120 protein-coding genes, 1 pseudogene and 1 other annotated feature (2 of these 122 cut by a window edge) are annotated in these 115,343 nt (G+C 36.3%); of the genes and pseudogenes, 17 read left to right on the forward strand and 104 right to left on the reverse strand.

What is annotated here, in order from left to right; genetic code table 11:
- The 4 genes from MKX39_RS10770 to MKX39_RS10785 all read right to left on the reverse strand — a co-directional run.
- A protein-coding gene (locus MKX39_RS10770) for a peptidoglycan D,D-transpeptidase FtsI family protein (RefSeq protein WP_340769569.1) crosses the window boundary here: on the reverse strand, window positions 1-1,514 show its 5' portion. It extends 688 nt beyond the left edge of the window; only the first 1,514 of its 2,202 coding nucleotides appear in the window; it begins with the start codon at window positions 1,512-1,514; its stop codon lies beyond the left edge, outside the window.
- A gap of 126 nt (window positions 1,515-1,640) precedes the next feature.
- On the reverse strand, window positions 1,641-2,249 hold the full coding sequence (locus tag MKX39_RS10775) for a superoxide dismutase (protein WP_093538385.1): 609 nt from the start codon (window positions 2,247-2,249) through the stop codon (window positions 1,641-1,643).
- 119 nt (window positions 2,250-2,368) lie between these two features.
- Window positions 2,369-2,848 (reverse strand): DUF456 domain-containing protein, encoded by a 480-nt coding sequence (locus MKX39_RS10780; RefSeq protein ID WP_340771419.1) that lies wholly within the window; start codon window positions 2,846-2,848, stop codon window positions 2,369-2,371.
- Window positions 2,848-4,479 (reverse strand): Na/Pi cotransporter family protein, encoded by a 1,632-nt coding sequence (locus MKX39_RS10785; protein WP_340769570.1) that lies wholly within the window; start codon window positions 4,477-4,479, stop codon window positions 2,848-2,850. Before MKX39_RS10785 ends, MKX39_RS10780 begins: the two co-directional genes overlap by 1 nt.
- Before the next feature lie 171 nt (window positions 4,480-4,650).
- Here MKX39_RS10785 and MKX39_RS10790 point away from each other — a divergent pair, with 171 nt between their 5' ends.
- The 5 genes from MKX39_RS10790 to MKX39_RS10810 all read left to right on the forward strand — a co-directional run bounded on the left by MKX39_RS10790 (window position 4,651) and on the right by MKX39_RS10810 (window position 8,107).
- Window positions 4,651-5,151: a DUF1189 family protein gene (locus MKX39_RS10790; RefSeq protein WP_093538384.1), complete on the forward strand. Its 501-nt coding sequence runs from the start codon at window positions 4,651-4,653 to the stop codon at window positions 5,149-5,151.
- 49 nt (window positions 5,152-5,200) lie between these two features.
- Entirely contained in the window at window positions 5,201-5,521 is a 321-nt protein-coding gene (locus MKX39_RS10795) for a hypothetical protein (protein ID WP_340769571.1), read from the forward strand.
- 93 nt (window positions 5,522-5,614) lie between these two features.
- Entirely contained in the window at window positions 5,615-6,739 is a 1,125-nt protein-coding gene (ispG, locus tag MKX39_RS10800; RefSeq protein WP_093538382.1) for a flavodoxin-dependent (E)-4-hydroxy-3-methylbut-2-enyl-diphosphate synthase, read from the forward strand.
- A 12-nt stretch (window positions 6,740-6,751) separates the two neighbouring features.
- Window positions 6,752-7,330 (forward strand): hypothetical protein, encoded by a 579-nt coding sequence (locus MKX39_RS10805; RefSeq protein WP_093538381.1) that lies wholly within the window; start codon window positions 6,752-6,754, stop codon window positions 7,328-7,330.
- Window positions 7,331-7,489: 159 nt separating this feature from the next.
- Entirely contained in the window at window positions 7,490-8,107 is a 618-nt protein-coding gene (locus MKX39_RS10810; RefSeq protein WP_340769572.1) for an NAD(P)-dependent oxidoreductase, read from the forward strand.
- A 53-nt stretch (window positions 8,108-8,160) separates the two neighbouring features.
- Here MKX39_RS10810 and MKX39_RS10815 read toward each other — a convergent pair whose 3' ends face one another.
- From MKX39_RS10815 to MKX39_RS10835, 5 genes are all read right to left on the reverse strand, one after another.
- Entirely contained in the window at window positions 8,161-8,571 is a 411-nt protein-coding gene (locus MKX39_RS10815; RefSeq protein WP_340762687.1) for a Fur family transcriptional regulator, read from the reverse strand.
- The gene (locus tag MKX39_RS10820) at window positions 8,568-9,416 is read right to left on the reverse strand and encodes a metal ABC transporter permease (protein ID WP_340769573.1); all 849 of its coding nucleotides are present in this window, start codon (window positions 9,414-9,416) and stop codon (window positions 8,568-8,570) included. The genes MKX39_RS10815 and MKX39_RS10820 overlap by 4 nt, the downstream gene beginning before the upstream one ends.
- Window positions 9,413-10,180, reverse strand: a complete 768-nt coding sequence (locus MKX39_RS10825) for a metal ABC transporter ATP-binding protein (protein ID WP_093538377.1) — start codon at window positions 10,178-10,180, stop codon at window positions 9,413-9,415. The genes MKX39_RS10820 and MKX39_RS10825 overlap by 4 nt, the downstream gene beginning before the upstream one ends.
- A gap of 639 nt (window positions 10,181-10,819) precedes the next feature.
- Entirely contained in the window at window positions 10,820-11,704 is an 885-nt protein-coding gene (locus MKX39_RS10830; RefSeq protein ID WP_340762690.1) for a deoxyribonuclease IV, read from the reverse strand.
- Window positions 11,705-11,716: 12 nt separating this feature from the next.
- Complete coding sequence (locus MKX39_RS10835; RefSeq protein WP_093538375.1) at window positions 11,717-13,015, reverse strand: DEAD/DEAH box helicase; 1,299 nt, start codon at window positions 13,013-13,015, stop codon at window positions 11,717-11,719.
- A 104-nt stretch (window positions 13,016-13,119) separates the two neighbouring features.
- Here MKX39_RS10835 and vrrA point away from each other — a divergent pair, with 104 nt between their 5' ends.
- Window positions 13,120-13,626 (forward strand): VrrA/YqfQ family protein, encoded by a 507-nt coding sequence (vrrA, locus tag MKX39_RS10840; protein WP_340762691.1) that lies wholly within the window; start codon window positions 13,120-13,122, stop codon window positions 13,624-13,626.
- 66 nt (window positions 13,627-13,692) lie between these two features.
- Window positions 13,693-14,670 carry a 4-hydroxy-3-methylbut-2-enyl diphosphate reductase gene (locus tag MKX39_RS10845; protein ID WP_093538373.1) on the forward strand — a complete coding sequence of 326 codons (978 nt, stop codon included), beginning with the start codon at window positions 13,693-13,695 and terminating at the stop codon, window positions 14,668-14,670.
- 43 nt (window positions 14,671-14,713) lie between these two features.
- Here the strand turns inward: MKX39_RS10845 and MKX39_RS10850 are convergent, their stop codons facing one another.
- The 24 genes from MKX39_RS10850 to MKX39_RS10965 form a co-directional block, all read right to left on the reverse strand.
- Entirely contained in the window at window positions 14,714-15,832 is a 1,119-nt protein-coding gene (locus tag MKX39_RS10850; RefSeq protein WP_340769574.1) for a Nif3-like dinuclear metal center hexameric protein, read from the reverse strand.
- 3 nt (window positions 15,833-15,835) lie between these two features.
- Window positions 15,836-16,525: a tRNA (adenine(22)-N(1))-methyltransferase gene (locus MKX39_RS10855; RefSeq protein WP_340769575.1), complete on the reverse strand. Its 690-nt coding sequence runs from the start codon at window positions 16,523-16,525 to the stop codon at window positions 15,836-15,838.
- Between the two features lie 88 nt (window positions 16,526-16,613).
- Entirely contained in the window at window positions 16,614-16,982 is a 369-nt protein-coding gene (gene cccA, locus MKX39_RS10860; RefSeq protein ID WP_093538370.1) for a cytochrome c550, read from the reverse strand.
- 150 nt (window positions 16,983-17,132) lie between these two features.
- The gene (locus MKX39_RS10865; protein ID WP_340762696.1) at window positions 17,133-18,272 is read right to left on the reverse strand and encodes an acyl-CoA dehydrogenase; all 1,140 of its coding nucleotides are present in this window, start codon (window positions 18,270-18,272) and stop codon (window positions 17,133-17,135) included.
- Window positions 18,273-18,646: 374 nt separating this feature from the next.
- Window positions 18,647-19,495 (reverse strand): aspartate/glutamate racemase family protein, encoded by an 849-nt coding sequence (locus MKX39_RS10870; protein ID WP_340769576.1) that lies wholly within the window; start codon window positions 19,493-19,495, stop codon window positions 18,647-18,649.
- A complete protein-coding gene (locus MKX39_RS10875; RefSeq protein ID WP_340769577.1) occupies window positions 19,492-20,874 on the reverse strand; it encodes an FAD-dependent oxidoreductase in 1,383 nt (460 codons plus the stop codon). The genes MKX39_RS10870 and MKX39_RS10875 overlap by 4 nt, the downstream gene beginning before the upstream one ends.
- 4 nt (window positions 20,875-20,878) lie before the next feature.
- Window positions 20,879-21,322 (reverse strand): GlcG/HbpS family heme-binding protein, encoded by a 444-nt coding sequence (locus MKX39_RS10880; RefSeq protein WP_175496326.1) that lies wholly within the window; start codon window positions 21,320-21,322, stop codon window positions 20,879-20,881.
- A gap of 23 nt (window positions 21,323-21,345) precedes the next feature.
- A complete protein-coding gene (locus MKX39_RS10885) occupies window positions 21,346-22,080 on the reverse strand; it encodes an SDR family NAD(P)-dependent oxidoreductase (RefSeq protein WP_340762701.1) in 735 nt (244 codons plus the stop codon).
- A 13-nt stretch (window positions 22,081-22,093) separates the two neighbouring features.
- A complete protein-coding gene (locus MKX39_RS10890) occupies window positions 22,094-23,512 on the reverse strand; it encodes an FAD-dependent oxidoreductase (protein WP_340769578.1) in 1,419 nt (472 codons plus the stop codon).
- Window positions 23,513-23,527: 15 nt separating this feature from the next.
- Window positions 23,528-24,397: an isocitrate lyase/PEP mutase family protein gene (locus MKX39_RS10895; protein WP_340762704.1), complete on the reverse strand. Its 870-nt coding sequence runs from the start codon at window positions 24,395-24,397 to the stop codon at window positions 23,528-23,530.
- A gap of 14 nt (window positions 24,398-24,411) precedes the next feature.
- Window positions 24,412-25,200 carry an FAD synthetase family protein gene (locus tag MKX39_RS10900; RefSeq protein WP_340769579.1) on the reverse strand — a complete coding sequence of 263 codons (789 nt, stop codon included), beginning with the start codon at window positions 25,198-25,200 and terminating at the stop codon, window positions 24,412-24,414.
- Between the two features lie 489 nt (window positions 25,201-25,689).
- Window positions 25,690-26,691 carry a 4-hydroxy-2-oxovalerate aldolase gene (dmpG, locus tag MKX39_RS10905; RefSeq protein ID WP_340762706.1) on the reverse strand — a complete coding sequence of 334 codons (1,002 nt, stop codon included), beginning with the start codon at window positions 26,689-26,691 and terminating at the stop codon, window positions 25,690-25,692.
- Window positions 26,688-27,572, reverse strand: a complete 885-nt coding sequence (locus MKX39_RS10910) for an acetaldehyde dehydrogenase (acetylating) (RefSeq protein ID WP_340769580.1) — start codon at window positions 27,570-27,572, stop codon at window positions 26,688-26,690. The genes dmpG and MKX39_RS10910 overlap by 4 nt, the downstream gene beginning before the upstream one ends.
- A 13-nt stretch (window positions 27,573-27,585) precedes the next feature.
- Complete coding sequence (locus MKX39_RS10915; RefSeq protein ID WP_093538540.1) at window positions 27,586-28,356, reverse strand: 2-keto-4-pentenoate hydratase; 771 nt, start codon at window positions 28,354-28,356, stop codon at window positions 27,586-27,588.
- 15 nt (window positions 28,357-28,371) lie between these two features.
- Complete coding sequence (locus MKX39_RS10920; protein WP_340769581.1) at window positions 28,372-28,842, reverse strand: flavin reductase family protein; 471 nt, start codon at window positions 28,840-28,842, stop codon at window positions 28,372-28,374.
- 12 nt (window positions 28,843-28,854) lie between these two features.
- Window positions 28,855-29,805 carry a VOC family protein gene (locus tag MKX39_RS10925; RefSeq protein WP_093538538.1) on the reverse strand — a complete coding sequence of 317 codons (951 nt, stop codon included), beginning with the start codon at window positions 29,803-29,805 and terminating at the stop codon, window positions 28,855-28,857.
- Between the two features lie 27 nt (window positions 29,806-29,832).
- On the reverse strand, window positions 29,833-30,789 hold the full coding sequence (locus MKX39_RS10930; RefSeq protein WP_340769582.1) for a VOC family protein: 957 nt from the start codon (window positions 30,787-30,789) through the stop codon (window positions 29,833-29,835).
- Between the two features lie 109 nt (window positions 30,790-30,898).
- Complete coding sequence (locus MKX39_RS10935; RefSeq protein ID WP_340769583.1) at window positions 30,899-31,858, reverse strand: SMP-30/gluconolactonase/LRE family protein; 960 nt, start codon at window positions 31,856-31,858, stop codon at window positions 30,899-30,901.
- A 292-nt stretch (window positions 31,859-32,150) separates the two neighbouring features.
- A complete protein-coding gene (locus tag MKX39_RS10940) occupies window positions 32,151-33,359 on the reverse strand; it encodes an acyl-CoA dehydrogenase family protein (protein ID WP_340769584.1) in 1,209 nt (402 codons plus the stop codon).
- Window positions 33,360-33,437: 78 nt separating this feature from the next.
- Window positions 33,438-34,307 (reverse strand): alpha/beta fold hydrolase, encoded by an 870-nt coding sequence (locus tag MKX39_RS10945; RefSeq protein ID WP_340762714.1) that lies wholly within the window; start codon window positions 34,305-34,307, stop codon window positions 33,438-33,440.
- Window positions 34,308-34,319: 12 nt separating this feature from the next.
- On the reverse strand, window positions 34,320-35,807 hold the full coding sequence (tcuA, locus tag MKX39_RS10950) for an FAD-dependent tricarballylate dehydrogenase TcuA (protein WP_340769585.1): 1,488 nt from the start codon (window positions 35,805-35,807) through the stop codon (window positions 34,320-34,322).
- Window positions 35,808-35,849: 42 nt separating this feature from the next.
- Window positions 35,850-36,704 carry an alpha/beta fold hydrolase gene (locus MKX39_RS10955; protein ID WP_340769586.1) on the reverse strand — a complete coding sequence of 285 codons (855 nt, stop codon included), beginning with the start codon at window positions 36,702-36,704 and terminating at the stop codon, window positions 35,850-35,852.
- 15 nt (window positions 36,705-36,719) lie between these two features.
- Window positions 36,720-37,670, reverse strand: coding sequence for a VOC family protein (locus tag MKX39_RS10960; protein WP_093538531.1), 951 nt, complete (start codon window positions 37,668-37,670; stop codon window positions 36,720-36,722).
- 107 nt (window positions 37,671-37,777) lie between these two features.
- Window positions 37,778-38,977 (reverse strand): acyl-CoA dehydrogenase family protein, encoded by a 1,200-nt coding sequence (locus tag MKX39_RS10965; protein WP_340769587.1) that lies wholly within the window; start codon window positions 38,975-38,977, stop codon window positions 37,778-37,780.
- A 226-nt stretch (window positions 38,978-39,203) separates the two neighbouring features.
- Between MKX39_RS10965 and MKX39_RS10970 the strand changes: the two genes are divergently transcribed.
- The 3 genes from MKX39_RS10970 to MKX39_RS10980 all read left to right on the forward strand — a co-directional run bounded on the left by MKX39_RS10970 (window position 39,204) and on the right by MKX39_RS10980 (window position 43,735).
- Window positions 39,204-41,027, forward strand: a complete 1,824-nt coding sequence (locus MKX39_RS10970; protein ID WP_340769588.1) for a V4R domain-containing protein — start codon at window positions 39,204-39,206, stop codon at window positions 41,025-41,027.
- Window positions 41,028-41,393: 366 nt separating this feature from the next.
- Window positions 41,394-42,551 carry an MFS transporter gene (locus MKX39_RS10975; protein ID WP_340771421.1) on the forward strand — a complete coding sequence of 386 codons (1,158 nt, stop codon included), beginning with the start codon at window positions 41,394-41,396 and terminating at the stop codon, window positions 42,549-42,551.
- Window positions 42,552-42,769: 218 nt separating this feature from the next.
- Window positions 42,770-43,735 (forward strand): fumarylacetoacetate hydrolase family protein, encoded by a 966-nt coding sequence (locus tag MKX39_RS10980; protein WP_340769589.1) that lies wholly within the window; start codon window positions 42,770-42,772, stop codon window positions 43,733-43,735.
- 109 nt (window positions 43,736-43,844) lie between these two features.
- On the opposite strand, the gene MKX39_RS10985 is transcribed toward MKX39_RS10980, so the two are convergent.
- From MKX39_RS10985 to MKX39_RS11040, 12 genes are all read right to left on the reverse strand, one after another.
- The gene (locus MKX39_RS10985) at window positions 43,845-45,182 is read right to left on the reverse strand and encodes a gluconate:H+ symporter (RefSeq protein WP_093538526.1); all 1,338 of its coding nucleotides are present in this window, start codon (window positions 45,180-45,182) and stop codon (window positions 43,845-43,847) included.
- 85 nt (window positions 45,183-45,267) lie between these two features.
- On the reverse strand, window positions 45,268-46,272 hold the full coding sequence (locus tag MKX39_RS10990) for a LacI family DNA-binding transcriptional regulator (RefSeq protein ID WP_340769590.1): 1,005 nt from the start codon (window positions 46,270-46,272) through the stop codon (window positions 45,268-45,270).
- Window positions 46,273-46,275: 3 nt separating this feature from the next.
- Window positions 46,276-47,112, reverse strand: a complete 837-nt coding sequence (locus MKX39_RS10995) for an SDR family oxidoreductase (RefSeq protein WP_340769591.1) — start codon at window positions 47,110-47,112, stop codon at window positions 46,276-46,278.
- Complete coding sequence (gene uxuA, locus MKX39_RS11000) at window positions 47,109-48,182, reverse strand: mannonate dehydratase (RefSeq protein WP_340769592.1); 1,074 nt, start codon at window positions 48,180-48,182, stop codon at window positions 47,109-47,111. The genes MKX39_RS10995 and uxuA overlap by 4 nt, the downstream gene beginning before the upstream one ends.
- A 16-nt stretch (window positions 48,183-48,198) precedes the next feature.
- Window positions 48,199-48,819: a bifunctional 2-keto-4-hydroxyglutarate aldolase/2-keto-3-deoxy-6-phosphogluconate aldolase gene (locus tag MKX39_RS11005; RefSeq protein WP_093538522.1), complete on the reverse strand. Its 621-nt coding sequence runs from the start codon at window positions 48,817-48,819 to the stop codon at window positions 48,199-48,201.
- A gap of 14 nt (window positions 48,820-48,833) precedes the next feature.
- Window positions 48,834-49,790 carry a sugar kinase gene (locus MKX39_RS11010; RefSeq protein WP_340769593.1) on the reverse strand — a complete coding sequence of 319 codons (957 nt, stop codon included), beginning with the start codon at window positions 49,788-49,790 and terminating at the stop codon, window positions 48,834-48,836.
- A 296-nt stretch (window positions 49,791-50,086) separates the two neighbouring features.
- Complete coding sequence (locus MKX39_RS11015) at window positions 50,087-50,644, reverse strand: hypothetical protein (protein ID WP_340769594.1); 558 nt, start codon at window positions 50,642-50,644, stop codon at window positions 50,087-50,089.
- 83 nt (window positions 50,645-50,727) lie between these two features.
- Complete coding sequence (gene rpoD / locus MKX39_RS11020) at window positions 50,728-51,852, reverse strand: RNA polymerase sigma factor RpoD (protein WP_093538519.1); 1,125 nt, start codon at window positions 51,850-51,852, stop codon at window positions 50,728-50,730.
- 29 nt (window positions 51,853-51,881) lie between these two features.
- Entirely contained in the window at window positions 51,882-53,711 is a 1,830-nt protein-coding gene (gene dnaG, locus MKX39_RS11025) for a DNA primase (RefSeq protein WP_340769595.1), read from the reverse strand.
- Window positions 53,712-53,928: 217 nt separating this feature from the next.
- The gene (locus tag MKX39_RS11030; protein WP_093538518.1) at window positions 53,929-54,738 is read right to left on the reverse strand and encodes a pyruvate, water dikinase regulatory protein; all 810 of its coding nucleotides are present in this window, start codon (window positions 54,736-54,738) and stop codon (window positions 53,929-53,931) included.
- Between the two features lie 11 nt (window positions 54,739-54,749).
- On the reverse strand, window positions 54,750-55,388 hold the full coding sequence (locus MKX39_RS11035; protein WP_175496337.1) for a helix-turn-helix transcriptional regulator: 639 nt from the start codon (window positions 55,386-55,388) through the stop codon (window positions 54,750-54,752).
- A gap of 432 nt (window positions 55,389-55,820) precedes the next feature.
- Window positions 55,821-56,024: a YqaE/Pmp3 family membrane protein gene (locus tag MKX39_RS11040; protein WP_340769596.1), complete on the reverse strand. Its 204-nt coding sequence runs from the start codon at window positions 56,022-56,024 to the stop codon at window positions 55,821-55,823.
- Between the two features lie 215 nt (window positions 56,025-56,239).
- On the opposite strand from MKX39_RS11040, the pseudogene MKX39_RS22345 reads away from it, so the two are divergent.
- Both MKX39_RS22345 and MKX39_RS11045 read left to right on the forward strand, forming a co-directional pair.
- Window positions 56,240-56,395, forward strand: a pseudogene (locus MKX39_RS22345) (hypothetical protein); the annotation flags it as partial.
- 390 nt (window positions 56,396-56,785) lie between these two features.
- Complete coding sequence (locus tag MKX39_RS11045; RefSeq protein WP_093538517.1) at window positions 56,786-58,168, forward strand: glycine--tRNA ligase; 1,383 nt, start codon at window positions 56,786-56,788, stop codon at window positions 58,166-58,168.
- A 173-nt stretch (window positions 58,169-58,341) separates the two neighbouring features.
- Here the strand turns inward: MKX39_RS11045 and MKX39_RS11050 are convergent, their stop codons facing one another.
- Together MKX39_RS11050 and MKX39_RS11055 are read right to left on the reverse strand one after the other, a co-directional pair.
- Entirely contained in the window at window positions 58,342-59,295 is a 954-nt protein-coding gene (locus MKX39_RS11050) for a GNAT family N-acetyltransferase (protein WP_340769597.1), read from the reverse strand.
- Window positions 59,296-59,851: 556 nt separating this feature from the next.
- A complete protein-coding gene (locus tag MKX39_RS11055; RefSeq protein ID WP_340769598.1) occupies window positions 59,852-60,649 on the reverse strand; it encodes an alpha/beta hydrolase family protein in 798 nt (265 codons plus the stop codon).
- Window positions 60,650-61,237: 588 nt separating this feature from the next.
- On the opposite strand from MKX39_RS11055, the gene MKX39_RS11060 reads away from it, so the two are divergent.
- Window positions 61,238-61,477, forward strand: coding sequence for a hypothetical protein (locus MKX39_RS11060; protein ID WP_093538513.1), 240 nt, complete (start codon window positions 61,238-61,240; stop codon window positions 61,475-61,477).
- Window positions 61,478-61,633: 156 nt separating this feature from the next.
- Here MKX39_RS11060 and MKX39_RS11065 read toward each other — a convergent pair whose 3' ends face one another.
- From MKX39_RS11065 to gpr, 27 genes are all read right to left on the reverse strand, one after another.
- On the reverse strand, window positions 61,634-62,566 hold the full coding sequence (locus MKX39_RS11065; protein WP_340769599.1) for an aminoglycoside phosphotransferase family protein: 933 nt from the start codon (window positions 62,564-62,566) through the stop codon (window positions 61,634-61,636).
- A 147-nt stretch (window positions 62,567-62,713) separates the two neighbouring features.
- Complete coding sequence (gene recO / locus MKX39_RS11070) at window positions 62,714-63,502, reverse strand: DNA repair protein RecO (protein ID WP_093538511.1); 789 nt, start codon at window positions 63,500-63,502, stop codon at window positions 62,714-62,716.
- A gap of 17 nt (window positions 63,503-63,519) precedes the next feature.
- On the reverse strand, window positions 63,520-64,440 hold the full coding sequence (gene era / locus MKX39_RS11075) for a GTPase Era (protein WP_093538510.1): 921 nt from the start codon (window positions 64,438-64,440) through the stop codon (window positions 63,520-63,522).
- Complete coding sequence (locus MKX39_RS11080) at window positions 64,427-64,834, reverse strand: cytidine deaminase (RefSeq protein ID WP_093538509.1); 408 nt, start codon at window positions 64,832-64,834, stop codon at window positions 64,427-64,429. Before MKX39_RS11080 ends, era begins: the two co-directional genes overlap by 14 nt.
- A gap of 12 nt (window positions 64,835-64,846) precedes the next feature.
- Entirely contained in the window at window positions 64,847-65,212 is a 366-nt protein-coding gene (locus tag MKX39_RS11085; RefSeq protein ID WP_093538508.1) for a diacylglycerol kinase family protein, read from the reverse strand.
- On the reverse strand, window positions 65,199-65,684 hold the full coding sequence (gene ybeY / locus MKX39_RS11090) for an rRNA maturation RNase YbeY (protein ID WP_340762738.1): 486 nt from the start codon (window positions 65,682-65,684) through the stop codon (window positions 65,199-65,201). Before ybeY ends, MKX39_RS11085 begins: the two co-directional genes overlap by 14 nt.
- 19 nt (window positions 65,685-65,703) lie before the next feature.
- On the reverse strand, window positions 65,704-67,809 hold the full coding sequence (locus MKX39_RS11095) for an HD family phosphohydrolase (protein WP_340769600.1): 2,106 nt from the start codon (window positions 67,807-67,809) through the stop codon (window positions 65,704-65,706).
- A gap of 129 nt (window positions 67,810-67,938) precedes the next feature.
- Entirely contained in the window at window positions 67,939-68,892 is a 954-nt protein-coding gene (locus MKX39_RS11100) for a PhoH family protein (RefSeq protein ID WP_093538505.1), read from the reverse strand.
- Window positions 68,889-69,995: a sporulation protein YqfD gene (locus MKX39_RS11105; RefSeq protein WP_340769601.1), complete on the reverse strand. Its 1,107-nt coding sequence runs from the start codon at window positions 69,993-69,995 to the stop codon at window positions 68,889-68,891. The genes MKX39_RS11100 and MKX39_RS11105 overlap by 4 nt, the downstream gene beginning before the upstream one ends.
- Window positions 69,992-70,234, reverse strand: coding sequence for a hypothetical protein (locus tag MKX39_RS11110; protein WP_093538503.1), 243 nt, complete (start codon window positions 70,232-70,234; stop codon window positions 69,992-69,994). The genes MKX39_RS11105 and MKX39_RS11110 overlap by 4 nt, the downstream gene beginning before the upstream one ends.
- A gap of 50 nt (window positions 70,235-70,284) precedes the next feature.
- Complete coding sequence (locus MKX39_RS11115; protein ID WP_340769602.1) at window positions 70,285-70,710, reverse strand: hypothetical protein; 426 nt, start codon at window positions 70,708-70,710, stop codon at window positions 70,285-70,287.
- A 24-nt stretch (window positions 70,711-70,734) separates the two neighbouring features.
- Window positions 70,735-71,733 carry a flotillin-like protein FloA gene (floA, locus tag MKX39_RS11120; RefSeq protein ID WP_340769603.1) on the reverse strand — a complete coding sequence of 333 codons (999 nt, stop codon included), beginning with the start codon at window positions 71,731-71,733 and terminating at the stop codon, window positions 70,735-70,737.
- Window positions 71,730-73,058: an NfeD family protein gene (locus MKX39_RS11125; protein WP_445678023.1), complete on the reverse strand. Its 1,329-nt coding sequence runs from the start codon at window positions 73,056-73,058 to the stop codon at window positions 71,730-71,732. The genes floA and MKX39_RS11125 overlap by 4 nt, the downstream gene beginning before the upstream one ends.
- A 259-nt stretch (window positions 73,059-73,317) precedes the next feature.
- Window positions 73,318-73,491: a 30S ribosomal protein S21 gene (gene rpsU / locus MKX39_RS11130; protein ID WP_016426884.1), complete on the reverse strand. Its 174-nt coding sequence runs from the start codon at window positions 73,489-73,491 to the stop codon at window positions 73,318-73,320.
- Between the two features lie 170 nt (window positions 73,492-73,661).
- Window positions 73,662-74,333 (reverse strand): deoxyribose-phosphate aldolase, encoded by a 672-nt coding sequence (gene deoC, locus MKX39_RS11135; RefSeq protein WP_093538500.1) that lies wholly within the window; start codon window positions 74,331-74,333, stop codon window positions 73,662-73,664.
- 116 nt (window positions 74,334-74,449) lie between these two features.
- Complete coding sequence (locus MKX39_RS11140; protein ID WP_340764614.1) at window positions 74,450-74,605, reverse strand: hypothetical protein; 156 nt, start codon at window positions 74,603-74,605, stop codon at window positions 74,450-74,452.
- A gap of 60 nt (window positions 74,606-74,665) precedes the next feature.
- Window positions 74,666-76,006, reverse strand: a complete 1,341-nt coding sequence (mtaB, locus tag MKX39_RS11145) for a tRNA (N(6)-L-threonylcarbamoyladenosine(37)-C(2))-methylthiotransferase MtaB (protein ID WP_340769604.1) — start codon at window positions 76,004-76,006, stop codon at window positions 74,666-74,668.
- A gap of 15 nt (window positions 76,007-76,021) precedes the next feature.
- Window positions 76,022-76,762 (reverse strand): 16S rRNA (uracil(1498)-N(3))-methyltransferase, encoded by a 741-nt coding sequence (locus MKX39_RS11150; protein WP_340769605.1) that lies wholly within the window; start codon window positions 76,760-76,762, stop codon window positions 76,022-76,024.
- A gap of 11 nt (window positions 76,763-76,773) precedes the next feature.
- Entirely contained in the window at window positions 76,774-77,718 is a 945-nt protein-coding gene (gene prmA / locus MKX39_RS11155; RefSeq protein ID WP_340762746.1) for a 50S ribosomal protein L11 methyltransferase, read from the reverse strand.
- Window positions 77,719-77,732: 14 nt separating this feature from the next.
- Entirely contained in the window at window positions 77,733-78,860 is a 1,128-nt protein-coding gene (gene dnaJ / locus MKX39_RS11160; RefSeq protein WP_093538496.1) for a molecular chaperone DnaJ, read from the reverse strand.
- Window positions 78,861-79,110: 250 nt separating this feature from the next.
- Window positions 79,111-80,937 carry a molecular chaperone DnaK gene (dnaK, locus tag MKX39_RS11165; protein ID WP_340769606.1) on the reverse strand — a complete coding sequence of 609 codons (1,827 nt, stop codon included), beginning with the start codon at window positions 80,935-80,937 and terminating at the stop codon, window positions 79,111-79,113.
- An 85-nt stretch (window positions 80,938-81,022) separates the two neighbouring features.
- On the reverse strand, window positions 81,023-81,565 hold the full coding sequence (grpE, locus tag MKX39_RS11170) for a nucleotide exchange factor GrpE (RefSeq protein WP_093538494.1): 543 nt from the start codon (window positions 81,563-81,565) through the stop codon (window positions 81,023-81,025).
- Between the two features lie 15 nt (window positions 81,566-81,580).
- On the reverse strand, window positions 81,581-82,618 hold the full coding sequence (gene hrcA / locus MKX39_RS11175; RefSeq protein ID WP_340762748.1) for a heat-inducible transcriptional repressor HrcA: 1,038 nt from the start codon (window positions 82,616-82,618) through the stop codon (window positions 81,581-81,583).
- Between the two features lie 95 nt (window positions 82,619-82,713).
- The gene (gene hemW, locus MKX39_RS11180) at window positions 82,714-83,847 is read right to left on the reverse strand and encodes a radical SAM family heme chaperone HemW (protein WP_340769607.1); all 1,134 of its coding nucleotides are present in this window, start codon (window positions 83,845-83,847) and stop codon (window positions 82,714-82,716) included.
- Window positions 83,848-83,913: 66 nt separating this feature from the next.
- A complete protein-coding gene (gene lepA / locus MKX39_RS11185; protein ID WP_340769608.1) occupies window positions 83,914-85,743 on the reverse strand; it encodes a translation elongation factor 4 in 1,830 nt (609 codons plus the stop codon).
- A 61-nt stretch (window positions 85,744-85,804) separates the two neighbouring features.
- A complete protein-coding gene (gene spoIIP / locus MKX39_RS11190; protein ID WP_340769609.1) occupies window positions 85,805-86,629 on the reverse strand; it encodes a stage II sporulation protein P in 825 nt (274 codons plus the stop codon).
- 54 nt (window positions 86,630-86,683) lie between these two features.
- Window positions 86,684-87,700: a GPR endopeptidase gene (gene gpr / locus MKX39_RS11195; RefSeq protein ID WP_340769610.1), complete on the reverse strand. Its 1,017-nt coding sequence runs from the start codon at window positions 87,698-87,700 to the stop codon at window positions 86,684-86,686.
- A 148-nt stretch (window positions 87,701-87,848) separates the two neighbouring features.
- On the opposite strand from gpr, the gene rpsT reads away from it, so the two are divergent.
- Window positions 87,849-88,097: a 30S ribosomal protein S20 gene (gene rpsT / locus MKX39_RS11200; RefSeq protein WP_093538488.1), complete on the forward strand. Its 249-nt coding sequence runs from the start codon at window positions 87,849-87,851 to the stop codon at window positions 88,095-88,097.
- Window positions 88,098-88,191: 94 nt separating this feature from the next.
- On the opposite strand, the gene MKX39_RS11205 is transcribed toward rpsT, so the two are convergent.
- The 6 genes from MKX39_RS11205 to holA form a co-directional block, all read right to left on the reverse strand.
- Window positions 88,192-88,626 carry a hypothetical protein gene (locus MKX39_RS11205; protein ID WP_340769611.1) on the reverse strand — a complete coding sequence of 145 codons (435 nt, stop codon included), beginning with the start codon at window positions 88,624-88,626 and terminating at the stop codon, window positions 88,192-88,194.
- 260 nt (window positions 88,627-88,886) lie between these two features.
- A complete protein-coding gene (locus tag MKX39_RS11210) occupies window positions 88,887-89,081 on the reverse strand; it encodes a hypothetical protein (RefSeq protein ID WP_093538486.1) in 195 nt (64 codons plus the stop codon).
- Entirely contained in the window at window positions 89,071-89,268 is a 198-nt protein-coding gene (locus tag MKX39_RS11215) for a hypothetical protein (protein WP_093538485.1), read from the reverse strand. The genes MKX39_RS11210 and MKX39_RS11215 overlap by 11 nt, the downstream gene beginning before the upstream one ends.
- Before the next feature lie 72 nt (window positions 89,269-89,340).
- Window positions 89,341-89,871, reverse strand: a complete 531-nt coding sequence (locus tag MKX39_RS11220; protein ID WP_340769612.1) for a DUF4269 domain-containing protein — start codon at window positions 89,869-89,871, stop codon at window positions 89,341-89,343.
- 40 nt (window positions 89,872-89,911) lie between these two features.
- Window positions 89,912-90,145, reverse strand: a complete 234-nt coding sequence (locus MKX39_RS11225; RefSeq protein ID WP_093538483.1) for a DUF3953 domain-containing protein — start codon at window positions 90,143-90,145, stop codon at window positions 89,912-89,914.
- Between the two features lie 52 nt (window positions 90,146-90,197).
- Window positions 90,198-91,202: a DNA polymerase III subunit delta gene (holA, locus tag MKX39_RS11230; RefSeq protein ID WP_340769613.1), complete on the reverse strand. Its 1,005-nt coding sequence runs from the start codon at window positions 91,200-91,202 to the stop codon at window positions 90,198-90,200.
- A gap of 155 nt (window positions 91,203-91,357) precedes the next feature.
- Between holA and MKX39_RS11235 the strand changes: the two genes are divergently transcribed.
- Window positions 91,358-91,492, forward strand: a complete 135-nt coding sequence (locus tag MKX39_RS11235) for a YqzM family protein (RefSeq protein ID WP_090563866.1) — start codon at window positions 91,358-91,360, stop codon at window positions 91,490-91,492.
- 94 nt (window positions 91,493-91,586) lie between these two features.
- Here the strand turns inward: MKX39_RS11235 and MKX39_RS11240 are convergent, their stop codons facing one another.
- The 12 genes from MKX39_RS11240 to MKX39_RS11295 form a co-directional block, all read right to left on the reverse strand.
- A complete protein-coding gene (locus MKX39_RS11240) occupies window positions 91,587-93,677 on the reverse strand; it encodes a DNA internalization-related competence protein ComEC/Rec2 (protein ID WP_340769614.1) in 2,091 nt (696 codons plus the stop codon).
- A gap of 173 nt (window positions 93,678-93,850) precedes the next feature.
- Window positions 93,851-94,432 (reverse strand): ComE operon protein 2, encoded by a 582-nt coding sequence (locus tag MKX39_RS11245; RefSeq protein ID WP_093538481.1) that lies wholly within the window; start codon window positions 94,430-94,432, stop codon window positions 93,851-93,853.
- Between the two features lie 69 nt (window positions 94,433-94,501).
- Entirely contained in the window at window positions 94,502-95,125 is a 624-nt protein-coding gene (locus MKX39_RS11250) for a helix-hairpin-helix domain-containing protein (protein ID WP_340771423.1), read from the reverse strand.
- A 587-nt stretch (window positions 95,126-95,712) separates the two neighbouring features.
- On the reverse strand, window positions 95,713-96,447 hold the full coding sequence (locus tag MKX39_RS11255) for a class I SAM-dependent DNA methyltransferase (RefSeq protein ID WP_340769615.1): 735 nt from the start codon (window positions 96,445-96,447) through the stop codon (window positions 95,713-95,715).
- Entirely contained in the window at window positions 96,447-96,800 is a 354-nt protein-coding gene (gene rsfS, locus MKX39_RS11260; RefSeq protein ID WP_093537072.1) for a ribosome silencing factor, read from the reverse strand. Before rsfS ends, MKX39_RS11255 begins: the two co-directional genes overlap by 1 nt.
- The gene (yqeK, locus tag MKX39_RS11265) at window positions 96,797-97,372 is read right to left on the reverse strand and encodes a bis(5'-nucleosyl)-tetraphosphatase (symmetrical) YqeK (RefSeq protein ID WP_093537071.1); all 576 of its coding nucleotides are present in this window, start codon (window positions 97,370-97,372) and stop codon (window positions 96,797-96,799) included. The genes rsfS and yqeK overlap by 4 nt, the downstream gene beginning before the upstream one ends.
- Window positions 97,362-97,934: a nicotinate-nucleotide adenylyltransferase gene (locus MKX39_RS11270; protein WP_340769616.1), complete on the reverse strand. Its 573-nt coding sequence runs from the start codon at window positions 97,932-97,934 to the stop codon at window positions 97,362-97,364. The genes yqeK and MKX39_RS11270 overlap by 11 nt, the downstream gene beginning before the upstream one ends.
- Window positions 97,931-98,236 carry a ribosome assembly RNA-binding protein YhbY gene (yhbY, locus tag MKX39_RS11275; RefSeq protein ID WP_093537069.1) on the reverse strand — a complete coding sequence of 102 codons (306 nt, stop codon included), beginning with the start codon at window positions 98,234-98,236 and terminating at the stop codon, window positions 97,931-97,933. Before yhbY ends, MKX39_RS11270 begins: the two co-directional genes overlap by 4 nt.
- Window positions 98,223-99,053 (reverse strand): shikimate dehydrogenase, encoded by an 831-nt coding sequence (gene aroE, locus MKX39_RS11280; protein WP_340769617.1) that lies wholly within the window; start codon window positions 99,051-99,053, stop codon window positions 98,223-98,225. Before aroE ends, yhbY begins: the two co-directional genes overlap by 14 nt.
- Window positions 99,054-99,064: 11 nt before the next feature.
- Window positions 99,065-100,168 carry a ribosome biogenesis GTPase YqeH gene (yqeH, locus tag MKX39_RS11285; protein WP_093537067.1) on the reverse strand — a complete coding sequence of 368 codons (1,104 nt, stop codon included), beginning with the start codon at window positions 100,166-100,168 and terminating at the stop codon, window positions 99,065-99,067.
- Window positions 100,165-100,686 (reverse strand): YqeG family HAD IIIA-type phosphatase, encoded by a 522-nt coding sequence (locus MKX39_RS11290; RefSeq protein ID WP_093537066.1) that lies wholly within the window; start codon window positions 100,684-100,686, stop codon window positions 100,165-100,167. Before MKX39_RS11290 ends, yqeH begins: the two co-directional genes overlap by 4 nt.
- A 38-nt stretch (window positions 100,687-100,724) precedes the next feature.
- Window positions 100,725-101,507, reverse strand: a complete 783-nt coding sequence (locus MKX39_RS11295) for a phosphatidylserine decarboxylase (RefSeq protein WP_340769618.1) — start codon at window positions 101,505-101,507, stop codon at window positions 100,725-100,727.
- 91 nt (window positions 101,508-101,598) lie between these two features.
- On the opposite strand from MKX39_RS11295, the gene pssA reads away from it, so the two are divergent.
- Both pssA and sigK read left to right on the forward strand, forming a co-directional pair.
- Window positions 101,599-102,138 carry a CDP-diacylglycerol--serine O-phosphatidyltransferase gene (gene pssA / locus MKX39_RS11300; protein WP_093537064.1) on the forward strand — a complete coding sequence of 180 codons (540 nt, stop codon included), beginning with the start codon at window positions 101,599-101,601 and terminating at the stop codon, window positions 102,136-102,138.
- 382 nt (window positions 102,139-102,520) lie between these two features.
- Window positions 102,521-103,249: an RNA polymerase sporulation sigma factor SigK gene (sigK, locus tag MKX39_RS11305; RefSeq protein ID WP_093537086.1), complete on the forward strand. Its 729-nt coding sequence runs from the start codon at window positions 102,521-102,523 to the stop codon at window positions 103,247-103,249.
- A gap of 196 nt (window positions 103,250-103,445) precedes the next feature.
- Here sigK and mtnN read toward each other — a convergent pair whose 3' ends face one another.
- The 12 genes from mtnN to alaS all read right to left on the reverse strand — a co-directional run bounded on the left by mtnN (window position 103,446) and on the right by alaS (window position 115,094).
- A complete protein-coding gene (gene mtnN, locus MKX39_RS11310) occupies window positions 103,446-104,138 on the reverse strand; it encodes a 5'-methylthioadenosine/S-adenosylhomocysteine nucleosidase (protein ID WP_093537063.1) in 693 nt (230 codons plus the stop codon).
- A gap of 91 nt (window positions 104,139-104,229) precedes the next feature.
- On the reverse strand, window positions 104,230-104,925 hold the full coding sequence (locus MKX39_RS11315; RefSeq protein ID WP_340762768.1) for a YrrS family protein: 696 nt from the start codon (window positions 104,923-104,925) through the stop codon (window positions 104,230-104,232).
- A gap of 861 nt (window positions 104,926-105,786) precedes the next feature.
- Window positions 105,787-106,260 carry a transcription elongation factor GreA gene (gene greA / locus MKX39_RS11320; RefSeq protein WP_340762769.1) on the reverse strand — a complete coding sequence of 158 codons (474 nt, stop codon included), beginning with the start codon at window positions 106,258-106,260 and terminating at the stop codon, window positions 105,787-105,789.
- Between the two features lie 111 nt (window positions 106,261-106,371).
- Window positions 106,372-107,010 (reverse strand): uridine kinase, encoded by a 639-nt coding sequence (gene udk, locus MKX39_RS11325; RefSeq protein ID WP_093537060.1) that lies wholly within the window; start codon window positions 107,008-107,010, stop codon window positions 106,372-106,374.
- On the reverse strand, window positions 107,010-108,284 hold the full coding sequence (locus MKX39_RS11330; RefSeq protein WP_340769619.1) for a peptidase U32 family protein: 1,275 nt from the start codon (window positions 108,282-108,284) through the stop codon (window positions 107,010-107,012). The genes udk and MKX39_RS11330 overlap by 1 nt, the downstream gene beginning before the upstream one ends.
- A 26-nt stretch (window positions 108,285-108,310) precedes the next feature.
- Window positions 108,311-109,240, reverse strand: coding sequence for a peptidase U32 family protein (locus MKX39_RS11335; protein WP_340769620.1), 930 nt, complete (start codon window positions 109,238-109,240; stop codon window positions 108,311-108,313).
- 5 nt (window positions 109,241-109,245) lie between these two features.
- Complete coding sequence (locus tag MKX39_RS11340; protein WP_340762772.1) at window positions 109,246-109,881, reverse strand: O-methyltransferase; 636 nt, start codon at window positions 109,879-109,881, stop codon at window positions 109,246-109,248.
- 114 nt (window positions 109,882-109,995) lie between these two features.
- Entirely contained in the window at window positions 109,996-111,114 is a 1,119-nt protein-coding gene (gene mltG / locus MKX39_RS11345; protein ID WP_340769621.1) for an endolytic transglycosylase MltG, read from the reverse strand.
- Window positions 111,115-111,379: 265 nt separating this feature from the next.
- Window positions 111,380-111,682, reverse strand: coding sequence for a DUF1292 domain-containing protein (locus MKX39_RS11350; protein WP_093537055.1), 303 nt, complete (start codon window positions 111,680-111,682; stop codon window positions 111,380-111,382).
- Window positions 111,683-111,693: 11 nt separating this feature from the next.
- Window positions 111,694-112,113 carry a Holliday junction resolvase RuvX gene (gene ruvX, locus MKX39_RS11355; protein ID WP_093537054.1) on the reverse strand — a complete coding sequence of 140 codons (420 nt, stop codon included), beginning with the start codon at window positions 112,111-112,113 and terminating at the stop codon, window positions 111,694-111,696.
- A 2-nt stretch (window positions 112,114-112,115) separates the two neighbouring features.
- A complete protein-coding gene (locus MKX39_RS11360) occupies window positions 112,116-112,382 on the reverse strand; it encodes an IreB family regulatory phosphoprotein (protein ID WP_093537053.1) in 267 nt (88 codons plus the stop codon).
- Between the two features lie 78 nt (window positions 112,383-112,460).
- Window positions 112,461-115,094 carry an alanine--tRNA ligase gene (gene alaS, locus MKX39_RS11365; RefSeq protein WP_340769622.1) on the reverse strand — a complete coding sequence of 878 codons (2,634 nt, stop codon included), beginning with the start codon at window positions 115,092-115,094 and terminating at the stop codon, window positions 112,461-112,463.
- Window positions 115,095-115,199: 105 nt separating this feature from the next.
- Window positions 115,200-115,343, reverse strand: a binding site (T-box leader) (it continues 70 nt past the right edge of the window).

Genomic DNA, 115,343 nt, shown 5'->3' on the forward strand with positions numbered 1-115,343 from the left:
AGTCCGAGCTGAGCATAGCCACTTCTCATTTTAAGAAAGGCTTCCGTTCCAAAATTGATAGACTGATTAGGCACATAGTTTTTACCAGCTACTCCAAATGCAGTTTTAAACATAAACACATTGGAAGAACGTTCCAACGCTTGTAAATCACTTACACGTATACTGCCAGACCTATTAAATACGGAGCTCTTAGGTGCTGAGCCTTTTATACGGATAGGTTCATCAACTAACGTACCATTAATGGAATATATACCTTCGCGATAACCTGTAAGTACAGTAGCGGGCTTTACAGTGGATCCCATTTCATATGCATTAGTAAACGCACCAAATGCATAGTCTTGAATTTCCTTTGCGCCCGTTTTTTCGTTACGCCCGACTTGTTTTCCTACAAGCGAAAGCACCTCACCTGTGTAAGGATCCATCATTATAAAATAAGCATGCTCTAAGTACTTACCACCATAGCTATTGCTATATTTAAGTAGTTCTTTTGCAATAATTTCTTCATGTGCTAATTGAACTTCACTATCCATTGTTAACACTAAATCTTTTCCTGGCTCTCCTTCAAAAACGGTTTGAATATCAATTACTCTTCCTTTTCCATCCGTAATATTTTTTACAACACTTTTTTGACCTTGAAGAACTTCTTCATACTGTTGTTCAATATAACTTGTACCAACCCGATCATTTCGAGAATAATCACGAGCTAAGAAATAATCTAAACGTTCTTTTGGAATACCTATTTTCGGTAGTGTTGTGGTGCCTAGGATAGCCAGTGATGAATTTTTCACTCGGCGCCAATCTGTCGTAGTGTTTACTCCTTCTAGGTCTCCAAGTCTTTCAGAAACCCGCGCAAATTCCTCCACTGTAACTTCTTCCTTTACGTCATCTCCTTTAATAATTTGAGGAGATAATGCATAACCAGAAGCCATCACTCGATATATAGCAATGATTTCTAATTGTTCCGGCGTAAATGAATTCAGTTGTTCTTCCGTAATTCTGCTTCTAGTTAAACGATTGATTTCTTTACTTTTCTCTTTTTTGTCTAAGTCTTCATTTGCTTCTATTTTTTTTCTCTCTTTATCACTCACTAACTCGAGAGCTTCCTCTGGATTTTCTTTTAACCAGAAGTCCTGCAAATCACTCTTTGTAATTCCTGCTGGTATTTTTTCTATTAATAGACTTAGTTCTTCTGCAATTTCATACATATCTTCGGATTTTGTTGTTTGCATTTTGGTATATGTAATAGCTCGCTGTGGAAGATTATCAACCATTATACGTCCTTCACTATCGAAAATACGACCACGGGGAACACTAGTGTTTACTGGTACTTCCTCGGTACGGGCTAATTCTCGGGTGTAATCTTCACCTTTAACAATTTGGAGATAGCCTAATCGGAGTATTAGCATAGTAAAGAGGATAAATATCGAGAAAAATAGTATGTTCATACGAAATGTAATATTTGCTCGTTGTTTAGCCTTCATATTTTGTGCACGTTTATTTGGAATTTTTCGCATGAGTTCACCTTCTTTATTAAATAATTTACATATGAACAGTGTAACATAAAAAGCACACACTTTTAGACGAAAAAGTGTGTGCAAAGTTTCAATTATTATAGATGTTACGTTACTTTAGCAAAATTCTTATTTTGCAGCAGTGAAACGTTTAGATACTTCATCCCAGTTTACTACATTCCAGAAAGAACCGATGTAGTCTGGACGACGGTTTTGATAGTTTAAGTAGTAAGCATGTTCCCAAACATCTAAACCTAATAATGGAGTTTTACCTTCCATAATCGGTGAATCTTGGTTTGCTGTAGAAGAAACTTCTAATTCTCCGTTAGCTACTGATAACCAAGCCCAACCTGAACCAAAACGTGTTGTAGCAGCTTTAGCGAATTCTTCTTTGAATGCGTCGAAGCTACCGAATTTAGCGTCGATTGCTGAAGCTAATTCTCCTGTTGGATTACCGCCACCGTTTGGTGATAAGATTTGCCAGAATAATGAGTGGTTAGCATGTCCGCCACCATTATTGCGAACTGCAGTACGGATTGCTTCTGGAACAGCGTCTAAATTAGCGATTAACTCTTCCACTGATTTGCCTTGTAGATCCGAATGATCTGCAAGTGCGTTATTTACGTTAGTCACGTAAGTATTGTGGTGTTTAGTGTGATGAATATTCATCGTTTCTTTGTCGATATGTGGTTCTAGTGCATCATATGCGTAAGGTAATTCTGGTAATTCATATGCCATTATTGTTTCCTCCTAAAGAATATTTTAGAAAATTCTTTCCATGTATTAGCGTATCAAACTATGAACAATCGTTCAATTAAAATCGACTAAAATAATTATAATCATACTTTTGACTGAAATTACACAAAGAATATAAACACAATAAGCATTATCACTAAAACAATAATCTTTACTAATGAAGAAGTTAAAAATCCTATTAAAGAACCTACTCCTGATTTAATCGCTTGTTTTAAACCGAGCCGTGTCACAATCAGTTCTGCCAAGACAGCACCAATAAAGGGTCCTATTAAAATACCCGCTACAGGGATAAGAAATGGACCAAAAAGGAGCCCAATAGTACTTCCCCACACTCCAGCTTTGGTCCCTCCGAACTTTTTCACTCCAAAAGCATTTGCCGCCATATCCGCTCCGAATAGTAATACAACAAAAAGAATTTGAATTACCCAAAACAACCAGGTCAGCTCTGTAAAGGAGAAAAATAATCCATATACAACATATCCCAGTAGCATAAACACAACCGATGGGATTATAGGATAAAACGTGCCGATAAAAGCAACTATAAAACATAAAATGATTAATATCCAACCAATTATATCTATCATATTCTTTTACCTAATACAGTTTCCGCAATATTGGAAGCGTGATCGCCTATACGTTCTAAATTACTTAAAATATCAACAAAAACAATTCCTGCTTGTCCAGAGCAAGTTCCTTGGTTCACACGTAGAATATGATTTTTTCTAAACTGACGTTCCATTTTGTCAATTACATTTTCTTGTTCTGACACTTTTTTCGCCAATTCGACATTGCTCGTATCTAATGCTTCCAATGATATAGAAACAGTTTCTATTGTAAGCTCGAACATTTCCGAAACATCTTTTATAGCATCTTCCGTAAGGAATAAACGATTCACTTCTTTATAATCGACTAATTCTATGATATTTTCAAAATGATCTCCAATTCTTTCTACATCCCGAACTGTGTCCATTAATATATTATGTCTATTAGAATCTTGTACTGATAAAGGTTGTGATGAGATTTTCACTAAATAATCTGTAATTTTTTGATCTAAGTTATTTAATGCATCTTCTATTTGATAACCTAAATCTGCATCTTTTTTAAGGTTTGTTTTTAAATAAGCGTATGTCGTTTCTAGTCCTTGCACACTTAATGCACCCATTCGCAATATTTCTTCTTTTGCTTGACCAATAGCGATAGATGGTGATTGTTCAATAAAGTGAACATCTAAGTGTTTTGGTTTATATTCGATTGAAACATCCTCACCAGGGATAAGTTTAGTAACGAGATAAGCCCATGCTCCAATAAGCGGGAATTGAATAATTGTATTGGCTACATTAAATGATCCATGTGCGAATGCTATTTGCATCTTATTTTCCAGATCAAGTACACCGGAAATCCACTCAATGTACATTGTAAAAGGTGTCAACAATATTAAAAATATAATACTACCTACTACATTAAATAATACATGTGTAGCCGCCGCACGCTTAGCTGCAACTGATGCACCTAAAGAAGCAAGTATCGCTGTAATAGTTGTACCAATATTATCTCCAAATAAAACTGGAAGTGATCCTTGTAAAGAAAGAAGGTTTTCCGCATAAAGTCCTTGAAGAATCGCCACCGTTGCACTTGAGCTCTGTACGACCAACGTGAAAATAGTCCCACTTAATACTCCGAGAATAGGGCTATCACTCATGCTAAGTGTAAAATCAGTAAAAGTGCTCAGTTCTCTTAGTGGTTTCATCCCATCGCTCATTAGTTCAAGACCAAGGAACAACCCACCAAATCCAAAAATAACTTCGCCTAGATTCTGCACTTTGTTTTTCTTAAAGAAAAACAATAGAAATGCTCCTACAGCCATTATAGGTAAAGCATAGCCGCCTACATCGAAACCTATGATGAAGGCAGTAATAGTTGTTCCGATATTTGCACCCATGATTACACCGATTGCTTGTCGGAGCTTCATGAATCCAGCACTAACTAAACCAACAGTAATAACTGTTGTACCAGAACTAGATTGAATAAGCACAGTAACAATTATACCTACTAATACACCCATAAACGGGTTAGTCGTATACTTATCTAAAATATCACGAAGTTTATCGCCTGCAGCTTTTTGAAGACCATCACCCATAAATTTAATTGCGAACAAGAAAATACCCAGCCCACCAAAAAATTGAAAGAGTATTTCCTGCCAATTTAATTCCACTCTATACTCAACTCCCGTTTTCGACAATTTTCACATACTTCTCTATTATTCAGTAGTCAGTAAGGTATTGTAAATAGATTAAAACATTCTTTACAATTTCTTAACAATGCAAATGCTACTTTATGTTTTTATTTGCTTAATGTTAGAATGAGATTGAAAGGGTGACAACATTTGAGTTTATTTCAATTATTTCAATCTAGCTTACATAGTCCTAAAAAAATGGCCGCTTTTCGACTTATACCGATTGGCAAAGTAATGCAATATATATTTAGTTATATATTTATCATGTCCATTATCTCTTTTATTTATTTCATCAACGGAATTTCTGACCAACAACAATCGATGGAAGGTTTACTAGAATATTTTTCCCAGATTCAATGGCTTTTATATCCATTCTCCTTTATATTTTTATTTGTATTAAACACTTTGTTAATTTTTGTTCGCATAAGTATATTTGCATATATAGGTAGTATTATTCTTCTGCTTAGAAAGAGAAAAGGTGAATTTCGTCATATTTGGAGAACTACTCTCTTTGCAAGTACAATTCCAATGATAATCTCTATTATTTTGGCTATTTTACAAGTTTCAAACAACTATCTTCAATTAGTAATCTATACACTAACTTTGATAATTATCTTTTTAACGACTAAATACTATCCAGTGAAAAGATAATACATAGTACCCCCTTACCTCGCATAGATTAGAGTAAGGGGGTTTTCTTATGAAAATATTTGTAGCAACTATTCTATTACTAGTTTCTTTCTATATTATTAAAGTAGATTTGATCGAAGGAACTATCCCACTAGCCTACTCCTCTCAACCAGTAACATGTGAGAAAGAGTTAGATTATATAACTGTGGAAGTTATGGCTGGAGATACACTACATTCATTATTTGCCCTATATCCTTCTAGTGAAACAATCACCTATACGGAAAGATTTACCGACTTCTACACGCTTAATCCACATTTTATAAATCAGTCGTTTAAAGCAGGCGAAAATGTTCTTTTACCTACCTATACTTCGTCAACTGTATGTAAATAATGTAAAATAGAGCGTTCTTTCTTGTCATTTCATTGGAAAGACTGATAAAATGGTGAATAGTGATGGCATATGCCTCAAGAAGGAGAGAATTTCATGAGCGGATTAATACATCGTTCCAAAACTCGTCCAGTACGAGTTGGAAACTTAACAATAGGTGGAAGCAACGAGCTATTTATACAAAGTATGACAACAACAAAAACACATGATGTAGAAGCAACAGTTGCTGAAATCTTACGTTTAGAAGAAGCAGGCTGTCAAATCGTACGTGTCGCATGTCCAGATGAACGTGCAGCTTACTCGATTGGCGAGATAAAAAAACGCATTAATATTCCTTTAGTAGTAGATATTCACTTTGACTATAAGTTAGCACTTATCGCAATAGAGCAGGGTGCTGATAAAATACGTATAAACCCAGGTAATATTGGCCGTAAAGAAAAAGTGGAAGCAGTTGTAAATGCAGCTAAAGCAAAAGGTATTCCAATTCGTATAGGAGTAAATGCTGGTTCCCTTGAAAGAAAAATTTTAGAAAAGTATGGTTATCCAACTGCAGATGGAATGGTAGAAAGTGCGTTACATCATATTAAAATACTAGAAGATTTAGACTTTCATGATATCATCGTCTCCATGAAAGCATCCGATGTTACATTGGCTGTAGAGGCTTATCGTAAAGCATCCGAAGCATTTGACTACCCTCTTCACTTAGGAATTACAGAATCTGGTACTCTTTTCTCAGGATCAATCAAAAGTGCCGCTGGATTGGGTACACTTTTAAGCATGGGAATCGGTAACACAATGCGTGTTTCCTTAAGTGCAGACCCAGTAGAAGAAATAAAAGTAGCACGCGAATTACTAAAAGTTTTCGGACTATCTTCTAATTCAGCTACGCTAATTTCTTGTCCTACTTGTGGACGTATTGAAATCGACTTAATAAAAATTGCAAATGAAGTAGAAGAATATATCTCGCACATTAAAGCCCCTCTTAAAGTTGCAGTACTTGGCTGTGCAGTTAATGGCCCAGGAGAAGCTCGTGAGGCAGATATAGGGATCGCAGGCGCACGTGGTGAAGGTCTGTTATTCATGAAAGGCAAAACAGTGCGTAAAGTACCTGAAGAAACAATGGTCGAAGAACTTAAAGTAGAAATAGACAAACTTGCTGCAGAATATTTTGCAAACAAAGAGCTAGAAGAGCAGCAAAAGCAAGAAAAAACACAAGTGTAAGGAATGGTGTAATTGACGAATATACGATTTGGTATCGATATAGACGGGACAGTAACATCCCCTACTTCTTTGCTTCCTCATATTAACGAAGCATTTAAATGTAATTTACAGTTAGAAGATATTAAAGAATATGATTTAACGAAGGCATTTCCAGTAAGTCAAAAAGAATTTTACGAATGGTTTAAAAAAGCTGAAGCTACTATTTATGCCACATCCCCTATTCAACCAGATGCACACGCTGTATTATCTGCTTGGAAAGAAAAATACGAGTTATATTTTATCTCTGCTCGTGGTGACAATGTCATGGACATTACACTAGATTGGTTTAAACAACAAGAGTTGTTATACGATCATATTGAACTGATTGGCACACATAACAAAATAGAGACGGCTCGAAGACATGGTGTTCATGCATTTTTTGAAGACAAACACGATAATGCCGTTGAAATTAGTGAAGAACTTGATATTCCCGTAATATTATTTAATACACCATATAATCAGTTGCCAGTTCCATCTCGTGTTATCCGAGTGAATAATTGGATTGAAGCGAATAACTGGATTGAAAAAGAATTTTCAATGGCTATAAAGTAAAACTTCAGAGTTTCATGTGAATAGTTAGGCTAGCTGAAATAGTAATAGAGTATAAAATCGCTGAGGTTTTATACTCTATTTTTATTAGCTAGAACTTGTTTACTTTTAACATTAAAATAACTAGAGCAATGCTATCTTAAATATGAAGGAGAATAGAGTATGAATATTATTGTATTTGGGGCAAATGGTGGTGTAGGAAAGCATTTTACTAAACTAGCTTTAGATAAAGGACATGAAGTAACCGCTTTTGTGAGGTCCCCTTCGAAATTAGAATTAGTGCATGAACGTTTAACTATTATCCAAGGTGATGCTTTTGATAAAGCGGCCGTTAAAGAAGCTATTGCAGGTAAGGAAGCTGTTATTTCTTGTCTAGGCTCTACAACTGGTATGAAAAAATCTACGCAGTTAGAAGAGATGACAAAGAATGTTGTTGACGGAATGGTCGCTAATAATATCCAACGCATTGTCTATGTTGCCTCGGCAGGAATAGAAAATGAGATACCGGGTTTAATGGGCAAATTAATGATAAAAATGCTTAAAAATGTGCTAACTGATCACTCGAATGCAGTTAGTTATATAAGAAATAATCATTTAACCTTTACAATTGTACGCCCTATGGGTTTGAACGATAAAGAATTTACAGGTGTTTATAAAGAGGCTTTAACGGGTGTGCCTAGCACAGGTAGAACTATTACTAGAGCAAATGTAGCAGATTTTATATATAAGGCTCTTATGAACAAGGAATATGAAAATACATCCGTTGGATTGAGTGATTAAGCAATATACAAAAAAAGTAGCGTAGACCTTATACTGGTCTACGCTACTTTTTATTAATGACAGGATGGGCAATTGCCATAGATTTCGAATTTGTGGTTTTCTATTTCGTAGCCTGGTATAGCATTTTGCAATACTTCCATTGGACAAAATGGAATTTCTTTAATATTGCCACAGGACATACAGATGAAATGATGGTGATGATGATCAGCCTCACATTGCATTCTAAAATGTTTCTCTCCTGTTAACTCGGTTTCTTCTAATATTCCCAGATTTACAAAGGTACTTAAATTTCTATAAATTGTATCATAGCTCATCCCGGGATGTTCTTTTTTCATCACATTCAGAATATCTTTAGCAGTTATATACTTTTCCGTTTCGGTAAAAATGCTTAGTATTTGCTCGCGTTTATCTGTTTTTTTAAATCCTTCATTTTTTAAAATATCCCATGCTTTTTCTATATTCACCCTGAAACAGCTCCCTTGCTCCCTATCTTTTTAGAAAAAATAGTTAGAAGTAAAATGATAATTGAAGTAACAACAATTGTTCCACCTGGCGCTAAATCCAAATAAAATGCACTAACCAATCCAACAATAACAGATAACTCACCGAATATAACGGATAGCAAGATTGCTTGTTTAAAGCTTTTAGATATACGCATAGCAGCAGCAACCGGCAGTGTCATAAGTGAGGAAACGAGTAAGATACCTACAATTCGCATCGACCCTGCAATAACTAATGCCGTCACAATCATAAATAATACATGAATCCATTTAGCAGGAAGTCCTGATGCTTTCGCATATTCCTCATCGAAAGAAAGTACAAATAATTCTTTAAAAAATAAAATTAAAAATACTATTACAATTAACGCAATGCCTATAATAATCCATAAGTCCTGACGACTTACTGCAGATACGGAACCAAATAAATAGCTAAATAGGTCCGAACTAAATCCTTCTGCTAATGAGATGAAAATTGCTCCAAAACCGAGCCCAGCAGACATGATAATAGGTATAGCAAGCTCTTCATAGTGTTTATATAATCTTCTTAATCTCTCGATAAACAACGACCCAGTCACAGATGCGACTATTCCTAAATATAATGGGTTTAATAGGGCCAATGCCCCGACAGACTGACTCAAATATAAGCTACCAGCAATACCAGCCAATGTTACATGACTCAAAGCATCAGCTATTAACGAAAGTCTACGAACAACTATAAAAACCCCTAATAGTGGAGCGATAAAACCGATGATTAGACCTGAGGCAAAAGCATTTTGTAAAAATTCATAGTGAAAAATAGAGTCAATCATGATTTTACCTCACTTTGATGATCGACTTTACGAACTGCGTGTCCATACCAAGCCTCTAATTGTTCATCACTCATCTGGTCCATCTCATTTTTAAAACCATGAAAATGAATTCGCTGGTTCAAACAAGCAACGTGACTTATACTTTTGGATACTGCATCGACATCATGGGTAACTAACACAATGGTAATATTATGTTCCCGATTTAAATGACTTAACATATTATAAAAAGATTTTACATTTTTGCTATCTACTCCAACGGTTGGCTCGTCAAGTATCAATACATTTGGATTACTGATTAATGCTCTAGCGATAAAAACACGCTGTTGCTGTCCTCCAGAAAGATCGCCAATATTTTTCATAGAATATTCATCCATACCGACTGATTTTAACGCTTGTCTTACCTGTTTGTTAACATTTGCAGGATATCGATGAAATAACCCTGTCTTCTTTACTAAACCACTTCTAACAACCTCAGTCACCGTTGCCGGGAATCCGGTATTAAACGAATTGGACTTTTGTGAAACATACCCAATGCGTTCTTTCTCTTTAAACTGATTAACTGGCTTCCCAAAAAGAAGTACTTCACCGCTCGTTGGTTTTAATAATCCTAGTATTATTTTCAATAATGTAGACTTACCAGAACCATTAGGTCCAATAATCGCAAGAAAGTCACCTTCTGCAATAGTAAGATTAATATCGATTAATGCCTTAGTTTGTTCGTATTGGTACGAAATGTTATGTAAGTTGATCAATGGGCTTCCCATTATTTTTCCTCGATTCTAATTAAGAATGATTACGATTTACAAAGTATTAGTATAGTCCATATTGCACCATGTGTAAATAAATATTACTTGGAAGGATGTTATTCTGGATATCCATAAATTTGTTCAACAGTTACAAACATGCTCTATTAAGGAGTTTAAGACAATCGTAAAGGGCTTTGATATAGAAATTTCCGACAAAGAATTAAAAAGTGTCTACCCATTACTAAAAGAAATTTCCCTTTCCTGGCTTTTATTTGGCGTTCCGCTTGCTATCCAACAAAAACTAATTCAAATACTTGGGGAACAACGTGCTATGGAACTTTATAAAGAAATTAAAGAAAAAGCACCAACTTCTTTTGGATGAACGAAGTTAATACCTGAAAATTTCTATCTAAAATAGGTAATTGCAATACAATAATACTTACTGATTTCCGATACAAACGAACGCTGCACCGTCCTCGCCTCTTGTGGACCGAAGTTAGTGGGCGACGTATATAAAAAAAACCATACACAGATTATAGAAAAAAGAGATGTTGGTTGGTTGTAACATCTCGTTACAACCAACCAACACCCCTATAAATAAGCTCGGTAATCATCTAGAAAACAGCGTTTAATTTGAAAAGAACGTGCTCTTGCATGTTAGCGCAACGCATCTATTGCTTCTGCATTAAATTGTTTTGAGCGAAGCATTTCAATCTCATGCTTGTATGGAGCTTCCTTCGATTTAGCGTCTACACCAACAAAAGGCGTTTCTAAAATTTTAGGGATTTCCATCAATTGAGGATGGTGCACAATGTACTGCAAAGCATCAAATCCAATTTCACCAAAACCGATGTTCTCATGTCGATCCTTTGCTGCTCCACATACATTTTTACTATCATTGATATGAAGTACTTTTAAACGATCAATACCGATTATTTTATCGAATTCATTTAAGACTCCATCAAAATCTTCCACGATATTATAACCAGCATCATGAATATGACAAGTATCCATGCAAATGGACAATCGATGATTATTTACAACACCGTCGATAATTTGTGCAAGTTCATCAAAAGTGCGACCACATTCTGAGCCTTTTCCAGCCATTGTCTCTAAAGCTATTTGAACTGGCCAATCGGTTGTCAGCACTTCATTTAAACCTTCAACAATTCTAGCAATACCTGCTTCTACTCCTGCTCCTACGTGAGCTCCTGGATGCAATACAATTTGAGTAGCACCTATATGAGCAGTTCTTTCAATTTCCTTTTGTAAAAACTCTACACCAAGAGCAAAAGTCTCAGGTTTTGTTGTATTACCTAAATTGATGATATAAGGTGCATGCACGACGATATTGGACATCCCATTTTCTTTCATATGAGCGATACCAGCGTCAATATTCAATTCTTCAATTGGTTTTCTTCTAGTATTTTGTGGTGCTCCTGTATAAATCATAAAAGTATTTGCACCATATGATGCAGCCTCTTTACTTGAACCCAGTAGCATCTCTTTTCCACTCATCGAAACATGTGAACCTAATAACATGATGACAACTCCTTATTTCTTACGGTTTTTAATACGTCTTTCTCTTTTCTTCACAATATCCATTTCCCATTTCATATTACGTTTGTAGCCTGGTTTAACCTTTTTAGGCTTACGGACTTGGGCTTTAGCGATTGCATCTATTTCATTTTCATTTTTTGTACGATTTTTACGTGCATGGCGTTCTTTAAGTTCAGACCATTCACCATTAACGACATCCTTATGCTCTAGTGGAATCCCCATTTTTTCAAGGCGCACTAAAGCATCTTCGTCTGATGGTTCATATAATGAAATTGCGATCCCAGTCATGCCAGCACGAGCTGTTCTGCCTACGCGGTGAACGAAGAACTCTAAATCATCTGGAAGTTCATAGTTAATCACATGGCTTACTCCAGGAATATCAATACCACGAGCAGCTAAATCGGTTGCCACGATATATTGGAATTCTAGTTCATGTATTTGTTTCATCACACGTTTACGATCACGAGGTGAAATATCGCCATGAACAACACCAACTTTGACACCATTTCCTTCTAAATAATGCGCTACTTCGTCTGCATGTTGTTTCGTATTTGTAAATATAATGGCTAAGTACGGATTAATACCTTCCATTACATCCAACAAGCGTTTCTTTCTAGATTTGCTTCGAACCGGAGTTACAATAAATTCAATACCCTCTGCTACTCGACGTTTCTCGCCTATTTTTATATGGACTGGTGAATCCATATATTTTTTTAAGAAAGGTTGTAATTTTTCTGGAATTGTAGCAGAAAATACATACATTTCTAATTTATCAGGCATACGAGATGCAAATTGATCAATTTCATTGATAAAGCCAAGATCGAAAGCTAAGTCAGCTTCATCTACAACTAAAACTTTTGCTGTATGAACAAGTAGTGCTTGCTCTACAGTAAGATCACGAAGTCTACCTGGCGTTCCAACTACGATTTGTGGTTGAGTTTTTAATTTTTCGATTGAACGAGCTTTATCCGTTCCACCAATGAATAATTTTGTTTGAATATCTGTGCCTTCTACTAGCTTGTTCAACTCTTTATAAATTTGCGTTGCAAGCTCTCTTGTTGGTGATGTAATAACTGCTTGTACTTCTCTTTTACTCGCATCTATTTTTTCAACAATTGGGATTAAAAAACTATGTGTTTTTCCTGTTCCAGTATGTGCTTGACCAATCGCACTTTTCCCCTTTAATACAAGTGGAATCATTTCTTTTTGAATTGGCGTTGGTTCTTGGAAGCCTAATTTTTCTATTGCATCTAATAAAAAAGGCTGAAAACTATAATCTGTATATTTTGACATTGTACGTCACTCCCTCACATTTCTTTATTGTACCACGATTGTACATAAAACGTACAATTTGCATAGAATATAATAGTCTTTGCTGTTCGAAAGGAGATGAAAAAATGCGTTACCAATCTTTTTATCCGTTTGCCCAAAATCAGGGAAATGACTTTTTTGGCATGTCTAATTCAAGTCCTCAGAATGTTCCAAATAATTCTTTTGATTTTTGGGGAGGGAATCAGGCTGCTCCCCCTCCACCACCACCAACTGCACCTGCAGGTCCGGCTACTAACTTTTTTAGTCAATTTCAGTCTGCTGCTCCAACAGGAGGCTTTCAACAAGGTCAACCAGTATCGAAAACTATGGGTTACCTACAAACAGCCGACAAATTCTTAAATACTGCCCAGCAGCTTACACCAATGGTTAGACAATTTGCTCCTATGATACAAAATGTACCGGCACTGTTAAAATTATACCGTGGTTTTCAATCTGTACCAGCTGCTACTACTGCCGTTACTGGTAATTTAGGTGCTGCTGCAGCTGCTTCAACAGCTGCGAGAGCAACTAGTACTGCTGCTTCTCTAACAAACGGAGCATCAATACCTAGAATTTTCCAGCCTCCAATTTAAAGTTTTGTAATCGTCTAGCCGCTCCGTTATAATATGAGTATGCTCGTATTGAAGGGAGTTACGTAAATGTTAGTTCAAAAAATTTCGCCTAGAGGATACTGCTATGGTGTAGTGGATGCAATGGTAATTGCTCGAAATGCTGCATTAGATACTTCTCTGCCAAGGCCAATATATATTTTGGGAATGATCGTCCACAACAAACATGTAACAGATGCATTTGAGATGGATGGCATAATTACGTTAGACGGAGAAAATCGCTTAGATATATTATCAAAAGTCGATACAGGTACGGTTATTTTTACCGCACATGGTGTTTCACCAGAAGTGAAAGAGTTAGCTCGTAAAAAGGGCCTTGTTTCAATAGATGCTACATGTCCAGATGTTACAGTTACGCATGACCTCATAAGAGAAAAAACAGCTGAAGGCTATGACATTATTTATATTGGTAAAAAAGGTCATCCAGAGCCAGAAGGTGCAATAGGTGTAGCTCCAGACAAGGTACATCTAGTTCAATCGTTAGAGGACATTGAGAATTTAACTATTAAGACCGATAAATTACTCGTTACCAATCAAACTACAATGTCTCAATGGGATGTTGTGGATTTAATGAAGAAATTAGAAGAGAAGTTCTCTCATATTGAAGTCCATAAAGAAATTTGTTTGGCTACTCAGGTTCGTCAAGAAGCGGTTGCTGAACAAGCTGGAGATGCGGAACTTTTAATAGTAGTTGGAGATCCTATGAGTAACAATTCTAATAGATTGACACAAGTTTCAGAGGAAATCGCTGGAACACCTTCTTACCGAATTGGCGACATTTCCGAACTACAATTGGAATGGTTGGATAATATTTCTCATGTTGCAGTGACAGCAGGTGCTTCCACACCTACTCCAATAGTAAAAGAAGTTATTCAATTCTTAGAAAAGTATGATCCAAACGACCCGGAAACTCACGATACAACAAAAAAAACAATACCATCCAAAATTCTACCTAAAATTAAAGTACCAAAACCAGTAGATCGAATTGAACCTTATCCAGTTAAATAAAATAAGCTGCTCACTAGAGAGCAGCTTTTTTGTTTATATTCTATTAAATCAATTGAAAGGGTTCCGTTGAAATGTTGGATGGGATGAATTCAACAGCAAGTTTGTGTTGCATACAAACCTTAGTCATATACTCCGCAACACCAATTTTCATAATTTGTTCCACATGATGACCCGGATCTATAACTGCTAAACCTATAGCTTCTGCATCTTGTGCCACATGGAAATATAAATCACCTGTTACAAACACATCCGCTCCAGCTCTTTTAGCAGTCTGTATATATTTATTGCCATCTCCACCAAGGACAGCAACTTTCTTAACTTCCTTCGTCAAATTTCCTACCACTCGAACAAAAGGTACATTCAGTTGTTTTTTAACTATTTCTGCGTAGTCAGCTAATGTTTGGCTTTGCGGCAATGTTCCAATTCTCCCAAGTCCTTTTTCATTGACTTCTAAATCTAGCAATATTAAGTCATAAGCAGGTTCTTCATATGGATGACTTGTCAGTAATGCTTTTAACACCTTACTTTTCATAGAAATAGGAAAAACAACCTCTATTTTATCTTCTTCTACTACTGCTAATTCATTCGCTTGTCCAATAAAAGGAGTAGCTAAGCTAGACGGTTTGAACCTTCCTTCTCCTTCTGAAGTAAAGCTACAATCCGTGTAATCTCCAATTTGACCAGCACCAGCAATTGCTAATGCTGTTCTAACTAGCTCTGTTGATTCCTTAGGAGTAAAGACCGCCAGCTTCATTAATTGTTCAGAGCTAGTCTGCTCTAGAATATTAATGTTTTCTAGTTGCAAAGCAGTAGCAAGTAAATCATTTACCCCACCTGAAGCAATATCTAAATTGGTATGCGCAGCATATACAGCAATATCATGCTTTATCAATTTCTCTATTAACATGCCCTGAGGTAAATCTGTTCGCATATTTTTCAATCCGCGAAAAATAGGAGGATGATGAGCAATAATTAGCTCACAACCATTTACAATAGCTTCTTCTACTGTCTTTAAATTTACATCTAAAGTAACCAACACTTTAGTTATAGTTTTGTTAAGAGTCCCAATTTGAAGACCTACTGGATCTCCTTCAACTGCCAAAGACTTTGGTGCCCATTGTTCGAAAAGGGAAATAATATGTTGCCCATTTGTTTCCTTCATCGCTTATAAAGTCTCCTTTACTAAGGCAATTTTGTTTTCGAGTAATTGTTTCTTTTGCTGTACTTCAGTTCCTTGTAATTTGTTAAGTTCATCTACAATCCGTTGCCATTCATTTACTTCATTGGTCCATTTCTTTAGATATACAGGCGATTTGTCTTTACTCAAAATTGGTCCAACTAATAATTCCTTTTCCGAAAGTTTCATTTGCCCTTTTACTAATACAAGAATTTCATAAATTTTATCGTGTTCTTCTAAAATTACTTCCTGGTCTATCTTCCATTGTTCTTGAATAGCCCACTCTCGTATAGCTTTCGCATGAACATTTGGTTGTAAGATTAATGTATCCACAGTGGTAAGTTTTTCTTTTCCGGTTTCTAAGATAGAAGCTATAAGCGGACCACCCATTCCAGCTATAGTAACCGTTTGGACATTGTCGTTAGCCGTGATGACCTCTAAACCATTCCCGAAACGAACATCAATATTATTTTGAAGTCCTTCACTTATTACTTGTTTTTGAGCAGATTCAAATGGACCTTTGACTACTTCACCGGCAATAGCTTTAGAAATGACACCTTCATGTACCAAAAAACATGGTAAATAAGCATGATCACTACCGATATCCGCCAAAGTAGTATTTTCTTTTACAAAGGTAGCGACTGTTCTCAGTCTAGTCGACAAATTTTTTGCATTCATTGTTTCAACACCTCTTCATTAACTATTATAGCAAAAAAGAAAAAAGACCTCGATTCTTTTACAGAATCAAAGGTCTTTTAGTTACATACTATTCTAAAGATTTAACCCATGCCGCCATAGCGTCAATGTTTTCTTCAGGTACTAATCCAGCTGGCATTGCACCTTTACCATTTGCTAAAACGTCTTTTACTTCGTCTTCAGACAATGCAGTTCCAACTAAAGCTGGACCCATGCCGCCTTCATAACTATTACCATGACAACCGATACATTTCCCTTGAGCTAAAGCTTCTGGATCAAATTCTCCAGCTGAAGCTTCTCCGCCTTCAGTTCCTTCTGCATGCTCTTCAGTTGCAGCAATTTCTTCTTTGTTTCCTACACCATCCATAGACAAGAAGAAAATTAAACCAATACCAAAAGCCATAATTAAGATAAATGGAATTATTGGATTTTTTTGCATAATTAACCCTCCCTTTTAATACAATCTTTTCTAATATAGAATTAGTCAACATTAATATTGTACTGCATTCTTAAGAAAACTAAAAGTCTTAGGAGAGAAGTTTTCTTAGATTGTGACATTTTAGACATAATCTTAGCTCATTTTCTACTATCAACACCCAATATGTCGAGCAATTACCATTCTTTGTACTTCAGAAGTTCCTTCACCAATTTCTAGTAATTTTGCATCTCGCATATAGCGCTCTACTTCATACTCTTTCATATAGCCATATCCACCATGTATTTGAATAGCTTGATCCGCTACTTCCATTGCTATTTCGGATGCATATAGTTTACACATAGAAGCTTCTTTCCCAAAAGCACGTCCTTGATCTTTCAACCATGCCGCTTTATGGACCATTGTACGTGCTAGCTCAATTTTCATCGCCATATCTGCCAATTTAAATTGCGTTACCTGAAACTCGGAAAGTGTTTTTCCAAATTGCTTACGCTCTTTAGAATAACGTAGCGCTCTGTCGAAAGCTGCTTGTGCAATTCCAACTGCCATTGCTCCAATACCAATTCGGCCACCATCAAGAGTTACAAGAAATTGCTTGAATCCTTGCCCTTTCTCCCCTAGTAGGTTTTCCTTTGGTACTCTTACATTTTCCAATACTAGCTCAGTTGTATTAGATGCATTTAGACCCATCTTCTCGTAATTATCAATAACAGAGAAGCCTTCTGCATCCGTAGGCACAATTATTGCAGAAATTTCTTTTTTACCATCTTTGATATCCGTAATTGCTGTTAATGCTAGGTGTTTTGCATAGCTAGCATTCGTTATAAAAGCTTTGTTTCCATTAATAACATAATCATCGCCATCTTCTTTAGCCGTTGTCTGTGTACCGCCTGCATCTGATCCTGCATTAGGTTCCGTTAAACCAAAAGCCCCGAAGGATTCGCCTGTACATACTGGAACCAAATATTTTTGTTTTTGCTCTTCTGTACCAAATAGATTAAGTGGAGCTCCCCCAAGCGATATATGTGCAGAATAAGTGATTCCTGTAGAAGCACATGCTCTACTCAACTCTTCTGTCACGATTGCAAAACTAACTGTATCTGCACCTGCTCCGCCATACTCTTCTGAAAACGGTAAGCCCATCATCCCCATGTCGGCTAACTGTTTAAAGATTTCTTTTGGAAAAGCTTTCGTCTTATCGCGCTCAATCGCTCCTGGCGCTACAACCTCATCCGAAAACTCACGAATAGTTTTGCGGATCATTTTATGCTCCTGTGTTAAATCAAAATTCATTTCATTCATCCCCTTTGTAAATAAAAACGCTTACATTTCTATTATACTAAAAATATAAGAAATTCAAAGATATATTATAATAAGGGGACGACAGCTATTTTTGATCAACACTTTTTTCTTAATAATTCCATGGTGTTTGCAGACCAACCCATATGGCATACAGGTTAGGATTATTTTATAAAAAAAGCGAGAGTCTATTTATTAGCAGGAACACTTACTAGAAATTATAATTTCTTTACACTCTATTTTCACTTTTGAGTAAATCTATTAGTTAAACTCTCAGAAAAATTATATAAGTTCTACGTTAGTTCATCAATGTAGAAAACAAAAGCATCTTTCTACACATTTGGATGTGTAGAAAGATGCTCTCTTATTTATACTGAACTGGTTACTGAACGAATTGATAAACCAAAGTCCATATCAGCTGACACATCTGGTAGGTTATAATAACTGCGTAACTTTTCTAAAACTTCAGCAGGTGGTTTTTCATTGAAAAATCCAGTACGGGCCATGGACATTCCACTGATTTTATATAAATCTACCATCGTTTCACACATTTTAATACCTGCCCCAAAGGAATCTATTATCGGCACATTGTCCACATGATGAATACCAAAGTTTGCCAAGAAAATATTCATCGGCCCCTCACCAGGAATAATTACATCCGCACCTTGCGCTATAGCTTGTTGAGCAGCTATTGTAAACTTTTCGATAATCGGTTGTGGATTGTCAAAGCCCTCTAAAATATCATAGAAGCCAATATCCGCCTGGATGATCGGACCTACCTTTTCCCCCAAGCCGTATTGTTGAGCATTGAAACGTAACTGGTCAACAAGTGGAGCTAGAAAATTCACAATACCAATCTTTGTTCCAAGCATCGACGCAATATGCATCGATGCTTGCCCGTAACCTATCACAGGAATATCAACAATTGATCGTGCTTCGATTAACCCTACGTCAGGAATCGTACCAATAAAAACGGCATCATAGCCAGCTTTTTCAGCTATCATTGCATTTCTAATGAATTGTTCCTTATGCAAACTTTGTAAATAATTGTACGTTATAAAATGTCCCGGATATTGCTGTGGATAAGTCTCTTTCGACATACCATGTAACACAACATCTACATCTGGACGTGCGATTTTAGAGAAATGATTTACAACGGCATCTCGATAAACTGGAATGTCTTCAATGGATGTTAAACTTTGGTGCCAAATTTTCACACCAACGCCTCCTCTACATTCGATTGTTGGATTGCTTGTTTAGCAGCTATGCGACCAAATATTGCTGCCTTTCCGAGTGAACTACCCGTCATATATCCTGCACCATGGAAGCCCCCTACAACTTCACCTGCCGCCAAAAGACCTGGAATACTTTCATTAAAGGGATTTAACACTTCTGCCTTTTCATTCACTGTTACACCCGCATATGTAGCTAGCATGGCCGTTGAGGTATTCATCGCATAAAAAGGAGCTGTTATAATTTTTGTTGGTTTTCCAAATGTATGCGTAAGTGTTGTTCTACCCAATACGTCATTTCCTGTATCGACCGCTTCGTTATAACTGCTGATCGTTTGTTGTAACGATGAGGGTGGAACTCCAATTATTGTTGCTAATGCTTCGATAGATTCAGAACGTTCCATTAAACCTAGTTCTTCAAGTGATGCAAAATCATACAATGCATCTCCTTTTACACCTTTATCCATTACTGTTTGATCCCAAATTTGAAAAGTACTTTGATCCGACTGTTGTAATGCTGCATCTCCTAGTAATTTATAGGATATAGATTCATTTACAAAACGGTCGCCCTGCTCATTCACAATAATGCCTCCTTTATAAAAAGTATGAGCTTGGCGTTTATTGTCATTCGTAGAGCTAGGATGGAATCCGTATGTGCCTTTTAAATATGGTGTATCTCGTAACCATGCACCTTGTTCACATGCAAGCCTGATGCCGTCCCCTGTGTTTCCTACTCCACCCAAACGTATTGTATTAGTTAGCCCGGGAGCAAAGTGTTCAAGTAAGTCTTCACTACGGGAAAAACCACCTGAGGCGATAATAATACCTTTACGTGCTTCCACAACATATGAATGACCTCTATATGTTACATGGACTTGCTCAACTCGCTCATTTCTTTTTTCTAGACGAGTAACTACAGCATCCGTATATATTTTTGCGCCATGTTCGATTGCTCTACTTTTTAACATATCAATTGCCTGATTGGGGACAATCGTATGCCCACGTGGGTTTGTATGGCCACTCACTGCTTGACAATCTATAAATTGTACACCTTGATTAACAAGCCAATTGTATGTTTCTAACTGGTGCTGTCCATATGTTTCAACGAGAGTACGATCATTTTTATACTGCCCAACTTGCAACATATCTTCTATTAAACTGTCTGCTGAATCAGTAATTCCATGTTGTTTTTGAAATTCTGTTCCTGCAAATGCCATAAAACAACCACTTAATAATGAACTACCACCAATTTGAGGTTGTTTTTCTAAAACTATCACACTCGCTCCCGCAGCAGCGGCTTCCACTGATGCGCAAAGACCGGCCATACCAGCGCCGATAATTACAATATCTACAACTGCTTTCATAGGCTTAAGCTTCCTTTGTTAATACCGCTAGAATCTCTAAGCCTGCTTCGCATACTTGCATGTCATGTGAATAGTGTCCACCACTTACTCCAATTCCACCGACACATTCACCGTTAATTAGAATTGGATAACCTCCACCAAATATAACTAGTCGATTTGTATGCACGAGACCTGTTAATAAAGGTGGATCATCTTTTAAGCGGTCATACCATTCATGTGTTGCACGATTGTATGCTGCGGCTGAGAATGCTTTATTTTGAGCAATTTCTAGCGCTAAGACAGGTGCTCCATCCATTGCGTAAAATGCTTTTAAATTCCCTGCTTTATCTACAATTGAAATGGCAAATTTCATACCAAGTTCAATTCCTTTTTTCTCTGCAGCTTCTAGCATTTGTTTTGCCAAATTTAAAGTAATTGTTTGTTGTGTGAAAGTATATGTTTGTTCCATAATTCTCTATCCCCTTTAATTTATTATTTTGTAAGACCTACTGGCATTCCAGTTCCGAACGCTTCAATTGAAGCAGCTGTTATAGCTTTACTATGTGGTAATGCGATATTGACAATAACATTTGCCATATCAATTGGCTGTAACCATCCTGTTTTATCTAAATCCGGTCCTAAATCATCGGTCATTTTCGTATCTACTGGGCCCGGACATACTGCATTAACGCGGATCCCATATGGTTTTAATTCTTCTCCTATTGCCTTTGAAAAACCAATAACTGCATGTTTTGATGAAATATAAGCACTACGATTTGGTCCACCTTTTGTTCCCCAAATAGATGAAATATTAATAATGGTTCCTTCTTGTTTAGCAATCATATCTGGCACAATTTGAGAACAGAAGTAATAAGGACCATTCACGTTAATATCATGGACACGCAACCATTCCTCTGTCGTTGTATCTACAAAAGGTAACATGCTCATTGTGCCAGCATTATTTATTAATATATCTACTGGGCCAAGTTCTTCTTTTACGAAGGCGCATGCTTTTTTTACTTGGGCTTCGTTCGTTACATCGCAGGGTACTGCAATTGCTCGGACTTTGTATTGCTTATTAATGACATCGACAACCTCTTGACACTCTTCTTCAAAAAGAGAACAGACCGCAATATGTGCTCCATGAGAAGCAAGTAACAAACATGTTTCTCGTCCAATACCTCGACCACCACCTGTAACAAGGGCCACTCTTCCATTCAATAGCATATTAATTCCCCCATTATAAATACGCTTTTTGTTGTGAAGTGATCAGGTTGACGGCATGTTCTCCTGCACGTTTTCCAAATACTAAACAACGTAATACTGATGTGCCTCCTGGATATTTCCCGTAATAAAGACCGGATGTTTCTCCTGCTGCATATAACCCCGGAATTGGATGATTGTCTCCTGATAAGACGCGACCATTTGTATCCGTTGCTAGCCCTCCATTTGTAAATACATTGCAACAAATAATCGGATATGCAATAAATGGACCTTTATTTATAGGAATGGACCAGTTCGATTTTGGCGGTGAGATCTCTGTCGCTGCTAATCCATCTTTTTGGTTAAATAAAAATTCCCCTGTTGGGCAAGCTTCATTAAATCCCTCTACCGTTTTAGATAATTTTTCTATTGGAATGTCTAACGCTTTTGCTAGTTCCTCAATTGTGTCTGCCACAATTGGAGGGACTTCTGTTTGCAATGCTTCTTCATGGCCAGGTATATCGTACATTTTTTGATCCGAAATCATATAAGCAATGTGACCCTCACATTCGTAGAAAATCTTACGAGCAACGGCTTCATATTGTTCATCAATCGTCGTTTCTCCTTCATCGACAAAACGCTCGCCTTGTTGGTTTACTAAAATACCATATGGGTACATCATGACCCCTGCTTCTTCCCTTTTACTACGAGGATCAACAGTTTCCGCATGGAAAGCATCAAATTGTCCTTGCCCTTTTGCACCAATTCGTAATGCCATACGAATGGCCTCACCTTTATTAAATAATCCACCTTCAGCAACGGTAGGAATTTTATGTGCATGACGGCCAATATATTGTGCCATCATCTCATGACTTCCTTGAAAGCCTCCTGCTGCTAATATCACTGCATTAGTCGATAAGGTGAGTGTTTCTCCTTCTGCAATACGTACTTTAAGACCTTTTACATTGCCTGAATCGTCGAGTACTAAATCCCATGCAGTCGTTTCATAGATAATTTCTACACCGAGGGCACGAGCACGTAGGCTAAGTGTATCAACAATCGCACGACCACCACCAACAGGTAACAAACGTGGTTTAGAAGCCGTTAAAAACATTGTAGGTAAGAAATCGAACTCTACACCTTTCGACTCTACCCAGCGCAATGTCGAACCTGCATTTTCATGTAATATTCGTATGTACTGCTCATCTGCGTAATAATCCGAAAACTTCAACATATCTTCTATGAAGTTTGGTGCAGGATTATCGATATTTTCCATTCGCATATAAGCAGCAGTCCAACGTGTATTCCCTCCACGTTCCTCAAAAGATGCTCGTTCTAAAATTGCAATTTTAATATCTAGATTTTGTGCTTTTGCTTCTTCTGCGGCTGCTAATGCAGCGGATGTCCCTGCAGCACCGCAACCTACAACAATAATATCGTAATCTACTTTTGTCATACGCTTCCTCACTTTCTACTTACCAGAATATTGAACCTCTAATTGTTGAATTTCCTTTAACTTAAATAGTTGTTGACGTTGTTCCCATGAGCAGATTAAATCATTCATATTTTTTTGGGACTCTTCTTGGTGTAATAATTTCATAGCTTCCACCGCTCCTTTTATTGCCCCACGTAAAGCTGTATTAGCACATAACATAATTTGGAAGCCCATTTCTTGTGCCTCTAGACGAGAAACAAGTGGCGTTTTACCACCCTCAACCAAATTAATAATATGTGGAATACCAGGGACTTCTTTTGGAATCCGTAAAAGTTGTTCCATGTCTGTCGGCGCTTCTACAAAAATGGCATGAGCACCAGCTTCTTTGTAGGCATTCGCTCGCTCTAATGCTTCTTCAATTCCATATACTCCTACCGCATCGGTTCTGGCGATAATCGCTAATTTATCATCTATTCGTGCATCTAAAGCTGCTTTAATCTTGCCAACCATTTCTTCTTTAGAAATAACCGATTTCCCATTAAAGTGTCCGCATTTTTTGGGCATCACTTGATCCTCAATTTGAATAGCTGCCGCTCCGGCCCGTTCCAACATTTTTACTGTGCGTTGCATATTAATCGCATTACCAAAACCTGTATCTGCATCTACAACAATTGGAATATTCGTCACATCTGCCATCCATGAAACTACTTGGGCGATTTCCGTTGCAGTAGTCAAACCAACATCCGCCCAACCAAGTTGCGCATTAGAAATGCCTGCACCTGTTGCATAGATTGCTGGAAATCCCGTTTCTTCGATAATACGTGCCGTCATGCCGTCAAAAGCTCCTGGTAATATAAACGTACTTGGATTTTTCAATAATTGTTGAAATTGCTCTGTCTTTTTCAATTGCTTCCCACCCTTTAATTTACTAATTCCTTCATGTAATAAGGATCAGCTTCATAAAATACTATTTTGACTTTGTCACTACTTTGAATATTGACCCCTCTAATGAAATGCTCATCCATCACTTCAATAACGTTTGAATATATATGTTGTGTAGTATGAATCTCTACATTGTAATGTCCTCGTTTTGGTAGTGTAAAATAGGGCTCAATGCCCTCTTGTAAGTCGTATTGAATTGAATATGGTCGGCCACATAGTGCATAAATTTTTTCAACATGACCAGCTTTTAATAAGTTACGACAAAGAGTCGAACTAATTTTTTCACCAGCCATTTCGACTTTTGGAGCAATCACTACTTGGATTTGTTGCTGACTTTGTTCAGCAATCATATGCACTTGTCCTTCACCTTTAAAACCGTATTTATAATCAAAACCAGCGACAGCAACTTTAACACCAAGCTTCATAAGATATTGTTCAACAAATGTCTGAGGGGCTAAAGAGGCAAATTCTTTTGTAAAATGAACGATATAAAGTAAGTCGACGCCCAACTTCTTTAATTGATGGGTTTTTTCTTCTATGGGCATTAAATAATCCACATTGCTATTCGTTATAACCGTTTTTGGGTGAGGAAAAAAACTCATCACAGCCAGTGGCAACTGTTTTTTACATGCGTGTTGTTTGGCAATTTGAATAACGGTTTGATGGCCTTTATGGAGTCCATCAAAAAAACCGAGTGCCATCACGCTCTGTTCACTTTTCCGTTGTACAGCCTCTAAATTTTCTGCATCAATTAAAATGACTTTCATGATGAATCCCCTCCTATTTTCATGTGGTACACACAAAATTGATAGCGTTTACATTTTATGTTACTAATGGATCTTTTCAGGCTTCTTAATGCAATTCGTAAATGATGGTTTAAGCATATAAAATAAAATAATGTTCAACTAGAATAGTTTTTTACGATAATCAATTTATTTTCCGTTATATTTTAACGGATTTTAGGTTTAGTGGGTTAGAGGTAGGGGGTTTTAGGTATGTATTTATAACTAATTGTGCCACCTTTTAACTTCATAAGAAAAACCGAGCAAAAAAACGCCCAGTCCTTTAAAAACAAACACGTTGGTATGCCGTTGATTTCCGCTCCGAGCGGAAAGCGTCCGACTGAAACCAAAATCAGTAGTATTATTCATTCTTTAAAGTTTTGTAAAACCAATGTTCATGGCACATTTTTATATACTTCTTATCTATTAAAAAGCTGTACAGATGAGTGTTGCTCTGCACAGCTTCTTGGTTTGTTATTTTGTAGCTCTTATGGATTGTGCAACTTCATAAATCATATCCTCTTGCCCGCCTACCGTTTTTCGGCGGCCAAGCTCTACTAAAATGTCTCGCTCATCTACTCCAAACTGCTTTGCGGCTTTTTCAGTATGAAGTAAGAAACTTGAATACACACCAGCATATCCCATCATTAAACTAGACCCACTAATTTCTTGAGGACGTAGCATCATAGGTGCCATGACATCATTAGCAACATCTATAATGTCATATAAATGAACGCCGGTGGCAATATTTAAACGATCTAATACAGCAATGATAGCTTCCGTTTGCGTGTTTCCACTCCCTGCTCCTAGTGCACGTAAAGAACCGTCAATATATGTAGCACCAGCTTCTATGGCCGCTAATGTATTAGCCATCGCTAGCGACAGATTATTATGGGCATGAAAACCAATCTCGCAACTAACATGCTCTTTTAAAGCCCGAATCCGCTCTGTTACTTCATGAGGCAATAAATAGCCTGCTGAATCAGTTACATATACGATTTCAGCGCCGTAACTTTCAAATAATTTCGCTTGTTCTACAATCACTTTAGTATCTGCCATATGTGCCATCATTAAAAAGCCTGCTGTTTTCAGACCTAGCTCTCGACTTAGATTAATATGTTGAGCAGCTACATCTGCTTCTGTTACATGTGTCGCCACACGTGCCATTTTAGCACCTACACTTACAGCATTTTGCAAATCACCTTTAACACCAATACCTGGGATTAATAAAACAGCAACTTTTGAAACACTACATTCATCCACTGCTGCCTCAATTAGTTTTAATTCATCCACTGCTGATAGACCGTATTGTAAGCTGGAACCCCCTAAACCATCTCCATGAGAAACTTCAAAGTATTCTATACCCGCCTTATTCAAACCACGAGCAACTGATCGAACTTGCGCTTCTGTATACGAATGTTGCATCGAATGACTACCATCACGTAAAGTAACGTCTAATACATGCACATCTCTCATACACGAATCCCTCCATTTACATGGTTTTTAGCTATCTCATTTGCAACCCGCGCAGCCGCTGCAGTCATAATATCTAAGTTACCAGAGTACTTTGGAAAGAAGTCACCCGCTCCTTCAACTTCTACAAAAATGGATACTTTTTTTCCATCAAAAATGGGTTCGCCTCTTAAACGATAACCCGGAACATATGATTGGACCTCTTTAACCATTTCTTTAACGGACTCAATAATTTCTTGTTCCTTACCTTCTTCGGCTAATAACGCATGCACCGTATCACGCATAATAATAGGTGGTTCCGCTGGATTTAAAATAATGATGGCTTTCCCTTTTTTAGCTCCACCGACTACCTCGATTGCCCGTGCAGTTGTATGGGTAAACTCATCAATATTTGCACGTGTTCCAGGACCTGCACTTTTACTCGCTACAGTTGCTATAATTTCTGCATAGTCAACTTGGGTAATACGATTAATGGCATAAACCATCGGTATTGTAGCTTGTCCACCACATGTCACCATGTTGACATTATCTGCTTCAATATGTTGCGTTAAATTTACTGATGGCACAGTAAATGGACCAATCGCAGCAGGGGTTAAATCAATCATCCTTTTTCCAGCTGCTTTGACTACTGCATAGTTTGCCTCATGTGCATATGCACTTGTCGCGTCAAATACAATATCAACTAATTCCATTTGATCACGCAAGCCTTCAATACCATTTTCAATTGTTGTATATCCGCGCTCTTTTGCTCTGCGCAACCCTTCAGAAGCTGACTCGATACCAATCATCACTGACATTTGTAAATAATCACAGCGCTCAACCTTATACATTAAATCCGTCCCAATATTACCTGAACCGATAATTCCTACTTTTAATTTTGACATATTGTCACCTCTTTTATGAAAATGCGACACGGACAGTGCCGTACGTTCCGAAATCTGCTTCAAAAGTATCACCTGCTTCAAACGTTACCGCTGCCGTAATGGCTCCCGCTAAAATGAATTGTCCTGCTTTTAATGTAATATCATAATCGCTTAACATATTCGCAAGCCACGCAACAGCTTTTGCTGGATTCCCCATTACTGCACTACTTATACCTTTGTCAAATACTTCACCGTTACGCTTTGCAACCAATTCAATTGTCTCCAACCCTTGTAAATCCACTGCTGTACGCATTTTACCAATAACTGCTCCTGCAGAAGATCCATTATCAGCGACAGTATCTTGAAATTGAAATTGCCAATTTTCTATTCGACTATCAATAATCTCAATTGCGGGTGCAATAGCCTCTGTCGCAGCTATAACATCTTGTTCTGACACATTTGGTCCTTTTAAATCTGCTTTTAAGAAAAAGGCTAGTTCGAATTCAACTTTAGGTTGCAAAAATTGTTGAATATTAATCGGTTCTTCTTCGGTGTACACCATCGTATTTAAAATATGCCCAAAATCAGGCGTCGTCACCTTAAACATATCTTGCATTACTTTACTTGTTAACCCAATCTTCATGCCCACAACTTCGGCTCCTGCTTCTGTTTTATCTTGAATTTGAAGAAGCTGAATACGATAAGCATCGTCAACTGAAATATCAGTTGACGATGTAAATGGGGCAATCGGTTGCTTATTCATTTCAGCTAATCTTAATAATTGTGCTCCTTGCTGAATATCCACCGATGTTTCCCCTCCTTATACTGGCACTGTCTCTAGTGAGCGATATTTCCCTGCATAGAACAATAATGGCTCTCCATCTTGTACACGAATATCGCGAACTTTACCAATAAATAAGGTATGGTCCCCTTCGATATATTCAGTAACTACATCACAACTTACTTGCGCTAGAGCATTTGGTATTACTGGAATATCTGCTAATGTTTCAAAAATTACTTCACGTTCTTCTTTTATTTGTCCTGCAAAAATCATCGACTGTTCCTGCTGATTTGCAGCTAAAATATTGACGGCGAAAATGCCACTTTCTTTGATCCTCGACAGACAACGTGCGTTTCCTCCGATTGAAATTACCACTAATTTCGGATCAAGCGATACGGACATAAATGCATTCGCTGTCATTCCATGTGGCTGTCCTTCATGTAGCGTTGTAATAACTGTCACACCTGTTGCAAATTTCCCCATCGCATCACGGAATAAACGATCTTCCATTTTCCATTCCCCCTACGCTTTAATTGTTGGATTATTTTCCGTTTTGGAATCCATTTGGTCGCCCCAATAAGTAAACCCAATATCCATTTCATCTAATGTCCAGCGAATCGGCTCCCAATCTGGTTCGAATATTAAGTAACCATTTGTAAAGATTTCAAGACGAACGCCACTACCTGGGTCAATGGCATAAATATACATAGCTTGAGAAATCCCATGTTTTCCAGGTCCTTTAAAGTAAATGCCGTTTTCTTTTAAAATATCTGCTGCGCGTAACAAATCTTGCGCATTATCTAACCAATATGCAATATGATGCACTTCATGTGTAGATGGTGCATTCGGGTCAAAGCTGACGGCAATATCATGTACAAGTGGAGTTACACTCATCCATGCTCCTAAGTAGCTACCATCTGGAGCTTCAATATATTCACGTAAATTAAAGCCCATTTGTTCTTGTAAAAAGTCGGCAAACTCTTTAGTAGGTAAGGAAGATAATAAATTTACGTGGTCAATACGTCGTGGTGATACCCCACGATTCCATGAGCGATGCGTTTGGTTTTTTAGTACCGACCGCGTTTCAGCTGATGCTAATGTTTTTTCCATTTCAAAGTAAATTTCGAACGTATGCTGACTCGGTGTTTTGAAGCGGAATGCTTTTCCTTGCCCAGCTTCTGTACCTGGTTCAACCCATTCAATTTCCGTACCGTTAGCTTTTAAAGATTCCGCAAATGCATCAACGTCTTCTTTACGCTTTGTACGCCAGGCAATATGATCTAAGCAAGATTCCTCTCCCGCACGAATTGATAATGTATGATGTTCAAAATCTCCCCATGCACGTAGGTAGTGAACCCCGTTTACTACTTCTGTTTCTTCTAAACCAATTACTTCTTTAAAGAACCATAATGATTTTACTAGGTCTGTACTCACTAATCCAAAATGTCCTAGTTTTGAAATTTCTGGTTTCATATGCTATACCTCTCCTTTTAACGTTAGTTATCTTGCTTCGATTGTAATATTATTTAACTCTTTATCTTGCACACTATCGCCCCAATATGTGTTTCCTACAGTTAACTGTTCGTCGCGTGTCCACTCAATTGGCTCCCAATCCGGTTCGAATATTAAATAGCCACCTGTGAACAGTTCTACACGACAACCACTTCCTGGATCCATTACATATAAATAAATTGCTTGCGATATCCCATGTTTACCTGGACCAATAAATGGAATACCTTGCTCTCTTAAAATGTCTGCTGCTCGTAAAATATCTTGTGAATTGTCTAACCAATAAGAAAGATGATGTAGACGTGCTTTTGATGGTAAAGCTGACTTTTGTACTAGTGCAACATCATGCACGAGAGATGTTACACTCATCCAGCCAGCTAAAATGCCTTCATCCGCTTTTACATATTCACGCAAGTTAAAGCCTAATGTATCTAGTAAGAAATCAAATGTATGATTAGCATTTGTAGATGTATGAATGTTCACATGGTCAATACGACGTGGCGATATACCTTTTCTATGTGCTTGATATACTTGGTTTTTTAAAATAGATTTGTATTCTGATGCAGCTTCAGGTTTATCTACATCATAATAAAACTCAAATGTATGACCGCTTGGCAATTGAAAACGAATCGTATTTCCAATACCAGGTGTTGAACCCATTGGAAATTCTTCCACTACTACGTTTGCTTCTTGCAGAAGTTTCTTAAATCCTAAAACACAATCTTTCGTTTTCGTCCTCCACCCAATCCATTTTACATATGAGTCCTCACCTTGTTCGATGCTTAACGTATGGTGCTGGAAGTCACCCCATGCCCGCAAATAATGTACTCCGTCGATTTCTGTTGTTTCTTCTAAACCAATGACTTCTTTAAAAAACTTTAAGGACTGATCCAAGTCTGTACTAACTAATGCTACATGCCCTAATTTTGCAATTTCTGGTTTCCCCATTCTCAACCCTCCGCTAACTAGCTAATGTCTAACTCTCTGAACTTATATTTATCATATAAAAAGGAAGCGGTTTCAGTTAGAGCTCTTTTTATCTATAAATCCATTTTTTTTAAACAATTTTTATTGAATTCCTTTGCATGACAGGCACTACAAATTGTTCAATACCTACACTATGTATAGGAACTTCTAATAAATAGCCTGCCATAGGCTCATTAGTTGTAGCAGCCTGTGATATTGGATCCCTAGCTGTTGTAATATAAAGCATATCTAAATTCTCCCCACCGATGACGCAAGATGTAACATGCGTAACGGGCAATAGAATTTCATCTAAAATTTGCATCGTTGTTGGATTTAAACAAATTATACGCGTTGGCTTTTTACTTTTTTTAGCGATAAGCCCTCCCTGATACAATGCCATCCATAAGTTACCTTGGGCATCAATCGTCATTCCACCTGGAAACCCTTCTAACATTTCAAATGTGTAGACTACGCGTTGAAATTCTAATATACCTTCCTCCAAAAACTTATATTCAAAAATAGATTGTTTAGCTGAATCGATATGAAAGAATGTATTTGTTTCTGTTTGCCAAGCTAAACCATTTGATGATGCAATATTTTCAAGCAATATTTGTATTTCCCCATTTGGGCTAATACGATATAACTTTGAATTATGAAAGGGATAATCGGACATCGCAGTCGGTGCTGTTTCCCTAAACTTTTTAAAAAATCCATCTGATGAACCAACCCATATGTAACCGTCAGGACCACATTTCGCATCATTTAAATAATGCATTGTACTTAATCCAGTAGGGAAGGTGAAAGGCTTTTTGGTCCCCATTTTAAAGTTAATTTTGTATAAACCATCTTTATACACACCGATAAATTCTCCGTCTTCTATTGGCACGATTGCTGCAATAGGACCCATAGCATCATAAACATGTTCTTCTTCGGATGTAGGATAGTATGTAATAATTTTTTGTGCTCTAATATCTAACCATATGACACCGAACTGCTTATGCCAGATAGGATTAACTGCAAAATCAGCTTCATAATGACCACATCTTTTCATCTTTTTACCTCCTAAAAATGTTGATAAGATAAACCGGGCAATAAACGCCCGGTCCTTCAATAAAAAAGGCGTAGATTGGCCATTGATTTCCGCTCCAAGCGGACGCTTTCCGTGGGCATGGCTTCAGCCGCTGGAGTCGCTCTGCGCTCCAATCAATTAGATCCACTTTATATAATCGGATAATTGGATATAAAACCACCTAAATATACATGTTTTCACTCAAATTATATGCTTTTTAAAAAAAGAGAAAAGTCTTAAACCTTTTCTCTTCACGTTTAGCTATATTTAATTTTTATGCAAAATACGTATTCGGCTCCAGATCGCAAAGAATTCGTCCATGTGTTTCTAGGAGTGAACTCGGTGTTATAAATGCGTGTAAGTGCATCGTTATGAAGTCTCGGTAGAATGCTTGGAATACATTGCTGTTGTATGCAAACACTGAACCCGCTCCAGCAAGCATCAAATCAAAGGATTCTTTACATAATTGATTGGCAAAACCGAATTCAGCTTTCATACGAATGCTTTCTTTTTGACTGAACACTTTTCCTTCACGAGAATATCCGTCGAGTTTATTAAGCACATCTATAAACATTAAACGGGCTGCCTCAATTTTCATTTCCGCTTCTGCAATTTGTAAATGCGTAATTGGTGCCTCGCTCATTTTCTGATAGAAGGTATTGCCAATACCCGCCTTCATGACGCGCTCCATGTGTAAATCGAACCCACCTAGAGCAAGCCCTAAAGTTGGTGCTACAATGGATAATGTTAGCGATGGAACAAATGGTGTCCGGTATAGCGGCTCATCTTTTAGTTCATCTATAATATAATGACCTTGGACCGCTAAACGATCTAGTGATACCCGATGGTCTGGGATAAATACATTTTCCATCACGATACTATTACTACCTGAACCTTTTAACCCCACTACATCCCAGTCATCTAAAACAGTGACATCTTGACGTGGAACGATGAAAATAGCCATTTCTTGTCCACCTTTACCATCATCAACAGGTGCACCCGAATAAAACCAGTCTGCGTAAGGAGATCCAGATACGAATGGCCACTGTGCTTTTTTGACTAAGTAGCCTCCCTCGACACGCTCTAAATCGATATGAACTGGTTTGAAGTTTCCAGCTAGAATCACATCTTTATCGCGATTTTCTCCAAAGATTTCAGTTAAGGCTTTTCGACCGAAAGCGTAAGAAACCATATAGTCTCGAATGTTACTTAAAGATACAAACCACCCAGCTGAACCATTCCCACGTGAAATTTCTGTTACCACTTCAAAATAAGTACGCATATCTGTTTGAAAACCACCGAACATTTTTGGTCGTAATACTTTTAATAATCCTTTATCACGAATCATTTGAACAATTTCATCAGGTATTTTACTCGTTTGATCGATTTCTAAAGTCGCATCTCGTAAAACTTTTTGCATTGATCGTGCGTTTTCAATCAGCATTTCGCGTACTTCAGTCTGTTGAACTGTTGTTTGTGTCATAAGTGCCACACTCCTTTTTATTGTGCATCATAGAAGTACAAGTAATCAGCCAAATATTTTTAACATGAATATATTAACTTACGCTTTCACAGGTTCTGATTTTAAGGGAACACTTTTTTGAAAGAAATGTTTTGTTGCATGTAAAAACTCTTCACGTTGTTCAATCATTGCCCAGTGACCACATTTTTTAAATACATGCAATTCACAATTTGGTAAGTGATCTAATGCATACAAACTACTTTGTAACGGAACAAAACGATCAAAATACCCATGAATTAAACAAAACTCATTTTGCATACGTTCGAAGGCTGTTTGAGGAATTAACATATCAGTTAAGCTAGATTTAGTGAAATTTTCCCGATATGAACGATAAATTTCTGGGCGTTGGAACATTTCAAAACGCTCTTCTACCACATCATCAACAAAGTCTTTCATACTCTCAATGTCATACACAAACCACGATAATAAGTTGCGTAAGTTTTCTTTTGTAGGATCTAAATGGAAGTTAGCTAACTTCATTAGCTCAACTGTTGGCTCTTTTAATAACACACCGGCACCCATTAATACATTTTTCGGGAATCGCTCTGGGGCTGCCATATTTAAATACATTGCAATTACGCCACCTAGAGAGTTTCCTACTAAATGAGCTTTTTCAATTTTTAATGTATCCATTAAGTCTAAAACTTGTTTTACACGTTTTGACATCCATTGGACGCCATTTTCTGGATATTCAGTTGGATGATCAGTATCTCCAAACCCTAGTAAATCTGGTGCTACAACATGATAATCTTTCGCGTAATCTTCAATCACATGTTGCCAATTCGCTTTTGCTCCAGCTCCTGGCCCTGACCCATGCAATAAAATCACCGTTTCTTTATTTCCTTTACCAGATTCATAGATAAATGTTCCAAAATCCCCTGTTTGTACTTTATGTGCTTCTATAGCCATACAAATTCCCCCTTATTTCACTTGATATTCTGCTTGAACATATTTCGCTGCTTGGCTGCCGGCAATTTTACCGAATACAGAACCTGATGTAAGGCCAGCACCCCCTGGATAATTGTCATAATATATACCACCTACAATTTCACCAGCTGCATATAAGCCTTCGATTGGAGTTGTATCTTCATGTAATACTTGTGCTTTTTTCGTAATGTGTAGACCCCCGTAGGTAAACGTAATGCCGCAACCAATGGCGTACGCTACAAATGGTCCTTCATTAATCGGGAGGGCCCAGTTTGATTTTGGTACTCTTAAGCCTTCTGTACCTTTACCATCTAACATATTCGGATCAAATGGGACATCCATTACCGCTTTGTTGAAGTTTTCTACTTCTGCCAAAAAGCCCTCGTGGTCTACATCACCCATCAGTTCCACAAGTTCTTCTAATGTGTTGGCTACTACCTTTGAGACAGCGCGACCTTCATATTCTTCTCTTAAAAAGCGTTTGCCTTTTGTATCAAACACTTGCCATGCATATTGCCCAGGTTGCTTTAAAATTTCTTTTCCGATTTTGGCATACGTATAATTCCGGAAATCCTCACCTTCATCGATAAAGCGTTTACCTTCTTTATTTATAAGAATGCCAAAGGGGTAGCTTAATTTTTGAAAGCCTTCTTTGAAATTCGGCAAATACCGATCGCCACCAACTGCATGTGCACCAGACCAATTGCCAATCGTTCTTGCTCCCACATCGATGGCCATTTTTAAACCTGCTCCTGTATTAAACTTGCACCCGCGCGTATGAACGCTATCCCAACCAGGTCCTAAGTACTTTGTACGCATTTCTACATTCGCATGAAAGCCACCACTTGCAAGTACAACCGATTTACATTGAATATATGCATCTTGTTTTTGCTCACGAATATAAATTCCCTGAATTCGTTTATTCGCTATATCCAACTTAACGCCAGAGGTATTATATAAAATTCGAACACCCAATCGAATTGCCTCCTGATGAAGGGCATCTACTAGCCCTTTTCCTCCACCAACTGCTTCTAATACCATGCCGCCCCAAAATTTGAATATTCCATCTATTTTAAAGGCTTGACGTCCATAAATAGGAATCCATTTCACTTGGTGAGAGGTTAACCACTGCATTACTTTGTAGCTTTCTTTTGCCAAGATATTAGCTAAATCATAGTCTGTTCGATAATTGGAGAGGCGACTCACATCATCAAAAAATTGCTCTTTTGTATAATCTCCAAAGTCTGTCATTGAAAATTCCTCATCGGTCATCTCTGGCAAAAGTGCTCTAACTTCTTCACCATTGTTATAAGCAAAACGCATTGAACCATGAGTGTATGTGGTATTGCCACCTTTTTCTGCCTCTGAGGAAATTTCTAAAACTATGACCTCACTCCCTTGTTCCGCAGCAGCAATGGCTGCGCAAATGGCTGCATTGCCTGCACCTACTACGACTACATCTGCTGCCCATGCTTGTGACATCAGGACATCTCCTTTTTGAAAGCGCTTTAAATTTTAAAGTCTTTATATTAACCTATTAAAAAAATGTTGAATTAAATAATTAAATTCATCTTTTTTCTCAATTTGAGTCCAGTGACCACATCGGCTAAAAACATGCAGCTGTGCATTTCCCAAATGTTCTAATAAATAGTAACTGGATTCAATCGAACATACTTTGTCATCTCGACCATGTACCAGTAAAATTGGATGTTGCAGTCTATTTAATGCGACTGTTGGAATCGGTACCGCTGCCGTAGCAAAAATAGAATTATTCGAACGTTTCACTTCTTCTCTCATTGCATTTTCAAATCTTGGCTTCGTCACTTCATCAATGACTGGTTGCATTGCCTCTTTATCATATACAAACCATCCCATAATCTGCTGGAGGCGTTTTTCAGATGGGCTATCATAAAAGTTTTTAGCACGTGCCAGCTCTAAACTTAACTTTGTATTCGGCGTTCCTCCTGGTCCCATTAATACAATGCGATCAAAGCGCTCTGGATATTCAACAGCTAATTCTAAAGCGATTGAGCACCCTAATGAGTTGCCAACAATATGAACTTTTTCTAATTTGTAATAATCCATAATTTCTAACACTTGTTCCATCCAGCAGTCCATCCATGCTTGACGGTTTTTTAACGGTACGTCTGGATGATCGCTTTGGGCAAAACCATATAGGTCTGGAGCTAAACAATGAAACTGTGACCCACAATCATTTAACGCATATTTCCAGTTTGCAATGGAGGTTACTCCTGGTCCTGATCCATGTAAAAATAAAATTGTTTCTGGATGTTGTTGACCTGATTCATTCATCCATGTGGTGTATTTACCTGTTGTTATTCTTTGTGATTTAACAGTTACTTCTGTCGTTACTTGCATATATATACCTCCCCTTTATGCTTCAATTGTTGGAAGAATGAGCTCATTCCCTGTAATGCTATCGCCCCAAAATGTATTGCCAAGTTTACGCTCTTCTGGTCTCCATACAACTGTTTCCCAGTCTGGCTCAAAGATTAAATAGCCACCTGTAAAGAGTTCTACACGACATCCACTGCCTGGATCAATGACATATAAATAAGTAGCTTGTGAAATACTATGTTTACCTGGCCCGATAAATTGTAGTTTAGATTCTTTTAGAATATCTGCTGCTCGTAAAATATCTCCTACATCATCTAACCAGTATGAAATATGGTGGAATCTTGCGGTCGTTTCTAACTTTTTATGTGTTACCAAAGCGATATCATGAACAAGTTCCGTTACACTCATCCATCCTGCTAGTAATGCACCATCTTCTTCTTGAATGCATTCATTAATGCGGAATCCTAGTTCATCTACAAAAAATGCATACACGCTTTTTGCATCAGCACTTGTATGAATATTGATGTGATCCAAACGTCTAGGTGAAATTCCCTTGGCCCAAGATTTATATGTTTGATTTTTAAGAACCGATTTGCGGGAATCCTCTACTTGAGGACGCTGGATATCATAATATAATTCAATACGATGACCAGATGGTGCAGTAAATCGAATTGCTTCTCCAATACCAGCTGTTGTCCAAGCAGGTACATTTTCTATTTCATAGCCTTTTGCAGATAACTGCTGTTCGAATAATTCCACGTCTTCTTTTCTTTTTGTGCGTAAACCAAAATGTGTCACCTTTCCAGTCTCACCAGGGCTAAGAACTAAACTGTGATGTTCAAAGTCACCCCAAGCGCGAAAATAATAACTATCGCCGATTTTGTTAGTACATTCCAGTCCTATTACTTCTTGAAAAAAGTTAACGGATGTCTCCATATCTGAGGTTTGCAATGACACATAACCTAACTTCGCAATTTTGGGATTCATTCACTAACTAACTCCTTTCTTTCTTTAATGCTATTTTAATAGAAGTAGATTCTTCAAAACTATGGAAAAAACAGTTGAAAAACAAATCATTCTTCATTGGTTTTTACTTAATAGCGAATTGCATTTGGCTCTAGCCCTACTAATAATCGACCATAATTTTCACGTGTTATAACAGGAGATAATGAACGATGAGAATGCATCGTCATAAAATCACGAATTAACCGTTGCATTGGACTTTGGTCGTATACAAAACCTGAACCACTAGCAGCAAGTAACTCATCCATCGCTTCTTTTAATAATTCGTTCGCATAACCGATATCTGTTAGCGCTTTCAAACGAAGCTCTTTTGGCATAATTTCTTGCTTATCTGCCCACTCATCCATACTTTTAGCTAAATTCATTAAGTACATTTCAGCTGTTTCCACTTTTATTGTTGCTGTTGCAAATAATGTATGTGTGCTTGCTGCATCTTTAATCATCTTCACGCCCATATGCACAGCTGTACGATAAGGCAATCCCTTTTTAAAGTTCTCAAGCATTTCTTGCACAACCCCTAATGCCGGTAAGCCTAGCGAAAGAATTAATGCTGGGAATAAAGCGGTACTATATAAAGGAATATCGCGTAAATGTGATGATTTGAAATCTCCGTTTAATACATCGAGATAAGACGTCACACGATTTTCTGGTACAAAGACATTTTTCATACGAACAGCATTACTCCCGGTGCCTCTTAAGCCAAGTGTGTACCAATCATCTTCAATTTCGAGTTCGCTAAATGGGACGGTCATTAACAGTTGCTCCAAAATTTCTCCGTTTTCATCTTTTATATACATGCCAAAGTAACCCCATGTAGCATGCAATGATCCTGAACAAAACATCCAGTGACCTTCTTCGATTAAATAGCCCCCATCTACCTTTTGTACTTTGCAATCTCGAGGCTCGTATACCCCTGCAAAGAGAACATCTTCTGGTTCTTGACCGAAGATTTCTTCATGCGCTTCTTCATTAAATGATTCAGCTACCATTAATTCACGAATGGCACATAATGAAGCAATCCATCCCGTAGAAGCACATGCCTTTGAAATCTCAACAATTACCCTTGCATATGTTTCTACACTTAACTGCAAACCACCATATCGTTTGGGACGTAAGATTTTTATGATACCTGTATCTTTCAATTCTTGAATAGTTTCTTCTGGAATACGTCGTAACTCCTCCGTTATTTTTGCACGCCCACGTATTTTTTCTGCTAGTACTTTTGCTTCATCAATAATCGCAAGCTCATTTTTTGTCAGTACATCTGGCATCGTATTCACTCCTATCTTGTAAGATACGTTAAATGTAACGAAACAAAATTTTGAATTGTACAATGAAAATCGTTGAATTTTAAACTTCAATACCAACAAAAAATACTCAAAATACAGAAATAGTTAATTTTCACTCAATTCGCGCTACCCTTTTCTAAATTTTCTGATAAGATACCCTTAATAACACATTTTTCCCTGTAAAGAATTTACGAAAAGAGGCGAACAAATGACTTTACCAACGTTTGACAAAGAGCTGTATACAACATCAAATTCATTTGGCTTATTACGTAAAGAACTTATCGAGCATTTAGGATATGATCATGCAAAAACCTTCTTATTAAGGTATGGATGGAATTTGGGTGTAGCCCATGCAAAAGAAGTAGACCGCATGCAACTTGGGTTACGTGAAAAGTTAGATTCTGCTTCCTCTTATCACCTAAATACCGGACAAATTACGGATTTAGTAACCGAAAGAGTACTACACTTAGATGACCACGATAATATTAAAGAGATTTATGCAAAAGGAGTTTGGATTAATTCATATGAAGCTTCAGAACATTTACAGCATTTCGGAGTGAGTGAACAGGTTGCTTGTCACACATTGGCTGGATATGCAAGCGGTTTCACTTCTTATTTAACAAAAAAAGAGATATATATTATTGAAGTAACGTGTCGAGCACGGGGAGATGCGGAATGTGCGTTTGAAATGAAGGCACTAGAGGATTGGGATAAAGAAACACAATCATATGTAATTAAAATGAATCACTCTCGTATGATTGATGAATTAAATACAACTTATGAACAGCTTTATCAAGAAAAGCGCTTAACGGAACTAGTGTCCATATTTCATAACAATTTAACAAAAGGACTTACACAAGGAATGAAATTGGAGCAATTATTAGAAACCATTTATGAAACGCTTGATACTCCAGTTATCTTGCAAGATTTAAACTTAAATTCATACATGACCGCCGGCATTACTCTAGAAGAATTAGATAATTTATACGACGATTTCGCCAAGCAGGTTGGTCAAACCCGTTCAGGTAAGCTTTTGTTAAAACCAATTGAACCCGAACATCCTTTACAAATAGACGGACAAAAGCATACGAGACTCGTTTGTCCAATTACAGTCCATCATCAAGTGATTGGTTATATTGCATTTATTTATCCCACGCAGACAAAGCAATTAGAATTTGAGCGAGACTTTATCCAACGAGCAGCAACCGTATGCTCTCTTCATTATTTAAATGAGAAGTCTAGTTTAGAGGCTATTGAGAATATGAAAGCTTACTTCTTTGAACAGCTATTGCAAAAACAATATACATCAAAATCGAGTATGAATTATCGTAGCTACTTAATGGAAATAGATTTAAGCCAAGAATTTTTTATCGGAAATGTTAAAATCCTCAAAAATAGCATGCAGATTAAAGAGCAACAAATTCTTTCAAAAGTCATCCAAACATTTACAATCTATTTGGAAATGCATAAAATACCTATTTTCATCACCTCATTTCAAGATGAAATAATTTTTTTAATGCAAAAACAACCAAATACATTGGAAATTGCAGAAAGTATAATAAAGCACTTACAGCGTTCCTTCAAAATTTACGATTTTAGAATTGGGATTAGTCGTACCATCCAAGATATTGAAGATATTCCCGAAGCACATCAGCAATCGATTATTGCTTTAAATATAGATAAAAAGCAATCAATTGTCTTATTTGAAAATACTAGTATCATTAGCTCGATTATCAATTCACATAACAAAGCTTCGATTGTTCAATTAGCAAAGCATGAGTTAAAGGCAATTTTAGAGTTAAAAGAAGCAAAAAAAGTTGAATTTTTAAAAACACTCTATACATTTTTAAAAAATAATGGTAACTTACAGCAGACTATGTTTGATTTAAGTTTATCAATGAGTGGCTTAGTATATCGCATTCAAAAACTCGAAGATTTATTAAACAAAAATTTACGAAATTCTAAGGATTCTTTCGAATTAATGTTCTGTATTGAAGCTTTAGAGATACTAGGTGAGGTTGAAATAGAATAAACTTTTAAGCTTACGCTCTTTAAGGGCGTAGGTTTTTTTTGAGAAAATAATGGTATCTCAATAAATTCTTATGAAAGCAAACGTTGTTTTTAAATAAAGTTTATCTATTTATATCAAAATCAAAAATGCTACGATTTTACTAACTTTAAAGAAAGGGGAATAAAATGAAAACGCTTTCTTAAATAGAGATTTCAGAGATATGTACCACTCTCTAAAGTAAGAAGTGTCCATAAAAATAAATAATCATTGTTCCATTCTATCCATTTCTGATGCTAGACAGTTTTTAGGAAATTACTACTAATAAGAGGAGGTAACATTATTTTTCCAACAAAGAGCAAAGGCTTTTTAAAGTTTCTGATTGTCATTATCGCATTCCAAGATGTAGCAGCAGGTGTAGCAGGATCTATTATGGCGGATTTAATTGAAGCTTTCCCTGAGTATGCACCATCAACTGTTATGTTAATTGCAACTATTCCTGGACTATTTATGATTTTCCCTTCCTTATTTTACGGTAAACTCTCGACTAAGTTCACATCCCGTAGTTTACTATTTGCTGGTTTAATATTCTTTATGATTGGTGGTATTATGCCATTCTTCCTTGATAATTTATTTTTAATTATTCTTTTCCGAGGATTATTAGGACTTGGTGTAGGGATTACATTACCATTATCGATTGATATTATTACTAGGTTCTTCGAGGATCGTGAGCGCGACTTCTTAATTGGATTCGGTACATCCACGATCGCTTGTGTCGGAGCTATTTTCTTCCAACTTGGTGGTGGTATGTTAGCAGACAACTTTGGTTGGCAATATGGTTTCTTAGTTTATTTATTCCCTATTTGGATATTAGCAATTACGTTTCTTTATTTACCAGAACCAGCAAAGAAAGTTGCAGTTCATGCTTCTTTGAAAGAGACATTATTCACTGCACCTAAAACGGTATATGGTTTTACTATTGGTCAAGTCTTTTTCTCCATGCTAGTTTTTGGATATGTGACAAACATATCTATTCTTATCCAATCAGAAGGATTAGGAAGCGCCACGGAAGCAGGCCTAGCAATATCCTTATTCACTTTTGGGACATTAATTATTGGTATGTTCTTCTCTAGAATTCGTGCACTCATGCCTACCCAAAACGTACCTCTAGCTATTTTATTAACTGGCGGCGGAATACTTGGGTGTTATTTATCAAATGGCTTAACAATGATATTTGTTGCTAGTTTTATTGGTGGAATCGGCCTAGGATTAGCACTTCCAGGAGTTTTTGCACGAATATCCGAATTATCCAATGAGAAAAAAGGCATTTCATTTGTTGGTTTCATAGTAGCTGCACAAGGTCTTGGCGGTTTATTAAGCCCCCTTTTTTACCAGACCATTTTAAATATTACAGGCTTTGAAGGTGGGCGCACTACATTATTGTTTGCTTCACTCGGTTTGACAGGTTTAGCGATTGTATGGTCAATTATTTTAATAATGAGCAATTCAAAGTCACATGCAAAAGATCCCCATGCTCCTGCCCTATAAAAAAACAATACAACTAAAGGGTTGTACAAAAAACTAGGAGTCTTATGCTTCTAGTTTTTTTAATACCTTTTATTATTTACATCCTCTCTAAGATATCTCTTTTTAATTTTCAATGACTTTTAGCAGTTTTCCTTGGAAAATTCAGCAGGCTTTTATTGTATTTTTAGAGTCCACTTTCTTCCTATAATGAAACATACTAAATAAAAGGAGGATTCAAAATGGGGACACCTTTATTACGTTTTGAATATGATCGACAAGAACGTTGGGGAATTTATGAAGAAGATTTACGCCTTATAGAGGGAACGTTTCCAACGCTTCGGAGCATATTAACAGATGGACATTCGCAAATTACAAGGGCTAAAACAGAAGGTATTATTATCTCTATGGAAGAAATCACTCTTTTATCACCTATTACACATGACGGGAATATCTATTGCCAGGGAACAAACTATGCTGAACATCGTGAAGAAGCTGGATTTACTCAACAAAAGCCTGCATATAATTTACTATTTATGAAGTCCCCAAGTACATTAAGTGCAGCTAATACAAATATAATATGTCCGCAAGATGTCCAATTGCTTGATTATGAGATTGAATTAGGACTTGTCCTCAAACAAGATATCACAGAAGAAACCAACATTACCACCCAAAATATTGGTGATTATATCGGTGGATTAGTAATTGCAAACGACGTTTCGGCACGCGATATACAAATTGTAGAACAACAATGGTTTAAAGGGAAAAGTTATCGTACATTTTGTCCTACTGGCCCCTACCTGTATTTATTAGAACAAGATGAAATTCACTATCTGAATGATTTAGAGCTAATATTAAGAGTAAATGACGAAGTTCGGCAACATTCCTTTAGCGATCATTTATTGTTTAAGCCAACTGATACATTAACGGAAATGTCGACTATTTTTGATTTACGTATTGGCGATTTAATATTAACCGGGACACCCGGTGGAGTCTGTTTACGATTAAATAAAGATATACTTGAAAAAATGATTGATATAAATACAACGTACGAAGAAAAAATTAACTACTTTGTAGATACCCAAAAAGAAAATGGTTATTTACAACCAGGAGATATAATCGAACTTGAAATTAAAAGCCGTGATCATTATATTGACCTCGGTAAACAAAGATCAACAGTTGTTCAAAGTATATCTGTAAATTCCTAAAAAGAATTACTCATTATGCCGATTTAGGAAATGGAAGTATCGGTTTACATATAAAAAATGCCTTGCTATACTACTAAAACAGTAGCATCGCAAAGCATTTTTACATGAATTATATAAACAAGCTAAGTAATAATACGACTCCTAATCCTACAATAGAGTTGGTGAATAGAAGAAGTCCCCAAGTTCTGAACGTGTCTTTAATAGATAAATTGAAATACTCCTTAAACAACCAGAAGGATGCATCATTTACATGTGTAATAGTGTTACTTCCAGCTGCAGTTGCTAATACCATTAGAACAGGATTAACATCAAAAGTATGAATAAGCGGTCCTACTATACCTGCTGCAGTAATGGCTGAAACAACGCCTGTCCCAGTCGCAATACGCAGAATAGCTGTAATTAACCATGCCATGATTAGTGGCGATACACTAGTATTTTGCATCATTCCAGCGATAAAGTCACCAATACCAGTATCTAGAATGATCTGTTTGAAGGCCCCACCTGCTCCTACTATAAAGACAATCATTGCAATTCCTTCAATAGCTCCAGAGAAGGAACCCATGACTTCTTTCATCGATCTCCCTCTACTTGTACCGAAGACATAAATCGCTACGAGAACAGCTAGAATCATACTAATCTCAGCACTACCAAAGAAATTAATAATTTGAGAGAAAGTGGTCTCTCTATCTACAAAAATATTGATGATGGTTGCGGCAGTAATAATAATTGCTGGTAGTAAAGGCACTAATAAACTAACAGCAAATCCAGGCATTTCTTCTTCTGAGAATTGTTTTGATTTCTTCAAAAGAGGTGGAACAGGTAAGTCTAGATTACGTAACATTCTTGGTAAAATAATACCAGCACAAATAACGGATGGAACTACAACAACAATTCCTAAAATATAAACCATACCCATATCTGCACCATAAGCATCTACCAGTGCAGTTGGTCCTGGTTGTGGTGGAAAAATACTATGTGCCATCGTTGCTGCAGCTACCATTGTAATCCCTAATCTTAAATAAGGAATTTTCGCTTCAATAGCAATACTAATTACAAGAGGTGCAAGAATGATAAATGCTACTTCATAAAAAACAGAAATCCCAAATATTGTCCCGACAATTAGTATTGCCCATTCAATATTCTTTACACCGAATTTATTCAGTAAGGTGGAAGCTACACGTTGAGCAGCTCCAGAGTCTACCATTAATTTCCCTAGTACAGCACCCATACCAATTATGATTGCTAAACTTCCAAGTGTACTACCAAATCCAGTTTTTATAGAGATAACAACTGCATCTAATGTTAAACCATTTAAAATACCTACTAATGTAGCTACAATTAATAGAGCCAATACACTGTTAAGTTTCACAACTATATTTAGAAATAATAAAAGTGCCACCCCTAATGCTACCCAAATTATTGGAGCGTATTCGATAAACCAATCCATATTCATTTCCCCTAACCCTTTTCAATTTTCATTGAGATGATTTTATAACATGTTTAGAATATCCTTACCTATAATTCTGTTTAACTTAATAGGATTCTCGTGAATTTAAAGTTGCTTTCAAACGATATACTCCCGTCTCCCCCAAATCTACCTCTTGGTTAATTTGATTTAATAATAGTTTCACTGCTTGATTTGCCATTTCTACGGTAGGTTGAGAAATTGTCGAAATAGTAGGAGTGAAAAAGCCTGCGAATGAAACTTCATCAATTCCAATAACTGCTATGTCATCTGGAATCTTCAAATCATGTTCTTTAATATAATTCAATACACCGATTAACACCCGATCATTCCCTGCAATAATCGCATCAGGCGGTGCATTTAATTGGAACAGTTCACCGATAGCTAAATTTAAATTTTTTACATCCGGAGATTTTATATAATCTGGTACTACAGGCATTTGGAAATCCTCTAATGCCTTCTTATAACCTTGTATCCTTTCCACACGAGGACTTATGTTTCGAATGATTGAAGTAGTTATAATAGAAATACGTTTATAGCCCTTATCCACTAGACTTTGTACTGCAAGCCTTGAAGCATCCATATTATCGAGCATTACAGTTGGTATATCCATTTCATCAATCGTTCTATCCATAAATACTAATGGGATATTTTGGTTAACCATTTCTTTATATAAATCTACGTTACCGCCTGTTGGAAAGATGATAAAACCGTCGACTTGCTTAGCCATTAGCATTTCAATATAATTTCTTTCCTTTTCTGGTTCATCATCTGCGTTACAAACAATAATATGAAAACCCTTTTGGTGAAAATTATTTTCGATTGCGCGTATAATTTGAGTCGAAAATGTATGTAGAATGTTAGCCACAATGACTCCCACCGTAAAAGTCGATTTTTGCTTTAAGCTTCTAGCAACAACATTAGGTCTATAATTTAGCTCTTTAATTGTTTTCTCAATTTTCTTTCGTGTTGTCTCACTCATATACTCATATCGTTTGTTTAAATATTGGGAAACAGTACTTTTAGAAACTTCTGCATGTCTTGCTACATCGGCAATTGTAATGTTTTTCATCTCTTATACTCCTGAGTAAGCCATAAAACCACCATCAACAGCCATCGTTGTGCCAGTGACAAATGACGAATATGATTCATCTACTAAAAATAACAGCGCTCCTAATAGTTCTTCAGGCTTTCCAAATTTTTTCATCGGAGTGGCTGCCATTACTTTTTGTGAGCGAGCTGTATAGTTGCCATTTTCGTCCAGTAATAAATCTTTATTTTGTTCCGTTACAAAAAATCCAGGTGCAATGGAGTTTACACGTAATCCAGCTTCCGCAAAATGAACTGCCATCCACATTGTAAAATTATTTATAGATGCTTTTGCTGCACTATATGCTGGAATTTTCGTTAATGGTGCATATGCGCTCATCGATGAGATATTAATAATGGTCGGAGATTCCGCTTTTAGTAAATCTTTGCCGAAAACTTGGCTAGGTAGAAAAGTACCTGTGAAATTCAAAGAAAAAACATCTGAGAATCCACTTTCATCCAAATCAAAAAAGGATTTACTCGTCGCATCTTCTTCGTATTTTTCAGGGCCAGTAATCGCATCTGAATGGTTACCACCGGCTCCATTTATCAAAATATCAACTCGACCAAATTGCTCCAAGATAGCTTTTTTTGCACGAACAAGAGACTCACGATCTAAGACATCCGTTTCTATGGCAATTGCTACTCCACCTTTGGAAGTTATCTCGTCTACCACCTTTTGACCTTTTGCGGCAGTTCTATTCAAGATGGCAACTTTTACCCCATGACGTACAAGTTCCACTGCCATTCGGGAGCATAACACACCGCCACCACCTGTAATTACAGCAACCCGACCATCTATATTTTCATGAATAGGAATCATCGCGAATCCTCCTTATTTGTTTCAAAAGCATCCCATAACCCTAGTAAATACATGATGCCTAAAGCTCGGTCATATAAGCCATATCCAGGGCGACAGACCTCTCCCCAAATATGTCGACCGTGATCTGGTCTCACATACCCATCATAATTTTGTTTATTTAACTCTTCTACCACACCTTTTATATCGATAGATCCATCGCTCGTATAATGCGAAGTTTCAGTAAAGTTACCGCTTTCATAAATTTTTATATTTCTAATATGTGAAAATGGAGAGCGTGTTGCATATTTTCTAGCCACTTGGACCATATCATTTTCAGGATTTGCACCCATTGAGCCAGTACACATGGTAAATCCGTTGGAAGATGAATTCGAAATTGCAATTAGTTTCTCATAGCTTGCTTCGCCAGTAATAATACGTGGCAGACCAAAGATTGAATACGGCGGATCATCAGGATGAATAGCCATTTTAATGCCAGCTTCCTCAGCTACTGGTAAAATTTCATTTAAGAAATAAGCAAGATTAGCCCAAAGCTTAGCTTCATCAACTTCCTTGTATGCTTCGAATAATTCAGCAATATGAGCCATTCTTTCTGGTTCCCATCCTGGTAAGGACAAGTCAGAGGATTCACTTACTGTTTTAACTAATTCTTGTGGATCTATATTATCTACTTTTGACTTTTCGAAAAACAATGCAGTTGATCCATCTTCTAGTGGATGGAACATTTCCGTACGAGTCCAGTCGAATATTGGCATGAAATTATAACAAATTACTTTTACACCGTATTCTCCAAGATTTCGAATCGATTGCTTGTAGTTTTCAATATATTGGTCACGCTCTTCGTTCCCTAATTTAATAGATTCATGGACATTCACACTTTCCACTACATCGGTATGAAAACCGTATGAATGTATATAATCGATTTCCTCTTTAATCTCTTCTTTTCCCCATATTTCCCCTGCAGGCTTTTGATGGAGGGCCCATACGATTCCTTTAACACCTGGTATTTGTTTTATATTTTCGAGTGTTACTGTATCATTGCCTCTTCCGTACCAACGAAAAGTCATATTCATGATATACTCTCTCCTCTCAGTTTTTACTAGCATCTATATACTTTTTACTTGCTTCCACAACTGCGTCATATCCACCAACTTTATACGCTTTGTTCAAATCACTTCCAACACCTACTGCAACTGCGCCAGCTGCTAGCCATTCCTGCATATTATTCGCATTAATGCCACCTGTCGGCATTATTTGAACATGTGGAAGAGGACCTTTAACAGATTTAATAAAAGAAGGATCAAAATTGTTAGCCGGGAATAGTTTCAATATATCGCATCCTGACTCTAACGCTTTTACCATCTCACGAATTGTCATACAGCCTGGTAAATATGGAATTGCATATCTATTACAAACGGTTGCCACTTCCTCACTAAAATGTGGACTAACGACAAACTTTGCACCATTTAGGATTGCATGTCGAGCAGTTTCCGCATCAAGTACTGTACCTGCACCTAAAACTGCATCTATTTCTTGAAGTTCTTCAAATGCTTTCTGGACTTGAGGAGTTGTATAAGTTAACTCAATAATTCGAATTCCACCTTCAACTGCTGCCTTTGTTAATTGAACAGCTTCCTCAGCGCTATTTCCTCTAATTACTGCAACGACCTTTGACTCTGTAACTTGTGTCAATGTAGAATACTTTGTCATTTTATATTTCCTCCTTATCGCTCAATAACTTTATCGTTTCGTATAAAAGCTAGTACTTCCGATAGTTCCGGAAGCCCTTCATTATCCCCGGAAACCGTAGTCACAAGTGCACCAACTCCATTAGCAAACTTCAGTCGCTCGTTTGGTTCATATTCATGAAGATATGAATAAATATAGCCGGCATCGAAGCCATCTCCCGCTCCAACTGTATCTATTGGCGTCACTTGAAATGCCTCTTGTTTATACCAATTATTATTGGTATAAACTCTTGCACCATTCCCACCATCTTTTATGACTAACTCTGAAATCTTGAAGCGCTTTGCACATTCAACTAATGCCTGTTCTGTTGAATCACCTAAAATCATCTCGATTTCATCTAACCCAGTAAGCAGTATATCTACATAGGGGAAAATATTCATATATGCTGCGGTTGCTTCTTCAATTGTCCATAACTTCAAACGAATATTTGGATCAAATGATACTGGTATATTTTTTTGATTAGCAAGTATCAATAGTTTTTTCGTTATTTCTATATTTTTTTTATCTATTGCCATAAAAACACCAGTTAGATGAACTAAGTCAATCCCATCTAACATTTGTTCTGTAATATCACTAGGTTCCATCGTTAATATTGGGGACTGGTAACGATAATAAAACGTTTTTCCTGATCCATCTTCTCGAATTTCCTTGAAATTCAAGGATGTAGGGTAGCCCTCGACCAGCTTAACCTCAGAAACATCAATACCCTCACCACGTGCAAAGTTATATATTACTCGTCCAAATTCGTCCCCACCTAATCGACTCACCCATTTAGAGTTGAGTCCTAAACGGGCACAACCAATCGCAAAGTTTAACTCTGCTCCCCCTACTTTTCTTGAAAATGTCGGTACATATCTCATTGGTCCAGTTACAGATGGATTAAATGTTATTAAAGCATCTCCTAATGTTAGTACACCAAAATCTGTATCCATTGAACCTAACCCCCTATAACAATATATTCTTTTTCATAAATCGGTTTAGTAAATCGGTTTATAATGATTATATATTGAAAGGGTTTTCAATATCAAGTACTATTTACAATTGTTCGTCAATTAATGCTAGGAAATGCTTCAATAATACACGACTCCCTCGTCTATCTATTCGGTTTAGGTACTCACTTTTCCAAATGAATATCATAATTTATCATCTAATAAAAAAATACCAACAATCATTCACATTTCTGAATGTATGTTGGTATTTGTATTTTTTATTGATGCAAGTGATAAATTTACATGAATATATAATATCCAATTATTAATAAAACTCCTAAAACTCCGGAAATACTAAAATATACTAACTTCATCATTAAGCCGGAAAACAGCCATAATAGACAATTTCCGAAGATTAATCCGATTAACACTAAAGGCTCCTCAACAAAATATATGTCCCATACTTTAAAAGATAAACCTAACAGCAAAAGCGCGGAAAATACGAACAGCAGGGGTGCCATTAGAGATTTATTTTTTACTAGTTTAATAGCTATGTATAAAAAAGAAAGAATTGCAACTGCCACAAGAATAATAGGTATAAAAACAGCAGTCGTCATCACAAATAAGCTCGCTAACAAGATTGCAGTCAACAAACCAACTACTACATACAATATAACTTTATATTTTTGGTTTTTTGCTAATACTGCTTTCGACGCATTCTCCGTTTGCTCTTCTTCCTGATTTTCACCTTGAGCGTATAAAGTGAGAAGGAAATCACAATAATGCTCCGGCAGCAGCTTGTTTTTTTTCCAAAATGAAATTTCATTCATTATTATTTGTTTACGCTGAAGTGACATGTTAGTCCTCTTTTCATCTGGTAAACCAGTATTATCAGATTCATAGAATGTTGAAAAAGACATCCGCAGTGGATGTCTTCATTCTATTCTAAAAAGTCTTTCAGACGCTTGCTTCTAGAAGGGTGACGTAGTTTGCGTAATGCTTTTGCCTCAATTTGACGAATACGCTCACGAGTAACTCCAAAAACTTTACCAACTTCTTCAAGTGTTCTCGTACGTCCGTCATCAAGACCAAAACGTAAACGTAATACATTTTCTTCTCTGTCAGTCAACGTATCTAAAACGTCTTCCAATTGCTCTTTAAGCAGTTCATAAGCTGCATGATCAGATGGTGATTGTGCATCTGCATCTTCTATGAAGTCTCCTAAGTGAGAATCATCCTCTTCCCCAATAGGTGTTTCTAAGGAAACTGGTTCTTGGGCAATCTTCAGAATTTCACGAACTTTTTCTGCTGGTAAGTCCATTTCTTCCCCGATCTCTTCTGGAGATGGTTCACGACCTAAATCTTGCAATAATTGACGTTGAACACGTATTAATTTATTAATTGTTTCTACCATATGCACTGGAATACGAATTGTTCTTGCTTGGTCTGCAATTGCACGTGTGATCGCTTGACGAATCCACCAAGTTGCATACGTACTAAATTTGAATCCTTTACGATGGTCAAACTTTTCAACAGCTTTAATAAGTCCCATATTACCTTCTTGAATAAGGTCTAGGAATAGCATGCCACGTCCAACATAACGTTTCGCGATACTTACTACTAGACGAAGGTTAGCTTCTGCTAAACGTTTTCTTGCTTCTTCATCACCTTGTTCGATACGCTCAGCTAAAGCGATCTCTTCAGAAGCTTTTAGTAGGTCTACTCGTCCAATTTCCTTCAGGTACATACGAACGGGGTCATTGATTTTGACACCTGGTGGAACACTCAAATCATTTAAGTCGAAAGTCTCTTCTTTCCCTTTCATTAAACGATCCAAATCTTCCTCATCGCCATCTTTACGGCTAAGTTCGATATTTCTACCTTCAAGATTATCGATAAATTCTTCAATTTGATCAGATTCAAGCTCAAAATGAGCTAATTTTTCTGCAATATCATGGTACGTTAGTTCACCATTTTTTTTACCTAATTCGATTAATTGTTTTTTTGCCTCTTCTAAAGATAATTCAATTTCTGTTTCTTTTGTGCGTTCGGACTTGTCCGCCATAAGAAATTCCTCCTTTTGCTACCGGATAGTTACTCTAAAGTTTTCAAAGACTTTTTCAACTGTATTGCTTCTTGAGCGAGTTCTAAAGCCTTTGAAATATCACTCATTTTTTCTGCTTCTTTCGCTTCATGTAACTTACGTTTAATACGCAGTTCAATCCGGTATTTTCGTATATGGCGCAAACAGTCCATGACTTCCTCTGTTTCATGCTCTGGATCACGTTCTGAGAGCGCTGCTTCCATTACTATTTTTCTTAACTCAGCATCGTTTAATACTTCTAAAAAACGTTGATAATCTCCATCTGGATACTCTTCATAAAACCCAGTTAAACGAACAAATACTACTTCATAGGCATCTCTGATAAAACATTGATCTTCTAAGTCTCTTCTTGCTATATCAATTACACTAGGATTATGAAGCATATGGGATAATAATATCCGCTCAGCTCTTTCATCTGCGGATATTGCTTTCTTTATCTTCGTCATTTCTGGTTTAATTGTTATAGGGATAGAAGATTCCTGTTTAGATTGTTTTGCTTTTTTTCCTTGGATTTTGCGTAGGTGTTGATAAATTGCTTCTTCTGATACATTCGTTTCTTGTGAAAGCTGACGTATATACAAATCACGTTCAACTGAAGAACTTCTATCACTCAGTATTTCCAATATCTCTTGGATATACTGTAAAGTATCATTTTCATTATTAAAATTTTTGTCCCTTTTTGAAACAATCATCATAAATGATAAATAAGAATGTGGTTTTTCAATAATCTTTGTTCTAAATGCTTCTTCCCCATAGTTTTTAATGTAATCATCCGGATCCATTGCATCCGGAATAATTGCAATCTCCGTTTGTATTTGTTGGGCCTGTAAAGCAGTAGAAGCTTTTTTAGCAGCTTCCATACCTGCTCGGTCTCCATCAAAACACAACGTAACATGAGAAGTGAGTCTATTTAGTTTTGTTATATGAGATGACGTCAAAGCGGTACCCATAGTTGCAATACCGTTCTCAATACCTGCTTTAGAGGCAGCAATTACATCGAGAAAACCTTCAAAAACAATTACATTACGTTGTTTTCGAATATCTAATCTTGCTTTGTCCAAGTTATAAAGCACATGGCTTTTTTGGAATATCGGAGATTCAGGACTATTCATATATTTAGCTTCATTCTCATGCTTTTCGAGTATTCTACCGGAAAAAGCGATAACATGCCCAGTTTCATCAAAAACTGGGAACATAATTCTTCCACGAAATCGATCGAAATACTTTAATTCATTTTCTTTTCGGATAATGAGCCCAGTTTTCTCAATTTCTTGTAAATCCATACCTTTACGTTCAAGTAACGTAGTTAAAGCATCCCATTTCGGTAGGGACCACCCTATTTTATACTTTTCGATAATCTCTTTAGAAAACCCTCTTTCCTCCAGGTAAAGTAATGCATTTTCTCCTTCCTCTGTATGAAGTAGTAAATGATGATAATAATCACTTGCAAACTCATGTGCTTTTTTCATCAGAGTAACCTCTTTAGAAACAGGCGCTTTTGACTCTGTATCACCAGAAGAACGTTCTTCAATAGTCATACCAATTCGACTACCAAGTTTACTAACCGCATCGTGAAAGGAAAGATTTTCAATATCCATTAAAAATGTAATTACATTTCCACCAGCACCACAACCAAAGCAGTGAAAAATTTGCTTTTCCTGTGTTACTGAAAAAGATGGTGTCTGTTCACCATGAAAAGGGCATAAACCGAAATAATTTCGACCTCTTTTTGTAAGTTGAACATATTCACTTATGACGTCGACAATATCATTGTTATTCCTAACTTGTTCGATTACCTCTTCTTCTATACGACCCGACACTTTTTCACCATCTTTACTTGCTCCTTTAATAATTCGTGAAAGGAAAGAAAAATCCTGCAAGAATCGACAAAAAAATCATATAAAATATCTCTTAATAGCTATTTTTCCACAAACTACTATTATAAAACATTTTAGATTATTAATCTATTCTTTATTTATTCGATAAACAATAGAAAAAACCTTTTCACAAACGTGAATCGGTTTAAAAATTCCTAAATTATTTTTGTTGAATATGATTTATTACTAAATTAGCAGTCTCTTCAACAGCTCTATTCGTCACATCAATAACTTTACAGCCTATTTTTTTAGCTATTTTCTCGAAGTGAAGAATTTCCTCGTTGATTCTCTCTATTTTAGCATAACTTGCATCATCATTTAAACCAATTGCTTTCAGTCTTTCTTTTCTAATAGAATTTAATTTTTCTGGTGTGATTACCAAACCCACACATTTAGCTGGATCTACTTGGAAAAGTTGCTCTGGTGGCTCTACTTCTGGGACGAGTGGAACATTCGCCACTTTGAATCTTTTGTTTGCGAGGTATTGCGATAATGGTGTTTTAGAAGTTCTCGAAACCCCTATTAGAATGATATCAGCTTGGAGTAAGCCACGGGGATCTCTTCCATCATCATACTTAACTGCAAATTCAATGGCTTCAATTTTTTTGAAATAGTCTTCATCTAACTTTCTTACTAAACCAGGCTCTTCAAATGGTTTTTCATTTAATTCTTTTTCAAATAGATTAATAACCGGTCCTATTAAATCTACAGATTCCAAATTGTATAAGTTACAGTATTCTACTAATGCTTGACGCATTTTAGTTTGTACCAGTGTATACAAGATTATAGCACCTTGCTCTTTAGCAAGTTCTGTAATTTCTTTAATATGGTCTAAAGAATCAATATGAGTAAATCGCTTAAATTTAGTGTGTTGTAGACCAGGTCTAAACTGACTTACTGCCGCTTTTGCTACTAGTTCGCCCGTTTCTCCAATTGAATCCGAGACTATAAACAGGTTTAGCATTTTCATCGTTTCACTCCTTATAGATCATGGTCATCGGCTAATGATAAAAAGGCACGAGTAATATTAGTTTTTGTAATTCTACCAATTACTTCTAACCCTTCTTTTCCTTCTTTTACAACAGGTAAAGAATCAATTTGACGATTCATTAACTTCTTGGCCACTTCAAAAAGTGTATCCTCTTTCAAACAATATGTTATATTAGGCATTCTTGTCATAATCATATGTACTGGGATTTTGTTCAAATCATGGTTACCAATACTTGTTCGTAAAAAGTCTTTTCTGGAAAGAACTCCTGAAAGCATTGAATTTTTATCTAGTACAAATAATGACCCTACATCCTCTAAAAACATATGGCATATAGCATCATACACCGTCATACTTTCATCAACAACTGCAGGAATTGATTGAAAATCTTTCACCATCATTTGAGCTATATTGTCTGAAATTGCTTGGCTCGTTTTTTTGCCAGAATAAAAGTATCCCACACGTGGTCGAGCATCTAGAAAGCCTGCCATCGTTAATATAGCTAAATCAGGACGTAAAGTGGATCTAGTTAAGCTAAGTCGCTCCGCTATTTGTTCGCCAGTGATAGGACCGTTTCCTTTTACTATGTCCAAAATCTCATTTTGCCGTTTGTTGAGTTCGATTGGATTCACCGCCTCAAAGTGTTATACTTAATACTAAAGTATTGTAGCATATTGAAACCCTACAATCAAAATTAAGAATCCTGGATATACCAATGTTTCAAGGAATTAAGTCATATTTGTGCTTTTCCTTTAACCCAACTAATATTAGTTATTTTTGAGAATTTTTTGGGGAACAAAAAACATAATCTTGACAGGCGTAAGTACAAAAACATGTACAATGGACCACCCTTTCATATATTTAAAATAAACCACCTTCCATTACCCTGGTTGGTGGTTTTCAGCTTTTATATTTCTACATTATCTTGCTACTGGAGCTACCTAGTATGTCACATTTATTTATCTCCAGTCTTAGAACATTATGACTTAAGGTGTATAGATAACCTACCCTCCTTAATTTAGACATAATTAAAAGCCATACCTTATGAGGCATGACTTAAGTAACTATTGTTTATTTGCATTGCTTATTAATTTTGCTTGCTTAACCATTCTTTTGTTCGCTTTGTGTTCATTAACCACTAAGATAGCGTGAATGACAGCAGGAATCCAAATTAAAAAACATAATAAGAAATTAATAAATGCTTGGAATGGTTTACCTACAAGCAATACTGCAACTGGTGGTAAAAAGATAGCTAGTAAATATAACATTGATTCGTCCCTTCTTTTGTATTACTAATATCATACAATATGGAGCACTATGGTATCAACAAGATTGGGAGAACAATCATAATATATCCTATATTTACCATATTATTTTAAGGATTATTACTTAATTCCCGTAAAATAAAACTAACATGGTCACCTACCTTAAAAGTCTCATTTTTATACTTCTAATGATTTAGTTAAAATAATCCCCTGCAGCTCCAATACCTTTCAAAGGAATTCATCGACTATTACAAGAACTATTAATATTTGGTTTAGCCGCATTAGCATTAGTCTTTTCAGGTAAACCAACTTTAACAATTAACGCAACGACCGGGTTATTAAATCGTTTTCTAATAGACTTATGGGATCAATGAAGCTATTTTGTCACCCAGGAGACAAGCCAACAAATCCTTATCACTTTGTTGTTTGTCTATTCTCTCTATGTAGTTTGGTTCAAAGGTATGTTGCACTTTCTTAAAACAACTTTCTAAGTGATTGCGAAGTAAAGTGGCTCGTGATACAATAGCTACAAATAATAAAGCGTTGAAGAGCATTAATAAGTACTACACTAAAGCGAGTGGAGATAGTGAAAGACCACATTGTAGGAAAACGGCAGCTCGGAGCTTATGCTTTTAAAGTGGATTGTTTTTTAGCAATCAATCGGGGTGGAACCGCGGGTTATAAACTCGTCCCCGGGCATTTTTGCCCGGAGACGAGTTTTTTTGTATTCCGGGTTAAAAGAAAAAATTAATGGAGGTTTTTAAATGACAATTACAATGGAAAACGTAGTTAGTTTAGCAAAACAAAGAGGTTTTGTATTTCCTGGATCTGAAATTTATGGCGGTCTAGCAAATACATGGGATTACGGCCCCCTTGGAGTGGAACTAAAAAATAACATCAAAAAAGCTTGGTGGAAAAAATTTGTTCAAGAATCACCTTATAACGTAGGTTTAGACGCAGCAATTTTGATGAATCCAAAAACTTGGGTAGCATCTGGTCATATTGGTAACTTCAATGATCCTATGATTGATTGCAAAAAGTGTAAGTCACGTCACCGCGTTGATAAAATTATTGAAGACGCTTTAGACAAAAAAGGTATTGAGATGGTAATTGACGGACTTTCATTCGAGAAAATGGAAGAAATCATGAAAGAGCACAATGTAGTTTGTCCATCTTGTGGTGCTTTTGATTACACAGAAATCCGCCAATTTAACTTGATGTTCAAAACGTTCCAAGGTGTAACAGAAGCTTCTACTAATGAAATCTTCTTACGTCCTGAAACAGCACAAGGTATATTTGTAAATTATAAAAACGTGCAACGCTCTATGCGTAAAAAAATGCCTTTCGGTATTGCACAAGTAGGTAAAAGTTTCCGTAACGAAATTACACCAGGTAACTTCACGTTCCGCACAAGAGAATTCGAACAAATGGAATTAGAATTCTTCTGTAAACCAGGCGAAGATATGGAATGGTTTGAATTTTGGCGTACCTATTGTAAGGACTGGTTGTTAAACCTTGGAGTGTCTGAGGATAGCATCCGTTTACGTGATCATTCAGAGGATGAACTTTCTCATTACTCAAACGCAACAACAGATATCGAGTATAAATTCCCATTCGGTTGGGGTGAACTATGGGGTATTGCAGATCGTACTGACTTTGATCTAAAACAACATATGGAGCATTCTGGGGAAGATTTCAATTATATTGACCCAATTACGAACGAACGCTATGTACCTTATTGCATCGAACCATCTTTAGGAGCTGACCGTGTAACATTGGCATTCCTATGTGAAGCATTTGATGAGGAAGAATTAGAAGGTGGAGATATTCGTACAGTATTACGCTTCCACCCTGCTTTAGCACCGATCAAAGCAGCAATTTTACCACTTTCTAAAAAACTGTCTGAAGGTGCAACTGCTCTATTCTCAGACTTAAGTAAACATTTCATGGTAGATTTTGATGAATCCCAATCTATCGGTAAACGTTACCGCCGTCAAGATGAAATTGGAACACCTTTCTGTATCACATATGACTTCGATTCAGAAACAGATGGCCAAGTAACTGTCCGCCACCGCGATTCGATGGAACAAACAAGAATGCCAATCGCCGATGTAAAAGCATATATCGAAGATCACTTACAGTTCTAAGTGAAACTTTATTAAAATTAATAACGCAAGAATGATGGTTATCAAGTTAAACCATTATTCTTGCGTTTTTATTAGCAGAGAGATAAGAGCATGCTTCATGAATTTTTGCGAAAGTTCTATTTGTTCTTTGTTAATAGCAAAAGGGCCAATAACTGTAGATTCAGAGGATAAATTTAAAATTCTCTGATACTCATTTGATTATTTTTATTCAATTGATTGTAAGCATCAATAAGCTCTTCTACTGGAACATTATCTATTTTCATACCAGACAAATCACTATTTTGTATTTCTACATTTCTTAGATTACTGTTACTAAATTTACTTCCTTCAAGGTCACATCTTTCAAATGTGATTGGCATACTTTCATCTCCAAGGTTTGTATCAATAAAATTAACTCCACCTAAAGTGACGAATATCATTTCACTGTTAGAAAGATTTAAATCGGCATAGAGTGAATTTCTAAGATTTAAATTTTGGAACTTTGAGTGGCTGAGATTACAATTGCTTATATGACTATTCATTACATTGCTGTTACTGAATGAACTTCCTTCTAAATTTACACCATAAAACTCCGTTGTTGCCATATCGCAATTCTCGTATTGGGTACTTGAAATGTTTTTATTTTTAACTAAGTTTTCTATTTCCGATGAAGTTTCTATTTGCTTTAGATAACCATATTCCTCTTCGGTTTCAAAGGTTGTTCTATAGCCCATTTTTTCATAAAAGTAATGGTTGTTAATTTGTCTACCTGACGTTTCAAGGTCCCAAGTTCTAACATTAGGAAACTCATTCTCTATTAAATTTATTGCCCTTGAACCAATTCCATTACCTTGGTAGTTAGGATCAATGAAAATACGGTCAATTCTTCCGTAACTCGCACCAGAAATAGTTATTATTATTCCACCTACGATTTCTTTATCCCGCAAGATTTTAAAATAATCCAATTCTCTAATCATATACTTAGTCATCTCAATAGAAGTATATCCTGGCGGCTGAATATTGTAATCAACTACATTTTCTTGATTTGGAAGCCACTTTTTCAATTCTTCATCAAAAGTCCTTTTCTTAATTTCTGTTAGTTTTTCAGCATCCGTAATGGTAGCTTTTGCAATGGTTATAAGTGACATTTAAGTATTCCCCCTTTGTATTTATCCTTATATTACCATGAGGTAGTGGCATTTTTTTCTTCAACTAAACTGCCTCGTTGGTTCAATAAGAAAAAGCACCCCTCACAGGCAGCCACTTGCAAGCTAAAGCACCCGCTTGAAGAATATTTTTATTATATTACACTTTTTAAAACTTCCTTAAGTTCGAATTCTTCTTGAGAAATAAGAAGTTCCCTCTTCATTTCTTTTGGCACCATATGATAAACATAATCCATCAAAATACCTCCCCAAATAAGTTTTATTCCTAAAATGACAATTCCCTATATATTCTTTAATTCCCTTTTCTTCACTCATACTACCTAGGAAACTTGAAGATAAACAGACTGATAATTTATGGAATAATATGCTATAATTGAATTAACCTAAAGACAGGAAACCGCTAGAGAAGAAGTACATTCTCTAGCGGTTTTATATTGTTCTGCCAACTCCCACCTAAAATAACCTACGGCTTTTATATCAATAAGAAAAAAAGCTGCCTTTGGCAACCCATGATTTTTAACTAAAGTACCTCATTAGTTCAAGAACTTGAACTTTCTTTTAAAGTTTCCAGTGAATCGGTCACTGACTTCCATGCCGATGATGACGGATCGATAACCATAAAATGTTCTACTTCTGGAAGTACTACCAAACGAACTTTATCGCCCTGTTCAATAGCCCTACGATGATACTCAATACTCAAATCAACTGGCACATGGAGGTCTAATTCACCATGAATCAAAATTTGCTCGACATTCAAAGGCAACAATTCTATCGGTGAAGCTAACCTATAACGTTCAGATACTTCTTGGGGTGATCCTCCAATAAAAGACGCTACGGGACTATTCATCCCTTTTTCCTCATGGATTTCCCACATCTTCCTCAAATCCAAGACCCCTGCCAAACTTATTACGCTCCGTATAGGTATCAGCAACGTTTTACTGATCTCGTTCGTTTGAAATTTGTTAAATCGGGATGCCAACCAGAGAGCCAAATGTCCCCCTGCTGAATGCCCAAGGATAACTACCCGAGAGAGATCGAGCTGAAAGCGTTCCTTAAGTTGGGTGAGGTGATTTACAGCATCTATAACATCAATAAATGTTCCCGGCCAACCTCCACCATCTTCTCCGACTCGACGATACTCAATATTCCAAGTAGCATAACCACGACGAGTCAAATCTTCATCAATTGGTGAATTTTCTTCAAGTCCGTATTTCGATTGCCAAAAACCACCATGAATCGTAATAACTACTGGACTTAGTCCAGATAAATCCGGCATACGCAATACACCGAATTGGGACGGGTGATCTCCATATGATATATGAAAAGTTTCTGTCAATATAAAAACCCCTTTCACTATTTTCTAAACTACGCTACCTCTTTAATTCAACAAGAAAACCCATATCTCCTGTTTTATTGAACTAACCTGCACCTTTAGTTCAATAAAAAAGGCTTTACTCTTCTTAAAGTAAAACACCCGTTAGCTTAACAATATTTAATGTCGTTTTTATTTGTTATATCGTTTTTTTACATTTGGAAATTCACTGCTGTTAATTTTGTTCCAAATTTTTAATGCACTTGGATAACAATTATTAATCGAATGTTTTTCACTCACCAAAAATATTTTATCGAAGACCTCATGTATCACTATAGCTAATTTTTCAAAAGAGAATTTAATCCTTCTTGAACTAAAACATCCATAAGTTGAATAAGACCTTCTCTTTTATTACCTTATGGCCGTACTGCTTATTAACCAACTTGCTAAGTGTTTTCAGTCATTCTGTGGTACTATCATTTAGTACATATTGAAAGGAATTTTGCCATGAATATTTTAAACAAGTTGATCAGCATACCGAGCTTGTAGGGAGTACCGCTACATTCCTTGATGCTCCTTGCAAGCTCGGGTTTCTCAAGGGAGCTGATTCACATGAAAAACCGTACCAAAGCCTATACTCGTCACCAGCGAGAGCGAATCATTCAAAAAAAGTTGTCGATTTTACACACTGTCTTTCAATTGGAAGACGAGTACTTGCCTATACGCGGTACATTAAGCAAAGGAAAAGTTCACTGTTCTTGTAAGCTGTGCCGATTTGAGCAATATTACGCAATTCCTAAAGCTAAACATAAAGCAAAATTGAAAGCGATGCTAAAAGAAATAGACGATTAAGTCTATTTCCTTTTTTATGTCGTATTATAAGTAAAATGCGACATAGAACTCCCTTTCTCATCTTCAACTAAACAGCGGCGTTACATTGAAGGTATTCCAGTTACAATCTTTGCTACTATTTGATTATTTTAAGGATATAGTTAGTTTTTTCGTTTCTTATAGAACTTCCCAATAATTTTTATTATTTAAATTTCTAACACACCATTGATAATGACCGTCTTCGCAATTAGGAGAATAAAAATTGGCAGATATATAGCTATATATTAGAACATAGAAATATAATCTCTTTCTAACATCTTCACCTAGTGTTGAAATAATTATGTTTAGATATCTCTCATATATATTTGCATTCAACTCATTATACATATCAAAACATACCCATCCTATTGCTATATCAAATAAGTTGTCCCCGTACATTGTCATTAATCCAAAATCTATTAATCCTGTAACCTTCCCACTCTCATTAATCATTACGTTCCCAGGATAAAAATCTCCATGAATTAAAGAATATTCACCTTCATAACCTAATGACAATATTTCTACTAATTGTTTAATTTTAGCATCATAATTCACAACATCTCTTTTTAAATAAGACTCCAGTTCCTTTTGTTTTCGAAAAATTTCTTCTTTCAATAAATCAAACCAACTATTTATATTTAATGATGAAATCTGCTGATCATTGAATAGGATGTATCCTTCGAGATTAGGTTTTATTTTCACAGATTTCAATTCAATATTTGCATTAAGATAAGTTTCCATCATATTATTTTGTTCTATATAATTCATCTTTGAGAGCATACTTTGTAAATTATTACCTTCAATTCGTTTTTCAATAGTTACTAATATGCCGTTTTCCTCAAAGGTATCGTAAATAAAGGGAAGCTCATAGCTCAAAGAACTTGAATCAATCTTGGAGTAAAAACCTTTTAGAATTGTTTGCTTATTTGAATCGGACATATCATTATACAATTTCACAACTTTATTATCGTCATAAGCATAAACCTCGGATTCCATGCCTGAACCTAAAAAATTTGATTTAGAAATACCGAATTTATCCAATATTATTGATTTAGCATTAAATTTTGTCATCTAATACCTCTATATTTTCTTTTAAAAATGATTTTACTTTAAACCTCTTCTTTTGTATATCCATTAACTCCACAACTCAATATAAATTCACAACTCTCTGTGTGAAGCATAGCATTAAAATAGCAAAAAAAAACCAAGTCCAAAGAATTACTCTTCTTCGGGACTTGGTTTTTCTTTTTTAGGTGTGAAAAACTCTGGGGTTTTCTCCATTTGATCCAAGAAGTGTTGGGACTTTAATCGAATTCCGACCTGTTCACTATAAATAGTGCGCACAATCTTTTTGATAAAGCCCTTCGTTTCTTTTTTTAGTGTTAACTTCCCTACTTGATCAATAGGAACTGTATAGAAAGTTCGGATAAGCTTCACTTGGGATGGAGAAAGTCTAATTATATATGGGTCAATGGAAAAACAACGATGACAAAGAAATCCGATTTGAGAAAAAGAAAAAGCAAACTCCCCATCTGTTGCACCACAATTGGTACATTGATGAAGCGTTGGATAAATACCAGCTGTCGGGAGAAGCTTCCATTCCACAAACAAACTTATCGCCTCTGGATCATACTCTTCTGAGATTGCATGTAACGCTTGCTGCAAAATATCAAATAGCTGTGGCTTTGGTGCCTCATCATCGATTAATTTATCTACTAACTCCATGATAAAACTTGCATACGCTGTAGTAAAAATATCTTCTCTAATAGACCGCATCGAGTCAATAATTTCACCTTGCTGCAAAGTCCCCATTCCTTTTCCTTGCTGAATCAAAAAATAGCCGTACGTAAAAGGCTGTGAGATCGAAGCTAAACGACTCGTTGGTTTTTTTGCCCCTCGAGCCATCGCTGCTCTCTTCCCTAATTCACGTGAAAAAATGGTAACGATTTTATTCGATTCGCCATAAGGAGAAGTTCGTAAGACAATACCCTCTACTTTTTGTAGCAATTGCCTTCCCTTCTTTCTTAGTACTCATCGTCTCTAAAACCATAATCTTTCAAATGCGCTGATTTATTGCGCCAATCTTTTTGTACTTTAACCCATAATTCTAAGTAAACATTTGTTCCTAACAACATTTCGATATCCTTACGTGCTCTTGTTCCAACTTCTTTCAATAAAGCACCTTTTTTACCGATGACAATTCCTTTTTGGGAATCTCGTTCTACTATAATTGTTGCAGAAACACGAATCATATCTTTTTCGGTATCTTCTTCTTTTTTGATTTTATCAATTACAACCGCAATTGAATGTGGAATTTCTTCTCTCGTCAAATGCAAAACTTTTTCACGGATTAGTTCAGAAATAATAAACCTTTCTGGGTGATCTGTTACTTGGTCAGCCGGGTAGTATTGTGGTCCTTGTGGTAAATAGGATTGAATCGTTTCTAGTAATTTCTCCACATTATTACCTTGAAGAGCAGAAATTGGTAGAACCTCCGCGAAATTATATTTCTTTGTATAGGACTCAATTATATCAACTAATTTTTCAGGATGAACCTGGTCTATTTTATTGATCACAAGGAATACAGGGGTTTCGTTATTTTCTAACATTTCCATTATATACTCATCAATTTTGCCTCTTGGTTCTACTGCGTTAACCATGAATATTATTACATCTACTTCACGAAGAGTATTTTTGGCAACTTTAAGCATAAAATCGCCAAGTTTGTGTTTCGGAATATGAATTCCTGGTGTGTCGATGAAAATCATTTGACTGTTTTCTAAAGTAAGCACACCTTGTACTTTGTTTCTAGTTGTTTGGGGTTTGTCACTCATTATCGCTATTTTTTGCCCAATTACTCGATTTAAAAATGTAGATTTCCCTACATTTGGTCTACCTATTATTGATATAAATCCTGATTTATAATTCTCATTATTTTGCAGCATAATCCATGTCCTCCGTTTTAAAGGCTCCAGGTAATAATTCTGCTACCGTCGTTTCCGATACATTTCCTTTTAAATTTGTTAAGTAAACAGGCATATCTGGATCACAAAATTCAGCTATAACTTGTCTGCATGCTCCACAAGGAGAAATAGGTCCTTCTGTATCGCCTGAAATAGCAATTGCAGAAAATTCTTTTTTTCCTTCTGACACGGCCTTAAAGATGGCAGTACGCTCTGCGCAATTTGTTAATCCAAACGATGCATTTTCAATATTACAACCAAGGAATACTTCTCCATCTCTTGTTAAAAGTGCTGCCCCTACTTGAAATTTTGAGTATGGAACATACGCTGTTTCTCTTGCTGTTATGGACGCTTTTAATAACATTTCTTTATTCAAAATAATTCACCTCTATAATATGATTCCCGACCATTTCGGGATAAATATGATTAAACCAACAATTACAGTACAAATAGCATATATTAAGCAGGCTCCAGCAGCTAAGTCTTTTGCTTGTTTAGCTAGTGGGTGTAATTCCGGCGTCACCAAATCGACGACACGTTCTATGGACGCATTTACTAATTCTATCATGAACATGCCAAAAATCGAAATCACAATGATTATCCACTCAAATGCAGATAGACCAGTTGCCGCTGCTGCTATTACAACAACTATTGCTGCTAGTAAATGAAAACGAAAGTTTTGTTCACTTTTAACTACGTGATAAATTCCATTAGCAGCATAGATAAACGACCGAAAAAATTTACGAGGGTTCATGGCCTTCACGTTTTAACCCAAAAGCTTGTAATATAGATTCCTGTAGTCCAAACATCTCTTTTTCTTGCTGTTCAGTCCCATGATCATAACCTAACAAATGTAAGAAGCCATGAACGGCCAAGAAACACAGCTCTCGCTCAAATGAGTGTTGATAAGTTTCTGCTTGTTCCGTTGCACGTTGGACAGATATGATAATGTCCCCTAAAAGGGTTGGAATATCTGCATTTATAATTTCAACTTCCCCTTCTCCCATCTCTTCCATTGCAAAGGAGATTACATCTGTTGCCATATCTTTGTTGCGATATGTTTTATTAATTTCTTGAATTGCCTCATTCGTTACGAAGGTTACACTAACCTCACTGCCCTCTTTTACAGAAAGTTGTTCTCCAGCAGATTGTAATACTTTCCCTACAAGAGCTAATGTTTCTTCGGGTATAGAATTTGTTTCATCCATTAAATCTAGTTCTAGCATATTTTTGGCTCCTCATAAATTATTTTGGATATTCAATCCGAGAGTGAAATGTTCCATTCATCGTAGTACAAAAACTTTCTTCCATTTTCTTTATTTCCTTTAATGATAGATCACATTCATCGAATTGCCCGTCTAGTATTTTTTCTTTAATAATAGACTGTATCAATTTTTTAATTTTATCAGCATTTGGCTCTTTCATCGAGCGAACAGCTGCTTCTACGCTATCTGCAACCGATATGATGGCAATTTCTTTTGTTTGGGGTTTTGGACCTGGATAACGGTATTCGTCTTCTTCCACTTTATCATTAATCTCTTTCTCTTTAAAATAAAAGAATTTCAATAGGCTTGTACCATGATGTTGCGCCGCTACATCTACAATTTCTTTCGGTAATTTATGTTTCCTCAAAATCTTCGCACCATCCACTGCATGTGCAATAATAATATCTCTACTCGCTTCTGGTGATAAAGAATCATGAGGATTATAACCATTGACTTGATTTTCGATGAAAAATCCTGGCCTGTTTGTTTTACCAATATCATGATAGTAACAGCCAACGCGTGCCAATAAACCGTTTGCCCCAACTACTTCGCAAGCAGCTTCTGCTAAATTGGCCACCATTAAACTATGATGATATGTACCAGGTGTCTCGGTTAAAATTTTCTTTAACAAAGGATGGTTGGGATTTGATAATTCTATGAGTCTCATGGAAGATAAAATACCAAAGAAAGATTCAAAAAAAGGTAATATCCCAATAGTCATTGCCCCAGATAATATCCCTGAAGCAAGAGCTGCTCCGATGTAAAATAATATATCCGTAATTTCATATGAAGCCTTCGTCATTAACAAATAAAATATAATAAAGACAATATTCACAGAAGATACGATTAGACTAGAGCGCAATATTTGAGAATTAGTTTGCATCCTTTGCATGGCGAAAATTCCTGCAACGCCCCCAAATAATATGTATAAAGAAGCTTCCATTTGAAATACGAGTGTATAGCCTTCTTGAAAGATAATACCTGCATATGCAGCTGATACAAAATTGGAAATATACGCTGCACGTTCATCGACCAATAAATAAACTAGCATTGCAACCATTGCAGTAGGGATTAAAAACGCAATAATTACATCAAAATTAGATGCAACAGATTGAATTACCTTCATCATTAGTACAGATAAAATAACACTGAAGGCAACAACAATTAAATTTTTAGAATTGTTTATCGTTTTTTTCCTTTTACTGATTGTTTGTCCAAATAATACCCACATGGTGAGTGCAACAAATATAGCTACTCCAAGATATGGCTTATAGGATGCCTTATTCGTAAGCATGCCAAGCAATTCCAACTGTCGATAAACATCTCGATCAATAATTTCACCCTTTTGAACGAGAATTTGTCCTTGAAGTATGCGAGTAGGTTCAACACTTGCTTTCGCCTGTTCTATTCGTTCTTGTGTTAAAATCTCATTTTCTACTTCCGTTGGCACAATAGAGGTTTTTGCAATATTAATGAGCACATTTCTATAATCCTGTGAATATAAAAAAATGTTATTTACTTGCTGACCAATTTTTTCTCTGGAAATAGATATATTCTCCAGTCTAATTGGTTCACTTAAGTTCTTCTCTACTAGTTCCGATAATTTCGTTTTTGAATCTTCTAAAATACTATTATTTTGGTTAATTAATGTAGCTAACATTTCATCGTTAAGTGGAACATAACTCGCATTCTCTGCCAGCTCTTCCATATCTTTTTTCAGTTTTCCTACTAAAGTTGCTGGGGTATCTTCTTCGGGCTTTGCATTTTCTTTTACGTTTAAAACACTATCAAAAATAGATTTAACTATAGCAGCCTGGTTAGCAGCCGTTTCATCTTGAAATTGATAAACAGCTGGGACTTCTAGCTCTGTTCTTTTACGTTCTTGCTCTGTTTTTTCCGAGTCTTCCATAGTTTTAACTGCTCTGATTGTATCAGGTGAAAGCTGGAATAATTCAAAATCATATTTACTTTCCTTTACATTTCCAATGAGTAAAAAGAACAAACAAATCGCTGTTATAAAAGTAACGATGAAAGGGAGATACCTACTATTTTTCCATTCTCTCCACTTTATAAGGATTTTTTTCATTTCTTCTCATCCCCCCACCAACTAGTTATTCCATTATACCTTATTTTTTTCACAATTCACTAATGTTTCCCAAATAACAAAGAAGCAACCGTCTAAACATAGACAATTGCTTCTTTTAAGAATTGGATATTATAGTTCTTCATATGCTTGTATAATTTTAGCAACTAACGGATGGCGTACTACATCCCCTTGCTCCAAATATTGGAAATGAATTCCCGCAACATTTTTCAATATTTTTTCTGTAACGATTAAACCAGATTCTGCACCTTTTGGTAAGTCAATTTGTGTTTTATCACCAGTGATTACCATTTTAGAACCAAATCCCAGACGTGTTAAGAACATCTTCATTTGAGCTTTTGTTGTATTCTGTGCTTCATCTAAAATAACAAATGCGTCATCTAATGTACGACCTCGCATATAGGCTAAAGGTGCAATTTCAATTGTACCTCGCTCCATAAGTCGATCCGTTTGTTCTGTTCCTAATACATCATGGAGCGCATCGTATAACGGCCGTAAATAAGGGTCTACCTTCTCTTTTAAGTCTCCGGGTAGGAATCCTAGGCTTTCTCCTGCTTCGACTGCTGGGCGTGTTAAAATGATTTTTTTCACATGAGCATTTTTAAGTGCTTGTGTAGCCATTACTACCGCTAAATACGTTTTACCGGTACCTGCAGGCCCAATTCCGAAAGTAAGATCTGTATGTCTAATTCCTTGGATATATTCCCGTTGCCCTATTGTTTTTGCTCTAATCGCTTTACCTTTTGTATTTCGTGCTATTTCTTCGTCATATAAACTTGAAAAATACTCAATTGTACCGTTCAAGCTCATTTCTATTGCGGAAGATACATCACGCAAATTGATATTGATCCCTTTTCGAATGACTGCTAATAGTTGAATCATAAGCTGTCTAGCATCTTCTACATTCTTTTCTTCACCAATAATCTGAATTTGTTCACCTCTAGTAATAAGTTGAACTTTTAGCTCCGCTTCAATAAGTTTTACATTTTTATCCGAGATGCCAAGCAGCATTACCGCTTCTGCTGGATCTTGCAAATTAATATCTAATTGTTTAGTTTCGCTCATGATTCGTCTCCTTGGGGTATAACATATGGTATTGCAATATTTTCATTTATCAGTAAAAGTATCTTCCCTTTTACTTTATCATCTTGTATTGATACCTGTAAAACTTTATCTTCTAATAATTGAGTTCCTGTAGGTAATTCTTTCATAATTTTTTGAAAAAGTAATGGTCTTATGAGATGTTCTATGGACTGTTCCGTTAGTGAATAAGTTATATGGTGATTCTTTTGTACATAACCTGCCTGAACGTATTTCTGGATGAAAGCGGGTAACTGTATTTCTTTCCAAAACTTCTGTTTATTATCCACCTTTTTCTGGATGACCAATTCTTTTGAGTTCGGATTAGTAACAGCAACTTGCGTTGGCAGTTCAAATGATAGCTCTATCCAATAGCTAGCGTATACCTTTCCTTCTGCACTTGTTAAAATCCTTTTGTTTCCTTGGGTGACAAAACCATTAACTAAGACATCTCCTTTTTTTACAGAGATGTTCTTTTCAACAGCTCTCACCCCTTTTGTTAAGATAAAATCTGTAATGACTCCACTTCTCTTGGCTACAAGATTTACAGCAGGTGCATCCTTTAGCTCTTTTGCTGTTTGAGGTGGCGCCAACATTGGAGCTACTGTAAATATAGACCCGGATTTTGAAAAGTGAACCCATGAATACTCTTTATGTTTTAATAAAATATTTTGGCGTATCTCTTGCTCTGACGGCAACTTTGAGGCAAACATTCTCTCTTTAATACCCATCTCTTTTAACTGCTCAGTTAGTAGAATATTACTTTCCGGTGAATCCGACTCAATATGAACGGTCCATATAAATTGGGCAAATATAATTGGAATTACAATAAAGAAGAAAACTCCCATTATGGACCATGAATAAAAAGAGATGGTACTTTCTTTTAGTTCATCTTCTAATTTAATCGGCATCTTCAGTTTTTTTCTTAATTTCCGAAACGCATTCAAATCTTTTGCTTGAATAGAAAAGTTTATATGAGTATCGTTTGTATGAAGCCGATAAACTTCAATATTTTGTTCCTTTAAAGCCTTATAAAGCGTAAACTGATCTGTAGAAATTGGTGCTTGAATTTTGATAAGACGCTTCATACCGTTTTTTCCTTCCTAGTTATATTAAAGAACTGAAGATTATGCACATGTAGATGCAACTTATCACTGGACATCGATTTTATGTGCAACTTTTCGGCATGAATTTCTAAAAGAAAATGGTCATAGGAACAGACTAAACTATTTTCTTTTAACCGTATTAAGGAAAATTCATAATCCAATACAATATCATCAAAATTATCTAACATAATACTCGCATGGAGTGGAAATAACTGCTTCACAAAAAACACCCCTTTACATGAATTTATGCATGTAAAGGGGTGTTCATGAGTTATCTTTTAGATTTTGGTGGAGCAAGTATTTCGGAAAAAATAATTGCTCTGATCAATTCGTCCTCACTGCTAGGCAGCATAGAGTTTACCGGAGTAGTTTCTGGACGTAGAGGGGCACTTTCCTGATGTGTACTCAATCTACCAGAAGTTCTTGCCACTCCTTGATTTCGCTTAACCTCTCGCTCCATTTTCTCCACTACAGGCACTTCTCTTACGACAGGAGGTTTTGTTTTTTTCTCCTGCTGTCGTTCATTCGTAAACTGTTTAGCAAAATCACCTAATTCTTTAAAAGGATTTTCTGAAACAGTTTTACGTGAAGGAGTGCTATTTACAGGTTTTTCAACCGTCTTTTTGTCTGGTTCTTTCTTTTTATTAAAGAAAACACTAAAAAGTAATGCGATGATTATAGGAATAAAGGCTTCCAAGGAGATTGCCTCCTTTCTGCTATATTATTTTAGCTCGTCAGTAGAAGGTTTGTCTCCGCCAACTTTACTAATAGAATCTCTCATACCAGTATCAGCTTTAATATTATTGTAATTCATGTAATCCATCACACCAATATTACCTTCACGTAGCGCTTCAGCCATTGCTAATGGAACAGCAGCTTCCGCTTCTACTACTTTCGAACGCATCTCTACAACTTTTGCTTTCATCTCTTGTTCAGATGCTACAGCCATTGCACGACGTTCCTCAGCTTTTGCTTGGGCAATTTTCTTATCTGCCTCTGCTTGCTCTGTTTGTAGTTCTGCACCAATGTTCTTACCTATATCAACGTCCGCAATATCAATCGATAGAATTTCGAAGGCAGTACCAGAATCTAATCCTTTTGCTAAAACAGTTTGAGAGATTAAATCTGGATTTTCAAGTACGCGTTCATGACTTACACTAGAACCAATTGTTGAAATAATCCCTTCACCAACACGAGCTACGATTGTTTCTTCACCAGCACCACCGACTAAACGGTCAATATTGGCACGAACTGTAATACGCGCTTTTGCTTTAACTTCGATACCGTTCATTGCCACACCTGCGATAAATGGTGTTTCAATAACTTTTGGATTTACGGACATTTGCACCGCTTCCAATACGTCACGACCAGCTAAATCGATCGCTGCAGCTCTTTCAAATGTTAGTTCAATGTTTGCACGATGTGCCGCTATTAAAGCGTTAACCACACGGTCTACGTTACCTCCAGCAAGGTAATGACTTTCCAGCTGATTGATTGAAACTTCAAGACCCGCTTTATGAGCTTTGATCAATGGGTTAACAATACGTGAAGGAATAACACGACGTAACCTCATCCCTACTAATGTAAAGATACTAATTTTTACTCCTGCTGCTAGTGCAGAAATCCATAACGTAATTGGGAAAAATGTGAAAAATACTGATAGTACTACAAATGCTAATACTATAACGATGATTAAAGTAACTGTTGAGCCTGTAATCATTCTGTTACCTCCCCTTCTACTGCTTCTCGAACGACGATACGAGAGCCTTCCACTTTAATAATTTTAACATATTTATCTTTTCCGATAAAACTACCATCTGAAACTGCGTCAATTCTTTCATTATCGATACGTATAGTTCCCGAAGGTCTAAGTGGTGTCATTGTCACTGCAAATTTTCCGACAAGTTCCACTCGATTTTTATTGGAAACATATCCTTTTTCAGTTGTAGTCGCATCCGACAAGATTACTTTATTTAACACTTTTAATTCTCTACCAAAGAATTTCATAATAATCACCATTCCCACTATAGCTACTGTTAATGCAATTATAACGGCGATAATCATTTGCTCAATATCGCCACCAGCTAATACTATACTTATAATAATAGCTGCCGCCCCTAATATACCACTAATTCCTCCGGGCAGGAAGAACTCCGCGACAATAAGTAAAACACCAATCACAAAAATAATGATTGTTTCATAGCCAGCAAGACCTGCAACTAAATGTCCGAAAAAGAATAGAACTAACGAAATTAACCCCATTGTACCAGCGACACCAAAACCTGGCGAATACAATTCGACGATTAAACCTAAACTTGCAATTGATAACAGGATTGGAACGATAATTGGATTGGTTATAAAACGTGCAAGCGATTCCATAAAGGTCTCTTCTGTTTCAATTATTTTCGCTCCAGAAAGCTTAGTAACTTCAAGTAATTCATCAAATGAACTAACGGTTGCTTCTGAATAGCCTACTTCTAATGCTTCCGCTGAAGAAAGTGTCAATAACTTACCGACAGGGGCTCTATATTCAGGTAAGTCTACGGTATCATCTGCCATAGCTTGAGCATATATAGGTTCTTTACCCGTTAACTCAGCAGCGTTTTTCATCTTCGCTTTCCATGCACTATTTGCTTTTTCACCTGCAGTGTTTCCACTACTTTCAATGACTGCTGCTGCACCGATTGTTCCGCTAGGGGACATATAAATTTCATCTGTATGAAGTGCTAAATAAGCACCTGCTGATAATGCTTCAGAGTTAATATACGCAATTTTACGAATCGATGTGGAATCCAATAAATTAGCAATATCTTCTGCCGAATCTACAAAACCTCCAGGTGTATTAATCTCAAAAATAATTGCCTCTGCTCCAGCCTCTTCTGCTTCATGGATTGAACGTTTCAGAAAAGCATATAATCCTTTTTCTACTTCATCGTATACTGGTACTTTATAAACTTCTGTAGTTTGTGCTGTTATAATAGGAATCATCATTCCAAATGATAAGACTAATAAACAAAGAGAAACGACATAGCGAGTCAATTTCACCACTTAACCTCCTTTCTTCTATATGTATACTCCTATTTACGGATGAACTTTCAAAAAGTTTCATAAAATAAAAATAAACCGAGAAAATAAATTTTCTCGGTTTACATAATTGTAAATTTTAATCATAAAGTACGTGTTTTGAACGTAGGGATGGTTGGGAATAAATACCACTTACGTTAACGTGCAGCTTCTGATTTCTTTTTACGTTTCCGCTCAGGTTTTAGAAACCATAGCTTCGAAGCTTAGTAAATAAAGTAAATTAGAATTTACGTTTACGGGCAGCTTCAGATTTCTTTTTACGCTTTACGCTTGGTTTTTCATAAAACTCGCGCTTTCTAACCTCTTGAATTGTACCACTTTTAGATACAGTACGTTTGAAGCGGCGAAGAGCATCTTCAAGCGATTCGTTTTTACGAACGACAGTTTTTGACATCTCTTTTTCCCTCCCTCCGAACACACGTCAAGCACATAACCTAGTGCTATGTACTAAAAAATTATACCGTATTGTAAAGACTTGGTCAATACTTTGAGATATAATTTTTACTTTATTTAGTTAGAAATTTAATCTAACAACTAATCTAGAGCAATTATGCCAAGTAAAAATTAATAATCAGATTTACTTTCTAATCCTTTTACAATTTCTACTCCAGAACTTGCACCAATTCTTGTTGCTCCAACTTCAACCATTGCTTCAACGTCTGCTAAGTTTCTAACACCACCAGAAGCTTTCACGCCTAAGTCAGGTCCTACAGTTTCGCGCATTAGTTTTACAGCTTCGATTGTTGCTCCTCCAGTAGAAAAACCGGTAGAAGTTTTCACGAAGTCCGCACCTGCTGCTTTAGATAATTCACTTGCTTTCGCAATTTCTTCATTTGTTAATAAACAAGTTTCTAAAATAACTTTTACAATCGCTTTATCTTTTGCAGCATTTACTACAGCTTCGATATCTTTTTGTACTAAGTTATAATCTTGGTCTTTTAACGCACCAACATTTAGTACCATATCAATTTCATCTGCACCATTTTCAATAGCATTAGTAGTTTCGAATGCCTTCACTGCTGAAGTACTTGCGCCTAAAGGGAATCCGATAACAGTACAAACTTTTACTGGACTTTCTTTTAGAAGAGATGCGCTTAAATTAACCCAGGTAGGATTAACACATACGGATGCAAAATTATATGTTTTAGCTTCCTCACATAATTTTTCAATTTGATTTTTAGTTGCGTCTTGTTTTAGTAAAGTATGATCTATTAATGCTGCAATATTTTCAGTCATTAGTTATTCCCCTTTCAAGATGTACGTACCTCTTAATAATACTCTTAATTGCCGGTAAAGTGCAAGTATAGTGGTTACTTTGCGGGTCAATAGTATTTTTCTCTCTATATGGTTATTTATTCTGGAATTTTTACTTTCTCATGAATTTGTTTTAGTAGCTTTGTTTGGGCCTTGAGTTGCCCTACAATTGTAACCATAAACCAAATAACAAAAATTACGGGAACGAAATAAAATATAAATAGCAAACCTGGTAGTAAAGCCGTCACTTCCAATACAGCACCTCCTAATTTCATATAAAAAAGCCGGTGAAATATTAATCACCGGCTTTATATTTATACTAATTCTGCAACTTCATCTAGAACACGAACGAATTGTCCTTCATTGTAGGGATAACCAGCTTTTGTGATTTTCACACGAACTAATTTTCCTATTAAATCCTCAGATCCAGGAATGACAACCTTTAGGTAGTTATCTGTATAGCCTTCAACCATATTAGCAGCTGAATCTAGTTTATAAGCTTCCTCCGGTATAATTTCAAGTACTTCCCCTTCAAATCTAGAAGCATATTCTACCGCCAATTGATCATTTAATGTGATTAATCGGTGTACTCGTTCATTTTTCACATCTTCATCCACTTGGTTTTCCATTCTTGCGGCAGGCGTTCCTGTACGTTTTGAGTATGGGAAAACATGCAGTTCAGAGAATTTTTGGTCACGTATAAAGTTAAATGTCTCCATGAATTCTTCCGCTGTTTCACCTGGAAAACCAACAATAACATCGGATGTTATCGCAAGATCTGGTAAAGCAACTCTTAAAAGATCTAAGCGATTCGCAAAAAATTCCATTGTATATTTTCTACGCATTCTTTTCAATACAGTATCCGAACCAGATTGAATAGGGATATGCAAATGTCTTACCACAATCTTAGAATCTCTTAAAACATCAATTACTTCGTCTGACAATTGACTTGCTTCAATCGAGCTAATACGCAGTCGTTTTAAGCCTTTTACATTGTTTTCAATATCTCTTAAAAGTTGTGCTAAATTATAATCTTTTAGATCTTCCCCGTATCCACCTGTATGAATACCTGTCAGAACTATTTCCATATAACCAGCATCTACTAGTTGTTGCGCTTGTCTCACTACTTCTTGTGGATCTCTTGAACGCATTAGTCCACGAGCCCAAGGGATGATACAAAAAGTACAGAAGTTATTGCAACCTTCTTGAATTTTCAAGGATGCTCGAGTTCTGTCTGTGAATGATGGCACATCCAATTCTTCATATACTCGATTTTTCATAATGTTCCCTACAGCATTGATAGGTTTACGTTCTGTTTTATATTGTTGAATATAATCCAACATTTTGGTTCTTTCCTGTGTACCTACAACTATATCTACTCCTGGTATTGCCATAATTTCTGCAGGAGAAGTTTGAGCATAACAACCAGTTACACAAATAACAGCATCTGGGTTTTGACGAACAGCACGACGAATAACTTGACGACTTTTTTTGTCTCCCGTATTCGTGACAGTACAGGTATTAATAACATATACATCTGACTGTTTTTCAAATTCAGTCCGGCTATACCCATTTTCCTTAAATAATTGCCAAATGGCTTCAGTTTCATAGTGATTTACTTTACAACCTAACGTATGGAATGCAACGGATGACAAGTTCTCACACCTCTTTCATTCAAATTCATAAGAAATTGCTGACAGCGCATATAACGGTGCAGTTTCAGTTCGAAGAATCCTAGGTCCTAGCGCAATTGTCTGAAAATCATTATCTAATAATAGCTTTATTTCTGCTCGATCGAGCCCACCTTCTGGACCAAATACGATGAGTATCGATTGTTTATCATACACGTTTTTTAATTGTTCAGCAAACTTTTGTCGTTCATCAGTTTTGGCGTCTTCCTCATCCGCTACATACTTTACTTCGTATGCTTTGGACAATTCAACTAACTCTTTTATAGAGACTGGATTATGTATTTGTGGAATGGTAGAACGATGTGATTGCTCAGCTGCTTCCTTAGCAATTTTTTGCAATCGAGCTACTTTCTTTTCGTTTTTAGACTTATCCCATTTCACGATAGATCTTTTTGCTTCAAATGGATAGAGTTCGTACATTCCCAGTTCTGTTGCTTTTTGCGTGATCAATTCCAGCTTGTCTCCTTTTGGTAGACCGCAAACAATTGACACTTTCTTTGGCATTTCATTGGTGTTGAGTAGAACCTCTTTAACCTTTAAATGGACAGCTTTTGAAGACCCATCTAAAATTTCCATCGTATATGTTTGGTTATTAGCCACAACAAAAACTAGATCACCTGGTGACATGCGCATCACTTGAATCATATGATGCGCATCATCTCCGGTAATTGTCACTGTATTATTCTCACTTATAGGTTCATTTGTAAAATAACGTTGCATGACAATCTCCTTTATTTAACAGGTTTTCTCGAAATAATTGTTACCCAATCTTCCATCATCATGACTTCCTCAATTTCAAATCCTGCATGTTGTAATGATTCTCTTACATCATCTTTTTTCGTAGCAATGATTCCGGAAGTGATGAATAATCCGCCCTCTTTTACAATAGTGAATGCATCATCCGTAAATGTCATGATGATTTCTGCTAATATATTCGCTACGACTATATCTGCTTGTTCGTCCACATTATCTAGAAGATTACCGTGTGTTACACGAACAATATGGTCTACTTTGTTTAAAGCAATATTTTCTATTGCAGATCTAACAGCTACTTCATCCAAATCTAGCGCATGAATTTTAGAAGCTCCTAGTTTTGCTGCTCCGATAGAAAGTACCCCAGATCCAGTCCCTACATCAATTACACTTGAATCTGTTTGAACCGTTTTCTCCAACGCTTGGAGACACATAACTGTTGTCGGATGCGTACCTGTTCCAAAAGCCATTCCAGGATCAAGTTCGATGATTAGTTCATCCGTGTTCACTCGCTCATAGTCTTCCCAAGTCGGTACGATAGTAAATCGATTAGATATTTTCACAGGATGGTAATACTTTTTCCATGCCGTAGCCCAATCCTCTTCGTCTACTTCCTGAACAGAAACAACATTATGTCCTAGATCTATGTCGAAGTTTGTTAAATTGTTGATAGCAAGTTTGATCTCTTCCACTGTTTCTAATAAGAAACTTGTTTCAGCTAAATAAGCCTTCACACGTACACCATCTACCGGAAAGTCATCTGGGTTTAAGCTATAAATTTCACCAAATAAATCTTCTCTTTCTCTTCCTAATTCATCTGAGTCTTCGATAACTACACCACTTGCACCAGCTTCATGCAAAATATTACTTACCGCTTCAACCGCTTCATTTGTAGTATGGATGGATAGTTCAGACCATTTCACTTGCGCCAACTCCTTTATTCGCCTTTTAATGTCTTCTTGATCTTATCAAATAATGAACTGCCTTGCTCTTCTGGAATATCTCCACTGATTTCTGCAAATTCACGTAATAATTGTTTTTGTTTTTCTGTTAACTTTTTCGGCGTAATTACTTTTACTATTACATGTTGATCCCCAACACCGTAGCCATGAACGTTTTTAACACCTTTTCCTTTTAAACGGAAATTGGCTTGTGATTGAGTTCCAGCTGGAATTTTAAGTTTTACTTTTCCTTGGACTGTCGGAACTTCAATTTCATCACCAAGAGCTGCTTGTGCATATGTCAAAGGTAGCTCGTAATAAATATCGTCGCCATCGCGTTCAAAACGTGGATCTGCTTTAACACGGAAAACGATATATAAATCGCCCGCTGGTCCACCATTTGCTCCAGGTTCACCTTGACCACTTACACGAAGCTGCTGCCCATCATCCACACCTGCTGGGATGGTAACTTTAATTTTTTTGCGTTTGTTAACTGCGCCTTTACCATGACAGGTAGCACATTTATCTTTAATAATATTCCCTGTTCCTTGACAGTGATTACATGCGCGTTTAGTTTGAACGCGGCCAAATGGCGTATCTTGCGTTACATTTACTTGACCATGACCATTACAGTGTGAACATTTTTCTGGTTTTGTACCAGGTTTTGCACCTGAGCCAGAACATGTTTCACAGTTTTCTTCTTTAGATACTTCTATTTCTCTTTCTTTACCAAATACCGCTTCTTCAAACTCAATAGTCATGGAATATTGAAGATCATTCCCTTTTCTTGGAGCATTGGGATCACGTCTTCTTGAACCTCCGCCACCACCAAAGAATGAACTAAAAATATCTTCAAAACCAAATCCATCAGCACTACCGCCACCAAATCCACCAAATCCTTGGTTTGGACCTGCGTGACCAAATTGGTCGTAAGATGACCGTTTTTGTTCATCACTTAATACTTCGTATGCTTCGGAAATTTCTTTAAATTGGTCTTCCGCTCCAGCATCTTTGTTAATATCTGGGTGGAATTGTTTTGAAAGTTTACGATAAGCTTTTTTTATCTCGTCTTGAGTTGCGCTCTTAGATACACCAAGAACCTCATAATAATCACGTTTATTCATCTTTCACTCTCCTGCTCTGTTAACTTGCACATAGGAATAATTGTACCATGTACAAAATCCTAATAGCAAAACTTTGAAAATTTAATCATTCGGATCATGCCTGTTTCAACCTAAGAATATGACTTTAAAATCATATATGCTTTAATATCAACCTAATGAGAAATAAGACATTCCAGTTTTGCCTATACAGTAAGAAAAGCCAAAGCCGGAACCGGTCTTTGACTTTTTGCTTACCGACACTTCAACAATCTTACTTGTCTTTATCGTCGTTTACTTCTTCAAATTCAGCATCTACAACACCGTCATCAGTTGGACCAGCTTGTTCACCATTAGCTGCAGCATCTGCTTGTGCTTGTTCATACAATTTCATCGTAAGTTGTTGTACAATTTCATTTAATTTATCTTTTTTCGTTTTGATGTCTTCTAAGTTTCCAGCTTCTAAAGCAGCTTTTAACTCTTCTTTAGCATTTTCAGCAGATTTTTTCTCTTCTTCTGACACTTTATCTTCTAAATCTTTCAATGTTTTTTCAGTCATGAACACTAATTGATCCGCTTCGTTTTTCACTTCAGCTTCTTCTTTACGTACTTTATCAGCATCTGCATTTGCTTCAGCTTCTTTTACCATACGCTCGATTTCTTCGTCAGAAAGGGAAGAATTCGATTGAATTGTAATATTTTGTTCTTTTTGAGTACCTAAGTCTTTTGCTTTAACATTTACAATACCATTTTTGTCGATATCGAAAGTTACTTCGATTTGTGGAACTCCACGTGGTGCTGGTGGAATATCTGCTAATTGGAAACGTCCAAGTGTTTTATTATCTGCAGACATTGGGCGTTCACCTTGAAGTACATGAATATCAACGGCAGGTTGGTTATCTGCTGCAGTCGAGAATGTTTGTGATTTTGAAGTAGGGATTGTTGTATTACGTTCGATTAACTTAGTAAATACCCCACCCATTGTTTCAATACCTAAAGAAAGTGGTGTTACGTCAAGTAGTACTACGTCTTTTACATCACCAGTTAAAACTCCACCTTGTACAGCAGCACCCATTGCTACTACTTCATCAGGATTTACGCCTTTATGCGGCTCTTTTCCAGTTTCTTTTTTAATAGCGTCTTGTACAGCAGGAATACGAGTAGATCCACCAACAAGAATAATTTTATCGATTTGAGAAGCAGATAATCCAGCATCTTTCATCGCTTGACGAGTTGGTACCATTGTACGTTCAACTAAATGAGCAGTTAAATCGTCAAATTTCGCACGTGTCATCGTTACTTCTAAGTGAAGCGGTCCAGCTTCTCCTGCAGTGATGAAAGGAAGAGAGATTTGAGTTGATGTTACACCCGATAAATCTTTTTTCGCTTTTTCAGCAGCATCTTTTAGACGTTGTACAGCCATTTTGTCTTTAGACAAGTCGATACCATTATCTTTTTTGAATTCTTGTACTAGGTAATCCATTAATACTTGGTCAAAGTCATCTCCACCAAGACGGTTATCCCCTGCAGTAGCAAGTACTTCGAATACACCATCGCCAAGCTCAAGGATAGATACGTCAAATGTACCGCCACCTAGATCGTATACTAGAATTTTTTCGTCATGATCCATTTTATCTAAACCGTATGCAAGTGCAGCAGCAGTTGGTTCGTTAATAATACGTTCTACTTCCAGTCCAGCAATACGACCAGCGTCTTTAGTAGCTTGACGTTCTGCATCATTAAAGTAAGCAGGAACTGTAATTACAGCTTTCGTTACTTTTTCACCTAAGTATTCTTCTGCAAATCCTTTTAAATATTGAAGAATCATTGCTGATACTTCTTGTGGAGTGTAATCTTTTCCTTCAGCTGAAACTTTTTCGTTCGTACCCATTAAACGCTTAACTGAAGCGATTGTATTAGGGTTAGTGATAGATTGGCGTTTTGCAACTTCCCCAACTTGTTTTTCACCATTTTTAAAAGCAACAACAGATGGAGTCGTACGGTTACCTTCTGGATTCGGAATTACTTTTGGTTCTCCACCTTCTAATACAGATACACATGAGTTTGTTGTTCCTAAGTCAATACCAATAATTTTAGACATTTAATTTTCCTCCTAATATATAACTAGCTATTCTTTTTTGGGTATTCCAATCAATTACATAAGAATAAGTAATGATGAAAATGATTTATTCGTTTACTTTGACCATGGAAGGTCTTAATACTCGGTCTTTTAACTTGTACCCTTTTTGCAGCTCTTGAAGCACTACTCCGGATTCTTTTGAATCATCTTGCTCTTGCATAACAGCTTGGTGGAAGTTCGGATCGAATGCTACACCTTCTGCTTCGATTGCTTCCAAACCTTCTTTTTTAACTGCTTCTAGAAGAGTACGGTAAACCATATCTACTCCTTTAACTAAAGAAGCTGCTTCTTCAGAAGTCGTTTCAACTGCAAGTGCACGTTCAAAATTATCAAGCACAGGCAGAATATCCGTTAAAACGGATTGAGCACGGTATTTATAATCCGCTGCTTTGTCTAATTGTACCCGACGCTTGTAATTCTCAAAGTCCGCTCTAAGACGAATAAGCTTATCTTGTTCTTCTTCGATTTGCTGTTTAGCCAGAGTTAGTTCATCTACTTCTTCCACAACTTCTTTCGGCTGTTCAGACTCTTCTTGAATAGTTTCTTTTACTTCTTGCTCTTCTAAGTTTTCATCTTTGATTTCTGACATTGTTCGGAACTCTCCTTATCCTTGATGTCCATGTAATATTTTCGATAATTCTCTAGATAAATCACTACTCATGACATCTAGTAATGACACGACTCTCCTATAATCCATTCGAGTCGGACCAATAATCGCTATCGAACCCACTTGCTCTTCACCAATACCATATGAGGCAGTAATAACACTACATCCCTCCATGGCAAGATCATTGTTTTCTGATCCAATGCGAATTTGAATTCCCTTTTTATCCAAATGGAAAATACCTGGAATTTGGTTTACATGATCCATCCAATTCATAATACTCCGTGCTTTTTCTACATCATTAAATTCTGGTTGGTTCAATATTTGTAACTTCCCACCATAATACACCTTGTCTTCATGCTCAATAGTCATCGCTTGGTTAAGCGATCCAAAAAGATGATTCAGACGACCGTTATTTTGTTGCAACACATTCAGCGTTACCGCCTCTAGCATTGCAGGGAGTTCATGCAAATATACCCCTACTAGACGTTCGTTGATCAGATTGATCATACGTTCGATATCAGATGCCTGAAAATTTTCAGGGATAGAAAATAGTCGATTCTCTACATGACCACTGTCTGTAACAATTATCGCTACAGCAGAATCACTTGAAAGTGGTACAATCGAAAATCGTTTAACACGATGTTTTCTCACATCTAAGCCTAACATAATAGAGGTATAATTCGTTAGTTCCGATATAATTTCAGCGGATTTGCGAATTATTTGCTCCGTCTCCACCTTTCGTTCCTCAAAGATAGAACGAATTTGTTTTATCTCGCTTTGCGAAATTCTTTGTGGAGTTAACATATTATCGACATAATAACGGTATCCCTTTTGTGAAGGCACACGACCAGACGAAGTATGTGTTTTTTCTAAAAAGCCCATTTCTTCTAAATCTGCCATTTCATTTCGAATAGTAGCAGGACTAAATGGTACTTCCTCCTTTTTCGAAAGCTGACGAGATCCAACTGGTTGAGCGGTATCGATAAAATCATCTACCGTTACTTGCAATATTAATAATTGCCTGTTTGTTAGCATGATTATCACCTCTGTTAGCACTCGTTCAAAGAGAGTGCTAATACTCATATAAAACTTATCAAATCTACAGAAAACTGTCAACGATTTAGCTTTAATTATTTCAAGAAATATTGAAACACTTCATTTCCCATAAACCTTCCACGGGAAGTCAGTCTTACAAAATTATTTTCCAGAACTAATAATTCCCTCTGAAGTAACTCATCTAGTTCTTTTCCGTATACATCACGAAGGGTTAGACCATATCTTTCCTCAAATTTTGCAAGTGATACACCCTCATTCTTACGTAAACCAAGAAACATTTCTTCTTCCATTTTTTCCACGTTTGTCACTTCTTTTTGCATCATAAGAGGTTGTTCCCCTGTATCGATTGTCTGCATGTATTTTTTTATTGGTCCATGATTGGAGTATCTCTTACCATTCACATATCCATGAGCACCAGCACCTAATCCGATATATTCATCATTATTCCAGTAAAGTAAATTATGTTTTGATTCTTTTCCTACATATGCGAAATTACTTATCTCATATTGAATATAACCATGACTTTTCATTTCCTCTAATAGATAACCATACATCTCCGCTTCTAAGTCTTCTCCTGGAAGAGAGAGTTTCCCTTTGGATAGTAGATTATAAAAGATTGTTTTTGGCTCAACTAACAAGGAATAAGCCGAAATATGTGGAATTTTTAAGCGGAATGCTTCCTGCAAGGATGCTTTCCATTGATCCATCGTTTGGTTTGGAAGTCCATACATCAAATCTATACTTATCGAAGGGAAATCAGTTTGTTTGGCATGATTAATCACTTCATAGACATGATCATTCGAATGGGTTCTTCCTAATACTTTTAAAAGGTCTTGATCAAAGGTTTGGACTCCCATACTTAACCGGTTCACACCGAATTCGCGCATCTTTTGCATTTTATCAAGTGTCAGCTCATCTGGATTAGCTTCCGATGAGAATTCTGTGACATGCTCCATTGGTATATATGTGGTAATCAGCTCTAATAATCGATCTAATTGGTCTACTGATAAAGAAGTTGGAGTACCACCCCCAATAAATATCGTTTCAATTTCTGCTTTTTGTAAATCATTTGCCCACAATGCCATTTCTTTTCCAAGTGATTCAATATATTCATCTACCGGTTGGTTATGAAAGAAAAATTTATTGAAATCACAGTAATTACAAATTTGATGACAGAAAGGAATATGTATATATACGCCTCGTACCATAACTATCCCTACTTTCTTCTTCCATATAGGAAAAAGGAGGCTGCTAGTGCCTCCCCCTTCGTTTTATTATTTATTTGGCTCGTCCATTTTCAGAACAGCCATGAAAGCTTCTTGTGGAACTTCCACAGAACCTACTTGTTTCATCCGTTTTTTACCTTGTTTTTGTTTATCTAGAAGTTTTCGTTTACGAGAGATATCGCCACCGTAACATTTAGCTAAAACGTTTTTACCAATTGACTTAATAGTGGAACGAGCAACAATTTTTTGCCCAACAGCTGCTTGTACTGGAACTTCAAACTGTTGTCTCGGTATTAATGCCTTAAGTTTTTCGACTATTAGCTTACCGCGTTCATAAGAGAAGTCACTATGAACGATAAAACTAAGTGCATCCACTTTTTCGCTGTTTAGTAAAATGTCCATTTTAACTAATTTGGATTCTTTATAGCCTATTAAATCATAGTCAAAAGAAGCATATCCTTTTGTACTTGATTTTAATGCATCAAAGAAGTCATACACAATTTCTGATAGTGGAATTTCATAAATAATATTCACACGAGCTTTAGATAAAAAGTCCATAGTTACAAAGTTCCCACGTTTGCGTTGACACAGTTCCATAACGGAACCAACATATTCTTCTGGGACCATAATAGATGCTTTAACATATGGCTCTTCAATTTTATCTACTTTTTGTGATTCTGGCATCATGGAAGGATTGTCCACTTTTAGGATTTCTCCATTCGTAAGTTTCACATCATAGATAACACTTGGAGCAGTAGTTATTAGATCAATATTGAATTCACGTTCAATACGTTCTTGAATGATTTCCATATGTAGGAGACCTAAGAAACCACAGCGATATCCAAAACCTAATGCTTGGGAAGTCTCTGGCTCAAATTCAAGTGCGGAGTCATTCAATTGTAATTTTTCTAAAGCATCACGTAAGTCAACATATTTTGTATTATCGATTGGATACAACCCACAGAATACCATTGGATTCATCTTTTTATATCCAGCCAAAGCTTCAGTAGCAGGGTTTTCAGCTAATGTAATCGTATCCCCAACACTTGAGTCCCCTACATTTTTCATAGAAGCTGTTAAGAAACCAACATCTCCAACAGTCAGTTCAGAACGTTGTGTTGTTTTAGGTGTAAATACACCCGTTTCTACAACATCAAATTCTTTACCTGATGACATCATTTTAATCTTGTCACCTGGTTTTACTGTTCCATCAATGATACGGATATACACGATAACTCCACGATAAGGATCGAATAAGGAGTCAAATATTAATGCTTTTAATGGTGCATTTGGATCTCCAGTTGGAGCAGGCACTTTTTCTACAATTTGTTCCAGAATTTCTTCAATACCAATTCCTGCTTTTGCGGAAGCTAATACCGCTTCGGAAGCATCCAGACCAATAACATCCTCCACTTCGCCTCTCACACGTTCGGGGTCAGCTGCTGGAAGGTCTATTTTGTTAATAACAGGAAGGATTTCCAAGTCGTTATCTAAAGCCAAATAAACATTTGCAAGTGTTTGTGCTTCAATCCCTTGTGCTGCATCTACAACTAAAATAGCTCCTTCACATGCTGCTAAGCTACGAGACACCTCATAAGTGAAATCGACATGTCCAGGGGTATCAATAAGATGGAAGATATACTCTTCGCCGTCTTTTGCATTATAAGTCAATTGAATAGCATTCAATTTAATGGTAATCCCGCGTTCTCGTTCTAGATCCATTGAATCGAGTAATTGATTTTGCATTTCTCGAGATGTTACAGTTTGTGTTTTTTCTAATATACGATCCGCAAGGGTAGATTTCCCATGATCGATATGGGCTATAATCGAAAAGTTACGTATTTTTTTCTGTCGTGCCAGTCTCTCATCATTATTCATGCTTGTTCACTCCTAATTAAACTATAATGAATTATAGCAGTGAACAAGCGATTCATCAATGTTAGGATGTAATTTGTTGATGAAAAAGATTTGAAACAGCTTTTGCCAAAATAGCAATCGTTCTATTTACTTCCACTTCTGTACTATCGATTCCGCCTAATTCTATTAAAATAGCATTCTTCGATAAATCCTGGTTATATACACCATTTACACCTTTTCCAGATTTCACTACTACCCCTCTAGAAATCCCTGGGACTAATTTATTTAATTGGATAGAAAGATTATTAGCTAGCTGTTCATTCCATTTGTGGTTGGCATGTTCTCCACCAACTACAATATATATCTTGGCATAACTCTCATCCCCAACTTGAAGAGTAGCTATGTCTGCCTTAACTGCATCTCGATGAAGGTCTAAGACAATATCATACTCATCATGCGCCAATGCTTCCTGAACAAAAGGCCGTATCGAATTATACTGCCTCGCATCTCCTGTAGTCTCAGGCCCCAATATGTCCGTTTCTAATTGATGAAATGCAAATTGAGAAGTTATCTGCTCTTGAAAAGAAGTAATATTGTTTTCCGGATGATAAGTTGCAATTTTGTCACCTTTAGCTGCTAGCATGGGCTTAAAGGCTTCTTGAGAATGGGTAAAATAGACAAAAGCTTTTTTGGGTTCCAAAATTTCGGAAACAGCAGCAGTTTTTGTATCTAACTGTGCAGCATATACAACCGCTGTGTTACTTTCTTCTTTCGGGGGTGCTTCTTGTTCTGTTGCTGTCTGAAGCTTTTGTTGCGGAAAAAGAGGCGTTTGGACGGTTGCAATAATAATAGGTGCTAAAAATAAAAGTAATAAAATGCTAACTACATTCTTTAAGGACTTAGCCATAATTTCCACTCTCCTCACACAATCGTATGAAGAGAGCAGTAATTTTAGAACAGTTTATCTTGTTGTTATCCAACTTTCTATGCCATTTGAAAGTAAATATGCATAGTGTTCCACCCATGCATCCGTCTCTTTAGGGGTTACGAACAAAGATGGATTCTTACCAACAAATACTTCCTCAAATAATTGTCTTTTTTCGTCTGTAGACCACGTAACCCATTCTCCAAAAATCGGCTGTAGTACAGATTTATCTATGGTTGGTTTTTTGCTAGACACCATTGGAGTAACTGCTAATGCAGCAGAGGGACTCCCTTTTTCCTCCACCTTTGAGGCAATATAATGAATTACCTGCTCCATTGCATCTGCATATAAAACCGGTCCATCTACAACCATTGGAATCCCAATAGCTGTGACAGGAACACCATATACCTCTTCTGAAATCTCTTTTCGTTGGTTACCAACACCTGATCCTGGATGTATCCCTGTATTCGTCAGCTGAATCGTTTTGCATAAGCGTTCGCTATTCCTAGCTGCTAAAGCATCTAATACAATGATTAAATCTGGTTTATATGCTTTACTAATCGCTTCGACAAAATCACTCGTTTCAAATCCGGTTTGTCCTGTTACTCCTGGTGCATACATTACCACCTTTATCTTCTCTGTATTTTGAGTCAAAGAAGAACCTTGCAAATACTCTATTGCCTTCGGACCAATTGCGTCAGGCGTAATAGTTGCATTACCTAGTCCTATGATTAATATTCTGGAATCCTTCGAAAGATTTAAATCTTGATGTATTTCTTTAAGCTTTTGAATAAATATTTTTTCTATTGGCTTGAAGCTATCTTCCTCATCTGGACTCACCGTCAAATCTGTTAAAGTAATGTACTTACCCTTCTTCTTTCCTAGTTTCTTTTCTCCCTCTTCATTTACCTCAATGGATGTAATAAGTACTGCTCCCTCACGATTTTCGTCGAATGAAATGCCCTCGGAGTTTTTTAATGTGTTTTTTTCGCCACCAGTTCGATGCTTTACCATTTCATCCGATTCGTCTAATAAATCAGTTCTTCCCCACATATAATCACCTCTTTTTTAGTGTGGTCGAAGTGTCAAGTAAATATTCTTTGCATTTATATATTGCAATTTGTTTTTGTGTTTGTTAAAATAATGCTTGTTGTATTAGAAAGAAATGTATCATCTCAGACCTATTTAGGAGGTGAAAGGTATGCCGAACATTAAATCCGCTATTAAACGTGTTAAGACAAATGAGAGATTAAACACTCAAAACGCAAAAGCAAAATCAGCAATGCGTACTGCTGTAAAAAAAGCTGATACTGCCGCTCTTAATAACGAAGAAAACGCACAAGATCTTATTAAAACTGCAATTCAACAACTTGAAAAAGCAGCTTCTAAAGGATTAATTCATAAAAACGTAGCTTCTCGTAAGAAGTCTCAATTAATGAAAAAAGCGTAATAAAAAAAAGACTATCCGATTTTTTTGGATAGTCTTTATTTTTTATTCCAAAGATTTTAATAGAATAAGATCTGATATTGAGCAGTGGGCGATGTTATTCTCCTCCACCTCCACCACAATCCCCTCCACTACCGCTATCTCCGTGAAAACTAGCGCTACTGCCGCTACTAATACCTATATTTCCACAATCCCCATTTCCTCCACCATAGTAACTCCATGCATAGGTGCTTGCTGATACGGTAACAGGTCTCTTATCTCCATAATGAGATTTTGGCTTCATCTTTGTAATTTCAAATAATGAGGGTAAAATACCGCCACCAATTAGTGACGAAATAAGGAAACTTGCTGTACTAAAATCTGTTGCTACTAATATAAATACTGCAAAGGTAGCAATGAGTCCAATGATGAGTATGAATTTAATCACTTCTAAGCTAAAACCCAGTTTAAATACTAAATAGATGAGATGGGCTATTTTATATACAACGGTAATAGCAATACCTGCAAAAATCACCATAAATACAATATTCATCTTTATCCCTCCCAATCGTAAATTTATAAATAATTGTACTAATTTACGTTAGAATATTCAAAAAGTTTCACAATTCCTTTACTATTATAAGTATTTTGCGGATGCTCGTTCTTTTTCATGCTAGAAGGGTGTGTGCTTCATTAATTTTTGACGTAAAAAAAGAAACCATTTTCAAATCCAATTGGTTTCTCATTCTCAAATACAGCTAAACCTACAAATTCATAAGAGGTAGCTTCACTAAAGTATACATATTTTATAGTTCACTTTAGCAAGGGTTTGCTTAACAAAGACTTTTTCCAAATAATTGTTGCCATTAGAAGCAAAATACCAACCATTGCTCCAATAAGTTGATCTAATAAAAGTTCTCCAGCTCTAAAATAACGAATTGTAAAAGTGCCTCCAAAAATAACAATAATCGTGCTAGCTAATTGAATAAAATAAGTATTAATTTTCATATTTATTCCTCTTTGAATCCATAACAGGTTTTCTACTTAAACCAAATACGGTGGCAGAAAAGATAAAAATAGCAGTACATAACCACATTGTAATTCCATTCAGTTGTCCATCAAAAAGAGTGATATTCGTCAAAATTATTATTTGCATCAAACATACTGAAATGAATAATACTAAGGTATATTTCATTTATATCCCCTCCTTAACTTTTATACGACTGAAAAGAGAATAAGTTACATTTTTATCTAATTCATCCATTACTTAAATAATTTCCAAACGTCTTCCATACTGTAACAAACTCTCATATGGGTCTCCATCTAAGTCAAAAATTTTACAAAAAGCAGGCTCAGTTTTCATACCTTCTTTTTTTAATCGTATTACTTCAGCTCTAATGTAGGGGAATTGTTCCAATAAAGCATTTTCAATTATCATATGTAGAAAAGCGTACTGTTTTTTTACGGGCTGCGATTGAGCGAATAATTCAAATTCAAACCCGCCAAATACAAATTTTGCTTTAACTACTGGGACCCCTCTGATTATTATCCTTTTTAAAAAGAATTTTTCTTTACCTCCATACAATGTTTCAATCTTTTTCTCATACAGCGATAAATCAGAGACATCCATTATAATATCTAAATCAGAACCTTCTATATCAATTCCAATGGGAAATGTACCACAAAGTGTTGGGTTATACTCCCTTAAGTCATCCATTATTCCTAAATTACTAATAGCATTATAAGCATTAATTTGTTTTTCATTTCCTAATTGTAAGTAATCTATTGTATTGAACATTTTAGGTCCCCCAAAAATAATTTTAGAGTCTTTTTTTCCATTAATTCAATAAAAACCCCTGTATGGAAACAAAGAAAATAAATATAGAAACCGCCATGAACATGTACCCTTCAAATCTTTTTCTGTCTTTCTGAAATTCAGATAAACCTGAGAGCAGCATAAACGCACCTAAGAAGAACATCATAAAAGGCAGTGACTCGAAATTTTTACTTAATAGACCGTAACTTGAAAAAACAATAATAATTAATGCTAATATAAATTTAGTTATTTTCATCAATTATTCCCCCTATTAACAGTTATGGAATCTCTTTCATCTACAAATTTCTCTATTTCAACAAAAACATCTCTAAGATGCGATCACGGTTTATATTGAGTGTCTTTAATTGCAAATCGACTGTTGCTAGATCATTCAGTGTTTGCAATAGTTTTTGTTCATTGTGAAGCATTGGGTGATCTATTAATAACTTCACTCGATATGGATGTACTTTCAACTGATTGGCAATCTGCTGTGCATGATAGCCTTTTTTCTTTAAATGACTAACTTGCACCATTAATCTAACTTGCGTTGCTATTAATGCATTTAGTTTCAATGGGTCTTCTTTTCGCTTTAATAAATCGTGATAAATTTCAATCGCAACACTCTTATTGCCCGAAAGATATGCATTTCCTAGTGTAAAAACATCCTGCTCTAATGTCCGAACTAAAAGCTTCTTGATAGTATCCACATCAATTTCTGGCTCTTCACCAACATATGTAGCTATTTTTGTTAGCTCCGTTTGCAGATGTACAAGATCGGTTCCTCCAAGTTCAATTAGGCAATCTATCGCCCCATCAGACATCGTTTTCCCATGGGAAGACAGTTCATGTAAAATCCACCCTTTTAAGTCATGAACCTGTAAACTAGCTGACTCTATTACATTTGCCGCTTGCTTCATTGCCTTGGTGATTTTCTTGCGTTCATCTAGTTTCTCATATGGTGCTATAAAAACGGTTATTGCCGATGGTGAAGGTGATTTAAGCCACTCTTCTAGACTCAATGTGTTATGAACTATTTTTTCTTTTCCTTTTTCCGTTGCTTTTAAAAAGAAAGCATTTTTGGCAATTACAAGTTTCTTATCTGAAAAGAAAGGAATAGTATCCGCCTCATACATCACCTCGTCTACTTTGCTTTCCTCCATATCAAAAGTGATCACTTCTAATTCGCCTTGGTCACTTAATTGTCTTTTAATTCTTTTTAAAGTTTCTTCGATAAAATACGCTTCTATCCCGTATAATAAATACACAGAAGAAATATTATTATTGGATATTTGCATCCACTTTTCTGAAATCATATTAAGTGCTCCCTGCTATGTATAGTTAAATTTCATTATATCGTAAATACATGGATAAATTGTGACATTATGTGCCTAACTAGAAAAAGAAAAGTTTGTTTATAGATTTTTCATAGGCAATCCTTTATAATAAGGTGGAAATAGGAGGGGTAACAATGAATGAATTTGAACAAAATGTCCAGTCGAAACGTAACGACGCGATCGATTCTGGTGTAGGTTTTGTAGTCTCCTTTGGTTTTTTTGCAATCATGTTTGTTATTGCAACAGTTATTGAGTTCGTAGCTCGATAAATTAAACTTCAATTAGTGAGATATTCTTCAATCATCCTGATTGAAAATGAAAAGGGTTTTGCCTTGTGAAGGTAAAACCCTTTTTTCGTTTACTTTATGGAATCATAACAGACATGTCTCCACTTTTATTAATTTTGACTTCGATTGTACCGTTCGTTCCCGTCTGTAAATAGGGAATATCTAATTTTCTTAATCGCTCCACTACTTCCGGATGAGGGTGACCATATCGATTCTCAAATCCAGCTTGGATAATCGCTACATCTGGTTGTACTAATGTCAAAAACTGTTCAATACTAGATGTTTTACTGCCGTGATGCCCCACTTTTAAGACATCCATTTGGTGTAATACATGTGAATAATACTCCACCAAATCCAACTCACCTTGTTCCTCTAAATCACCAATGAATAATCCATGAAAGTAATTATTTCTCATAGAAAGCACAAGGGAGTCATTATTTCCTTCATATATTTCATCCATTGGATATAAATATTGAAAGTGAAAATAATCTGAAACGATAATATCTCCTGCTTTCTTTTCGTATACCGGGATTCCTCGTTTCTCAATTTCCATCCACAAATCATTCATCACTTCCTTCTCCCCAGATCCCGGTGTAATATGAATTTCTTTAACTACTACTCCCCTCAATACTTCTTCTGCACCTTCCATATGGTCAGCATCTGCATGCGTAATAATTAACGTATCGATAGTATTGATCCCTTTTCCTTTTAAAAAAGGTAATACAACCTGCCGACCAATTTCATATGGTTCATTTGTTTGCTTCCAACTTTCTTGATCAAACCTTAATAATCCCCCAGTATCAATCATAATTATTTGTTTTCGAAAAGGCATTTCAATGAGGATGCAGTCACCTTGTCCGACATTTACAAAAGAAATTCTTGTAGAGGAATCGAAATAAGGTGAAATCTGAATGAATCCTATAACGAATAAGAATAAGATGATGCTTATAAACCTACTCTTTTTTCTTTCTAAAGAAACAAGTAAAAAACATACGCTTAAATATGCTATTAATACTATTTCAACAGCAGGTTTAGCCGGATTCCACATCTGGTATGGTAAAGTACCTAACTTCAAAATGAAGATATCTAGCACCCCTCTAGCAGGTTCATAGAAAAGAAATAATACTTCTGAGATGGACGGTAAAATAAAGGTTAGCAATAGAATCAAAAGATTGAGGGGTAAAATGACAAAAGAAAATAACGGAACAAAAACTAAATTTGCGAGAAAAGAAGAAATAGAAACTTCATAAAAGTGATAAAGAAGAATGGGATATACGATGAGTTGGCAAACTGCAGTAATAATAAAGGATTGAAATAAATAATAATGACTTGATTTCAATAATATGGAGGAGAAAATAAGGGAAAAAGCGGCTAAATAGGAGAGTTGAAAACCAATTTGGAATATAATCCAAGGTGTTAAAAAAACAAATCCGATAATACTTAGCGAAAAAGCATCATCTATAGCTATTTTTCTTTGTAAAAGCATTGAAATCAGTACAATTTCTGTCACCGAAACGGATCTCCAAACGGAAGGAGCTCCACCTGCAAGCAAAGCATATAAAGGTAAAGTAATTATAAGCAACCAGTTCGCTGTTTCTCTCCTTACACCCAAACGAATCATCATTTCATAGATTAACCAAACGATTAACGCAACATGGAGACCTGAAATAGCGAATAAATGGGTTATACCGAGCGTCTCATAGGCTGTTTGCATATCAGTGGACATCTGCTCCCTACTTCCTATTAGAAGCGCTTCAGCCTCTGCTTGGAGGGATATTGGGAAGTGTTCCTGGATATGTTGCTTCATTTTAAAACGTTGCCCTGCCATAAACGTTATAAAACCCGATTTCTGTTCAAGTAGTTCGTATTGAGATATCTGAAGTTGTCCAACAGAACCATTACTTTTTAAATAACTTTCCATATCAAATGCATATATATGTGCCTTAGGCCTATTAGGAGTTTCTTCTGTCACAACATTCATAGTCAAACCGGCAAGCGAATGTCTTTGGAAGGCTTCCTTATGTTGCTCACTTTCAAGTTTTAATTGAACATACCACTTATCCTTGTTCTCCGATATAGCAAAACCCCTCATAGTGCTCCCATTGATGCGATAAGTATCAGTCCATGTAATTTCAGTGACTCTTTCATCAGATGAAAGAACAGGCATCCTATCCTCCGTCCAAAAAAAGCAACCGACTCCAACGCTTAAAGCAATGACTATTAAAGATATCGGAAACTGTTTATATAAAAGCAGAAGTAGAATTATAATCAGGAATAAAAGGATAAGGGTAGATTCATATGCAGCTATTACACCGATTATAGCTGTTATTGCAATATATATTAAATTCCCACGGAAGTTGTTAATCCAAATAGGTCAGCCACCTTCTTTTCATATGGTTCCATTTCTTCACTACTGGCTCCTTTTTCTCTTAGCTTTGAAATCAGCTCTGCGTAAAGCGCAACTTTTTCATCACTTAGAAAGTCTATCTTTCTTTCATCAAAAGGCACATAAATAACCTCGACTCCAGCTTTGTTTAATAATTCAATGGCATAGGTGTTGTTTTTATAATCTTGAGCATAGTAGAGACGACTAATACCAGATTGAATAATCGATTTTGTGCATGGAAGACATGGGAAATGAGTGACATATAAGTCTGCGCCACTTACTGTAATCCCATACTTAGCGCATTGTAAAAGAGCATTCATCTCTGCATGTATCGTTCGAACACAATGGTTATCTACAACATAACATCCATGATCAATACAATGGTCGCCACCAGAAATAGATCCATTGTATCCTCCAGCCATAATACGGCGGTCACGAACAATCGTTGCACCAACAGCAAGACGTGTACATGTGCTTCTTAGTGCAAGTAAATGGCTCTGAGCCATGAAAAATTGATCCCAAGTAATTCTCTCCATATAATTACCCCCAAAATAATATTTCTTTAAGTGTAGTAGTTTGTGTAAGAAACATCAATAATGCATTTATTATTTTACCGTTATTAATGGTTCGAGTTTCTCAAATGTCTTTTGTCCAATACCTGTCACTTTAGTCAAATCTTGTTTGTCCTTGAAGGCTCCAGACCGCTCCCGATGAGCAATAATAGCCTCCGCCTTAGCAACGCCAATACCAGGTAAAGTAGTCAGAACTGTGGCATCTGCATTATTTATGTTCACTAATGATGACTGTGAACTGCCGTTAGTAGCTAAAGGTGATTCTTCTACTGCTTCGCCTTCTTTTGGAATATAAATAACCATTTCATCTTTTACACGCTCTGCATGATTGATATGTTTGGAATTACTAGACTCTATGTAACCTCCAGCCATTTCAATCGCCTTTAACACACGGTCTCCTTCAGAAAGCTCATAGACTCCTGGCTTCATCACAGCACCTTTTACTTCTACGAATACTATGGGGTCTTCTACATATTCAATTGTTTCTTCTACAGTAAGATTTTCTTTTAAAGGGATAGTTGGAATGGAATCGGCTTGGGGGGTTGCCGATTTTAAAAAGGATTGAATACTGATAAACAGTATTATTCCTATAACTACTACTGGGAGTAATAGCTTTTTCTTATATTTTTGGATGAATAGTTGGAGCAGATTTATCAGCCTCTTTCATAAGAGGTAATTATATGGAGTTAAGAAGACTATACTAAATTTACCTCTAGTTGAAAAGAGTTATTTTTATGGAAAAAAATAATCGAAATAAAACAATAAAAATAAATAGATATCGAGCGGGTAATCTAGTTGTCCATCATTAATCCACCGCTTATTTCCGTTACAATACACTTTCATGCTTTGGAGGTAGAGCAACGACGCAGAAACTAGTGAATAAAAAAACTGGATAAAAAGACAACCGAACTTCTAAAAAATAGAAACGTAGATATGCCGTTGATTTCCGCTCCGAGTGGACGCTTTCTGTGGGCACGGGAGTCGCCGCTCTGCGCTCTAATCAACTAGATCCATTTTTTATATTCGGATAATTGGATATAAAACCACGTAAATGTAGGTGCATTATATTAAAATAAATAATGATCCGTAGTGACGAGGAGGCTGAAGCCAAGCCCGTGGAAAGTGACCACCTGAGACCGAAATCAGTAGTATTTCTCTTTCTTTCAAGCCCTATAAAACCAGTGTTTACAAGACGTTTTTATTTATTTCCTTTAAAAAAAGAGCCTGATAAAGGGCTCTTTTTCTTATTTCACAGCGTGGATAAACCATCTATCCACTTCTTCTGAAGGCTTTCCAAAAATATCATCACGCACATTCACGGAAGAAAATCCTACTTTTGCAAGGAGATTAGTAAAAGTTTCTATGGAATACGTACGTTGATAATGGGATTCTTCAAAGCGTTCATAATAACCTGATTCATCACGAACAAAAAAAGTAATATCATGATAAATAGAATGCTCCTCTACCCCTGGTTCCGTATGCCAAAGATAAGCAACTTCCTCATCTTCGTACGTAAAAGGACCATTTGGGTAAATTACATCCATTTTATAAAGTGAATGGACATCAAAAAACAATTGTCCATTTGGATTTAAAGAAGCAAACAAACGTTTAAATGTCTGTTCCACTTCTTCTAATGTCTCTAAATAATTTAGAGAATCTATAGCAATAACCGCTACATCTACCTCATCTACACCTTCAAGATCCGCCATTGACTGACAGATAAAAGTGATGTCCGTTCCATTTTCAAAGCTTCGATTTTGAGCAACTGTAAGCATAGAATCTGATAAATCTACACCTATAACCTCATATCCTGCTTTAGCAAATTGGATACTAAGAACCCCTGTTCCACAGCCAATATCGACTAATCTTTTGGGTGTATTCAGCGGAGCATTCGATTGTACCCATTCCGCATATTTATTGTACGGAATGTCGGACATTAATGAATCATAAATATAAGCAAATTGTTCATAGGTAGACATTAAGCATCTTGCCCAACTTCGATCATTGGTGCATCTCCCCAAAGTCTTTCTAAATTATAATAAGCACGTTCATCTTTGTGGAATACATGTGCTACAACGTCACCCATATCGACTAAAATCCATCTTGCTTCATCAAAACCTTCTAATCGTTTCACTCTAAATCCTGCTTTGAAAGCTTGGTCCTCTAGTTCTTTTGCTATAGCTTGAACTTGACGATCTGAGTTTGCATGACAGATTAAGAAGTAATCAGCAAGTAAAGAAACTCCTTGCATATTTAATACGACAATATCCTCTGCTCTTTTATCGTCCGCTGCTTTAAAAGCGATTTCTACTAATGAATTTGAAGATGTCATTCTTTCACTTTTCCTCTCTGTTGTATCAAATCATTGTAACAATGAAATGAATCCGGAAATACCGGTTGTTTTTTTTCTATTAAAAATGAAATACTATGCTTTATACAACTGGTCATCGCGTCTTCTAAATCGATCTTTGCTTTTTCCCGTAAAGGTTCGACTCCAGAAAATTTCCGACTAGGCTCTATCATATCTGAAACATAAATTATTTTTTCTAACTTGGACATACCAGCTCGACCTGTTGTGTGGAACTCAATAGCTTTCAATATATCCTCGTCCGCAATTTGAAATTCTGTTTTAGCAACATAACTTCCAACAGGAGCATGCCATAATTCATGATTAAAATCCAATAATACCGGATTCATATTTTGTGAAACAATGATAGACCTCAGCCATTCTTGTTCGGCGTACTTTACACTATCATGTAAAATTCCCGCAATCTCTGCTTTTTCAGGATCTTCTCCATACAACTCGGCTAATTGAATAGCTGTTTCAGCTACACCCCTTGTATGTATAAAACGCTTTTCAGGCATTCGACTTTTCATCTGCTCCAGTAAATATTCATGCTTCATATAACTTCTCCTCTCGGATGTATTCTCGAACAGCATCACTTATAAGAAACTTGGTAGTTTTGCCGTGTGTTATTCGATTTCGTACGGTCGTAGAAGATATATCGATTTGAGGTATCTCTATAGTTACTATAGGATATGCAGTTTCGAGCGATTTATTTGGTCTTGGCACTCCTACTAAATGCACATTTTGAATAAGATCTTCGATTCGATACCACTTAGGTAAATCCTCCACTTGATCTCCACCGATAATAAAATAGAAATCAGTTTCTGGTTCACGTCTTCTAAGAAGTTCCATCGTATCAAAAGTGTAAGATGTACCACCTTGATCGATTTCAATCGTTTCTATTTTTAACTTCGGCACGTCTTGTATTGATAATTCCACCATAGTTCGACGTTGCTCAGCTGTGACTCTATTTTGAATTTCTTTATGAGGAGGGTTAGCATTTGGCATTAAGCACACTTCATCTAGGTTCAACGCGTGGAGTACTTCATTTGCAATGATTAAATGTCCAATATGCGGCGGGTTAAAAGTCCCACCTAAAATCCCTACTTTTTTTCTCATGCACGACTCGCTTTTGGAAGCTCGATTCGTTTGTTATTTTTAGATGGTTTATAAAGCACTACCATTAAACCAATCAGTTGCACTAGCTCTGCTCTAGTACCCTTTGCAAGTGCTTCTGCCACTTCCTGCTTATCTTCTTCACAGTTTTGTAAAATACTAATTTTAACTAATTCACGAACTTCTAGTGCTTCTCCGATTTGTTTAATCATCGCATCGTTCACTCCACCTTTGCCGACTTGGAAAATCGGGGATAGATTGTGTGCTTGACTACGTAAAAATCTTTTTTGTTTACCTGTTAACATAATTTCCTCCTATTTGCTCTATCAATTGTTGGATCATCCCGTCAGTATCAGGCTTGGTTCCATTCCAATATGAGAAGGCCAGTGCTCCTTGATGTACAAGCATTCCTAGACCATTAATTGTTCGAACATTGTTTTTCTTCGCTTCCTCTAGAAAAGGGGTAACTAAAGGATTATATACGATATCTGCAACAATTGCATTCTCTTTTAACCGATTTAGTTGAATTGGTAAGGATGCTTCACTAGTTTTCATGCCTAATGACGTCGTTTGAACAACGATATCAAACGTGTCTAATGTGTTTTCAGCTTCTTCCAGAGTCAACGCCTGTCCGGTCTGTAGTTCTTCCACAAGTACTTTGGCCTTTTCTAACGTTCTATTCGCTATCGTTAGCTGTGTATAACCAAGACTTTTGAAAGCATGAGCTATTCCGCGTGCAGCTCCTCCAGCCCCAATCAACAATATATTTTGCTCAGGTAAAATGGATCCGAGGGATTCAACAAAACCTAATCCATCGGTATTAAACCCAACATATTTATTGTCTAATGTTTTCACAACTGTATTTACTGCTCCTATTCCTCTTGCAGAATCATCTATTTCATCCAGAAACGGAATAATTTCTTCTTTAAAAGGTACAGTTACATTCCAACCACTACATCCTAAAAGCTTTAAAGACTTAACTGCTTGCTCTAAATTATTTTGTTCAACATGTATTGGAATATAACTTGCATCTATATCTAGCTGTTTTAACCATGTTTCGTGCATTGTAGGTGAAAAGGAATGTGATATCGGATTTCCTATTACAGCAAACCATCTTTTCAAATCTATCCCTCCTATATTAATGATGGACGAATAGACACTTCAACACCTGCTGGGGCATGTGCAGCTACAATTACTCCACCCCGTTGTACAGTAATCCACCCTAACCCTGAAAATACAATATCAGTTTTGTCATCTTTAATCTTAAATTCATGACGAACTAATGGAGGTAATAGATCTGCAAACTCCTCACTCGGTGGAGATAATAATTTACCTTTATGCTCTTTATATAAATTATCGGCATTTTCTAATTTAGTACGGTGAATTGGAATATCATTCGCTATATGACAAGTAAATGCTGCTCGTTCACCTTTGATAAAGTCAAAACGAGAAAGTCCGCCTAAATATAATGTTTGTTCGCTATTTAGTTGGAATACTTTTGGTTTGATTTCTTTTTTAGGTGTTATATATTTTAACTCCGATGAGTCTAGGTAATGCGCCATTTGATGGTGATTAATAATACCAGGAGTGTCAAATAATGATTTTTTATCATCTAATGGAATTTCAATCATGTCTAATGTAGTTCCCGGGAAATGCGATGTCGTAATAATCGCATCCTCTCCAGTAGCTTGTTTTATAATGCGATTAATAAAAGTCGACTTCCCAACATTTGTACAACCAACAACATAAACGTTTTCACCTTTTCTATAGTGCTCGATAGCTTCCATAGCTTCTGGCATGCCTGTTCCTTTATGCGCACTCACAAATAAAACATCTATTGGAGACAAACCTAATTTTTTAGCTTCGTGTTTCATCCAATTGATGACTTTATTCTTTTTCACTGATTTAGGTAATAAGTCGGCCTTATTAGCGATTAGCAAAATAGGGTTATTTCCAACAAAACGATGCAATCCAGGTAACCAACTACCATTAAAATCAAAAATATCTACAATCTTAACGATTAACCCTTTTTGCGTTCCTAAACTGTTTAAAATTCGAAGAAAATCATCATCTGTTAAAGAAACTGGTTGTAATTCATTGTAATTCTTCAATCGGAAACAACGCTGACATATAATATCTTCTTTTTCTAAAGAAGATAATGGTGCATAACCAGGTTCTCCTAGTTTTTCTGTTTGAATAGTTGTACCGCAACCGATACATTTTGGTGCTTCTGTCACGCTTCTTCCTCCCATGTAACTTGTCCTTTTTTGTCCAAGTAACTAAAAATTCTTCGTTCTACTATGCGGTTAAACTTAGTCACAAATCCATCTGATTTCGCAACCGGAATGACTAATATCGTATGAAGCTTTAATCTGTTGCCACCAAATACATCGGTTAATAACTGATCTCCAATGACTACCACTTCTTCTCGTTTAACTGACATAATACTTAATGCTTTAAGAAATGCTTTTCCAAGTGGTTTACGTGCCTTAAATATGAATGGAATTCCAAGTGGGTCAGCAAAGGATTTAACTCGTAACTCATTGTTATTAGAAACAATCGTTACTTGAATTCCTGCAGCTTTAATACTTGCGAACCATTCGATTAATTTAGGGGTAGCATCAGGTCGATCCCATTCAACTAATGTGTTATCTAGATCTGTAATAATTGCCTTAATCCCTTTTTCTACTAACAATTCAGGGGTAATATGAAAGACACTTCTTACAAATTCACTAGGTATAAGATATGAATACAAAGACGAACACTCCAATTCGAGGCTTTTTCTATTATTTATTATAGCATATTTGCTACATTCTCACCCATCCGGACAAATTTACCTGGATGAACAGCACTTGAGAACTCCACACTACCTTCTTCAAACAGCATAACAACGGTCGATCCAAAGGAAAAGTATCCAATTTCTTCTCCTTTTTTCCATGCATTTGATTTGTTTGTAAGCTCTATAGAATTGACAAACATGGCTCCTACCTTTATATGTATACATTTCTTTGCGTTAGGCATTTCTAACTCCGTTAACATTCGATAGTTACCACTTATCGTTTGTTTCCCAAACTGAAGCCCCCATTTATTGACCGGATACGATTTTTTACCAAGAATATATTGGTTAAGTATTTTACCATCTACAGGAGAATGTATACGGTGATATTCTGCTGGACTTAAATACAAAACAATATATTTTCCATTTTGAAAGGACGAAGCTATTTTTTCCGAACCTAGCATATCCTGTAAGGTGTAAGTTTTCTGTTTTACATAAAAGAGCCCTTTTTCTGTAATATCCCCAAATGTTTCAATAGTGGCATCGACTGGACTAATGATGCTATTCGGCGTTAAATCAATTGGACGACTTTCCTCTTTAACTTTACGAATAAAAAAGTCATGTAAAGTGGTGAAATCTTCCCTCTTATGTATTGTATCTTGTATGGATATATTAAAAAATTTAATATATGAGGGAATTATACGTTTGCTTGCTTTCGATTGGGTAAACCCTCTGATTAGTGACGAGGACCATTTCCCATTTGTTAATTCAATCATGGTTTGATATAATTTTTCTCTCATTTTTTAACTCCCTTGAAAAAATTAAACTTACTATTTTTACTTAATCGAAGTATAATGAACAAATACGTTACTTGTAAAGGAGTGATTTGCAATGTTTTTACAAAACGCAATGTATCAAACAGTAAAAAAATTGAAATCACATGCGGCGAATATGGTCACCATTGGCAATCTCGCATTCGGTGGTGCAGCCATCATGGCAACGATGAATGAAAATTACACTTTCAGTGTATTATTTATATTTATAGCTGGCCTTTTAGACAGATTTGATGGAATAGTAGCAAGAAGATTTCATCTTGAATCCGAATTAGGCAAACAACTAGATTCCATGAGCGATATTATTTCATTCGGGGTAGCTCCTGCATTACTGATTTATTCATTGGTTTTGCAAGAGTTTAGTGTTACCGGTATGATAATAACCGTAATCTATATAGCATGTGGTGCTTTCAGACTTGCACGATTTAATATTTCTGAACCAAATGGTTTTTTCACTGGATTACCAATAACTGTTGCGGGTGTAATTTTAACACTTTCTTATTTTGCGATAGAATATATACCATCTGTATCGTACATGTTCTTATTCATTATTCTCGCATTATTGATGATCAGTACATTTACGCTAAGAAAAGTTTAACGAGAGAAACAGTCCTTTAAGATTCTAACCCGAACAGACTTTTTCAATATATTATTATTGGTTGTTTTTTGAGCTGCTAGCCGTGACTGATGTCACGCTAGCAGCTCTTTTTCTCGATACATATAATTTTCCCTATCCTTCGACCTTCTACTATAACTAGAGAAGATGTTTTGCATCGTAGAGTGCTTACGAAGATGCTATATGAACTTTGACTCCTATGGTCATTAATACGATAACTATTTTAAATCGACATGTGTCTAGTGTTCACTTATTGTTTATACGCCTTTTATTTAAGAAAAGAATCTGTGATTGCGGTCGCTATTTTCATATTTTGTCAGCTTTCGACATATACTGGTCTAACAACTAGATGGAGGTGAACCTCATTACAGGTTTAATGACTGCCTTTATAAGCATCTTTGTAGAATTCCCTCTCGTTCTTGGTTATTTGAAAGGCCAGGCTTTTCATCAACCCTTTACTCCCGAAGAAGAAAAAGTCATGCTTGATCGTTTTTTAGGTGGCGATTTATCCGCTCGTGACGAACTTATCGAAAGGAATATGCGATTGGTTGCCCATGTTGTAAAAAAATTCCACCCAAAACATGAACTACTGGATGACTATATCTCAATAGGGACAATCGGTCTGATGAAGGCTGTTAATAGCTATACTCCTACAAAGAAAACGAAGTTAGCAACATATGCTGCTAGATGTATCGAAAATGAAATATTAATGTATTTGCGATCATTAAAGAAAGTACAAAAGGATGTTTCTCTTCATGAGCCAATTGGTATGGATAAAGATGGACACTCCTTAGAAATTACAGACTTACTCCCAGGTATCGATAAAAGCACCGATGAACAGTTGGTAGAAGAGGAGGATACGAATAGCTTATATCGACATCTGTCTCAACTAGAGAGCAGAGAACTTGAAATTATCATTCGAAGATATGGATTGTTAGGTCATGAACCAATGACGCAAAAAGATATATCGAAACAGCTTAAAATATCGAGAAGTTACGTTTCACGTATTGAAAAACGCGCGCTAGTCAAACTGTATCAATCCTATATACATGAAAAAAACTCCTTTGATGTATCAAACACCAAAAGAGTTTAGTTAAGTTCAATCTTCACTTGTCTCTGCGATAATGATAAATGCTAAAACTGCTGTTATTAAAATTGCCGTCGCCATAAGAAACAACATTCGATTTCCCCCTCTAATATTGAAAGCGTTTGATACTGTTATAATAGCACAAAACAGGGGTATTATTAATATGCTTTAAACTACTCTGTATGGCGATTTAATGACAAAGTTATAATTTCCCAATTACTTGCAATACTATTTGTGTCGAATGTTTTGCCGCAACTGGCAAAAATTCATCGAAACTCATGGAAGACTCTTTTCCGGCAATATCAGAAAGTGCACGAATTACAACAAAAGGCACTTCAAACTGATAGCAAACTTGTGCAACAGCAGCAGCTTCCATCTCACAAGCCTTCATTTGTGGGAAATGGTTACGAACTTGTTCTACTTTTGCAGGATCATGCATAAAAATATCACCTGTAGCTATTAAGCCCGTTGCAACTTGGTGTTTACCAATTTCATATACAGCTTCTTCAGCTAATTTCATTAATCTTTCATCTGCTTTGAATGCTGCTGGTAGTTGAGGAACTTGCCCAATTTCATAGCCAAAAGCTGTGACATCCACGTCATGATGCCTTACCTCATCCGAAATTACAATAGCCCCTACCTCAAGAGTTGGATCATATCCACCTGCGGAACCTGTATTTATCACATAATCTGGTTTGTATTCATTTAATAAAATGGAGGTAGACATAGCTGCGTTCACTTTTCCAATTCCACTCTTCAATAAAACAACTTCATGATTTTTATATGTACCACTTGTAAATTCACTGTTTGCTATACTCTTTGTTTCAGGATTTTCAATTTCATTTCTCAGAAGCTCTACTTCTTCTTCCATTGCACCAATTACTGCTATCTTCAACTTAACTGCCCCTCTCTAAAATGCACTTCTTTAAAAATAAGGAAAAAAGCTTCTTAAGTCAAGAAGCTTTTCTTTTTATTCATATAAGACTCTATTTTTTTAATGCTTTAAGTATTTCTTTTTTAGTTGGTTTCCATCCTTCACCATCTACCCATTCGAGAGATATACGATAGATTTCGCTGCCATCCTTAGAAGTAACCGTTCCTATAGATTTTTGGGGGCTTCCACCGTTACCAAGATATTTAACATACATATTGGAAGGATCTAGATTAGCACCGTAGGCCAATGCTTTCACTTTTTCATCCCAGTCCACAGAAGAGCTATTGTAACTAGAAACATGTTCACCTGATTGCTCTGTCCCTATGGGCTGCCATCCTGAATCTATAACAACTGATTCGACATTTGAATCGTTAGAAGGTTCTGTAGTAACAGTACTATCCTCATTACCTTCTGTTTCAGTGTTTTCGTTCTCTTCTGTTTCTGTAGTTGTCTCTTCAGTTGACGAAGAAGAATCAGCAGATTCTGTACTACTTCCCACTACTTCTTCAGATTCCTTTTCTTTTTCTTCATTTTCCGATTCATTCTCCGTACTTTCTTCTACTTGTTCACTTTTTGTTTTAGATGTATTAGCACTATCTTCGTCGTTATCACCTGTAACAATGTTTACAGTCACGATGATAATGAGGAGAATTACTATTCCAATAAGAATATTTAAAATATTATTCTTTTTTCTCTTATGATTTCGTTGATCTAATCGCGAATCAAATTTCGTATTCTTTTCAGGCATGTTGTTTTTCCTCCTTCAATATAAGAGAATATACTACAAATAGACGATAATGATAGAGTTTTGTTTCACTAAGCTCAAAAATAGTCCGATTGATAGTCAGGACGAAATGTAACTAGACCTTTTTTACACAACTGCTAGACTTGTTATTTAGGTAAAAGATTCTACTTAGGAAAGTACCTTCTTTTAAGATTAAAAGATGTTTCTATCGTTTTCGAAGGCCTTTGGACAAAGTTTTCCTGTATGATTACCGAGTGATTTTTTAGAGATGCTGGTTGTGACGGTAGTCACAACCAGCATCTCTTTTTTCTGTAATCTTATGGCGTTTGTCTTTCCGTCACCCTCCTGTAACTCTTAGAAACAGGTAAGTTCGTTTGTGGATAACTCGAGAAAAAAATTCTTATTCTGGGAGAAAGCTCATGAAGATACAATTTCATTCGCTATTTTGCTTCTTTATTTAGAAACTGAGTACTACTTCTCTTTATTTCCACTAGTAGTATATAAAATCCATTTTCTTTAAACTTACTAATCGAATAACTTTCTTAATACTACAGATGGTTTTATCCTTTTTTTACTTTGTACTACTCTTATAATTTAAGCGAAAAGCTATGCTATATCTTAGAGTTAAGTACTACTCACTTAATTGATTGTAGTGTAAGGTGGCGACTCCAGCGAGAAAGTCGAGACCCCACAGGGAGCGCAGCGAACGAGGAGGCTCGACCTCGCCCGCGGAAAGCGTCCACCTGAAACGTAAATCAGTAGTATCATTTATTTATTCTTTCATCCATGAACTCAGTGTACAGGGAGCATCTTCAATATTTTTTTATCAAAAAAGAGGTAAACGATTTCGTTTACCTCTTCATTTTAAGATATAGTTTTTATTTCTACGTCCATTTCTCCACCTGGAGTTAGGATTTTCACTCGATCTCCCGTAGTCTTGCCAATTAAACCTTTAGCAATTGGAGAGTCATTGGAAATTAGACCTTCGATTGGATCAGCTTCTGCAGAACCTACGATTGTGTAAGTCTCTTCATCACCATCAGGAATTTCCACAAATGTTACTGTTTTACCAAGCGTAACGATGTCGTTATTTCCTTCTCCTTCGATCATAACCGCATTGCGGATCATTGACTCTAGAGTTGAAATTCTACCCTCTACAAATGCTTGGTCTTCTTTAGCTGAATCATATTCAGAGTTCTCTGATAGATCCCCAAAGCTTCTAGCAATTTTAATACGTTCTACTACCTCTTTACGTTTTACCGTTATTAAATGCGTTAATTCATCTTGTAATTTTTGTTTACCAGCAACGGTCATTGGATACTGTTTCTCTGTTGACACTCCCATACACTCCTTTAAATACACACTCAAAACTTTACCATGTATCATTCATATGCATCTAATCACAATGATATGAATTACATGAAATTATTGTCAATCTCAATCATCATATTATACAATAACATTCGTTTCAAGAATAGTTTTAATTTTTGTTACCATTAAATCGATCGCCACTTCATTTTGGCCACCTTCTGGAATAATCACATCTGCATATCTTTTAGTTGGCTCGATGAATTGGTTATGCATCGGACGAACTACATTTAAGTATTGATCTACAACAGAATCTACTGTACGTCCTCTTTCGTTAATATCACGTAAGATACGACGAATAATACGTAAGTCTGCATCTGTATCCACAAATAATTTGATATTCATCATATTCCGAAGTCGTTCATCTTCCAATACTAGAATACCTTCTAAAATAATTACGTCTTTAGGCTCAATTTTAATCGTTTCCGAAGAGCGAGTATGTTTTGCATAATCGTATACTGGCTTTTCAATTGCTTTATTGTCTAACAAATTGTGAATATGTTCAAGCAATAAGTCATTATCAAAAGCTAGAGGATGATCATAATTTGTATTAAGTCTCTCCTCAAACTTCAAGTGACTTTGATCTTTATAATAATAGTCTTGCTGTATTACTACAACTGAATGGTTCTTAAATACTTCACTTATAGCGTTTGTTACACTCGTTTTACCTGATCCTGATCCACCTGTGATCCCAATGATAAGAGGAGTTTTCTTCGTCATTATTTCATCCCTTTTCTCATCATATTATTTGGATATAATTTCTTAGTACATTTAAATTGAACAATCTGTAATGGATGTCTTGCTGCATCTAATAATTGTCCTTTTTCATCTGTAATTTCTTTTATAACCATTTCAACATTATCTATTTCTGGACCAAAAAACTCTACTTTGTCCCCAGGTTTAAAATAATTTCGTTGTTGCAATGTAACTATTTGTGTTTCTTCGTTATACTCTAACACAAGTCCCACAAAATCATAGCCTAATTTTTTGTCGTGTACCCCGTACATTTGTTGTTCAACTCCAGGTTCCGCCTCAAAAAACGCCGTATCAGCTTCCCGATTGGCACATTTTTCTAGTTCTGCGACCCAGCTAGATTCCATTTGGAAGTTTTCAGGATCAGCACAATATGCATCAATTACTTTGCGATAAACACTAACAACAGTAGCAATATAATGAATTGACTTCATACGACCTTCAACTTTCAAAGAATCGATTCCTAATTCAATTAACCGAGGTATTGATTCCAATAACTTTAAATCTTTTGGACTCATCGCAAACGGGACTTCATCCTTCGTAAATAACGCTTGCTCTGCTCCGTCAGTTTGCTCATATAAATCATAATCCCAACGGCAGGATTGGCAACATCCGCCTCTATTTGAGTCACGGGCAGTCATATGATTGGAAAGTGTACACCTACCGCTGTATGCAATACACATTGCACCATGGACAAACGTTTCAATTTCGATATCTACTTTCTCTTTCATCAACTGAATTTCGTCTCCACTAGTTTCACGAGCGAGGACAACTCGATCAAGCCCTTCCTCTTTCCAATATTGCACAGCTTTCCAATTGGATAAGGATTGTTGCGTGCTTAAGTGAAGCTCTAGTTTGGGTGCTACATTTCTGCATGTCTCAAATATTAAAGGATCAGCAACAATAATACCTGTTACACCAGTCGATTCCACAGCTTGTAGATATTCTTCTAATCCATCCATATTTTCATTATGAGCAAAGATATTAGTAGTCACATACACTTTGGCATTATAGCGACTAGCAAATTCTACTCCTTCACGCATTTCTTCTATGGAAAAGTTCCCTGCATTTGAGCGAAGTCCAAATTCGCGCCCGCCTATAAACACTGCATCAGCACCATAGTGAACAGCAATTTTTAACTTTTCTAAGCTTCCCGCTGGTGCTAACAATTCAGGCTTTTTCGTAATGATACGTTTACCGTCAATTAGCTCACTTATTTTATCTAATTTTGTATTAAGCAAAGTAAAACCTACCCTTTCCTAACGGATTAATACACAGTTTCTTTAAAGAAAAAGCCAGTATCCAACGGTCTTAATGCTGGTTGGATTTCTTCTATTTTGTTATACAACTCTTTTTTACAAGCCTTATAGGCTGCTTTCGACTCATAATAGGCATCGATCGCTTGCCTGTAATAGCTCGTAACAGCCGTTACATAGGAAGGGTCTTGTAACACTCCATCAATTTTTAAGCTATCTATTTCAGCATCTAATAGCTCATCTAGTTCATCAATCATACACATATCGTTTGGACTGAAAATATGTGTCCCGTTGCTATCTTCATAAATCGGATATTTATTGGAACGTTCTTTGTCATGTAAGAACATATTTTTGTTTTTTGAGCGATTCGCTACTTCCAATGCTTTTTCTTGGAATAAGAAATAATTCCCTAAAAGTGAACGCTTCGATTGAAAAATACAAGTCATTCCATGTACTTGAACTTCTACTTGAACCGTCGCATTTTCCTTTACTTCCACTACCTCATCAAGACTTAGCTCTCTTGCAAGGACGGCTCTAGTAGAACCACGTTTTCCCCAGTAATTCGCTGTAAAATAGTTGGTTGCAGTTTGTTCCGTATTCCAATGTAGGGGAATAGTTACCTCTGCTTCACGTCTAGCGATAATGACAGCCGGATCTCCAAACACAATGCCGTCTACACCAATCTCTTGAAGCCTTTTCATGTAAGGAGCCAGTGCTTCCAGTTTGTCGTTATGGAACAGAGCGTTCATCGCAACATATAACTTTTTGTTTTGTTTGGATGTAAGAACTCTTGCTGTTGCAATTTCTTCTAATGTGAATTCTCCTGGAAGTCTAAGACCAAAAAACTGTTCACCAACTAAGAAAGCATCAGCTCCAGCTACCATTAATTCTTCTATATGACTAATACTTGCAGGTGTAACCAATAATTCTGTTTTGTTCATGTCTTTCACCTCTTAATACTTACTAACATACCATCTCCAACAGGTAGGAATGCTGTATCATAATCTGGATGATTCATTAGCCACTCCATAAATTGATGTTGGTTTCTGACCATTGTTCTTTTTCTTCTAGGCACTTCACTCATCGGTAACTCGGACAAGCCATTTAACAATAAATTATCACAATAAATAACGCCACCATCATTCAAAAATGGGGCATACTTTTCGAAGAAATTTTTGTATTGACCTTTCGCTGCATCAATAAAGATAGCATCAAAAGTTAAATCTCCCAGCTCTGTTGCTGAAATCTCTAACGCATCTCCTATAATTACTTGAATACGATGTTGTAAATCTGCCCGTTGCATATAATCTTTTGCTAGTTCTGCCTTAGCTTCATCTCGCTCAATAGTCACAATTGATGCTTCTTCAAGTTTAGTTGCCATTCGCATGGAAGAATAACCGATAGCAGTTCCAAGTTCTAAAATAGACTTTGGCTGTTGTAAAGAAAGGAGCTGCAATAACGATTCCATACCCATTAGTTGCATGATAGGCACATGATTATCTTTTGCATATTGTTCCATTTCCAAAAAAATAGCGGATCGAGGTTTTATCAGATCCTTTAAAAAATCATCACTAATATTCATCTAGACTAACCCCTTTAGGTCAATAAAATAGTAATCCCTATTATGTAAAAAAACAACTCTTATAATAACATAGCAGGAGAAGGAATGCGACACACTCCCTCTCCTGCACAATTTTTATTTTAAAAATTCGTCGATTTTTTGAAGATGTTCATCGTAGGTTTTAGAAAAGTGATTAGTTCCTTCTTTGTCTGCCAAGAAGTAAAAATAATCAGTATCGCTTGGATCAAGTGTAGCTTCTATAGATGATTTACCGGCATTTGCGATGGGTCCGGGCGGTAATCCTTGGTTTTGATACGTGTTATAAGGATTATCAAACTCTAAGTCTTCAAAAAGCACTCGATCTTTATGTGTCCCTTTAGCGTATAGGACAGTTGGATCTGTTTGTAAAGGCATCCCATCTTCTATACGGTTATAAAAGACACTCGCAATTGTTGCTCGATCTGTTTGGGCTGTAGCCTCTTCCTCTAATAAAGACGCAAAAGTTAATAACCAGTGAACAGATTTTTCCTCTGCTTGTAATATATCTACGTAAGATGTTACTACTTTATCGGTATTAGAGAGCATCATATCTACTATTGTCTCAATAGAAGGGTTTTCCTCAAAAAACGGGTAGGTCGCAGGGAAAAGATATCCTTCTAATGCATAGCGTACATTTTCTCCTTTAATCTCTGGTCCTAGAACGTTTGGATATTTAACCATCATTCGATCCACAAATTCCTCACTTGTTACAAGTGAAAAGAAATCATCTGCAGAATGCTTAGTTTTCTTTTCAATAACTTGTCCAATTTGTTCAAGTGTCAATCCTTCTGGAATTGTCAACGCGAATATTGGTTCTCTGTATACTTTACCAGTTTTTAAGCTTTCAATAATTTCGTCTAAAGTCATTGCTTTTGTTAAACTATACTCCCCAGCCTGAAACTGAGATTCATTGTTAAACTTTGCATAATACTTAAAGATTTTTGCATCTTTTATAATTCCGCTTTTTTCTAATGCACTGGAAATATTATCTAAGCCTGATCCAATTGGAATATCAACGGTTATAGTCTCTTCGGAATTAGGGTCTAAAGGTTGGAGCGCTGATTCTATATAATTATAGATAACTAGACCAGCTATCCCTCCGATGATAATTACAAGGAAAGTTATAATTAGAACAATCTTTCTCACAAGTTTCACTTCTTTTTTCTTACTTTTCATTTTCTTAAACATAATATCTTTTTTTGTTTCATTTTCCACGGGTTCTCCCCCTTTATCCTATCTCATTATACAAGAAAATATATAAAAGAACAAAAGCGCACAAATCATCTACTATAATCTACCGTGTGTGATGAGCTTGACGCTTTTAGAGAATCTTGACATATAGTAGATTTTTTTCTCTTTTATGATTATGGTTACCACTATTCACCACAGGCTAGAATGTGTAAATAGCTAATTATGTACAGAACAATTAAACAAAGAAAAAGGTGAATGAGGCTTCCCTCATCCACCTGAATAGATAGTCTTATTCTTCGTCTTCTTCTTCGTCTTCTTGTTCATCTAAAAATGTACTTAACATTTCTTCGATCATATCCCATTCAGCATCGGACTCGACTGGAAGTAATTCTCCGTCTTCTCCATCTTCATTTGGAGTAAATGATGATGCATGAATTTCGATTTCTTCATTTTCATCTTCTTCTGCACCGATTGGATAATAAAGTACATATGATTTTTCAAATTCATCAGATTCAAATGTAAATAGCACGTTACAAAGTTGTTCATTTCCATTTTCATCTACAATTGTAATATTTTCTTGACCGTGGTCCATTTGTAGTCACCTCATCTATTTTTTCTATCAAGAAAGCCTTGTAAAATCATTACAGCGGCCATCTTGTCGATCACTAACTTACGCTTCTTACGGCTCACATCAGCATCTATTAACATACGTTCTGCAGCCATCGTTGTCAATCGTTCATCCCATAAAGTTACTGGGAAATGATATTTCTCGGTTAATAGCTTAGCATATTGTTCGGATGCCTCAGCACGTGGACCAATAGAATTATTCATGTTTTTTGGAAATCCAACAACAAATTCTGTTACATTATGCTCTTTTACGAGTTCATCAATTCGTTCCAGACCAAACTCTAAGCTTTCTTCATGTATTTTTATTGTTTCTATACCTTGTGCAGTCCAACCAAATGCATCACTGATTGCTACTCCAACAGTACGAGAACCAACATCTAACCCCATAATTCGCATCATTAAGCCTCATTATTTTTCTTAATATAGAACTTTACCAGTTCTTCTAATATTTCATCTCGTTCAAGTTTTCGAATCATATTTCGTGCATCTTGATGGCGAGGAATATAAGCTGGATCACCTGACAATAAATAGCCTACAATTTGATTGATAGAATTATACCCTTTTTCTTCTAGTGCAGAGTGAACTTGTACCATCACATGTTTTACTTCTTGTTCCATCGATTCTTCAGGGAAATTAAATTTCATCGTTTTATCAAATGAGCTCATGATCAGCACCTCGCTTTCTTTTTTAAGTGAGTAAACTAATGTACCTATTGTATTAGTATACCCTATTTTGGAAAAAGTTTAAACAGATTTAATATATTCTACTACAGAACTTAAAGCTGCTTCTAATTTACTTGGATCTTTAGCACCAGCCATTGCGAAGTCCGGACGACCTCCACCTTTACCTCCACATTGCTCTGCCACTAGTTTGACGATATTCCCTGCATGATAGTTACCACCAACTATATCTTTTGTTACGCCTGCTGTAATCATGACTTTATCCCCATCGATTGCACCTAAAACAATTACCGCTTTTTCTAGCTTTTGTTTTAAATCATCCATCATTTGGCGTAATTGATTGTTATCTTTAGCGTCTACTTTTACGGATAATACAGTTATATCATTTACTTTTTGTGCCGATGACAGAACGGATGAAGCTTGGCTATTGGCAATTTTCGCTGAAAGAGACTCATTGTCTTTTTGAACATTTTTTAGCTCTTGAAGTGTTTGAGTAACTTTATTCACTAAATCTTTAGGTTGTGCTTTTAGTAAATTTGCTGCTTCATTTAACATTTGCTCTTCTTCTTTTAATATTTCGAAAGCACCTTTACCAGTTACAGCTTCTATACGTCTTGTTCCTGCTCCAATCCCACTTTCAGAAAGGATTTTAAAGATTCCTATTTCAGAGGTGTTCTGGACGTGAATACCACCACATAGTTCTAATGAGAAATCTCCCATTTTCACCACTCTTACTATATCACCATATTTTTCACCGAATAATGCCATTGCACCCATTTGTTTTGCTTCATCAATATTATGGAATCCGGTAACTACCGGGATATTATCCCACACTTTTTCATTTACTATACGTTCTATTTGTTCAATTTCTTCTTTTGTAACTTGTCCAAAATGAGAGAAGTCAAAACGTAAACGATCTGGACCAACATATGAACCCGCTTGGTTTACATGCGTTCCTAATACGTCTTTTAGCGCCTGATGTAAAATATGTGTAGCAGAATGATTTTTAATCGTATGTCCACGAAGTGAATTATCTACAGTTGCCATTACTTCTGCATCTGTAATAATTTCTCCTGATTCAATAACTACTGTGTGGAGATTTTGTCCATTGGGAGCTTTTTGCACATCTTTTACGTATCCTTTAAATGTATCATTTTGAATAACTCCATGATCGGCAATTTGCCCGCCACTTTCAGCGTAGAAAGGTGTTTGCGTTAATACTACTTTAACTTCTTCGCCTTCATGAGCTGATTTGACTAATACTTGATCACGAACAATCGAAGTAACTTTAGTAGCAACACTCATCGTATCGTATCCAACAAATTCACTTTCATCATGTAAATTGCTAAACACTTCCGACTGTACCTGCATAGAATCTACATTTTGACGTGCTGCACGAGCTCGAGAACGTTGTGCTTCCATTTCTGATTTGAAGCCTTCGTGGTCGACGGTCATATTCGCCTCTTCTGCATATTCTTCCGTTAATTCAATTGGGAAACCGTACGTGTCGTATAGAGTGAAAGTAGTCGTTCCTGGGATGTAAGATTCCCCTTTTGATTGCTGTTCCTCGATAACCTTTTCCAATATAGCTAGGCCATCATGAAGTGTTTCATGGAATCTTTCTTCTTCATTTTTCATAACACGCATGATGAAATCTTGTTTTTCTGTTACTTCTGGGTAGAAGTCTTGCATAATTTCTCCAACTACTGGAACGAGCTCATGTAGGAATGGTTTTTCAATCCCTAATTGTTTCGCGAAACGAACTGCTCTACGAAGTAATCTTCTAAGGACATAACCTCTACCTTCATTGGATGGTAATGCACCGTCACCAATAGCAAAAGCTACTGTACGAACATGGTCAGCAATTACTTTGAATGCCGTATCATCCACATCATTTGCACGATATGACTTCCCAGAAATTTGTTCAGTTTGACGGATAATTGGCATAAACAAATCAGTATCAAAATTTGTTGGCACATCTTGTACTACGCTTGTAATACGCTCTAGGCCCATACCAGTATCAATATTTTGTTTTGGTAAAGGAGTATACGTATTATCTGGATTGTGATTGAATTCAGAGAACACTAAATTCCAAATCTCTAAATACCGGTCGTTCTCTCCACCTGGATATAATTCAGGATCGTTTAGGTCATTACCATAGCTTTCTCCACGATCATAGAAAATCTCTGAGTTCGGACCACTTGGACCTTCCCCAATATCCCAGAAGTTCCCTTCCAAACGAATAAGTCTCTCTTCCGGAATTCCAATTTCATCCTTCCAAATATTATATGCTTCTTCGTCCTCGGGATGAATCGTAATAGATAATTTTTCTGGTTCAAATGCCACCCACTTTGCATCCGTTAAAAACTCCCATGCATACTGGATCGCTTCTTTTTTAAAGTAGTCTCCAATTGAAAAGTTGCCTAGCATTTCAAAGAAAGTATGATGTCTTGCTGTCTTCCCAACGTTTTCAATATCATTTGTACGAATAGACTTTTGCGCATTTGTAATACGTGGATTTTCAGGTACTACACGTCCATCAAAATACTTTTTAAGTGTTGCTACACCACTATTTATCCATAGTAATGACGGGTCATTGATTGGTACAAGTGGAGCTGATGGTTCCTGGGAATGTCCTTTTTCGATAAAAAAGTCTAAATACATTTGTCTAATTTGAGCACCTGTTAATTGTTTCATGTTTAGTTCCTCCTAATAATTTGTATTCTTCGACCGCGAGTAATCCCAATCACTTCACAAGTGATATCTAAAAACCAAAACAATAAAAAAAGCCCTCATCCCTAAAAAAGGGACGAAAGCTATTGTTTCGCGGTACCACCCTAGTTACACAGTAGATAATTCTACTTATGTCTCTCAAGAAGCCTTAACGCGGCCATACGACAGGTTTTAACTGCACTCAGGAGTAGCTTTCCTATTTGTTAGGTCAGT

Origin of the sequence: Psychrobacillus sp. FSL K6-1464 (assembly GCF_038003145.1) — a bacterium.
In the GTDB taxonomy this organism is placed as follows: Bacteria; Bacillota; Bacilli; order Bacillales_A; family Planococcaceae; genus Psychrobacillus; species Psychrobacillus psychrotolerans.

What these genes read in the sequence shown, in the direction of transcription:
- ispG (WP_093538382.1), top strand. Translation starts at nt 5,615, where the DNA reads ATGAGCGGATTAATACATCGTTCCAAAACTCGTCCAGTACGAGTTGGA.
- ybeY (WP_340762738.1), bottom strand. Translation starts at nt 65,684, where the DNA reads ATGCTAGAACTAGATTTAATGGATGAAACAAATTCTATACCCGAAGAA.
- MKX39_RS11295 (WP_340769618.1), bottom strand. Translation starts at nt 101,507, where the DNA reads ATGAGAGAAAAATTATATCAAACCATGATTGAATTAACAAATGGGAAA.
- MKX39_RS11010 (WP_340769593.1), bottom strand. Translation starts at nt 49,790, where the DNA reads ATGGATACAGATTTTGGTGTACTAACATTAGGAGATGCTTTAATAACA.
- MKX39_RS11205 (WP_340769611.1), bottom strand. Translation starts at nt 88,626, where the DNA reads ATGAATATTGTATTTATGGTGATTTTTGCAGGTATTGCTATTACCGTT.
- MKX39_RS11240 (WP_340769614.1), bottom strand. Translation starts at nt 93,677, where the DNA reads ATGCCTGTTCTTTCATCTGATGAAAGAGTCACTGAAATTACATGGACT.
- MKX39_RS11100 (WP_093538505.1), bottom strand. Translation starts at nt 68,892, where the DNA reads ATGAGCGAAACTAAACAATTAGATATTAATTTGCAAGATCCAGCAGAA.
- MKX39_RS10970 (WP_340769588.1), top strand. Translation starts at nt 39,204, where the DNA reads ATGACTTTACCAACGTTTGACAAAGAGCTGTATACAACATCAAATTCA.
- tcuA (WP_340769585.1), bottom strand. Translation starts at nt 35,807, where the DNA reads ATGTCACAAGCATGGGCAGCAGATGTAGTCGTAGTAGGTGCAGGCAAT.
- MKX39_RS10920 (WP_340769581.1), bottom strand. Translation starts at nt 28,842, where the DNA reads ATGGAAGATCGTTTATTCCGTGATGCGATGGGGAAATTTGCAACAGGT.
- hemW (WP_340769607.1), bottom strand. Translation starts at nt 83,847, where the DNA reads ATGGTACGAGGCGTATATATACATATTCCTTTCTGTCATCAAATTTGT.
- gpr (WP_340769610.1), bottom strand. Translation starts at nt 87,700, where the DNA reads ATGTGGGGAAGAACTGATTTATTAGACGAATCGGATGAAATGGTAAAG.
- MKX39_RS10850 (WP_340769574.1), bottom strand. Translation starts at nt 15,832, where the DNA reads ATGAAGGAAACAAATGGGCAACATATTATTTCCCTTTTCGAACAATGG.
- MKX39_RS11350 (WP_093537055.1), bottom strand. Translation starts at nt 111,682, where the DNA reads ATGGACCACGGTCAAGAAAATATTACAATTGTAGATGAAAATGGAAAT.
- yhbY (WP_093537069.1), bottom strand. Translation starts at nt 98,236, where the DNA reads ATGTTAACAGGTAAACAAAAAAGATTTTTACGTAGTCAAGCACACAAT.
- MKX39_RS10940 (WP_340769584.1), bottom strand. Translation starts at nt 33,359, where the DNA reads ATGACACAAACAACAGTTCAACAGACTGAAGTACGCGAAATGCTGATT.
- MKX39_RS10995 (WP_340769591.1), bottom strand. Translation starts at nt 47,112, where the DNA reads ATGATTCCTATTCATGAAAATATAGATGGTCGGGTTGCTGTAATTACA.
- MKX39_RS10960 (WP_093538531.1), bottom strand. Translation starts at nt 37,670, where the DNA reads ATGAATCCCAAAATTGCGAAGTTAGGTTATGTGTCATTGCAAACCTCA.
- pssA (WP_093537064.1), top strand. Translation starts at nt 101,599, where the DNA reads ATGTTTTTACAAAACGCAATGTATCAAACAGTAAAAAAATTGAAATCA.
- vrrA (WP_340762691.1), top strand. Translation starts at nt 13,120, where the DNA reads ATGCGTTACCAATCTTTTTATCCGTTTGCCCAAAATCAGGGAAATGAC.
- MKX39_RS10935 (WP_340769583.1), bottom strand. Translation starts at nt 31,858, where the DNA reads ATGAAAAGATGTGGTCATTATGAAGCTGATTTTGCAGTTAATCCTATC.
- deoC (WP_093538500.1), bottom strand. Translation starts at nt 74,333, where the DNA reads ATGACTGAAAATATTGCAGCATTAATAGATCATACTTTACTAAAACAA.
- MKX39_RS11235 (WP_090563866.1), top strand. Translation starts at nt 91,358, where the DNA reads ATGAATGAATTTGAACAAAATGTCCAGTCGAAACGTAACGACGCGATC.
- MKX39_RS10855 (WP_340769575.1), bottom strand. Translation starts at nt 16,525, where the DNA reads ATGAATGCAAAAAATTTGTCGACTAGACTGAGAACAGTCGCTACCTTT.
- MKX39_RS11030 (WP_093538518.1), bottom strand. Translation starts at nt 54,738, where the DNA reads ATGAAAATGCTAAACCTGTTTATAGTCTCGGATTCAATTGGAGAAACG.
- MKX39_RS10820 (WP_340769573.1), bottom strand. Translation starts at nt 9,416, where the DNA reads ATGATTGACTCTATTTTTCACTATGAATTTTTACAAAATGCTTTTGCC.
- alaS (WP_340769622.1), bottom strand. Translation starts at nt 115,094, where the DNA reads ATGAAACAATTAACAGGTGCTCAAATTAGACAAATGTATTTAGACTTT.
- rsfS (WP_093537072.1), bottom strand. Translation starts at nt 96,800, where the DNA reads ATGACATCTTCAAATTCATTAGTAGAAATCGCTTTTAAAGCAGCGGAC.
- MKX39_RS11005 (WP_093538522.1), bottom strand. Translation starts at nt 48,819, where the DNA reads ATGACAAAGTATTCTACATTGACACAAGTTACAGAGTCAAAGGTCGTT.
- cccA (WP_093538370.1), bottom strand. Translation starts at nt 16,982, where the DNA reads ATGCAAAAAAATCCAATAATTCCATTTATCTTAATTATGGCTTTTGGT.
- MKX39_RS11040 (WP_340769596.1), bottom strand. Translation starts at nt 56,024, where the DNA reads ATGTTATATTTACTAGCTATCTTTTTACCACCAGTTGCAGTATTGCTT.
- MKX39_RS11065 (WP_340769599.1), bottom strand. Translation starts at nt 62,566, where the DNA reads ATGACAAAATTTAATGCTAAATCAATAATATTGGATAAATTCGGTATT.
- MKX39_RS11095 (WP_340769600.1), bottom strand. Translation starts at nt 67,809, where the DNA reads ATGAAAAAAATCCTTATAAAGTGGAGAGAATGGAAAAATAGTAGGTAT.
- MKX39_RS10875 (WP_340769577.1), bottom strand. Translation starts at nt 20,874, where the DNA reads ATGAAAGCAGTTGTAGATATTGTAATTATCGGCGCTGGTATGGCCGGT.
- MKX39_RS10945 (WP_340762714.1), bottom strand. Translation starts at nt 34,307, where the DNA reads ATGGCTATAGAAGCACATAAAGTACAAACAGGGGATTTTGGAACATTT.
- MKX39_RS11105 (WP_340769601.1), bottom strand. Translation starts at nt 69,995, where the DNA reads ATGAAGCGTCTTATCAAAATTCAAGCACCAATTTCTACAGATCAGTTT.
- MKX39_RS10865 (WP_340762696.1), bottom strand. Translation starts at nt 18,272, where the DNA reads ATGAATTTTGATTTAACACAGGAGCATAAAATGATCCGCAAAACTATT.
- MKX39_RS11270 (WP_340769616.1), bottom strand. Translation starts at nt 97,934, where the DNA reads ATGAGAAAAAAAGTAGGGATTTTAGGTGGGACTTTTAACCCGCCGCAT.
- MKX39_RS10830 (WP_340762690.1), bottom strand. Translation starts at nt 11,704, where the DNA reads ATGTTATTAGGTTCACATGTTTCGATGAGTGGAAAAGAGATGCTACTG.
- rpsT (WP_093538488.1), top strand. Translation starts at nt 87,849, where the DNA reads ATGCCGAACATTAAATCCGCTATTAAACGTGTTAAGACAAATGAGAGA.
- MKX39_RS11050 (WP_340769597.1), bottom strand. Translation starts at nt 59,295, where the DNA reads ATGTCACTTATAACCATTGCAAAAGCTACCATTACGGATGCTGAAAAA.
- MKX39_RS11215 (WP_093538485.1), bottom strand. Translation starts at nt 89,268, where the DNA reads ATGAAATATACCTTAGTATTATTCATTTCAGTATGTTTGATGCAAATA.
- MKX39_RS10795 (WP_340769571.1), top strand. Translation starts at nt 5,201, where the DNA reads ATGAAAATATTTGTAGCAACTATTCTATTACTAGTTTCTTTCTATATT.
- MKX39_RS11360 (WP_093537053.1), bottom strand. Translation starts at nt 112,382, where the DNA reads ATGAGCTCATTTGATAAAACGATGAAATTTAATTTCCCTGAAGAATCG.
- MKX39_RS11220 (WP_340769612.1), bottom strand. Translation starts at nt 89,871, where the DNA reads ATGTTCAATACAATAGATTACTTACAATTAGGAAATGAAAAACAAATT.
- MKX39_RS11340 (WP_340762772.1), bottom strand. Translation starts at nt 109,881, where the DNA reads ATGAATATTAGTGATGATTTTTTAAAGGATCTGATAAAACCTCGATCC.
- MKX39_RS11315 (WP_340762768.1), bottom strand. Translation starts at nt 104,925, where the DNA reads ATGCCTGAAAAGAATACGAAATTTGATTCGCGATTAGATCAACGAAAT.
- MKX39_RS11245 (WP_093538481.1), bottom strand. Translation starts at nt 94,432, where the DNA reads ATGGAGAGAATTACTTGGGATCAATTTTTCATGGCTCAGAGCCATTTA.
- ruvX (WP_093537054.1), bottom strand. Translation starts at nt 112,113, where the DNA reads ATGCGAATTATGGGGTTAGATGTTGGTTCTCGTACTGTTGGAGTAGCA.
- MKX39_RS10835 (WP_093538375.1), bottom strand. Translation starts at nt 13,015, where the DNA reads ATGTCAAAATATACAGATTATAGTTTTCAGCCTTTTTTATTAGATGCA.
- hrcA (WP_340762748.1), bottom strand. Translation starts at nt 82,618, where the DNA reads ATGCTAACAAACAGGCAATTATTAATATTGCAAGTAACGGTAGATGAT.
- udk (WP_093537060.1), bottom strand. Translation starts at nt 107,010, where the DNA reads ATGACGAAGAAAACTCCTCTTATCATTGGGATCACAGGTGGATCAGGA.
- MKX39_RS11225 (WP_093538483.1), bottom strand. Translation starts at nt 90,145, where the DNA reads ATGAAAATAACTAAATTTATATTAGCATTAATTATTATTGTTTTTTCA.
- rpsU (WP_016426884.1), bottom strand. Translation starts at nt 73,491, where the DNA reads ATGTCAAAAACTGTCGTTCGTAAAAACGAATCGCTTGAAGATGCTCTT.
- MKX39_RS11015 (WP_340769594.1), bottom strand. Translation starts at nt 50,644, where the DNA reads ATGTCACTTCAGCGTAAACAAATAATAATGAATGAAATTTCATTTTGG.
- yqeK (WP_093537071.1), bottom strand. Translation starts at nt 97,372, where the DNA reads ATGAAGCATGAATATTTACTGGAGCAGATGAAAAGTCGAATGCCTGAA.
- dnaK (WP_340769606.1), bottom strand. Translation starts at nt 80,937, where the DNA reads ATGTCTAAAATTATTGGTATTGACTTAGGAACAACAAACTCATGTGTA.
- MKX39_RS10825 (WP_093538377.1), bottom strand. Translation starts at nt 10,180, where the DNA reads ATGGGAAGCCCATTGATCAACTTACATAACATTTCGTACCAATACGAA.
- floA (WP_340769603.1), bottom strand. Translation starts at nt 71,733, where the DNA reads ATGATTACAGGCTCAACAGTTACTTTAATCATCGTTATAGTATTAGCA.
- MKX39_RS10900 (WP_340769579.1), bottom strand. Translation starts at nt 25,200, where the DNA reads ATGAAAGTCATTTTAATTGATGCAGAAAATTTAGAGGCTGTACAACGG.
- MKX39_RS10980 (WP_340769589.1), top strand. Translation starts at nt 42,770, where the DNA reads ATGGGGACACCTTTATTACGTTTTGAATATGATCGACAAGAACGTTGG.
- MKX39_RS11085 (WP_093538508.1), bottom strand. Translation starts at nt 65,212, where the DNA reads ATGAACCCTCGTAAATTTTTTCGGTCGTTTATCTATGCTGCTAATGGA.
- MKX39_RS10890 (WP_340769578.1), bottom strand. Translation starts at nt 23,512, where the DNA reads ATGACAAAAGTAGATTACGATATTATTGTTGTAGGTTGCGGTGCTGCA.
- MKX39_RS10810 (WP_340769572.1), top strand. Translation starts at nt 7,490, where the DNA reads ATGAATATTATTGTATTTGGGGCAAATGGTGGTGTAGGAAAGCATTTT.
- grpE (WP_093538494.1), bottom strand. Translation starts at nt 81,565, where the DNA reads ATGTCAGAAATCAAAGATGAAAACTTAGAAGAGCAAGAAGTAAAAGAA.
- MKX39_RS10965 (WP_340769587.1), bottom strand. Translation starts at nt 38,977, where the DNA reads ATGCCAGATGTACTGACAAAAAATGAGCTTGCGATTATTGATGAAGCA.
- MKX39_RS10885 (WP_340762701.1), bottom strand. Translation starts at nt 22,080, where the DNA reads ATGCTATTGAATGGAAGAGTGGCCCTTGTTACAGGTGGTGGTCGAGGT.
- MKX39_RS11045 (WP_093538517.1), top strand. Translation starts at nt 56,786, where the DNA reads ATGACAATTACAATGGAAAACGTAGTTAGTTTAGCAAAACAAAGAGGT.
- spoIIP (WP_340769609.1), bottom strand. Translation starts at nt 86,629, where the DNA reads ATGGCTAAGTCCTTAAAGAATGTAGTTAGCATTTTATTACTTTTATTT.
- MKX39_RS10930 (WP_340769582.1), bottom strand. Translation starts at nt 30,789, where the DNA reads ATGGGGAAACCAGAAATTGCAAAATTAGGGCATGTAGCATTAGTTAGT.
- lepA (WP_340769608.1), bottom strand. Translation starts at nt 85,743, where the DNA reads ATGAATAATGATGAGAGACTGGCACGACAGAAAAAAATACGTAACTTT.
- MKX39_RS10925 (WP_093538538.1), bottom strand. Translation starts at nt 29,805, where the DNA reads ATGAAACCAGAAATTTCAAAACTAGGACATTTTGGATTAGTGAGTACA.
- MKX39_RS11210 (WP_093538486.1), bottom strand. Translation starts at nt 89,081, where the DNA reads ATGAAAATTAATACTTATTTTATTCAATTAGCTAGCACGATTATTGTT.
- MKX39_RS10985 (WP_093538526.1), bottom strand. Translation starts at nt 45,182, where the DNA reads ATGGATTGGTTTATCGAATACGCTCCAATAATTTGGGTAGCATTAGGG.
- dnaJ (WP_093538496.1), bottom strand. Translation starts at nt 78,860, where the DNA reads ATGAATAAACGTGATTATTATGAGGTTCTTGGTGTATCTAAGAGCGCA.
- era (WP_093538510.1), bottom strand. Translation starts at nt 64,440, where the DNA reads ATGCTGCAAAATAATGAGAATTATAAATCAGGATTTATATCAATAATA.
- uxuA (WP_340769592.1), bottom strand. Translation starts at nt 48,182, where the DNA reads ATGAATATGACTTTTCGTTGGTACGGAAGAGGCAATGATACAGTAACA.
- rpoD (WP_093538519.1), bottom strand. Translation starts at nt 51,852, where the DNA reads ATGGCGGACAAGTCCGAACGCACAAAAGAAACAGAAATTGAATTATCT.
- MKX39_RS11255 (WP_340769615.1), bottom strand. Translation starts at nt 96,447, where the DNA reads ATGTCTACCTATGAACAATTTGCTTATATTTATGATTCATTAATGTCC.
- holA (WP_340769613.1), bottom strand. Translation starts at nt 91,202, where the DNA reads ATGATTTCAGAAAAGTGGATGCAAATATCCAATAATAATATTTCTTCT.
- MKX39_RS11060 (WP_093538513.1), top strand. Translation starts at nt 61,238, where the DNA reads ATGAAAAACCGTACCAAAGCCTATACTCGTCACCAGCGAGAGCGAATC.
- dmpG (WP_340762706.1), bottom strand. Translation starts at nt 26,691, where the DNA reads ATGAGAGATGTGCATGTATTAGACGTTACTTTACGTGATGGTAGTCAT.
- MKX39_RS11335 (WP_340769620.1), bottom strand. Translation starts at nt 109,240, where the DNA reads ATGAACAAAACAGAATTATTGGTTACACCTGCAAGTATTAGTCATATA.
- MKX39_RS10910 (WP_340769580.1), bottom strand. Translation starts at nt 27,572, where the DNA reads ATGTCAAAATTAAAAGTAGGAATTATCGGTTCAGGTAATATTGGGACG.
- MKX39_RS10845 (WP_093538373.1), top strand. Translation starts at nt 13,693, where the DNA reads ATGTTAGTTCAAAAAATTTCGCCTAGAGGATACTGCTATGGTGTAGTG.
- MKX39_RS10880 (WP_175496326.1), bottom strand. Translation starts at nt 21,322, where the DNA reads ATGGAACAAACATATACTTTCACACAACAAACAATTACTTTAAATTTG.
- MKX39_RS10775 (WP_093538385.1), bottom strand. Translation starts at nt 2,249, where the DNA reads ATGGCATATGAATTACCAGAATTACCTTACGCATATGATGCACTAGAA.
- MKX39_RS11150 (WP_340769605.1), bottom strand. Translation starts at nt 76,762, where the DNA reads ATGCAACGTTATTTTACAAATGAACCTATAAGTGAGAATAATACAGTG.
- MKX39_RS10955 (WP_340769586.1), bottom strand. Translation starts at nt 36,704, where the DNA reads ATGCAAGTAACGACAGAAGTAACTGTTAAATCACAAAGAATAACAACA.
- MKX39_RS10990 (WP_340769590.1), bottom strand. Translation starts at nt 46,272, where the DNA reads ATGAAAAACATTACAATTGCCGATGTAGCAAGACATGCAGAAGTTTCT.